Below are 108963 nucleotides of genomic sequence, written 5' to 3'. Positions count from 1 at the left end.
GTGCTGCTGGGCTGTTCACGCCCGGCAGCACAGACGACCGGCGACATCGCGGCAGCGTCCGCTCCCGTCGCTGCTACCGCAGCCGTGGACACCCGCACCGGCCCCGATCCCGCAGCAATGCAGGCAAGTGAAATGCCGGTGCTGTCCGCTGTCGCCGACGATGCCGAGCCGCCATCGACGATGCTCAACCGCTACGTAGCGGCGTTGCTCAACCGCGACCGCGCCGCCAGCGATGCCGCCTGGACGATCCCGCCCAGCGACCCGCAGCATGCAGACGACGCCGCGCTGCGGCAACTGCAGGATCTGCGCACCCTGCGCCTGCACAGCGATCCCCCGCTCGCCCGCGACGACCGGCAGCCACCGCGGCTGCTTGAAGTGCCGGTGCAGATCCGCGCGGTCACCGCCAACGGTACGTTCCGCTTCGGTGGCTGGTACCGCGTGCAACCCAGCAGCGATGGCAGCGCCTGGCAGATCCAGTCGGCGCAACTGCGTCCAATGCTGGACTGAACCGTTACAGCCGCATGCACGCGCGATTCAGCCTGCGCGGCTACTCTTTGATCCATCCATTCCCTGCCATCGGTCACCGCCATGCGCCTGCGTTCCCTGATGACCCGCCTCGCTGCCTCCACCGTACTGATCGCCGCTGCGATCGGCGCGCAGGCGGCTCCCTCCATTTCCGGCCGCGAACTGTCGGTGGGTGCCAGCGACGTCCAGCAGTACCTCGATGGCAGCTTCCCGCGCACCCAGGACGCCCTTGGCGGCCTGATCTCCCTGACCATGAGCCATCCTCAGCTGAGCCTTCAGGCCGGCGAGCGCTTGAACCTTGGCATGGACGTGGCACTGGCCACCGCCGGCGGCAACCCGGCCAAACTGGGTACGGTGAAGCTCAGCAGCGGCCTGCGCTACGACGCGCAGACCCAGGGCTTCCACCTGCAGCAGCCCAGCGTGGATGACTTCACCCCGGCCAACCAGGGCGGCCGCCTCGACTCACGCACCCGCGGTCTGCTCAATGCCTGGCTGAGCGACTACGCCCAGCGCGAACCGATCTACAAGCTGGACCCGGCCGTGGCCGGGGTGCTCGGCGCGCTGCAGGTGCAGGCGGCACAGGTCAAGAACGGCAAGCTGGTGGTCACCTTCAACCAGAACCTGGGCAACCTGGTGCCGGCAGGCCTGCTGGGCAAATAAGGTAGTGCCGGCCGGCGGCCGGCACTACCGGCAAGGCATCACGCGGCGAGTGCCTTGACCACCGCCTCGCTGAAAGCAGGAATGTCATCCGGCTTGCGGCTGGTGATCACGTTGCCGTCGACCACGACCTCGGCATCGCGCCAGTTCGCGCCCGCGTTGGCCAGGTCCTGCTGAAGGGAGGGCCAGGAGGTCAGCTCGCGGCCATCTGCCAGCCCGCTGTTGATCAGCAGCCACGGACCATGGCAGATCGCCGCGACGGGCTTGCCGGCTTCATCCACTGAGCGGATGAAGCTGAGCACCGCGTCGTCGGTGCGCAGTGTGTCCGGATTGATGACGCCCCCTGGCAGCACCAGGGCATCAAAGCCCGCCGGATCCGCCTCGTCCAGCGGAATGTCGACCGCGACGGCGTCGCCCCAGTTCTTCTCTTTCCAGCCCTTGATGGTCGCCTCCTTTGCGGGCGACACCACGCTGACCCGCGCACCTTCCGCTTCCAGCAGCCGTTTGGGCTCGGTCAATTCGGACTGTTCAAAGCCGTGGGTCGCGAGGATTGCGATCTGTTTGCCCTTCAATCGCTCTGCCATGGGTGCACTCCAGTTGGGGGAGTGCACAGCGTGGACGAACGGCCCTTGCACGGCGGTGACCCTGCTGTGCACGGCAGGTGGAGAGGACCCGTGCCGGCCAGCGGCCGGCACTACCGGAAGGATCAACGCTTGGGCTGCAGCATGGTGCCGGTGCACTTGGGCGAGCCGCAGCGGCATTCCCAGATCTTCTTCAGCTTGGCGGTGTGGCGCTCGGCCAGCGTGATGCCGTAGTTGTAGGTCAGCTCTTCGCCAGCCTTGATATCGCGCAGCGCCTCGATGAACACCTTGTCGCCACGGCTGTCGCCGTCCTCATCCTCCTCGATCACCGCCTCGCAGTTCGGGTCGCAGCTGTGGTTGATCCAGCGCGCATCGTTGCCCTTGTAGTTGGCATCGATCACCCAGTCGTCATTGAGGGTGAACAGGAAGGTATGGCCGCTTTCGACGTCGCCGCTGTCATCGGCATCAACGTCGCCATGGCTGCGCAGCAGGCCCTTGTACTGGATCACGCGCTCGCCCTGCTTGATCGGGGCGACGGCGAACACCCCGTTGCCATGGATGGCGGACTTGCGGGCTTGGATCTTCTTCGGCATCGGCACGGGCTGTTTGCAGCGGATGGAACAGGGATTCTCGCCCATTCCGGGTGATTGCGAAAATCACCCGGTTGGCGCAGCATGGCGCCCCCGGCAGCGCCCGCTGGCAAAGCCTCCCGGCCCGGCCCCAGCGCCGGCTGAATGCCCGGGTTGGATGGTGGCGAATAAAAGCGTACAATTTCAGTCCGCTTTAAGAACCACTCGCATCCCCATGTTGCGCGTCACCAAGCTCACCGATTACGCCACCGTCGTGCTGACCGTGCTCGCCGCCCGTCCGGGCGAGGTGCTCAGTGCCACCGAACTGGCCGAATTCACCGGCCTGGAGCCGCCCACCGTCAGCAAGGTACTCAAGCCGCTGGCCCAGGCCGGCCTGGTCGAAGGCCTGCGCGGCGTGCGTGGCGGCTACCGGCTGACCCGCCCGGCCATCGAGATCTCGCTGTTCGAAGTGGTCGAAGCGATGGAAGGGCCGCTTGCCCTGACCGAATGCAGCCACGACCACCACCAGTGCGGCATGGCACCCAAGTGCGGCGCGCGCAGCAGCTGGCGGTTGATCAACGACGTGGTCTCCGAGGCCCTGCGCGACGTCAGTCTTGCGCAGATCCTGCCCCCCCTTCCCCTTGCCGATGACGAACAGCGCCGCACCATCGCTGTTGACGTCGTCTCCTGATCCACAGGCAGCCCCCCCATGGCCACCGAAACCATCGAAAACGTCGCCCACGACGACACCCCCAACCGCGAGATCCACGAGCAGCTCGGCCGCAAGTATTCGGCTGGCTTCATCACCGAGATCGAGTCGGACTCCCTGCCGCCGGGCCTGGACGAGGACACCATCCGTGCCCTGTCGGCCAAGAAGGACGAGCCGGAGTGGATGACGCAGTGGCGCCTGGACGCCTACCGCCACTTCCTGACCATGCCGATGCCGGACTGGGCCAAGCTGGAGATCGCCCCGATCGACCTGCAGGCGCTCAGCTACTACTCGGCGCCGAAGGGCCCGAAGTACGCCTCGCTGGACGACGTGCCGAAGGAACTGCTCGACACCTACGACAAGCTGGGCGTGCCGCTGCACGAGCGCGCCAAGCTGGCCGGCGTGGCGGTGGATGCGGTGTTCGACTCGGTCTCCGTCGGTACCACCTTCCGCAAGGAACTGGCTGAGAAGGGCATCATCTTCTGCTCGATGTCCGAGGCCATCAAGGAACACCCGGAGCTGGTGCGCCAGTACCTGGGCACCGTGGTGCCGGTGGGTGACAACTACTTCGCCGCGCTCAACTCGGCGGTGTTCTCCGATGGCAGCTTCGTGTTCATTCCCAAAGGCGTGCGCTGCCCGATGGAACTGAGCACCTACTTCCGCATCAACGCCGGCCACACCGGCCAGTTCGAGCGCACCCTGATCGTGTGCGAGGACAAGGCCTACGTCTCCTACCTGGAAGGCTGCACCGCGCCGATGCGCGATGAGAACCAGCTGCACGCTGCGGTGGTCGAACTGGTGGCACTGGAAGATGCGGAGATCAAGTACTCCACCGTGCAGAACTGGTATCCGGGCGACGAGAACGGCGTCGGCGGCATCTACAACTTCGTCACCAAGCGTGCCGAGTGCCGCGGCGCGCGCAGCAAGGTCACCTGGACCCAGGTCGAGACCGGCTCGGCGATCACCTGGAAGTACCCGTCCTGCGTGCTGCTGGGCGACGACTCGGTCGGTGAGTTCCACTCCGTGGCGCTGACCCATCACCGCCAGCAGGCCGACACCGGCACCAAGATGATCCACGTCGGCAAGCGCACCAAGAGCAAGATCGTCAGCAAGGGCATCAGCGCCGGCCGCGGCCAGAACACCTACCGCGGCCTGGTGCGCGTGGACCGCAATGCCGACGGCGCGCGCAACTACACCCAGTGCGATTCGCTGCTGATCGGCAAGCAGTGCGGCGCCCACACCTTCCCCTACATCGAGGTGAAGAACCCGGGCGCCACCGTCGAGCACGAGGCCACCACCTCCAAGATTTCCGACGACCAGCTGTTCTACTGCCGCGCCCGTGGCATCAGCCAGGAAGACGCGGTGTCGATGATCGTCGACGGCTTCTGCAAGCAGGTGTTCCGCGAACTGCCGATGGAGTTCGCAGTGGAAGCCAAGAAGCTGCTGGAAGTCTCGCTGGAAGGTTCGGTGGGCTGACCGCCCGCCCCTGCCCCTCGCAAACGCATTCTCTTTACCGGCGGGCCCAGGCCCGCCCCACGGAAACCCCCACCATGCTGAAGATCGAAAATCTCCACGCCCGCATCGGCGACAAGGAAATCCTCAAGGGCCTGTCGCTGGATGTGAAGCCCGGCCAGGTACACGCCATCATGGGCCCGAACGGCGCCGGCAAGTCCACCCTGGGCAATGTCCTGGCCGGCCGCGACGGCTACGAAGTGACCGAAGGCAGCGTGCAGTTCGACGGTGTCGACCTGCTGGAGCAGGACCCGGAAGCGCGTGCCGCTGCCGGCCTGTTCCTGGCATTCCAGTACCCGGTGGAGATCCCGGGCGTGAACAACACCTACTTCCTGCGCGCGGCGCTGAACGCCCAGCGCAAGGCACGCGGCGAGGACGAACTCGACTCCATGCAGTTCCTCAAGCTGGTGCGGCAGAAGCTGGCCGTGCTGCACCTGAAGGACGAGCTGCTGCATCGTGGCGTCAACGAAGGCTTCTCCGGCGGCGAGAAGAAGCGCAACGAGATCTTCCAGCTGGCCGTGCTGGAACCGAAGCTGGCGATCCTCGACGAGACCGACTCGGGCCTGGACATCGACGCACTGAAGAGCGTGGCCGACGGCGTCAATGCGCTGCGCGCCGCCGACCGTTCGTTCCTGGTCATCACCCATTACCAGCGCCTGCTGGACTACATCAAGCCGGACGTGGTGCACGTGCTGGCCGATGGCCGCATCGTCAAGAGCGGCGGCCCCGAGCTGGCGCTGGAACTGGAAGCGCACGGCTATGATTTCCTGAAGGACCGGGTCGTGCCCGAGGCGGCGGTCTGATGAGCGCCCTGCTCGACTCGATGGCCCAGGCCTTCTGCGGCAGCGATGCGCGCCGCGAAGTGCTGGATGCGGCCCTGCGCGATGGCCTGCCGGCCGCCCGCAATGAAGCCTGGAAGTACACCTCGCTGCGCCAGCTGGAACGCCGTGCGTTTGCTGCGGCACCGCTGCAGGGCCCGGCGCTGGACGCCGCGCTGCTGGACGACATCCCGGCGCCGCGCCTGGTGTTCGTCAACGGCCGCCTCGATGCCACGCTGAGCGACGTGCAGGCCCTGCCGGCCGGCGTGCAGCTGCAGCCGCTGTCGGCCGCACTGGCCTCCGGCGAAGACGCCGTGCGTTTCCTTGGCCGCCGCTACGAGCGCAGCGAAGAGATCTTCGCCCGCCTCAACGCCGCACTGGCCGATGAAGGCGTGGTGCTGCGCGTGGACGAAGGCGTGCAGGTCGAAGCGCCGCTGCAGCTGGTATTCGCCAGTGTGGCGGGCGAGACCGACCTGGCCTGGCATCACCGCCACCTGATCGAACTGCGTGCCGGCGCCAGCCTCGGCGTGGTCGAGCACCGCTTCAGCGTGGGTGACTCCGCCCACCTGGACAACACCGTGCTGCATGCCCACGTCGCGCGCGACGCCGTGCTCAAGCACGCCCGCGTGCAGGCCGGCAGCGCACGCCAGACCAGCTTCCTGCGCACCGACGCGGTGTTGGCCCGCGACGCGCAGTACCACCGCGTCGACCTGGAACTGGGCGCCGCGCTCAGCCGCCATGAACTGAACGTGCGCCTGGAAGGCGACAATGCCCGGCTGACCGCCAACGGCGTGCTGCTCGGCAATGGCCGCCGCCACGTCGAAACCCGCCTCGGCATCGACCATATCGCCCGCGATACCGCCTGCGAGCTGCTGTGGCGCGGCGTAGCCGCCAACCGCAGCCGCGTGGTGTTCCATGGTGGCATCCAGATCCGCGAAGGCGCCGATGGCACCGACGCGAACCTGTCCAACAAGAACCTGCTGCTGTCGGCGGACGCCGAGATCGACACCCAGCCGACGCTGGTGATCGACGCCGATGAAGTGAAGGCCGCGCACGGCGCGACCGTTGGCCAGCTCGATGCCAATGCGCTGTTCTACCTGCGCTCGCGCGGCCTGCCGCAGGCCCAGGCGCAGGCGCTGCTGAGCGCTGCGTTCTGCCATGAACCGCTGAAGATCCTGCCGGACGCGCTGCGCGCGCAGCTGGCACGCCGCCTGGACAAGGCCCTGGCCGAGGCGGGTGCGGCATGAACCTGTCCACGCCGCGCCCGATCGAAGAACGCACCGGCGCCCCCGACTGGGACCGCGTCCGCCTCGACTTCCCGCTGCTGATGCGCGAAGTACACGGCAAGCCGCTGGTCTATTTCGACAATGCCAACACCGGCCAGAAGCCGGTGCAGGTGATCGGCGCGGTGGACGAGTTCTACCGCCGTTACAACGCCAACGTCAGCCGCGCGGTGCATGCACTGGGCAGCGAAGCCACCGATGCCTACGAAGGTGCGCGCAACACGCTGGCGCGCTTCCTCAACGTGCGCCCCAGCGAGCTGGTGCTGTGCAGCGGCACCACCTTCGCCATCAACCTGGTGGCGTATTCGTGGGCGCTGCCGCGGCTGAAGGCCGGCGACGTGATCCTGGTGTCGCGCATGGAGCACCATGCCAACATCGTGCCGTGGCAGCTGGTCGCGCAGCGTACCGGTGCCACCATCCGCGTGGCCGAGATCACTCCCGATGGTGCGCTGGACCTGGATGCGCTGCGCGCGGCGATGACCCCGGAGGTCAAGCTGCTGGCGGTCACCCATGTCTCCAACGTGCTGGGCACGGTCAACCCGGTGCGCGAGATCTGCCGCGAAGCGCGCAAGCGCGGCATCATCACCGTGGTCGATGGCTCGCAGGCCGTGCCACACCGCAAGGTCGACGTCGCCGCGATCGGCTGCGATTTCTACGCCATCACCGGCCACAAGATGTGCGGTCCAACCGGTACCGGCGCGCTGTGGGCGCGTCGCGAGCACCTGGACGCGATGCCACCGTTCCTCGGCGGCGGCGAGATGATCAAGGAAGTCAGCTTCGACGGCACCGTGTTCAACGATGCCCCGCACAAGTTCGAAGCCGGCACCCCGAACATCGCCGGTTTCATCGGCCTGGGCGTGGCCGCCGACTACCTGCAGCAGCTTGGCCAGGACAACGTGGAGGCGCGCGAAGCCGAACTGCTGGCGCACTTCACCGAAGAGCTGCGCCGCGTCGATGGCCTGCGCATCATCGGCCAGGCACCGGAGAAGGCCGCCGTGGTCTCGTTCCTGATCGATGGCGCGCATGCCCACGACCTGGCCACCCTGCTCGACCTGGAAGGCGTGGCCGTGCGCTCGGGCCAGCACTGCGCACACCCGCTGCTGCAGTACTTCGGCGTCGCCGCCACCTGCCGTGCCTCGCTGGCGTTCTACAACACGCACGCCGAGATCGAGCGGTTCATGACCGCGCTGACCAAGGTACGCAAGCTGCTGGGGTAACCCCGGCAGACGGGGTCAGATCCCTTTCGCATCGCGAAAGGGATCTGACCCCGCTAGCGAACCGGCCAACCGTCGCTGCGACCGCAATGCTCGCCGGATCGCCGCCACATCCGCGGCAGGAATTCCCTCCTCGATGAACGCCGCATAGCGCCTGCGCCGTTCATCCAGATCCAGGGCAATCAGTTCGAATGCCGAATGCGGGTTGAGCAGCGCATTCGGCCTGCCGTGCGCATTCGCCCGATAGCTCGACCAGCGACAGTCCCCTGGGCGCGCCACCCTTCCCGCACGGACAGGGTTGAGCTCGATGTAGCGCTGGCAGGCCAGCAGATAGCGATCCGTATCGACCAGCGTCGAGTAGAAACGCCCCTCCCACAGGGTTCCCGTGCGGCCCTGCCGATCATTCACCCGCCGCACGTAGGTCCGGCTCACGGCCTGCATCATCCGTGACAGCCCGCCGGAGACATCAGGTGTCACCAGCAGATGAACGTGATTGTCCATCAGCACGTACGCGTGGACCCGGCAGTGCTGCTGGTCCGCGTGCTGGCACAGCAGGCGCAGGTAGGCCACACGGTCGCCATCGGTGAAGAACACGGGCTGGCGATTGTTGCCACGTTGAACGACATGTTGCGGGTAACCGGGCGCATCGATGCGTGGTGGCCTTGGCATGGGCTTCTCCTGGGAACAGAGGTCAGAGCCCTTCGCTGCGCAAAGGGATCTGACCCCGAGCATCTGCCGATTCCGGGCCCGCGCCAGTCGGTCCATGGCCTGCCGTTGAGTCAGTAGATACCGGGGTCAGATCCCTTTCGCGTTGCGAAAGGGATCTGACCCCACTCCCCCATTTGCGCCCGCCCACTGCCCACCTAAAATGCCCCCATGAGCACCCTGACCTTCCGCGCCGCCACGCCGGCCGACATCCCCGCCCTGATCGCCCTCGTCACCTCGGCCTACCGTGGCGACGCCAGCCGCGTGGGCTGGACTACCGAAGCCGACCTGCTGGATGGCGCCCGCATCGACGCCGAAGGCATCCAGGCCGACCTGGACCGCCCCCGCTCCACCATCCTGCTGGCCGAGCGCGAAGGCGTTCTTGTGGCCTGCGCCCACGTTGCCGACGTTGAGGGCAAGGGCTACTTCGGCATGTTCTCGGTCGACCCCGCACAGCAGGGCGGCGGCGTCGGCAAGCAGCTGATGGACGCCGCCGAAGCCCACGCCGCACGCGAATGGAACGTGCCGGTGATGCAGATGACGGTGATCGACGTACGCGACGAACTGATCGCCTTCTACGAGCGTCGTGGCTACCAGCGGACCGGCATCAAGAAACCCTTCCCATATGGCGACGAACGCTTCGGCATCCCCAAGCGTGACGACCTGCGCTTCGAGATCCTGGAAAAACCGCTGGCCGGAGCGGCCGCGTGAGCGATACCTGGACCTTCGTGTGCGCCAGCAACGAGCTGCTGCCCGGTGAAATGAAGAGCGTGTTCGACGAGGTGACCGGCACCCCGATCGTGGTGTTCAACCTCGACGGCGAGCTGTACGCGCTGGAAGACCAGTGCACGCACGAGGAATTCGAGCTGTCCTCGGGCGAGTTCAACACCGCCGAAGGCAGCGTGGAGTGCGTGCTGCACGGCGCGCGCTTCGACGTACGCGATGGCCGCGCCCTGTGCGCACCGGCCTATACCCCGGTGCCCAAGTTCCCGGTGAAGCGCGAACACGACGCCGTCTGGACGCGCGACGACCGGGATTGAGGCGGCGCCCCGACCTGGGGGTATCCTCCCTGGGCTGGATCTGCAGGAGACCCCGCAAGGGCCTTCGCAGGGCGTTCCCCGGCCGCCCCGGCGTCCCGCAGCGCCCCGTACATGCGAATCATTATCGTTGATGTTATTCTACGTAACATCTTCGTAACGACTTCGCCCTCGCGCCATGGCTTCGCCCGCGCCCACTGCCACGTTGTGCCAGCTCGCCCGCCAGGGGTGGCCACTGGCCGTGGCCGTGCTGCTGACGCTGCTGCTGGGCTGGTCGGCGCTGCACGAAGGACGCAGCAACGCCCCGACTACCCAAGGGTGGCAGGCACATGCCGAAGGGTTGCGCCAGGTCATGCCATTGCCGGCGCCGTCGGCAGACGAATGCCCGCAACATGCTGCACCTGCACCGGAGCCGCCGCTTGAGGGTGAGGGCAACACGCCCTGCACCGGAGTGGCACCCCTGCGCGCGCCCCTGGTCGCACATATCCCGCTATGGCGCTCCGATGCCCTGCGCCGGCAACTGCACGATCCCGCACTGCGCTTGAACCCCGGCCACGCACCGCCCGCACCGCACGCCAGCTGAGGCGCCCTGCGGCGGTTGCCGTGCGCCTGAAGTCGTTCGCCGCATCGCCGGGCATCAGCTCGGCTCTACAGAAGACGCTCCCTCCCTGTCGTCGCGCTGTCTGCGCTTCGGCCTTCGCCGTTTCCCGATCCACGCCACTACCCAAAGCCATGACCCACATCACGTCCCGCAAGCACGCCCCGCGCGTTTCCCTGCTCGCCACCGCCACCCTGGCCGCAGGCTTCGCGCCGCTGGCCGCGCAGGCTGCCGACAGCGCTGATGCCGCATCCAGCAAGGCCACCGACCTGGACAAGGTGCAGGTGCGCGGCAGCTGGTTCAATCCGTCCTCGCCGAAGTTCACCGCCGAACTGCTGGACACCCCCAAGTCAGTGTCGATTGTGTCGGAGAAGCTGATCGCCGAAACCGGTGCGACCAACCTGCAGGATGCGCTGCGCATGGTGCCGGGCATCACCTTCGGTGCCGGCGAAGGCGGCAACCCGACCGGCGACCGCCCCTTCATCCGTGGCTTCGATTCGCAGAGCAACGTCTTCGTCGACGGCCTGCGCGACGTCGGCTCGCAGACCCGCGAGATCTTCGATCTGGAGCAGGTGGAAGTGGTCAAGGGCCCGAGCTCGGCCTACGGTGGCCGTGATTCCGGTGGTGGCAGCCTGAACCTGGTGAGCAAGACGCCTAAGCTGAAGAACGAGACCAACGCCAGCATGGGCATCGGTACCGACAGCTACGCACGCGGCACCGTGGACGCCAACTACGTTCTGGGCGATGGCATCGCCGCGCGCCTGAACCTGATGAAGCACGAATCGGACATCGCTGGCCGCGACGCCGCCAATGTCAGCCGCTGGGGCATCGCGCCGTCGATCGCGTTCGGCCTGAACGGCCCGGCGCAGCTGATTGCCAGCCACTACCACATGCAGAGCGATGACCTGCCGGACGCCGGTGGTTTCCCCTACGGCAACCCGAACGGTGCGCCGGCCTCGAAGTGGGTCGACGGCCGCCCGATGGTGCCGGACCGCAACAACTACTACGGCCTGGTCGACCGTGACTTCCAGCGCACCCGTGCCGACATCAGCACGCTGGATGCCAGCTACGATTTCGGCGGCCACAAGCTGCGCAACATCGCGCGCCTGGGCGACACCAGCAACGATTACCTGTGGACCCAGCCGGACGACAGCCAGGGCAACCCGAACAACTACGGCACCTTGTGGCGCCGTACCAACGCCCGCGCCGTCGACGTCAAGAGCTTCGCCGACCAGCTGGGCCTGACCGGTGCCTTCCAGACCGGCGCGCTCAAGCACAGCTACAGCGCTGGCGTGGAGTACAGCGACGAGAAGATGACCCGCGGCAGCTATCTGATGACCCCGGGCACCAGCAACCCGCTCACCGGCAACAGCAAGTGCCCGACCACCGGCGCGGCCACCGGCTACAACTGCACCGATTTCGCCAATCCGGATCCGCGCGATCCGTGGGCAGCCACCCATTCGGTGTACCGCAGCGACAAGGCACTGGACGTCGAGCAGCGCACCAGGACCACCTCGGCCTACGTGTTCGACACCATCGAGCTCAATGAGCAGTGGATGATCAACCTCGGCCTGCGCTACGACGACTTCCGCACCACCCTGACCACCCCGGTGGCCGGCAAGGCACCGACCCGCGTGCGCAACAGCAATGACTTCCTGAACTACCAGGCCGGTGTGGTGTTCAAGCCGGCCGCCAACGGCAGCATCTACCTGTCGTGGGGCACCTCCTCGACCCCGCCGGGCATGGACGGTGGTGACGGTTCGGACGGCCTGAGCGCCGCCGTGGCCGACCTCAAGCCGCAGGACACGAAGAACCTCGAACTGGGCACCAAGTGGGACCTGTTCGACCAGCGCCTGAACCTGACCGCAGCGATCTTCCACACCGTGATGAACAACGCACGCGTGACGGTCGACAACGGCACCAGCCAGAACGCCGGCAAGAAGGAGATCAACGGCTTCGAACTGGGTTTCACCGGCCAGCTGACCGACGCCTGGAGCCTGTACGGCGGCTACACCTACCTGGACTCGGAACTGAAGGACAACGGTTTCGTCTGTGGCGCACCAGTGGGCCGCACCTGCCCGTCCAACGTGTACGTGCCGTCGCCGTACAACGGTAACGTGTTCCCGAACACTGCCAAGCACAGCGCCAACCTGTGGACCACCTACCGCTTCCCGATCGGCCTGACCCTCGGCGCCGGCGCGTTCTACTCGGACAAGCAGTACGGTGATGTCGCCAACACCAAGTGGATCCCGAGCTACACCCGCTTCGACGCGATGGCCAGCTACGCGATCCAGGACAACATCAGCCTGCAGCTCAACGTGCAGAACCTGACCGACAAGACCTACTTCACCAAGGCCTATGCCTCGCACTACGCGAGCATCGCCCCGGGTCGCTCGGCCACTCTGGCACTGAACGTCAAGTTCTGATGTAACGGCGCTCCACCACGGCGGCAGGCGCTCTCCTGCCGCCGTTTTTGTTTCCGGCGATACTCACCCCATGGCAACCCGTACCCCCATCGACAGCGACGCCCTGGCCGAGCTGCTCCAGCACGATCCACAGGCTGCGTTCGCACGCGTGCGCGACGCCGCACAGGCCGGGCAGGTCGAGGCGCAGCTGCTGCTCGCGCAGATGCACATGGAAGGTAAAGGCACCGCGCAGGACGCCTCGGCTGCGCTGCTCTGGTACGAAACCGCCGCCAACAACGGCGCGCCGATGGCGATGAACATGCTCGGCCGCTGCCATGAGCTGGGCCAGGGCACCACGCCCGATCCCACGCTGGCCGCGGTGTGGTACCGGCGCGCGGCCGACACCGGCCTGGACTGGGGCCTGTACAACCTGGCCAACCTTCTGGCCACCGGCCGCGGCGTGCCCCAGGACCGCGCGCAGGCACTGGCCCTGTACACCCGCGCCGCGCATCTGGGCCATGCCAAATCGATGAACCTGCTGGCCCGCCACCTCGAGGACGGGCTGGACACCGCAGCCGATCCGCAGGCAGCGCTGGCCTGGTACCAGCGCGCGGCCGAGGCCGGTGATTTCCGCGGCCAGGCCAACTACGCCTCGATCCTGCTGCAGGCCGGCCAGGTCGAGCAGGCCGTGCACTGGCTGCAGCTTGCACTGGCGCACGGCAGCCCGGCGTTCATGGCGCACATCGTGCCGGAGCTGGCCGCATCGCCGCATCCACAGGTGCGCGCCCTGGTCGCACCGCCGTCGCTCTGAGGAGTTCCGCATGCTGCTGCACATCCCCGATATTCTCAGCGCCGACCAGGTGGCCGACTTCCGCCGCCGCCTCGATGCTGCCGACTGGACCGATGGCCGCGAAACCGTCGGCCATCTGGGCGCGCAGGCCAAGCACAACCAGCAGCTGCCCGAGGCGTCGCCGCTGCGCCGCGAGCTGGGCGAGATCATCCTCGTCGCGCTGGCCCGGCATCCGCTGTTCTTCAGCGCCGCGCTGCCACTGAAGTACCTGCCACCGCGCTTCAACCGCTACAGCGGCGGCGGCACCTACGGCTTCCATGTCGATGGCGCGGTGATGAACCTGGCCAACGGCGAACAGCTGCGTTCGGACATCTCCTGCACCCTGTTCCTGTCCGCGCCCGAGGAGTACGAAGGCGGCGAGCTGATCATCAGCGACACCTACGGCGAGCACGAAGTGAAGCTGCCGGCTGGCGACCTGATCGTCTACCCGTCCAGCAGCCTGCATCAAGTGCGCCCCGTCACCCGCGGCGCACGCGTGGCTTCGTTCTTCTGGGTGCAGAGCATGATCCGCGACGACGTGCAGCGCCGCCTGTTGTGGGAAATGGATGGCTCGATCGAGCGCCTGCGGCAGACCGGCGGCGACGCCGAGGCGATCCTGCAGCTGACCGGCGTGTACCACAACCTTTTGCGGCGCTGGAGCGAAGTCTGAGCCTTGCCGGGCCGGCCTACGGCATTTTGGCAATCATTCTCATTTGCAACAGCTAACGGCTCTCATTACAATCACGCCCCGTTGATGCCGGCCGCTGCCGGCAGACCCTTGGGGACCCCTGCTTGCTGCGTCCGCTTCGCCCTCGCCCACTCATCCATCGCAAGATGGGCACCGCCATGCGCGGCCAGCGTCCGGCGCTGGCCAGCCTGCTGGCATGGGTGGCGATGCTGGCGTTGCTGCTGGGCACCCTGCCACTGCTGCCACAGGCCCAGGCCGGAATGGCCATGCAGATGCCGCTGGAAGAGCGCGGCGGCGAAAGCCCCCTGCAGGAAGAGGCGCCGGCCAAGCTGCGCCGCTGTGCCGCCCCCCCGGTGAAAGCGGCCGAGCAGGCACACCCGCCGTTGCTGCTGGCCAGCCACTGGCTGCGCACTGAACTCGAACTCGTACCCGCCACGCCGGCCATGCCCGGCGTGCGCCCGGACTGGCCGCTGGCCGCTCCGGACACGCCCTGGGCCGATGCGCCCGGGCGCCGCCAGCAACGCGGCCAGGCGCCGCCGCTCGCCTGATCCACGGCCTGGCGTGACCGCCTGCGCGGTCGCGCCTGCACGCCGCTGTCTGCTTCATCCCTGCCGCCCCTGACCGGGCCTTCCGTGCCTGCCGCGCCCTTCGCGCACGGCATCGCGCCACCCTGCATCCTTCGAGGTAACTGCCATGGCCCAGCGCCATCGTGTCCGTTCGTCCCTGTCCCGTACCCTGCTGACCAGCGCCGTGCTGGCGGCTTTCGCCAGCCCCGCCTTCGCCCACGGTGACGCCGCCGGCGCACCGCAGACGCTGGACAAGGTGGTGGTCACCGCCTCCGGCTTCGAACAGAAGGTGATCGATGCCCCGGCCAGCATCAGCGTGGTCAGCCGCGAGGAACTGAGCAAGCGCCCGTATACCAGCCTGGTCGACGCCCTGCGCGACGTCGAAGGCATCGACGTGGGCCTGGAAGCGACCGACAAGAACGGCCGCGCCACCGTGTCGATGCGCGGCCTGCCGTCCGAGTACACCCTGGTGCTGATCGACGGCCGTCGCCAGAGCAATGTCGGCCAGATCTACCCGAACAACTTCGGTGGCGGCCAGTTCGCCTACCTGCCGCCACTGGAGGCGATCGAACGCATCGAAGTCGTGCGCGGGCCGATGTCCACGCTGTACGGCTCGGACGCGATGGGCGGCGTCATCAACATCATCACCCGCCGCAACCAGGACAGCTGGCACGGCTCGGTGACCCAAGGCTTCACCGTGCAGCAGGACGACCAGTTCGGCGATGCGCGCACCACCGACCTCTACCTCAGCGGCCCACTGCTGAAGGATCGCCTCAGCCTGGCGGTACGCGGCAGCTACTACGATGCCAAGGCATCGAACCCGGAATGGGATGCACTGACCCTTCCCGACGGTACGCCGTGGGAGCGCAGCATCGGCTTCGGCGGTGGCGGCAAGTCGGTCGCCAACACCAACTGGAACACCGGTGTGCGCCTGGACTTCCGCATCAACGACGATCACGAACTGTGGCTGGACTACGACGTGTCGCGGCAGAAATACGACAACAGCGAAGGCCAGACCGGCACCCTCGACAGCCTGGTCAGCCTGTGGCGCGTCGGCAATGCGATCATTCCCAACCCGAACGGCAGCGGCACCGTCACCCGTCGCGTGGTGCAGCCGCGCGTGGGCTACACCGCCTACCAGCGCTACGAGCGCGATCAGCTGTCGCTGACCCACCAGGGCCGCTACGGCTTCGGCACCTGGCAGACCTCACTGACCCACAGCAAGAGCAACAACCTGGGTCGTTCGCTGCCGCTGACCCTGGACGAGCGTGCCAACCTGCAGACGCTGTGGAATGACGTCTGCCGCCGCACTGGCGCCGCCAACCACTGTGCGGCCAGCCGAGGCAACGCCCTGGCCGCCCTCAACCCGAGTGAGACGGCGCGCCTGCAGGCGTTCCTGCCGCGCCCGCTGCGCAGCATGGAACTGGAAGGCTACGTGCTCGACACGATGCTCGACCTGGACTTCGGCGCGCACACGCTGACGGTGGGTGGCCAGTACAACAACACTGACATGGTCGACGGTGTGTTTGGCATGGATGGCGCCGGCTACCGCAGCAACGTCAAGCAGAAACACCGCATGTGGGCGCTGTTTGCCGAGGACAACTGGGCGCTGACCGACACCCTCACCGCCACCTTCGGCCTGCGCTACGACGACCACAACGTGTTCGGCAGCCACGTCAGCCCGCGTGGCTACCTGGTGTGGAACGCCAGCGATGCGTGGACCTTCAAGGGCGGCGTCAGCACCGGCTACAAGACCCCGCGACCGGACCAGCTGTTCCCGGGCATCACCGGCTTCGGTGGCCAGGGCGTGCTGCCATTGGTCGGTTCGCCGAACCTGAAGCCTGAAACCAGCACCAACTACGAGCTGGCCGCCTACTACGAGGGCCAGCGCTGGGGCTTCAACGTCACCGGCTTCTTCAACACGTTCGAAGACAAGATCGCCAGCGGCGGCACCTTCCCCAACTGCGAAGTGGCGCGCGCCGGCAGCGGCTACTGCGTGGACATCGGCCCGGGCTGGGCCGCACTGGGCTACAGCACCTTCACCCAGAGCGTGAACATCGACAAGGCTAAAACGCGGGGTGCCGAACTGGCCGCCCACGTCGACCTGCTCGACACCCTGCAGCTGCGCGGCAACTACACCTGGACCAGGAGCGAGCAGACCAGTGGCGCACAGAAGGGGCTGCCGATCAGCGGCACCATGCCGGCAAAACACATGGCCAACGCCAGCCTCAACTGGCAGATCAATGAAGCGGTCAGCCTGTCGCTGATCGGCGAGGGCCGCTACGACCGCTACCGCGACACGCTGCTGGACGCCAACGGCGCCAGCCACACCCGCTACTACGAGGACTACACGATCTTCCATCTCGGTGGCAGCTGGAAGGCCACGCCCTGGCTGACGGTGAACGCACGGGTCAACAACCTGCTCGACAAGGATTTCGTCTCGCAGTCGTGCCTGTTGATCAGCCAGAGCGAATTCAACTGCGTGGACGACTATGCGACCAAGGACCAGCGGCGCAGCTACTGGATTTCGCTGAACGCGAAGTTCTGATCGCCGCGCCCTGCTCCTGCTCCACGCATGGCGTGGATCTACCGATCGGTAGTGCCGGCCGCTGGCCGGCATCCCGAAATAGCTCCGGGATACAGAACGACACGCAATTGCGAGCTATTCTCATCAATGATGTAATGGGCAGTCCCCGTCCGCCTCGAACCGTGCCGTGAGCCGTCCCGCCCTTTCCACCGTGCAGCAGCAACAGAACCGTGGCTTCTGGCTGCGGACGCTGCACCAGTGGCACTGGATCAGCTCGGCGGTGTGCCTGATCGGCATGCTGCTGTTCGCGGTGACCGGCCTGACTCTCAACCATGCCGCGAAGATCGAGGCCAAACCCCAGGTGCAGAACCAGCATCTGGAACTGCCGGCCGAGCTGCTGGGCCAGCTGGGCACGCGCGAGGACGGCAACGCGCCGATTCCGCGCCCGGCCCGGCACTGGCTGGACACGCAGCTGGGCATCGCCATCGGCGGCCGCCCGGCCGAGTGGTCGGCCGAGGAGATCTACCTGTCGCTGCCGCGCCCCGGTGGCGACGCCTGGCTGAGCATCGACCGCGAAACCGGCGCGGTGGAGTACGAATCGACCTCGCGCGGCGTGGTCTCCTACCTCAACGACCTGCACAAGGGCCGCAACGCAGGCCCCGCATGGGGCTGGTTCCTGGACCTGTTCGCCGTGGCCTGCCTGGTGTTCTGCATCACCGGCCTGTTCCTGCTGCACCTGCATGCGCGGCAACGGCGCATGACCTGGCCGCTGGTCGGCCTCGGCCTGATGATCCCGCTGTTGATCGCCCTGCTGCTGATCCACTGACTTCCACCGTGAATTCCATCCGTTCCTCCGGAGCCGCCCCATGCGCGTCACCCTGACCATCGCCCTCAGCGGCCTGCTGGCCACCTCGCCGGCCTATGCCACCACCCTCGACATCAACGTCGAAGTGCCCAAGCTCAACGTGGCCGAGTACCACCGCCCGTATGTGGCGGTGTGGCTGGAAGGCGCCGACCAGAAGGTCGCGGCCAACCTGTCGGTCTGGTACCAGCAGACCAGCAACAGCGAGGGCCACGGCACCAAGTGGCTGCCCGACCTGCGCCAGTGGTGGCGCAAGAGTGGCCGTACCCTGCAGGTGCCGGTGGACGGCGTGACCGGCCCGACCCGCCCGGCCGGCAAGCACACACTGTCGTTCAGCGACAGGCAGCCGGCACTGAAGCAGCTGGCCCCGGGCAACTACACCCTGGTGGTGGAGGCGGTGCGCGAAGTCGGCGGCCGCGAACTGCTGAAGATCCCCTTCACCTGGCCGGCCACCGCCGCGCAGAACGGCAAGGCGCAGGGCGCCACCGAACTGGGTCAGGTCACCCTGTCCGTCAAACCCTGAAAAGGGGACGGAGGGGATTAAGTCGTAATCCCCTTCTCCTTGCCGCATCACCCCGCATCCACTGGAGTCTTCCGCATGAAGCGCACGCTCGTCCTCGCCGCCGCCCTGGCCGCTGCCCTTCCCTTCTCCGCCCTGGCCCACAAGGCCTGGCTGCTGCCCTCGCAGACCGTGATCGCCGGCAACGCACCGTGGATCACCGTCGACGGTGCGGTCTCCAACGACCTGTTCTACTTCAACCATGTGCCGCTGCGACTGGAATCGCTGGTGATCACCGCGCCGGACGGCAGCACCGTGCAGCCGCAGAACGCGACCACCGGCAAGTACCGCAGCGTGTTCGACATCGAACTGATGCAGCCAGGCACCTACCGCATCGCGTCGGTCAATGACGGCCTGTTCGCCACCTATGAGCAGAATGGCGAGCGCAAGCGCTGGCGCGGCAGCGTGGCGACCCTTGGCGAACTGCCCAAGGACGCGAAGAAGCTGGAACTGAGCCAGTCGATCGGCCGCGTGGAGACCTTCGTCACCAACGGTGCACCGAACGATACCGCGCTGAAGCCGACCAACCGGGGTATCGAGCTGGTCGCTGTTGGTCACCCGAACGACCTGTTCGCCGGCGAGGAAGCCACCTTCCGCGTGCTGGTCGATGGCAAGCCGACCGCTGGCCTGGAGTTCGAGATCGTGCGGGGCGCCACCCGCTACCGCAACGCACAGGACGAACTGAAGCTCACCAGCGACGCCAAGGGCGAGATCAAGGTGACCTGGCCGGAAGCCGGCATGTACTGGCTGGAAACCGGCACCGAAGACAACAAGACCTCGGTGAAGCAGGCCGCCAAGCGCCGCCTGAGCTACGTCGCCACGCTGGAAGTGCTGCCGCAGTGATGTGGACCACGATGCCGGGCACACCCCGGCATCGCCGCCACGACGCATCACCATGACTGATCCCCAGCTCGACATCGCCCGCCTCGGCGGCACCACCATGGGCACCACCTGGAGCGTGTCGCTGGTCGCGCCGCACCAGCGCGACCTGCACCCGCTGCATGCCGGCATCCAGGCGCGGCTGGACGAGGTGGTGGCGCAGATGAGCACATGGGAGCCCGGCTCGAACCTGAGCCGCTACAACCGCGCCAACGCGGGCCAATGGTGCGTGCTGCCGGCCGAGACCCGCCACGTTCTGGCCTGCGCACACGCCATCGCTGCCGCCAGTGACGGCGCCTTTGACCCCACCATCGGTCCGCTGGTTGCACTGTGGGGCTTCGGTGCACACGCCGGCGAACGCCGCCCGCCCGACGACGCTATCCTGCAGGCCACGCGTGAGCGTTGCGGTTGGCGGCGCCTGCAATGGCAGGGCGATGCGCTGCTGCAACCGGGTGGACTGGAACTGGATCTCTCTGCGATCGCCAAGGGCTTCGGCGTCGATCACGTCGCCGCGTGGCTGCGCGGACAAGGCATCGCTGCCGCGCTGATCGAGGTCGGTGGCGAACTGGCCGGCTACGGCCGCAAACCGGATGGCCATCCCTGGCGCGTGCTGGTGGAATCCGCACCCGAAGAAGACGCGCACAGCGAAACACCACTGCGGGTGCTGGCGTTGGATGGCAAGGCGGTGGCCACCTCCGGCGATCGCTGGCATCAGTACCAGGCCGATGGCGAGGCCTACAGCCACAGCCTCGACCCGCGCAGCGGCAGGCCGGTTCGCCAGGTTGCAGCGGCGGTGACGGTGGTCGCCGACGACGCGATGCATGCTGATGCCTGGGCCACCGCACTGACCGTACTCGGCCGCGAGCACGGCATGGTGCTGGCCGAACGCGAAGGACTGGCCGCGCGCTACCTGCAGCGTGCAGCGGATGGCCCACTCGAATTCCTCAGCAGCGCCTTCCAGCGCCTGCTCGACGAGCAGGATGCATGAGCACCCGGCCGTCACGCGCCTGGCTCGGCAACGCCCTGGTCCTGCTTCTGCTGGCGCTGATCGGTTCGGCGTTGCTGCGCCTGCATCTCGGCGAAGCGTGGTGGCAGGGCGCGCCACCGGCGCGGCAGTCGCAGATCGCGGTGCTCGCTACGGCGTTGTATGCGCTGGCCTGCGCCGCACTGTGGTGGCGTGGGCGCCCGCGCGATGATGCGGCGTCCGGTGATACCGCACCGATCCTGCTGGTCTGGTCCAGCCAGACCGGCTTCGCCCGCGAACTGGCCGAACGCAGTGCCGAGGCCCTGCGTGGTGCCGGCGTGCCGGTGCGCGTGCGCGGCCTGCATGAGGTCGACGCCACCTTGCTGGCCGGCAGCCAGCGTGCATTGTTCATCGCCAGCACCACCGGCGAAGGCGATCCGCCCGACCACGCCCTGCCGTTCCTGCGCGGGGTGATGGCCACGCCGCCTTCACTGCAGCACCTGCACTACGGCGTGCTCGCACTGGGCGACCGCAGCTATGGCCACTTCTGCGGATTCGGCCACCAGCTTGACCAATGGCTGCGCCAGCACGGCGCGCATCCGCTGTTCGATGCGATCGAGGTCGACAACGCCGATCCGGCAGCGCTTCGTCATTGGCAACAGCTGCTGGGACAACTCGGCGGCGGCGCCAGTGAACTGCCCGACTGGAGCCCGGCCGAATACCAGCCGTGGACGCTGCTGCAGCGCGAATATCTGAACCCGGGCAGCCCCGGCGGTCCAGTGTATTGGTTGCGCCTGCGGCCACCGGCCGGCGCAGATGTGCAGTGGCAGGCCGGCGACATCGCCGAGATCGGCCCGCAGCATGCGTCGCACACCGTGCGTGCCTGGCTGGACGCACAGCGCTTCGATGCGGACAGGGTACTGGATGACGGACAGACGTTGCTGGCACGCGTCGCGCGCTCGCACCTGCCTTCATTGGTTCCCCCGGGTGATCTGCCCGCATTGCTGGCGACCCTGCAGCCGCTGCCGCATCGCGAGTACTCCATCGCCTCGGTGATGGCCGACGGCGCGGTGGAGCTGCTGCTGCGTCGCCAGCTGCGCGCGGACGGCACGCCTGGCATCGGCAGCGGCTGGCTGTGCGACCACGCGGTCATCGGCGAGCCGGTGCAGCTGCGCCTGCGCCGCAACGACAATTTCCACGGCGTCGCCGCCGAGGTGCCGCTGCTGCTGATCGGCAACGGCACCGGCATCGCCGGCCTGCGCGCGCACCTGCACGAACGCGTACGCAGTGGCGCGCGCCGTACCTGGCTGCTGTTCGGTGAGCGCACTGCCGCGCATGACTTCCACTTCGGTGAAGAACTGCAGGCGATGCTGGAAGACGGCACGCTGGCGCGGCTGGATGCAGTGTTCAGCCGCGATGGCGGTGTGCATCGCTATGTGCAGGACCGCCTGCTGGCCGAAGCAGCAACACTGCGGCAGTGGGTGGATGAAGGCGCGACGATCCTGGTCTGCGGCAGCCTGCAGGGCATGGCCCCGGCGGTGGATGCGGTGATCGAGCAGGTGCTGGGGACTGCGGACAAGGAAGCGCTACTGCTGGCCGGTCGTTACCGGCGCGATGTGTATTGAGCTCACCGCATCCACGCATGGCGTGGATCTACTGAACGGCGTGTCCGGGCAGCGTGGCAATCGCACACCCGTAGATCCACGCCATGCGTGGATAGCGCCCACCGGCGCCGAGGAATCATCCCGCCGCCGCACTGACCCGGATCGCCAGCAACTCGCCCCCGCCCTGCAACGCATGCCTTTGCCGTTCACCGGCCGCCAACCACGCGGTATCGCCAGCGTGCATCGGCGGCTGACCGCTGTCAGCCCCAAATTCGGCATGACCGGCCAACAGGTAAAGCGCCCAGGCCACGCCTGGTTCGCAGAAGAAGAACATCGAGCCCACCAGCGGCCGATGCAGGAGTTCGGCCTGCAGCAGGTCGCGCTTCCACATCAGGTTGAAGTCGTGGGTGGTGCCGTCGACCAGTTCGCCGTGCAGCGTTTCCTCGCCCGCAAAGCGCACGCGCCCATGCGGCGGCAGGACTTCGGCCACGCGGCCATCCTCGAAGCGCAGGCGCACGCCATTGCCCTGCAGCAGCACCAGCTCGCGCTCCACGCCGGGAAACGCGGAGAACGCGGCGTCCAGCTCGATCTCGGCCACCGACAGGCGCAGCGCCCAGTCGTCGCCCTGCGCAGGCAGGCGCAGGATCTCGCGCGTCCAGCCCAGGCCGTTGCGCCAGCGTTCGCGGCGGTAGTCCAGGCGGGAGATGACCTGGCTCGGAGTGTGCAGCAGGGAGTCGATGTTCATCGGCGCATTGCATCACGCCGCGCGCCATCGTGCATCACCGCGTGGCCAGCGTGCCCTGGCCGCCGCACCCGCCGGCCAGCAGCTGCGAGTGTTTCAACCAGTCCTGGTCGGGGTAATAGGCGAACACCATCGTGCCGCCACGCAACGCATCGATCAGTGGCTTGGCCACCGACAGGCGCACCGCCGGACAGCCCAGGCTGCGGCCCAGCCGCCCCTGCAGCTGCGCGGTGGCCGGGTTCACATATGGCGCGCCGTGGATGACGATCGCGCGTTCGCGCGCGCGGTCATTGAAGCCCGGTTCCAGCCCGGCCAGGCGCAGCGAATACCCGTTGCCGCCCATGTAGGTCTCCTGCGCGGTGAACGCGCCGAGGCTGGACATGAAACTGCCATCGCGGTTGGAGAAGTGCTCGGTGCGGTTCTCGCCGCTGTTGCGGCCATGCGCCACCCATTCCTCGAACAGCAGGCGCTGGTGGGCCAGGTCGAACACCCACAGGCGCGGCTCGGTGGACGGCCGCGAGTAATCGATAACGCTCAGTCGATCACCGTTGATGCCAAGCTCCGGCCGCTGCAACGCACAGCGCATGGCGTGCGCCGCCAGCTGCAACACGTGGCGGTCGGCCTTGGGCGCACTGCGCGACAGCAAGGCAGCCAGATCATCGGCACTGGTGGCGAGGGCGGGCGTCTGTGCCAGCGCCGGGGCGCTGGCCGAGGTCGCCAGCAAGCCGAACGCGGCCAGCCGGCACAGGCGGGATGCAGTCATGGGCACAACGAAGGGACTCAGTTGCCCTTGAGGGTGGACCCTGGCGGCTCGGATTCCAAGACCGGCTGCATTCCGGATTCAGCCGGGCTTGGGCGGACCGCCGGCAGCGAGGTCACCAGCAGGGTCGTGCCTGGCACCAGCACCCGGTACAGCTGGCGGGCGAACTCGGCCGGCAGCGCCATCGGCAGCGAGGGCGTGGCCAGCAGGTCCGGCGTGGCCTGGGCACGGTCCTGGCCCAGCAATGGGTAGGCCGTCCACTGGTGCAGGCGCTGGTTCGCGTCCAGGGGGCTGGGCGTATCGCTGTAACCCTGCCCCATCACGAACAGGGTGGTGCCCTGGAAGGCCGGCAGCGCGTCGGCCTTCAGCGGCGACTCGCCGATCATCACGCCATCGCGCAGCACGTACAGGCGCTGGTCGTGCAGGCTGACCAGGATGCCGACCTGCCCGGCCGGCGCCGCGCTGTCGTTCCACCAGGCCTGTGCCGACGCCCCACCCTCCGTCTCCGGCAGGGCCTGGCCGCGTGCATTGACCGGCGCCAGCACTGACGGATAGGCCAGGGTCATCGGCGAGCTTTTGGCATCGGCCACCACCACCGTGTCGCCGCGCTGGGTTTCGCGGAACAGCTTCTGCGCGAAGGCCTGCGGCAGGCGTACGCAGCCGTGCGAGGCCGGATGCCCGGGCAGGCTGCCGCCATGCAGGGCGATGCCATCCCAGGTCAGCCGCTGCATGTACGGCATCGGCGCGCTGTTGTAGAGGTTGGACCTGTGGTCCTTGTCCTTCTGCAGGATGGTGAACACGCCGGTCGGTGTCTCGTGCCCGGCCTTGCCCGAGCTGATCGTGGTCAGGCCGATGGCAATACCGTTGCGGTAGACGTAGGCACGCTGCTCATCGAGGCTGACCACCAGCACGATCGGGCCGGTCGGCGAGATTTCCGGATGCCACAGGTATTCGCCCGGCTTCAGGTCGGTCGGCCCGCGCACCTCGGCGGTGCCGGCGGTGGCAGCTGCGGGCTTGGCAGCCGGTGTCGTCGCAGCGGCATGGGCCAGCAGCGGCAGGGCCAGTGCAAGGGCGAGCATCAGGGTCGTGGGGCGGTGCGGAAGCATCCAGCGGGGGTCCTTTCCATGCAGAGCGGCCACCGTACACCATCGGCCCGTGGTGGCCGCGGCAAAACCAGGCGCCGGAAATGAAACTGCCCGGCGACACAGCCATGTGTCGTACCGGGCAATCGTTACGTCCTTGTCGGCCTGCTGCCGCCCCCTCGCATCCTGCGCTGTGGGGGTAGCGTTGCATCCTGCACGCGGCCGCGTCTGTCCTGTTTGTATCTCAGCCCCTTCCACAGGTCTGTGATGCCACCATCCTGGTGATTGGTGCCGCGTCCTGCGGCGGTCGGTGGTCACGGCCTTCCTGTCCGCGACCGGTGAACCAGCCTCCTGCCGGTTCCGACGATTCCTGCTGTCAGCGCCTGGGTACGGTCCGCACCGGTACCGATCCGGGTACCGGATCCGCCGGCAACAACCTGTTGCCTACGGTGATCCGCTGTCGATTCCGTTCGACGATCGCTTTCCCTATCCCCTTCACCTGCGCCAGGTCCTCGACGCGATGAAACGGGCCGTGTCTGCGCCGGTGCTCGACGATCGCCTCGGCCTTGGCGGCCCCGACCATCGTCAATCCCTGCTGCAGCGCCTGGGCATCGGCGCGGTTGATGTCGATCGGTTCGGCGGCATGCGCCCCAGCGATCCCCACTACCAGCACCAGTGCCCTCAACACGACACTCCAAGGCACGACGTGTATCTCCCTGTGATTCTGGCCGCCCCGACCGGCAATCCCGTCGGCAGGAACAGTGTCCGTCACCACATGTGCACAGCCTATCGGTTTCCCGGATTTCCGTAAGCCAGCCAAATACCCGACGTGATGTAGGAAAAACCCTACCCGTGGCACAGGCGTAGAATGGCCGGATCAGCCCATGCAACCGGAGTTTCAGATGGACAGCGCCAAGCTCGGCCAATTCGTCAATGACAAGTGGGACAGCGAAATCGTCCCGCAGTTGGTCGACTACATCCGCATTCCCAACAAGTCGCCGATGTTCGACGCCAATTGGGTGCAGAACGGCTATATGGAACAGGCGGTCACCCTGATGGAGAACTGGGCCAGGGCCCAGCAGCTGCCCGGCCTGAAGGTTGAAGTGGTGCGCCTGGAAGGCCGTACGCCGCTGATCTTCCTGGAAATTCCAGCGACCGGCGCCGAAACCGGCGACGACACCATCCTGCTCTACGGCCATCTGGACAAGCAGCCGGAAATGACTGGCTGGGATGACGATCTCGGCCCGTGGACGCCGGTCCTTCGCGGCGACAAGCTGTATGGCCGCGGCGGTGCGGACGACGGCTACGCCATCTTCGGCTCGCTGGCCGCCGTGCTGGCGCTGCAGGCCCAAGGCCTGCCGCACGCCCGCTGCGTGGTGCTGATCGAGGCCTGCGAAGAGTCCGGCAGCTACGACCTGCCGGCCTACGTCGACCACCTGGCCGAGCGGATCGGCAAGCCCTCGCTGGTGGTCTGCCTGGATTCGGGCTGCGCCAACTACGACCAGCTGTGGTGCACCACCTCGCTGCGCGGCCTGACCGGCGGCAACTTCACTGTGAAGGTGCTCAACGAAGGCGTGCACTCCGGCGATGCCTCCGGCGTGGTGCCGTCCAGCTTCCGCCTGCTGCGCCAGCTGCTGTCGCGCATCGAGGACCAGGACACCGGCCGCATCCTGATCGACGGCATGAACGTGGAAATTCCGGCCGAACGGCTGGAACAGGCCAGGCGCGCGGCCGAAGTGGTGGATACCGAGATCTTCGAGAAGTTCCCCATGGTCGACGGCCTGCGTCCGATGAACGAGGACCTGACCGAGCTGGTGCTCAACCGCACCTGGCGCCCGGCGCTGTCGGTCACCGGCGTGGGCGGCATGCCGCCGCTGGAATCGGCCGGCAACGTGCTGCGCCCGCAGACCTCGGTGAAGCTGTCGCTGCGCCTGCCGCCGACCGCCGATGGCAAGGCCTGCGGCGAGCTGCTGAAGGAAGCGCTGCTGCGCGACCCGCCGAACGGCGCGCAGGTCACCCTGGACCTGGAAAAGGCCTCCACTGGCTGGAACGCCCCGGCCATGGCGCCGTGGCTGACCCAGGCCATCGACGATGCCAGCCAGGCCTTCTTCGGCAAGCCGGCAATGTACATGGGCGAAGGCGGCTCGATCCCGTTCATGGGCATGCTCGGTGAGAAGTTCCCGGGTGCGCAGTTCATGATCACCGGCGTGCTCGGCCCGCACTCCAATGCGCACGGCCCGAACGAGTTCCTGCACATCCCGATGGGCAAGAAGGTCACCGCCTGCGTGTCCAAGGTGATCAGCGAGCACTACGCCGCCAGCCTGCGTGGCGAGACCAGCGGTTCGCCGGTGGCTGCCGACAGCGGCACCCGCCACGGCGACCACGGCTGCTGCTGATCCGGCACCGGTGACGGACGCAGCCTGGCCTTGCTAGGCTGCGTCCACACTCAAGCGGAATCCGCGCGCATGAATGGTCTGTTCGGCAGCAGCAGCTGGTTGTACATCCTGCTGGTCGGCTTCTTCGTCGGCCTGCTCGGGCGTTTCTTCATGCCCGGCAACAACCGCATGGGCTGCCTGCTGACCATCGTGCTGGGCATCCTCGGTGCACTGCTGGCCGGTTGGTTCGGCCAGTACATGGGCTGGTACGCCCCCGGCGAACCGGCCGGTTTCCTCGGTGCGGTGGTGGGCGCGGTGGCCGTGCTGGCCGTCCTGCGCCTGTTCAGCGGCCGCCGCTGACCCCGTCCCTCCTTCCCCTCCTGTTCCCGACGTTGGCGCGCCCAGCGCCCCCGGATATGCCCGCATGACCGAACCCGCCTCCGATCCCCAGCGCAGCGCGCGGCGCCTGCAGTGGGCCCGTACCCAGCTCGACGATGCCAGCGCGGTGGTCGAGCGCGCTTCGGTCGATGCCGGCATGCGCAGCTACTGGCGTACCACCAGCACCCGTGGCAGCCACATCGTGATGGACGCCCCACCGGGGCTGGAAGATCCGCGGCCGTGGCTGCGCATGCGCGGCCTGCTGCACGACCACGGCCTGCGCGTGCCCGCACTGTTGGCGCAGGACCTGGAGGCCGGCTTCCTGCTGCTGGAAGATCTCGGCGGCCCGACCCTGGCCAGGATCCTCGACGAGCGCAATGCCGATGAATGGTTTGGCCGCTCGATCGAACAGCTGCTGCGCCTGCAGGCGATTCCGGTACCGGCCGACTTCGGCCAGTTCGGCGAAGCGCTGCTGCAGCGCGATGCCGGCCTGTTCGACGAATGGTTCCTGCAGCGTCACCTGAACCTGGAACTGGACTGCGGTGAGCTCGAGGGGCTGCAGCTGGTGCATCGCCGGTTGATGGACAACGCGCTGGGCCAGGCCCAGCTGATGACCCACCGCGATTACATGCCGCGCAACCTGATGCCGGTCGACGACGGCCCCGCGGTGCTGGATTTCCAGGACCTGGTGCGTGGCCCGATCGCCTACGACGCGGTGAGCCTGTTCAAGGACGCCTTCCTGAGCTGGCCGCTGCAGCGCGTTGACGCGTGGCTGGCGCAGTACCACGAACGCGCGCGCGACGCCGGCCTGCCGGTGCCCGACCGCGCCACCTTCCTGCGCGATGCCGACTGGATGGGCATCCAGCGCCACGTGAAGATCCTCGGCCTGTTCTGCCGCCTGCGCTACCGCGACAACAAGGGCCATTACCTGGACGACGCACCGCGCTTCATCGGCTATCTGGATGAAGTGCTGCCACGCTATCGCGAGCTGGCGCCTCTGCAGCAGCTGCTGGAAAACCGCATCAAGCCGGCGCTGGCCGAACTGGGCGCACCGATGCGCGTGGCCCGATGAAGGCGTTGGTCTTTGCCGCCGGGCTCGGCGAGCGCATGCGCCCGCTGACCCTGCACACACCCAAGCCGCTGCTGGAAGTGGCCGGCAAGCCACTGATCGTCTGGCACCTGGAGCGCCTGGCAGCGCTCGGCGTGCGCGAGGTGGTGGTCAACACCGCGTGGCTGGCCGAGCAGTTCCCGGCGACGCTGGGTGATGGCAGCCAGTGGGGCCTGCGCCTGCATTTCCTTTACGAAGGGCAGACCCCACTGGAAACCGGCGGCGGCATCCTCAATGCACTGCCGGTGCTGGGCGATGCCCCGTTCCTGGTGGTGAACGGCGATATCTGGACCGATTTCAATTTCGCCACGCTGCCGCGCGAGCCGCAGGGCCAGGCACACCTGGTGCTGGTCGACAATCCGGTTCAGCACCCGAACGGTGACTATCGGCTGGATGCACAGGGCCTGCTGCACCACGACCGCGCAGGGCCATGCCTGACCTATGCCGGCATCGGCGTGTACCGCCCCTCGATCGTGGCCGACTGGCGCGCGGTGATCGGCGATGCGCCGGGCAGCGAGCGGCTGCCGCCGAGGTTCTCGGTGGTGCCGCTGCAGAAGCGTTTCATGGCGCAGGGGTTGATGACGGGGCAGCACCATCGGGGGCGTTGGACCGATGTCGGGACCGTGGATCGCCTGCGCGCGCTGAATGTGGAGCTGGCGGCGAACGGCTGAGCCCCTCGTGGCTGGACTCATTGAAAGCAGAAGCCGTGCTTGGCCGGTCGGGGTGGGCTGCGCAGGGGACGCTGCAAGTCCCCCTCCGGGGCCCGGCCCAGCCGCTGGCGGCTGTGCGTTCGGGCGCTTGCGAAGCAGTGCTTCGCAAGCAAAGCGCCCTCACCCCTGTAAGCTCGATGGCGCCATCCATGGCGCCAACGCCCCTGCATGGCCCACCCGCCCGGCCTCTGACAGTTTCCGTGGGCGTCCAGCCACGGAAGAAAGGAAAGAAAAGAAAAAGCGGGTCGCTTCGCTGCGCTTGCTCCGGTGACGACCAACGGTCGTCACCCACCACAAGCAAGACACGTGTCGACCAAGGTCGACACCCACCAACAGCAGTGCAGTACGCAGTCCCGGCAGATCGCGGGAATCTGTCGAAGGCGGGGTGGCTCAGGTTGCGGGGGCGTGAGCGCCATGGATGGCGCGATCGAGGCTACATGGACGTACTTGCGCCGTCCCCCGCAACCTGAGCCACCCCGCCTCCCCTCAGGAAGCCAGCCTTTGACGTTGACGTTGCTTCGGCTTCGGCGGGTGCAGGGCGCAGCCCTGCCAACAAACCCCACCCTCAGTAACGAGGCCGGCCTTCTTCCAGCACCTGGCGCAGGAACGGCACGGTGATCCGCCGCTTCGCCGCCAGCGATTCGCGGTCCAGCCAGTCCAGCAGGGTGATCAATCCACCCAGCTCACGGCCGGTGTGCGACAGCAGCCATTCGATGGCCGCTTCGTCGATGGCCAGGCCGCGTCGCAGTGCACGCTCGCGCAGCACCGCAGCACGACCTTCCTCATCCAGCGGCTGCAGCAGCACGCGCACGCACTGGCCCAGGCGCGAACGCAGGTCCGGCAGCACCAGGCCCAGCTCGCCCGGCGCCTTCTGCGCCGTGTACAGCACGGTTACACCTGCAGCGCGCGCGCGGTTGTGGAAATCAAACAGCGCGATCTCGTCCTCGCGATTGCCGGCAACCTCGTCCAGCCCGTCCAGCGCCACCAGTTCGCGTGCGTCCAGCCCATCCAGCGCTGCACGAACGCGGCCGGTGGCGCTGGCCAGTGGCACGTACGTCGGCAGGCGCCCGGCCTGCTCGGCGCTGGAGCACATCGCCAGCGCCTGGTGGGTCTTGCCGGTTCCCGCCGCACCTTCCAGGTAGACCCAGTCGTGGCTGGCGCCAACCGCGATCGCGCGCAGCTGCGCCAGCGCGCCATCCGGCGCGCCGATGAAGGTCTCCAGGCGCTGGTCCCGCGGGTAATGCAGGGCCAGCGGCAGTTGCGGCACACCCATCACTTCAGGTCGGGGCCCTTGTCGTTCGGAACGATGATATGGGGGGCGTCCACTACGCCATCAAGCACGATCGCCGGCTTCTCGCCCACGTACAGCTCGCTCTGCCGGTAGCGCTGATGCGCATAGCGCAGCAGAACATTGGTCACCGCCGCCACCGGCAGCGCCAGCAGCATGCCGAGGAAGCCGAACAGCTGGCCGCCGGCCATCACCGCAAAGATCACTGCCACCGGGTGCAGGCCGATCTTGTCGCCGACGATACGCGGGGTCAGCACGTAGCTTTCCAGCAGCTGGCCGACGGTGAACACCACGCCCACCAGGATCAGCAGCTTCAGGTCGAAGCCCTGCGCCTGCACCAGTGCCGCGATCACCGCCATCAGCACGCCAGTGGTCGCGCCCAGGTACGGTATGAAACTGATCAGGCCGGCAATCAGGCCGATCAGCAAGCCCAGCTTGAGGCCGACCAGCGACAGGCCGCCGGCATAGATCACGCCCAATGCCAGCATCACCAGGAACTGTCCGCGGATGAACGCGCCCAGCACCTCGTTGGACTCGCGCGCCAACGCGCTGATGGTACCGATCTGGTTGCGCGGAATGACCGACGCCACCCGCTCGACCAGCTTGTCCCAGTCGCGCAGGAAATAGAACGCCAGGATCGGCAGCAGCAGGATGTTGACCACCCAGGTCACCATCGCAAAGCCCGAACGCGAGACGTAGCCCATGAATGTGGTGGCGAAGCCGCCGGCCTGCTGCCAGTGGCTGCGCACCCATTCGATCAGGCGGTCCGGATCCAGCCACTGCATCACTTCCAGGCCGGTCTTCTGCTCGAACCAGGGGATCCCCTTCTCCATCAGCCACGCCTGTGCCTGCGGCGCGACCGCGATCAGGGTGGTGATCTGGCGCTCGATCATCGGCACCAGCACCAGCAGCAGCGCCACGATCACCAGCACCATCGCCGCGAACACCAGCACCACGCCGGTCATGCGCGAACGGCCGGTGGCCTCGATGCGGTCCACCAGCGGGTCGCCCAGCCACGCCAGCGCCAGCGCCAGCACGAACGGGGTCAGGATCGGTGCCAGCAGCCACACCACCCAGCCGACCAGGCCGGCGAACAGGATGTACTTCAGGCGGCGCAGGAACTGCGCGATTTCGGCTTCCGGGGTCAGGGTCATCGCAAACGGTACTCGTTGCTGACCGGCACGGCCACCGGGGCACCGGTGGTGTCATCGATCGGGGTCGGCAGGGCCGGCAGCGTCGCGCTGGGCACCAGCACGCCGTTGTCGCCCAGCATGCGGTTGAAGCCGGCCAGGCCGGTGGTCATCTCCAGGCTCAGCTCCAGCTGGCCGGCCGAGGCGTGCAGCGGGGTGACATTGCGCACCACCGGCACCTCGCGCAGCCCGGCGGCAAGGCGCAGGTAGTCGTCGGCACTGTTGATGCCGGTGACCACCACGCGGTAGGTCCCGGCCTGGCCGACGGCGGCACCCGCCTTGGCATAGCGCCTGACCAGCGCGTCGGCGGCGCCGTCGGCACCGGCGGCCATCGCGCGCATGGCGTTGGCGTCCTTGCTGGTCCACTTGTTCAGCTCACGGCCGTTGTCGACGAACACCCAGTCCGCCTGCCAGCCGCCGTTGGCGCGGTAGAGCTTGCCGATCAGCTGCATCGGCGGCGCGTAGCGCGACGAGGCGCGGGCCACGGCGGCACTGTCCTGGCGCCAGATGGCACCGGCCAGCGCCTGTTCGGCGGCACCGCCGCTGGGCAGGCCGAGCTTGTAACCCCGCTCGATGGCGCGGTTCAGCAGCGGGCGGGCGGCGTTGGCCTGCTGCACGCTGACCAGGCGCGGGCCACTGCCGTCGTCGACGGCCAACCACACCACCGGCTTCGGCCGCGGCTGCGGCCACAGCGGCAGACCCAGCGCCGAGACCAGCGAGTCAACGTCATCCTCGCGGAAGCGGGCCACCAGCAGGGTCCTGAAGCTCGGCGCGCCGCTGGCGCCCACGCTCTGGTCCTGCTTGTAGTCGTAGCTGGCCACGTAGTCCTTGGCGTTGCGCAGCGCCTGCACCACGCCGGGGCGGGACATCACGTTGCGGTCGCCCGACAGTTTGCCCAGCACCACGCTCAGGGCACGGGCCAGGGCGCCGTTGCGATCGGCTTCGGCCTGGCTGTTGACGGGCACTTCGGCCTCGTACGCACCCGAGGCGGTGGCAACATCTCCCTCGGTGCGCAGGCCGCTCTGGGCCATCGTGGCCACCGGCAGGCTCAGTGCAAGGAGCAGGGTCAGAATCAGGCTGCGGCGCATCAGGACATCCATTGGCTCGACGAATCCGGGGGAATTGTTGCCCGAATACGGCCTTTGCGCCAATGCGGCCTGTTAAAATCGCTCGTTCAACCCCTGCCAGCGCCGACGCCCGTGACCAACACCCCGTCTTCCGCCCCCTCCCCCCTCACCTACCGTGACGCGGGTGTCGACATCGACGCCGGCAACGCGCTGGTCGAGCGGATCAAGCCCCTGGTCAAGCGCAGCTTCCGCCCGGAAGTGATGGGCGGCCTGGGCGGCTTCGGCGCCCTGTTCGACCTGTCCAACAAATACCGCGAGCCGGTGCTGGTGTCGGGTACCGACGGCGTGGGCACCAAGCTGAAGCTGGCCCACCAGCTGAACCGCCACGATACGATCGGCATCGACCTGGTCGCGATGTGCGTGAACGACGTGCTGGTGCAGGGCGCCGAGCCGCTGTTCTTCCTGGACTACTTCGCCACCGGCAAGCTGGACATCGACACCGCCGCAGCGGTGGTGGGCGGCATCGCCAACGGCTGCACCGAGGCCGGCTGCGCGCTGATCGGCGGTGAAACCGCTGAAATGCCCGACATGTACGCCCCGGGCGAGTACGACCTGGCCGGCTTCACGGTGGCTGCGGTCGAGAAAAGCGAGCTGAAGGACGGCGCCAGCGTGGCCGCCGGCGACGTGCTGATCGGCATCGCCTCGTCCGGCCCGCATTCCAATGGCTACTCGCTGGTGCGCCGCATCTACGACCGCGCCGGCCGCCCGGCCGACCTGGAACTGGAAGGTGGCGTGAAGCTGGTCGATGCGCTGATGGCACCGACCCGCCTGTACGTGAAGCCGATCCTGTCGCTGCTGAAGTCGCACGGCGACGCCATCCACGGCATGGCCCACATCACTGGTGGCGGCCTGACCGAGAACATCATCCGCGTGGTGCCCGACGGCCTCGGCCTGGACATCCAGGCCTCTTCCTGGACCCTGCCGCCGGTATTCCAGTGGCTGCAGAAGGAAGGCGCGGTGGCCGACAGCGAGATGTGGCGCACCTTCAACTGCGGCATCGGCTTCGTGCTGATCGTCGCGCCGGACCAGGTGGATGCGGTGTCCGAGGCGGTCAAGGCGCAGGGCCTGGAGCACTGGACCATCGGCCAGGTGGTCACCGCCGAAGGCGCCGAGCGCGTCCGCATCGGCTGAACCCGACCCCGAGGAGCCCGCATGGACGCAACGCCCCCCCTGGCACCCACCCCGGTACCGCCGCCGTTGGCGGCCGTGCCGGTCTTCAGCAGGCAGGACGCTGACCACCTGCGCGCGCTGTCCATCGCGCACTACGTGTTCGGCGGCCTGATCGCGCTGCTCTCGCTGTTTTTCATTCTGTACATCGTGCTCGGCATCAGTGCGCTGAGCGGCCATCTGCCGATGAACTCCGGGGGCCAGCCCTCGTCGCCGGCCGAACAGCGCCTGTTCGGCTGGGTGTTCACGGTGCTGGGGACCGTGTTCGTCGCCGGTGGCCTGGGCATGGCCGCATTCGTCATCCAGGCCGGACGCTGCCTGGCCCAGCGTCGTCGCCACCTGCTGTGCCTGATCGTGGCCGGCCTGCTCTGCCTGTGCGCGCCGCTGGGCACCGTTCTGGGGGTATTCACCCTGGTTACGCTGCTGCGCCCGCAGGTCAAGGCCGCCTTCGATGCAAGGGGTGCAACGACATGACGACACCCGGCGCACCACCGCCGCTGCCGCAGCAGACCCTGGCGCAGCTGCAGCTGGCCAGCCACCTGCAGACGCTGAAGGTGCTGTTCTACGCGCTGGCGGTTTTCCACTGGATGGCCGCGCTGGCGTTCCTCGGTTTCATCGGCCTGGTCGCCAGCTCGCGCGGGCTGGGCGATGGCGCGGTACTGGCCACGGTCTACGGGGTCATTTCGCTGTTGGCGGCCGCGCTTGGCGTCGTACAGCTGCACACCGCACGCCTGCTGTCGCGCCGCACCGGGCTGGCCTGGTGCCAGCGCGCGGCCTGGCTGGCGGTACTGGCTGGCCCGCTGGGCATGGCCCTGACCGCCTATGCCTGGGTGTTCCTGTCCAAGCCTGACATGGCCGCACTGTTCGACCGTGGCGACCATCTCAGCGTCTGAGCTTGCCGGCAGACGCCCCCCTCCCCTGATCGACTCCCCATGTCCGCGCCTGCCCTCTCCACGACCGCCTCGCCTGCCGCTTCCCGTTTCACCGGCCCCAAGAAGCTGGCCTTCGCCGCCGTGCTGGCGGTATTCGCGATCAGCTGGATCCACCCGCTGTGGCCCATCGAGCAGGCCCTGCACAGCACCCTGACCGTGATCGGGCTGGCCGCACTGCTATGGGTCGACCGCCGGGGTGGCTGGCTGGGCAACGGTGCCTTCATCGCGATCTGCGGCTTCATTGCACTGCACTGCGTGGCTGCGCGTTGGCTGTACTCGAACGTGCCCTACGACGCATGGGCGCAGGCGCTGACCGGCTGGTCGCCGAATGCGGCGTTTGGCTGGCAGCGTAATCATTTCGACCGGCTTATCCACTTCCTGTTCGGCGTCTGCTTCACGCCTGCGCTGCTGCAGCTGGCACGCCATGCCTGGCCGGCGCTGCACCGCGGCCAGGCTTTCACCCTGGCGGTGATGGCAGTGATGTGCGCCAGCCTGGTCTACGAGTGGTTCGAGTGGGCCATCGCGCTGGCCCTGTCGCCGGACGCCGCCGAGGCCTACAACGGGCAGCAGGGCGACATGTGGGACGCCCATGCCGACATGCTGCTGGCGACCGTGGGCAGCCTGCTGAGCTGGCCGTTGATCCGCCGGAGTGCCGCGCAATGACCGCGCCCACCCGCATCGCGGTGCTCGCCTCTGGGCGCGGCAGCAACCTGCAGGCCATCCTCGATGCCATCGCGGCCGGGCGCCTGCCCGCCGAGGTCGTCGGCGTGTTCTCGGACCGCCCGGCCGCCGCCGCGCTGCAACGGGTCGGCGCCAGCCTGCGCTGGGCACATGCGCCGAAGGAATTCGACGACCGCGCCGCCTACGAGCAGGCCTTGGGCGATGCACTGGCCGCGGCCGCGCCGGACTGGATCGTCTGCGCCGGCTACATGCGCATTCTCGGCGCCGCCTTCGTGCAGCGCTTCAATGGCCGCCTGGTCAACATCCACCCCTCCCTGCTGCCACTGCACAAAGGGTTGGATACGCATGCGCGGGCTTTGGACGCCGGCGATGCCGAGCACGGGGCCAGCGTGCATCTGGTCGTTCCCGAACTGGATGCCGGCGCCGTGCTGGCCCAGGTACGGGTACCGGTGATGCCCGGCGATGACGCCGACAGCCTGGCCGCGCGCGTGCTGGCGGTGGAGCATCCCCTGTTGATCGCCACCCTCCAGCTGCTGTGCGCCGGCCTCCTGACTGAACGGGAGGGGCAGCCGCACCTGGACGGTCACCCCCTGTTTAGCCCACTGGCCCTAGATTCCGCCGGGAACCTGAACCGGTAACGCCCACGCACACGCCCCGCTGACTGCGGGGCTGGCATCCTGCCCCCCTCCTGCAGCTCCTGTCCTCCATGAAGACCACGACCCTGCTGTCCACTTCATTGCTGCTGTCGCTTGTCGTGCTTCCCGGCGTGGGTTGGGGCCAGGTGCAAGCGCCTGCGGCCCCTGCGCAGCCGGCGCCCGTAGTACAGCCGCCCGCAGAACCGGCCGTGCCGATGCCCCCGGCGCTGGCTTGGGAGCCGCCGCCGCTGCAGCCGTTCACCGCGACCTACCAGGCCTTCTACAAAGGCAAGGAGGCCGGCGACGCCAGCATGCAGGTCACCCACACCGGCGGCAACCAGTGGCGGGTGGACATGCAGGTGGTCGGCCGCCGCGGCTTCGCCAGCGTGCTGGGCCTGAACATCGAGCAGAGCACGGTGTTCGAAGAGCGCAGCGGCGTCTATGCGCCACTCAGCCAGAGCACGGTGCGCAAGGGCCTGTTCCTGGGCAAGAAAGCGGTCGGCACGTACAACTGGCAGGCCGGCACCGCGCAGTGGAGCGGCGACGTCAAGAAGGAACGTGCGCAACCGATCGCGCTGCAGCCGGGCGACCAGAGCGCGCTGCTGATCAATCTGGCGATCATGCGTGATGCCCGCCCGGGCGCCACCATGCATTACCGCTACGTGGACATGGGCAAGGTCCGCCAGCACGACTACCAGGCCGCGCCGCAGACCGAGAATGTCGAGGTCGGCGACCTGTCCTACAACGCGCTGCGGGTGTACCGGACCAACGGCGGCAACAACGAAACCATCCTCTGGATCGCCAACGGTGTCCCCACCCCGGTGCGCATCCTGCAACGCGAAGACGGCGAAGACCGCGTCGATCTGCGCCTGATCGAGTACCAAGGAGTCTGAGCATGAGCACCCTGACCCGCCCCCTCACCTGGATCGCTGCAGCCGCACTGTCGGTGGCCAGCCTGCCGGCCATGGCCCTGCAGCCATTCAAGGCCGATTACCTGGCCAGCTACATGGGCATGCAGGCCAATGGCAGCATGACGCTGAGCAGCGAGGGAGCCAACAAGTGGCGCTACACGCTGCAGGTGAAGAACCAGCTGGCCGACCTGAGCCAGAGCACCGTGTTCGAAGAGGTGCGCGGCCAGCTGCGCCCGCTCAGCAGCCAGGACCGTTCGGCACTGCTGGTGAAGAAGCGCAATGTGCAGGCCAACTACAACTGGACCAGCAACCAGGCCACCTGGACCGGCGACATCAAGCCGGACCGTGCGGGCCCCATCGCGTTGAAGACGGGCGACATGGACGCGCTGCTGATCAACCTGGCAATCGCCCGCGACCTGGCCGCCGGCAAGCCGCTGACTTATCGCATGGTCGACGAAGGCCGCATCAAGAACATGACCTACCGCGTGATCGGCAAGGAATCGATCACCGTGGGCGGCAAGAGCTACGAAGCCACCAAGGTCTCGCGTGCCGACGGCAACAAGGAGCTGATCGCCTGGATCGTGCCGGAATTCCCGGTGCCGGCGCGCATGCTGCAGCGTGAGAGCGGCCGCGATGCGCTGGACCTGACCATCAAGGCGATGAACTGAGCGCCCGGGGTCGGATCCCTTCCCAACGGGAAGGGCTCTGACCCCGACAGCGACCCGGCGCCTTCATCCACGCATGGCGTGGATCTACCGTAAAAAAACGCCCGCTTTCGCGGGCGTTGTTCTTACTTCTTTTGCTCGGCCGCGGCCGGCTTGAACTCGGTGCGGCAGTCCACGCGGATCTGCTCGCCGGTGCTGCGCCAGATGAAGGTGCGGCAATGGCGGTTGCCGTCCTGGCTGTCGTTCACCGCGACCGCGTAGAACGATTCGATGATCTCGTCACGCGAGACCGTGCCGTCGCCGTTCCAGTCCATGTCCTTCTGCTCGATGCCCTGGGTGATGGCGATGTTGGCGTACCAGGCATAGCCCAGCCACGCCAGCACGATCAGCACCAGGGCCAGCAGCGCCTTGCGGCGCGGGCTGAACTTGCCGCGCAGGATCATGGCACGCGCCGGATGGTGGCGCCGAGCGAAGACAGCTTCTCTTCGATGTTCTCGTAGCCACGATCAAGGTGATAGATGCGGTCGATGGTGGTCTCGCCGCTGGCCATCAGGCCGGCCAGGATCAGCGAGGCCGAGGCACGCAGGTCGGTGGCCATTACCGGCGCACCGCTCAGGGTCTCGCTGCCACGCACGATGGCGGTGTGGCCTTCGACCTGGATGTCCGCGCCCAGGCGCAGCAGTTCGTTGACGTGCATGAAACGGTTCTCGAAGATCGTTTCGTTGATCACGCCGACGCCGTCGGCCACGCAGTTGAGCGCCATGAACTGCGCCTGCATGTCGGTCGGGAATGCGGGGTACGGCGCGGTGGTCAGGTTGACCGCCTTCGGTCGCTTGCCCTGCATGTCCAGGGTGATGGTGTCTTCGGTGGTCTCGATCTTCGCGCCGGCCTCGACCAGCTTGGACAACACCGCGTCCATGGTGTTCGGGCGCGCACGGTTGACCGTGACCTTGCCGCCGGTCATCGCCGCAGCGACCAGGAAGGTACCGGTTTCGATGCGGTCGGGCAGCACTTCGTGGCGGCCGCCGGACAGGCGCTCGACGCCTTCAATGACCAGGCGGGCAGTGCCCAGGCCTTCGATCTTCGCGCCCAGCGCGATCAGGCAATGCGCCAGATCGGTCACTTCCGGTTCCATCGCGCAGTTGTCGAGGACAGTGGTTCCTTCGGCCAGCACCGCGCCCATCAGCACGTTCTCGGTGCCGGTGACGCTGACCATGTCGAAGGTGAAATGGCCGCCCTTCAGCCGCTTGGCAGTGGCCTTGATGAAGCCGTTCTCGACCACGATCTCGGCACCCAGCGCCTGCAGGCCCTTGATGTGCTGGTCGACCGGACGCGAACCGATCGCGCAGCCGCCGGGCAGCGACACTTCCGCCGCGCCGAAGCGGGCCAGCAGCGGGCCCAGCACCAGGATCGAGGCGCGCATGGTCTTGACCAGCTCGTACGGCGCAACGTGCTGGTTGACCGAACGCGGGTCGACCACGATCGCACTGCCACGCGACAGCGTGCCCTGGTCGATGGTGACCTTGGCACCCAGTTCGCCCAGCAGCTTGACCGTGGTGACCACGTCGTGCAGGTGCGGCACGTTGGTGATCTCCACCGGCTCATCGGCCAGCAGGGTCGCGCAGAGGATGGGGAGGACGGCGTTCTTGGCGCCGGAGATGCTCACTTCACCGTGCAGCGCAGCGCCGCCGGTCACAACGATCTTGGCCATGTATTCGGGATCTTCTGCGGTTCAGCCGGCTTCGGCCGGGGTCACGGTTTTCAGCGCCAGCGCGTGGATCGCGCCGCCCATCAGGTCGCCCAGCGTGGCATAGACCATGCGGTGGCGGGCCAGCGGCATCTTGCCGGCGAAGGCCTCGCAGACCACGGTCGCTTCGAAATGCACGCCATCATCGCCCTGCACATCGGCGCGGGCGCCAGGCAGGCCGGTTTCGATCAGATTGCGGATGGTGTCGGCGTCCAACGGGCTTTCCTAATAAAATGTGCCTCCATTCTACTTCCGCTGCGTGGCGTCCGCATGGCCGAATCCCTGTTGCCCCCCCGTTCCGTCGACCCTGCCGGCCTGGTCGCCAGTGGCCGCCGCGTGTTCGAGATCGAGCGGCAGGCGCTGGATGCCGTCGCCGACCGCCTTGGCGAGGCCTTCCAGCAGGCCTGCGAGGCGATCCTGGCCAGCCGCGGCCGGGTGGTCGCCACCGGCATGGGCAAATCCGGCCACATTGCCCGCAAGATCGCCGCCACCCTGGCCTCCACCGGCACACCGGCGTTCTACGTGCATCCCGGCGAAGCCGGCCACGGCGACCTGGGCATGATCACCGAAGCCGACGTGGTACTGGCCCTTTCCTATTCGGGCGAGTCCGATGAGGTGCTGATGCTGCTGCCTGTGCTCAAGCGCCAGGGCAACGTGCTGATTTCCATGACCGGCCGCCCGCAGTCGAGCCTGGCCACGGCCGCCAACATCCACCTGGATGTGAGCGTGCCGGCCGAGGCCTGCCCGCTGGCGCTGGCGCCGACCTCCAGCACCACCGCCTCGCTGGCGATGGGCGATGCGCTGGCCGTAGCCCTGCTTGATGCGCGCGGCTTCACCGCCGACGACTTCGCCCGCTCGCACCCGGCCGGCAGCCTCGGCCGTCGCCTGCTGCTGCACATCACCGATGTCATGCACACCGGCGAGGACCTGCCCAGCGTGGGCGCCGATGCCAGCCTCAGCGAGGCGCTGGTGGAAATGAGCCGCAAGCGCCTCGGCATGACCGCCGTGGTCGACGCCGATGGCGTGCTGATCGGCCTGTTCACCGACGGCGACCTGCGCCGGGCGCTGGACAGCGCGCTGGACGTGCGCACCGCGAAGATCGCCGATGTGATGACCCGCAACCCGCGCACCATCGGTGCCGACCAGCTGGCCGTAGAGGCCGCGCGGCAGATGGAGACCCAGAAAATCAACGGCCTGATCGTGGTCGATGGCCAGGGCCGTGCGGTCGGCGCCCTGAACATTCATGACCTGTTGCGGGCCCGGGTGGTTTAACCGACAGTCCGTAGACCCCATTCAGTCTGTAATGCCCCACCCGCCCCCACCGAGCCTGATCGCCTGATGCCCTGGTCCCCGCTGCCCGCGTTCCCCGCCCACCTGCATGCCGCTGCGGCCCGCGTCCGCCTGGCCTGCTTCGACGTGGACGGTACCCTCACCGACGGTCGGCTGTACTACGACAAGGACGGCAACGAGAGCAAGGCGTACTTCGTGCAGGACGGTCTGGGCCTGAAACTGCTGCAGCAGCACGGCATCCACCCCGTGCTGATCACCGCGCGCAACAGCCAGTCCGCGCTCAAGCGCGGCGCCGACCTCGGCATCGACACCCAGATCGCCGTGGGCGACAAGCTGGCCAGCGTGCAGACGCTGTGCGCACAGCATGGCATCGGCCTGGAGCAGGTGGCCTTCATGGGCGACGACCTGCCGGACCTGGCGCCGCTGGGCGCGGTCGGCCTGGCGGTGGCGCCAGCCAACGCCCACCCGTGGATCGCCGAGCGCGTGCACTGGCAGACCCGCGCCGATGGCGGACGTGGCGCCGCCCGTGAACTGTGCGACATCCTGCTGGCCGCCCAGGGCCATGTGGACGCGGTGCTGGCGAGGTTCGGCGCATGAACCTGCCCACCCTGAACTGGCGCACCGTGCTCGGCATCGGCCTGCTGCTGGCGGCCCTGCTCAGCAGCTGGGCGGCCCTGCGCAACCGCGACAAGGGCCCGGCCACTGCCGGCCAGGACGCCGGCGTGGACTACATCCTGCACGACTTCCAGATCGTCGCGCTGGATGAGCAGGGCAAGGAATCGACCACCCTGCGCGCACCGCGGCTGGAACGCCAGCGTGGCGACCAGACCATCAACATCGCCACCCCACTGTTCGAGATGCCGGACAAGGATGGCAAGCACTGGACCCTGCGCGCCGAGACCGGCTGGCTCAGTGCCAAGGGCGACGAGATGAAGCTGCGCGGCAATGTCGCTGGCGACAGTCCGGCCGATCCGGGCGTGGTGCCGACCACGTTCCGCACCGACCACCTGGATGTGTTCCCGAAGGAAAACCGTGCCCGCACCGATGCGCGGGTCACCATGACCCGTCCCGGCATGGAACAGTCCGGCGTCGGCTTCGAGGTGGATTCGAAGAACAACACGTATCATTTCCTCAGCCAGTCCAAGGGCCGTTACACGCCCCGACGCTGATTCCGCCACCCTCCTGCGACGTCCCCGGACCGGCGCAAGGAAGGCAGCCCCCCCCCACTCGCCCCCGGTTTCCCGGCGGCCCCACCGGTAGAACGGACCCCGATGAAGATCCCCTTTGCAGCCGTACTCGCGCTCGGTCTCCTGGTTCCCAGCGCTGGCTTTGCCAAGTCCACTGATCGCAACGAGAACATGAACATCGAGTCCGGCGCCCAGTCGGGCGTGCTCACCGGCGATGGCAAGACCGTGCTCTCGCAGGGCGTGACCGTTACCCAGGGCACGCTGGACATCCGCGCGTCCGAAGCGGAGATCTACCTCAAGGACGGCGAGGCCGTGCGTGCGGTATTCACCGGCAAGCAGGCCACGATGAAGCAGCAGCTCGACGATGGCACCTGGATGGATGCGGTGGCCGATCGCATCGACTACGACATCAAGACCGAGATCATCACCCTGACCGGCAACTACAAGGTCACCAGCGCGCGCGGCACCAATGCCGGCCAGCGCATGGTCTACAACACCCGCACCGGGGAGATGAACTCCGGTGGTGATGGCAGCCGTGTGCGCACCGTCATTCCGCCGAAGAACAAGAACGGGGCAGCACAGCCGGCCGCCGCACCCAAGGCAGCGGCTCCGGCCAGCACGCCGGCCAGGCCGGCGGGGAGCAAGAAGTAATGCTCGTCGCCAAGGGCCTGCGCAAGCGCTACAAGCAGCGCGAAGTCGTCAAGGACTTCGGGCTGACCCTCGACGCCGGTGAAGTGGTCGGTTTGCTCGGCCCCAACGGTGCCGGCAAGACCACCTGTTTCTACATGATCGTCGGCCTGGTCGCCGCCGATGCAGGCAGCATCGTGCTCGACGGCAAGGACATCACCAGCGACCCGATGTACACCCGTGCCAAGCAGGGCGTGGGCTACCTGCCGCAGGAGCCGTCGGTGTTCCGCAAGCTGACCGTGGCCGACAACCTCCGCCTGGTGCTTGAACTGCGCGAAGACCTGGATTCGGCCGGCCGCGAACGCGAATTGAACAGCCTGCTCGACGAGCTGCAGCTGGGCCATGTCGCCGACCAGCTCGGTGCCAGCCTGTCCGGTGGCGAACGTCGTCGCTGCGAGATCGCCCGCGCACTGGCCGCGCAGCCGCGCCTGATCCTGCTCGACGAACCGTTTGCCGGTGTCGACCCGATCTCGGTGGGCGAAATCCAGCGCATCGTCACCCATCTCAAGCAGCGTGGCATCGGCGTGCTGATCACCGACCACAACGTGCGCGAGACCTTGGGAATCTGCGACCGCGCGTATATCCTCGCCGAGGGTACCGTGCTGGCCCAGGGCTCGCCGGAGGCGATCCTGGACAACGCTGACGTACGTCGCGTCTACCTTGGGGATTCCTTCAAGCTGTGACCGCAGGTGCTGGGTCCCTTTCCTTCCATTCGGCACAGGCATGAAGACTCGGCTGCAGACATCGTTGGGACAGCAGCTGGTGCTCACCCCCCAGCTGCAGCAGGCGATCAAGCTGCTGCAGATGTCCACGACCGAGCTGGAGCTTGAAATTGCCCAGGCCGTGGAAAGCAATCCGCTGCTGGACTGGGCCGACAGCAACGACAGCAGTGCCGCCAATGAAGGCGGCGACAACACGGACGCCGACACGCCGGCCGAACGCACCGACAATGGCGACGACTGGGCACCGGCCGAGCTCGACTGGAGCGCTGCCGGCAGTGGCGGCAGCTTCGACGATGATGATGACGCCGGCAGCGCCGCCGAGCGCGTGGCCGAAACCGAGACGCTGGCCGACCACCTGCTGTGGCAGCTGCACCTGTCGCATCTTTCCATGCACGACCGCAGCATCGGCGCTGCGCTGATCGATGCGTTGGACGACGACGGTTACCTGCGCGAACCGCTGGCCACCATCGCCGAAACCCTGCTGCCGTCGGTCCATGCCGATGAGGATGAAATCCTTGCGGTGCTGCATCGCATCCAGCGCTTCGACCCGGTCGGCGTTGCCGCGCGCACGCTCGGCGAATGCCTGCAGCTGCAGCTGGATCTGTTGCCTGGCGACACCGCGGGCCTGGCGCTGGCGCGGCAGATTGCCGCAGGCCCGCTGGAACGACTGCCACGCAGTGGCGTCGCCGGTCTGGCCCATGAACTGAAACAGCCGCTGGACGAGGTCGAGACAGCGGTCGCCCTGCTGCGCTCGCTGGACCCGCGTCCGGGGACCCAGATCGCGCCGCTTTCGCAGGATACCTACGTGGTGCCCGACGTGGTGGTGTGGCGGCAGAACGGCATCTGGCGCGCGGCGCTGGCCGCCCATGCCGGGCCGAAGGTGGTGATCCACCGTGGCTACGAACAGCTGATCCGCCGCTGTGGCGAGGCCGACGCCGGCTACCTGCGTGGCCAGCTGCAGGAGGCGCGCTGGCTGCTGAAGGGCCTGCAGCAGCGCGGTGAAACCCTGCTGCGGGTGGTGCGCAGCCTGATCCTGCAGCAGGCCGGTTTCCTCGAGTTCGGCGAACAGGCGCTGCGTCCGCTGACCCTGCGCGAGATCGCCGCCGAACTGGGCCTGCACGAGTCGACGGTGTCGCGCGCGATCGCCCGCAAGCATGTGCGCACACCGCGCGGCACGTTGCCGCTGCGTGCCTTCTTCGCCTCGGGCATCGATACCGAAGGCGGTGGCGAGGCGTCCAGCACCGCCATCCAGGCGATGATCCGGCGCCTGATCGACGACGAAAACCCGCGCAAGCCGCTTTCTGACGCCAAGCTGGCTGACCTGCTCAAATCGTCGGGAATTCCAGTAGCGCGACGCACCGTGGCGAAGTATCGTGAAGCCATGAACATCTCCGCCTCGCACGAAAGGGTCAGAATCGCTTGACGCACCGCCGCGCCCGGCGGAGAGGTTCATTGGCACATCCGAACACAGGAGAAACCCGATGCGCATCGAAACGTTTGGCAAAGACGTCGAAGTCACCCCGGCCCTGCAGTCCTATGTGGAGGAGAAGCTGGCCCGGATCGGAAAACACTTCGACCAGCACTGCGAAGCGCGGGTGACCCTCAAGCTGCAGAAGACCGAACACCACGTCGACGCCAGCCTCAACATCCCGGGGCAGACCCTGCACGCCGAGGCCGGCGGCCAGACCATGTATGCCGCGATCGACCTGCTTGCGGACAAGCTTGACCGCCTGGTCATCAAGCACAAGGAGAAAAAACAGCAGCACGCACCGCTGCCGGTGGGTGACAATGGTGGCTGATCGCCACCGTTCCCCGCAGACATGCCCCTGACTGACCTCCTGGCGGCCGTGCAGACCCAGCTCTGCGCGGCCACCGACCGCGACAGCGTCCTGCAGGCCGCCGCCGGGTTGCTGGCCTGCCGCCAGGCCAATGCCGAACAGATCTATCTGAACCTGTGCCAGCGCGAAGCCCTGGGCAGCACCGCGATCGGCCACGGTATCGCCATCCCCCACGGCCGCGCGCCGACCCTGGACCGCCCCCGTGGCGCCCTGCTGCGTCTGGCGAGCCCGGTCGACTTCGGCGGCGATGAGCCGGTGGACCTGGTGTTCGCGATGGCCGTCCCCGCCCACTACACCCACCAGCATCTGATGCTGCTGTCCGAGCTGGCCGAGCTGTTTTCCGCGCCGGATATCCGCCAGGCCCTGCGTGAAGCCGGCGATGCCCGGGCCCTGCGCGAGGCGCTGGACATGACCCCACCTGCGAGCGCCGCATGAATACCAGCATCACCGCCCGTGAACTGTTCGAACAGCAGCGCGAGCGGCTGGGGCTGCGCTGGGCCGCAGGCAAATCCGGTGAGAAGCGTGAGCTGGAGGCCGGCAATACCGTCTCCCGGCGCCCCTCGCTGGCCGGCTACCTCAACGCCATCTATCCCAACAAGGTGCAGATCCTGGGCACCGAGGAACTGTCCTGGCTGGATGCGCTGGAACCGCGCCAGCGTTGGGAGACCATCGAAAAGATCATGCAGTCGCACCCGCTTGCACTGGTGCTGACCCGCAACCAGGCCTGCCCGGAAGACCTGCGCGCCGCCGCCGATGAATCCGGCACGCCGCTGTGGTTGTCGCCCAAGCGCGGCCACGAACTGCTCAACCACCTGTCCTACCACCTGGCGCGCACGCTCGCACCGAGGGTGATCCTGCACGGCGTGTTCATGGAGATCTATTCCATTGGCGTGCTGATCACCGGCGAGGCCGGGTCGGGCAAGAGCGAGCTGGCGCTGGAGCTGCTCAGCCGTGGTCACCGCCTGGTCGCCGACGACGCCCCCGAGTTCACCCAGATCGCCCCGGATGTACTCGACGGCACCTGCCCCGAACTGCTGCAGGACCTGCTGGAAGTGCGCGGCCTGGGCGTGCTGAACGTGCGCGAGATGTTCGGCGACACGGCTGTAAAGAAGAACAAGTACCTTCGGCTGATCGTCCACCTGACCAAGCCTATGACCGAACCCACCCCGCATGGCTACGAGCGCCTGACCGGCGACTCGGGTACCCGCCATGTGCTGGACCTGGACGTTCCGCTGATCACCCTGCCGGTGATGCCCGGCCGAAACCTGGCCGTGCTGACCGAAGCCGCCACCCGCCTGCACATCCTGCGCACCAAGGGCATTGACCCGGCGGCCATGTTCATCGCCCGCCACAGCAACCTGCTGGAACGGCGAACACCCTGATCCTCCTGCCCCTCGAAGAGCCTGTCCATGAGCACCGCAATCCCCACCGCCCCGACCCTGATCATCGTCAGCGGCCTGTCCGGCTCGGGTAAATCCGTCGCCCTGAAGACCTTCGAGGATCAGGACTACTACTGCTCGGACAACCTGCCGATCCACCTGCTGCCGGACTTCGTGCGCAGCCTGCTGGCCAACCATGACGGCAGCGCACCGCGCCGCCTGGCCGTAGGCATCGATGTCCGCGGCCAGGCCGACCTGAGCCAGCTGGGCGACTGGCGGCAGCTGGCCACCGACGCCGGCGTGGAAGTGAAGGTACTGTTCTTCGAGGCCAGCGACGAAACGGTGCTCAAGCGCTACGCCGACACCCGCCGTCGCCATCCGCTGAGCCAGCTGGGCCTGTCGCTGCCCGAAGCGATCGCCCGCGAGCGCGAACTGACCGCACCGTTGCGCCGCGAGGCCGATGCGGTGATCGATACCAGCACCCTCAACGTGCACCAGCTGCGGCGGCGGATCATCACCGAGTTCGCGATGGACCATGCCACCGGCCTGTCGCTGCTGTTCGAGTCATTCGCCTACAAGCGCGGCGTACCGGCCGAGGCGGACTTCGTGTTCGATGCGCGGGTGCTGCCCAATCCACACTGGGACCCGGACCTGCGCGCGCTGAGCGGGCGCGAGCCGGGCGTGCGCGACTATCTGGAAGCACAGCCCGACGTGCAGCGTTACCTGGCCCAGCTGATGGATTTCCTGGATACCTGGCTGCCGAAACTGGGGGATGGCACCCGCAGCTACGTGACCGTGGCGTTCGGCTGCACCGGCGGCAAGCACCGCTCGGTGTTCCTGGCCGAGCGCATGGCCCGGCACGCCCGCGAGATGGGCTGGCAGGACGTGGCCACCTACCACCGCGAACAGGATTGAGGGTGGTCGGCCGGGCTGCGCCCGGCACCCGTTGGTAGTGCCGGCCGCTGGCCGGCAACAGCAACAGCAACAGCAAAAGCGGCATTCCGTGGGATGGCGGGGCGGTGTGGGTAGGCAGGACACGCCGTGAACCCGTCCATGGGGGCTCGATGGCGCCATCCATGGCGCCAACGGTCCTGCCTACCCACACCGCCCCGCCTCTGACAGATTCCGTGCGCTGTTGGTAGGTGTCGACCTTGGTCGACACGGTAGATCCACGCCATGCGTGGATGAATCGCTGCCAGGCATCGAAAAACGCATGGGGTCGGATCCCTTTTTCAATGAAAAAGGGATCCGACCCGAGCAACACTGAATACGGGACACAGTACCCCTCATCTGCTGCTATCGCCGATTCACCTTGACCTGTTAACGTGCAGTAATGACCTGTGGCATTCTCCTCGTAACACATCCCGGGGTCGGGACCGCCCTGCTTGACGTGGCGACCCGGCTCCTGCGGCAGTTGCCGCTGAAAACCGAAGCTTTCGAAGTACCGTTCGACGCAGACCTGGACGCCCTGCTCCCGCTCGCCTCGGCCGCTTTGCGCCGGGTCGACGGAGGTGACGGCGTGCTGATCCTGACCGACCTGTACGGCGCCAGCCCCGCCAACCTTGCCGGGCAGCTGGCCCGGCTGGGGACCCCGGTTCGCCGAGTGTCAGCGCTGAGCCTGCCGATGTTGCTGCGGGTGATGAATTATCCGGAACAGGGACTGGATCAACTGCCCGCCACAGCCGCGGCGGGCACCCGTAATGGAGCGATAGTCGACGATGCTTGAACGAGAACTCACCGTGAGCAACCGCCTGGGCCTGCACGCCCGGGCCACCGCCAAGCTGGTGCAGACCCTGGCGCCGTTCCGCTGCAACGTGACCATGGCCGCCAAGGGCCGTGAGATCAACGCCAAGAGCATCATGGGGGTGATGCTGCTGGCCGCCGGCCAGGGCACCCCCGTCACCGTGCGCATCAACGGCGAGGACGAAGCCGCCGCGATGGAAGCGGTGGTCGGTCTGTTCGAGCGCCGCTTCGACGAGGACAGCTGAGCGTGCCGCGCGCGCGCGCCGGCCAGGTTCCTTCCGGCCAGCGGCCGGTCCAGCTGCTGGCTGGGCACGGTGCTGCCCGTGGCGCGGCGATGGGCCGCGCACGGGTACGCCTGCCGCATGCGCTGGAGGTGGCCGAGCAACGCATCGGCGCCCACCAGGTCGAGGCCGAGCTGGCCCGCCTGCATCGTGCGGTGGATGCCGCGCGCACGGAAATGCACGAACTGCGCCAGCGCCTGCATGGCGCATTGAACCAGGAAGTGGGCGAGTTCCTCGACCTGCACGCGCTGCTGCTGGACGACCCCGAGCTGCTGCACGGCCTGGACGAGCTGATCCGCAGCGGCCCGTACAGCGCCGGCTATGCCTTGCGCCTGCAGCGCGACCGCCTGGCCAAGGTCTTCGATGGCATGGACGATGCCTATCTGAAGAGCCGCATGGACGATCTCGACCATGTGATCGGGCGCATCCACGCCTTCCTGCAACCCGAACGGCCGTCGGCGGTGAAAGGCCTGGCCGGCGAGATCCTGGTCTGCGACAACATCGCCCCCTCCGAGCTGGCGCAGCTGCAGGCACAGGGCGTGGTCGGCATCGTCACGGCCGCCGGCAGCGCGCTGTCGCACAGCGCGATCCTGGCGCGCAGCCTGCACCTGCCCCTGATCGTCAACGTGCCGCAGCTGCTCAGCCGCATCGCCGATGGCGATGTGCTGATCATCGATGGCGCCGACGGCAGCATCACCGTCAACCCGCAGGCCGACAACCTGCGGGACTACCGCGTCCGGCTGAAGGAGCACGCGCGCGAGCAGCGCGAGCTCGGCCGCCTGCGCAGCAAGCCCAGCCGTACCCGCGACCAGGTCGACATTGCCCTGCTGGCCAATGCCGAATCACTGGAAGACGTGACCCAGGCACATGCACTGGGCGCGCAGGGGCTCGGCCTGTACCGCACCGAATTCCTGTTCCTGCAGCGCAATGAGCTGCCGGACGAAGAAGAGCAGTTCCAGACCTACCGCGATGCCGCGCTGGGCATGAGCGGGCGGCCGGTCACCATACGCACGCTGGACCTGGGCGCGGACAAGGCCGACCGTACCGGCCTGACCCTGAGCAACGAAGAGAACCCTGCACTCGGCCTGCGCGGAGTGCGCCTGTCGCTGGCACGGCCGAAGGTGGCCGACACCCAGCTGCGCGCGATACTGCGCGCGTCTGCGTACGGCAAGCTGCGCGTGCTGGTGCCGATGGTCAGCACCCGCGAGGAGCTGCTGGCCGTGCGCCGGCGCATGCTCAAACTGACCGAACAGCTGCGCGGCGAAGGCCACATGGTGTCCGACCACGTACCGCTGGGCGCGATGATCGAAGTCCCCGCCGCTGCGCTGGCGCTGGAGAGCTTCATCGACCTGGTCGATTTTCTGTCGATCGGCACCAACGATCTGGTGCAGTACCTGCTGGCTGCCGACCGGAACAACGAGGCACTGGGCGAGTTGTATTCACCGCTGCACCCGGCCGTGCTGCGGCTGCTGCAGATGGTGATCGAGACCGGCGCGCGTCACCGCGTCCCGGTGGCGGTCTGCGGCGAGATGGCCGGTGATGCCCGGATGACCCCGCTGCTGCTGGCGCTGGGCCTGAGCGAGTTCAGCCTGCACCCCGGTACGTTGCTGGAGGTACGCCGCGCGATACGCGACGCTGACCTGGGCGCACTGCGCGCCCGTGCACCGAAACTGCTGGCCGCGCGCGACCGCCGCGCCATCGAACGCTGGCTGGCGCTGGTGGCGGAAACGGCCTGAGCGCCAAGGGTGGTGCCATCCGGCGGCTATGCGCTGAAACATCGCCTTGCGATAATGACGCGCTGAACACCCCTGTTGCCGCATCCTTGCCGGGATCGCGGCTTTTCTTATCCCGCGGGAGCTGCGATGGCTGAAGCTGTACGCCACGACAAGACTGCGCGCCAACTGCGGATGCTGTCCGATGCACTGGACAGCGGCCGGCTGGGCCCGGTACGTCGCCTGGTCAACACCCTGGCCCCGGCCGAGATCGGCAACCTGCTTGAATCGCTGCCGCCGGGCAAGCGCGAGGTGGTGTGGGGCCTGGTCGATCCTGAAGACGACGGCGAGGTGCTGGTCCACGTCGGCGAGGACGTGCGCGAAAGCCTGCTCGCGGACATGGACCCGGACGAGATCATCGCCGCGGTCGAAGACCTGGACATCGACGATCTGGCCGACCTGGTCGAAGACCTGCCGGATACGGTCATCGATGAAGTCCTCAAGTCGATGGACCGCGAGAACCGCGAGCGGCTGGAACAGGTGCTGTCCTATCCCGAGGACAGCGCCGGCCGCCTGATGAACCCGGACGTGGTGACCGTGCGCGCCGACGTCAACGTCGACGTGGTGCTGCGCTACCTGCGCCTGCGCGGCGAATTGCCGGACCACACCGACCACCTGTTCGTGGTCAGCCGGCGGCACCAGTATCTCGGCCGGGTGTCGCTGGCGGCACTGGTGACCCACGAGGACACCACCCCGATCAACCGCCTGATCGACGACGAGCAGCCGGCCATCGACGTCGGCGAGAGCGACCAGGAAGTGGCACGGCAGTTCTCCGACCATGACTGGATCTCCGCACCGGTAGTGGACGAGAACAACATCCTCGTTGGCCGCATCACCATCGATGACGTGGTCGACATCATCCGCGGCCAGGCCGAGCACCAGGCGCTGGGCGCCGCCGGCCTGGACGAGGACGAGGACCTGTTCAGCCCGGTCTGGCGCGCCATGCGCCGCCGCCTGATGTGGCTGTCGATCAATCTGTGCACGGCCTTCCTGGCCTCCAGCGTGGTCGGCCACTTCGAGGGCACGATCGACAAGCTGGTGGCGCTGGCGGTGCTGATGCCGATCGTGGCCGGCCTGGGCGGCAATGCCGGCACCCAGGTGCTGGCGCTGATGGTGCGTGGCCTGGCGTTGGGCCAGGTGGGCGCCTCCAACGCGCGCACGCTGCTTTGGAAGGAAGTGCGGGTGGCCGCGCTCAACGGCCTGCTGCTCGGCTCGATCCTGGGGCTGATCGTGCTGGTCTGGTTCCACTCGCCCGGACTGTCGGCGGTGATCGCCATCGCGCTGACCTGCAACCTGCTGTTCGCGGCACTGGCCGGCGTGCTGGTGCCGCTGACCCTGAAACGCTTCGGCTTCGACCCGGCGCTGGCCAGTGGCATCTTCCTGACTGCCGTGACCGACTCGATGGGCTTCTTCACCTTCCTCGGCCTGGCCACGCTGGTGCTGCTGCACTGATCCCTGCCGGGCCGGATCCCCGCAACGCGGAGCTCCGACCCACACCAAGACCCAGGGTCGGATCCCCGCGACGCGGGGCTCTGACCCGATTCCAACTGGACCCTCATGGCCACCACGATCGAAAACTATTTCCAGCCCGGCTGGCGCGACCAGCAGCACACCTGCCCGGCCTGCGAATGGAAGGGCAGCTCGCGCGCCATGGTGATGGAACTGGACGAGGACGCCACCGAGTACGACTGCCCGGTCTGCGAAAACCCGTTGCTGGTGGTGCTGCACCCGGACATAGCGCAGGTGCAGGCCGCCGCCGCCAGCGGCAATGCCGAAGCCCAGGAACAGCTGGACATCATCGCCAGCTTCCCGCGCCCGCAGTGATGCGGCGCATGATGCCGCGTTGACCTGCGGCGGACTAGGATGCGGCTGAACCCACCGCTCCGGGAACGTCGATGGTCCGTACGATGATGCGCTGGCTGCCGATGCTGGCGATCCTGATGATGGCCGGCTGCGCCTCGCACCCGGACAGCGCACGTGGCCGCTTCGAATCGCGTGCGGTGAAAGTGGATGGCCGTACCGCCTATTACCAGGTGTTCATTCCGGCAACCGCGGCGCGCACGCCTGGCGCGCTGCCGGTGGTGCTGTTCCTGCATGGATCCGGCGAGCGTGGCGGCGACGGCGTCAAGCAGACCCATGCCGGGCTGGGGCCGCACCTGCGCAGGCACGCGGCCGACTTCCCCGCGTTGGCCGTATTCCCGCAGGTGCCGGGCCGCCAGGAATGGAGCGGGCGCAACAACCGCGTTGCGCTGGCCGCCCTGGACGCCACCATCGCCGAGTTCGGTGCCGATCCCTCGCGGCAGTACCTGACCGGGATGTCGATGGGCGGCTATGGCAGCTGGAACATCGCGCTGGATCAACCCGGGCGCTTCGCCGCGATCGTGCCAGTATGCGGCGCAGTGCTGGCGCCGCGCGCGGTGCGTCCGACCTTGTTCGTCGAACAGGTGGCCCAGGAATCCGATCCTTATGCCGTGATCGCCAAGCGGCTTCGGCACACACCGATCTGGATCTTCCATGGTGCGCTGGATGACGTGGTGCCGCCGGATGACGACCGCCGGCTGCACGCCGCATTCCAGAACGCCAACGCGCGTGACGTGCGCTACACCGAGTACCCCGAAGGCAACCACAATGCCTGGGACGCCACCTACGCGGACCCGGCAATGTGGGCATGGCTGTTCGCGCAGAAGCGCTGAACCGCGGCTTCTGCTGGGAAACATCTGTTGGTGGATACCTACCGTTGGTCGGCTTGGGTATTGGTGGGTGCCGACCGTTGGTCGGCACTATCTCTCCGCTTCGGGGTAATCCATTGCTTGGTACCTCCCATCAATCTCCCATCGGCACCAGGCATACGGGTACTCTCCCACGCAGCTCGCCAAGTTCGCCCTGACCGGGTTGGCGACGATGTACATCGCATGGCGAAACAGTGATTCTTCAGAACGAATGGCGTGATCGTGATAGCTCGATTGCCAAAATGGTCCTGTCTTGCCCAGCATGCGGTTGATCCGCAATGCACTGCTCGATTTGAAGCGTTGCATGATGTAGTCCAGCGAGAACGCACGGATCTCAACAAGCCAATGGATGTGGTCCGGCATGACCACATAGGCAAGTGAGTGCGTCAGGCCATCATCATCAATGCGACGGAACACATCCATCACCTCCTGTGCCGCAGTGGCATCATCGAAGTAGCGTCGACGTTCCTGGGTGACGGTGGTCAGGATGTAGGATTGCCCGATCCGGGAATGGAGGCCAAGGCGTAGGCGTGCGCGGTTCATGGGCCCAAGCGTGCGCCTGCCGGTATCTCTCTTCTATCGGGCAACACGTCAATACAGGTAGGCCCGAAACCATTCAATGGCCAGGCCCGCACTTCACCGCACTGATGGTCCAGTGCCGACCAACGGTCGGCACCCACCGGATCGGCTGAGAACAGATCAGCCGTGCCGACCAACGGTCGGCACCCACCAAAGTGGTCAGCCCAGCAAGGTTTCCAGCACGGCCATGCGCACGGCGACCCCGTTGGCGACCTGGCGCAGCACCCACGATTGCGGGCCATCGGCCACGTCGTCGGTCACTTCCACGCCGCGGTTGATCGGGCCCGGGTGCAGTACCGCAGCGTCCTTGCCGGCACGCGCCAGGCGCGCGCGGGTCAGGCCGTACTGCGCGTGGTACTGCTCCAGCGACGGCACCAGGCCTTCTTCCATGCGCTCGCGCTGCAGGCGCAGCATCATCAGCGCGTCGACGCCTTCCAGCATCGCGTCGAAATCATCACCGACCACGCAGCCCTTCAGGGTCTCGTCATCCGGCAGCAGCGACTGCGGGCCACACACGCGGATCTCGCCCACGCCCAGCGTGCGCAGCGCGTGCAGGTCGGTGCGCGCCACGCGCGAGTGCTTCACGTCGCCGACGATCACCACCTTCAGCTTCGAGAAATCCGGGCCCTTGGCCTGGCGCAGGGTCAGCATGTCCAGCAGGCCCTGGGTCGGGTGCGCGCTGCGGCCGTCGCCGGCGTTGATCAGTGCGGTGCCCTCGCCCGCCGCCTCGGCCAGCGCGGCCACGGCGCCGTCATCGGGGTGTCGCACCACGAAGCCGCGCACGCCCATCGCTTCCAGGTTGCGCAGCGTGTCGCAGGCGGTTTCGCCCTTGCGCGTGGACGAGGTCGAGGCATCGAAGTTCAGCACATCGGCCCCGAGGCGCTGCGCGGCCAGCTGGAACGAGCTGCGGGTGCGCGTGGACGGCTCGAAGAACAGCGTGCACACCGCCGAACCGGCCAGCACGTGGCGCTTGTTGCCGACACGGCCGACTGCGGCGTCGCGGATCTGCCCTGCCCGATCGAGCAGCTGCAGCAGGGTTTCGCGCGGCAGGCCCTCCAGGGTCAGCAGGTGGCGCAGGCGTCCGGAGGCATCGATTTGCTGGGCAGTCATGGCGGGAGTCGTGCAGTCAGGGAATGGGGGTGGCGTCGTCGGGGGACGACAGCCAGCGGTCGATGATCACCGCCGCGGCCACAGCGTCGAGGGCGGCCGCATCACGGCGACGCTTGCGCCCTTCGGCGCGCTCGACGGCGAAACGGCGGGCCGCCTCGACCGAGCTGGAACGCTCGTCGATCATCACCACCGGCAGCTTGAAGCGTTCCCGCAGCTGGCGGGCAAAGCCCTGCGCACGCTTGCGGTTGGGCTGGTCCTGGCCGTCCAGGGTCAGCGGGTCGCCGACCACCAGGCCGTCGGGCTTCCATTCCTTGAGCAGGCGTTCGATCGCGGTCCAGTCCGGGCCGTTGCCGTGAACATCGACCACCGCCACCGCGCGCGCATGCGCGGCGAAGGCACTGCCGATGGCCACGCCGATGCGTCGCGAGCCGACATCAAAACCCAGGACCGTGCCGTCGCGACGGATGGCCGGCGCAGCAGGAATCGGGGCGGGCGAGATGGGCTCAGACATGGCCGCTGTAGTCGGTCAGCCGGAACAGGTCCACGCCGATGCGCGAAGCCGCTCCCTGCCAGCGCTGCTCAAGCGGCAGCTGGAACACCAGCTCGGCATCGGCCGGCACGGTCAGCCAGCTGTTCTCGGACAGCTCGCTTTCCAGCTGCCCTGCGCCCCAACCGGCACAGCCGAGGGTGACCACCGCATTGGCCGGGCCTTCGCCACGCGCCATCGCTTCGAGGATGTCGCGCGAGGTGGTCAGGTACAGGCCGTCGCCCACGGTCAGGCTGGAATCCCACGCGCGCGCGTCGTCATGGATGACGAAGCCGCGTTCGGGATGCACCGGACCGCCATTGAGCACCATGCGCGCCTGCAGCTCGCCATCACCGGTGGTGATGTCCATCTGCGCGAGCACTTCACCCAGCGTGTATTCGGAAGGCTGGTTGACCAGCACGCCCATCGCCCCGTTCTCGTCGTGCTGGCAGATCAGCGCGACGCTGCGGGCAAAGGTCGCGTCGAGCAGCGACGGCAGCGCGACGAGCAGGTGATCGGCAAGGGAGGTCGGTATTACAGGCATGGGACCATTCTACCTGCTGGGGGCGGGATGGTCGCGCGATGGCGCCGAACCGCGATGGGCTAGGATGGTGCTTTGCCACGGAAGGTCATTGATGCCATCTTCATCGCCCCTGACCCTGCCGGCACGCAGCGCCATCGTCCTGATCGCCCTGCTGCAGGGCCTGATGCTGTACGCCGCGCAGGAGCTGTCCGATGCCTGGCCGTTCCGCGATATCGGCTGGCGCTACTGCTGGTACGCCTGGGTGCTGGCCATTCCCAGCGCGGTGGCGCTGAGCCTGGTCGAGCTGGGCCAGCGCCGCCTGTGGCTGCAGGCCGTGCTTGGCTCGACGGTGGTGCTGGCGCTGGCCGCCTGGATCGGCTGGAACCTCAATGGCGAAACCGCACTGGAATCGGGCGCGCTGCAGTTTCCGTTGACCCTGGGCATGGGCGTGGCGGTGTTCGTGGCCCTGCCCTGGTGGCAGTTCCAACTGCAGCATGGGCACTGGCGCGCCAGCTACCCCGAGTTGTTCGAGCGCGCCTGGCAGAACGGTTTGACCCTTGCCCTGGCGGCGCTGTTCACCGGCCTGACCTGGCTGCTGCTGTGGCTGTGGGCAGCGCTGTTCCAACTGCTGGACGTGAATGTCTTCCGCGACCTGTTCCGGCAGGACGCTTTCATCGCACTGGCCACCGGCAGCCTGGCCGGGTTCGGCGTGCTGATCGGGCGCACCCAGCACCGCGCGATCCAGATCACCCGCCAGGTGCTGTTCGCGATCTGCCGTGGGCTGCTGCCGCTGCTGTCGTTCATCGCCGTATTGTTCGTGCTGAGCCTGCCGCTTACCGGGCTGGAACCGCTGTGGAAGACCCGTTCGGCCGCCAGCCTGCTGGTGGTGGTGTCGCTGCTGCTGGTGACGTTCACCAATGCGGTCTACCAGCAGGGGGAAGACAGTGTCTCCTACCCTCTGGTGCTGCGCAGGCTGGTCGAAGCCAGCCTGCTGACACTGCCGGTTTACGCCGCGCTGGCACTGTATGCATTGGGCCTGCGCGTGGCGCAGTACGGCTGGACCCTGGATCGCTTCTGGGCGGTACTCGTCGCATTGGCCACGGCCGGCTATGCCGTGGGCTACGCGCTGGCGGTGCTGCGCCGGCAGCGCCGCTGGCTGCAGATGCTGGAGCCGGTCAACCGCTGGATGTGCTGGGCGGTGCTGGCACTGGCCCTGCTGGGCAACTCGCCCCTGCTGGACCCGGTGCGGCTGACCCTGTCCAGCCAACTGGAGCGGCTGCGCGCGGACCCGCCGGCGATCACCAGCAGCGACGTCAACGTGCTGCGCTTCGATCTGGGGCGCCGTGGCGTGCAGGCGCTGCGCGAACTGCAGCGCGATCCGGCCATCACCGCTGATGCCAACGCGCCACAGGTGATCGCTGCAGCACTGGCACGCACCTCACGCTGGGACGACGGCCATCGCCTCGACAAGGGGCCGCAGGACGTCGCCGCGCTTCAGCGCGCGCTGAAGCTGGCCAAGGGATCCAGTTCGCCACCGGACGACTGGTGGAAAGCTCTGGCCACCCGATCGATCAATGGCGAATCCTGCGCCCAGAGCGAGCGCGACTGCCTGATCGTGCATCGCGACCTGGACGGCGATGGTACCGGCGAGGTGCTGCTGTGCGAGCTGAACACCCACCGTGGACCGGACTGCGTACTGTACGCACGTGGCAAGGATTCGCAGTGGCGCCGGGCCGGTGCGCTGTTCGGCACCGTCAGCGGCCAGGCCGAGACGATCAACCAGGCCCTGCGTGACGGCAGACTCACGCTCATTCCACCGCGCTGGCCGATGCTGTCCATCGGCGGGCACCCTGCGCTGGCCATCGATCCCGAATCCGAATCCGATTCCAACGAGCCTTCCCCATGAGCGGCTACTGCCTCATCGCCCCGGGCCATCCGGTGCACGACTATTACCACGCCAACGAATACGGCTTCCCGCAGCGTGACGAGCGCGAGCTGTTCGAGCGGCTGGTGCTGGAAATCAACCAGGCCGGCCTGAGCTGGGAAACGATCCTGAAGAAGCGCGAGGGCTTCCGCGCGGCCTACGACGGCTTCGATGTGGACCGCGTGGCCGCGTATGCAGAACAGGACATCGAGCGCCTGCTGTCGGACGCGGGCATCATCCGCAACCGGCTGAAGGTGCTGGCGGCGATCCACAACGCGCAGGTGATCCAGCGGCTGCGGGCCAGCCATGGCAGCTTCGCGGCGTGGCTGGATGCGCACCACCCGCGCAGCAAGGCCGACTGGGTGAAGCTGTTCAAGAAGACGTTCCGCTTCACCGGCGGCGAGATCACCGGCGAATTCCTGATGAGCCTGGGCTACCTGCCCGGTGCGCACGCCGAGGATTGCCCGGTGCATGCGCGGCTGCTGATGCTGTCGCCGCCGTGGTTGAAGGCCGCCGCCCGCTGATGGATATCCGCCGGGCATGGCCCGGCGCTGCCATGCATGGGTTCAGGTAGTGCCGGCCGCTGGCCGGCAACACCGTTGAACGTCACACGCCCATGTAGCGGCCGGGGCGGTGGTTGAACATCAGCACGAGGCTGAGCACCACCGCGCCGATGGCCGAGTACAGCACCTTCGATGGCGACAACACGAAGAACGCGGCCACCATCAGGCAGGCGTCGTAGGACATCTGCACCTTGCCCGCGCTCCAGCCACGGGTGCGCTGCAGGTACACCGCCAGAATGCCGATGCCACCAAGGCTTGCACGGTGGCGGATGAAAAAGAGGATGCCCAGGCCGGACAACGCACCACCGACGATCGCCGAGTACAGCGGGTTGATGTGCGAGAAGTCGATCCAGCGCGGCAGCAGGTCGGTCAGCACGCCACAGGCGGTGACCGCGGCGAAGGTCTTCAGGGTGAATTCCCAGCCCATGCGCCGCAGCGCCACCCAGTAGAACGGCAGGTTGACCAGCACGAACACCAGGCCGAAGTTCCAGCCCATCGCGTAGTGCAGCAGGAAGGCCATGCCCGCCATGCCGCCGATCATCAGCCCGCCCTTGGCGAAGATGGCCAGGCCCAGCGAGGCCACCATCGTGGCCAGCACCATGCCCTGCACGTCCTCGGCGATCGAGTGACGCAGCGCTTTGTCGTCGGCGGTGGTGCCGGCGCTGTCGGGCGGCGGGGTCAGCGGACCGGCGGTGACCAGGTGGCCGTCAGCGTCGTCGCACGGCGCGGGGCCATGGGAGGGAAGGGACATGCGGGTGGGGGAACAGCAGGTGGGGAGCGCTATTAGACACGATCCGCATGACAGTTGCAGATGAAATCGTTCAGCTGAATGCGTCCAGCCCTGCCCTCCGCCGGTCGCTGGTTACCCCTTTCCAGCCCGGTGGTATGCCACCAGCGCGTTGGCGTGGCCATGGCCCAAGCCGTGCTCGCTCTTCAGGAAGCTGACCAGTGCCATGTGTTTCAGGCCGTTCTTCCCCGCCAGCAGCCCGAACCAGTGCGCCACCGGCCGCCCGTAGGTCTTCTCGATGGAGGGGAAATACGAGGCCGGGCCTTTCGGCTTGGTGTCAGTGCCCATGCGGAAGCTCCTTGCGTTGGATGTACCGGTACGACGAATCGGAGAGCCGGAAATCGACAGATTCGTTCAATCCGGGAGCCTTATCATCCGGTCATGCCCCGCGAAAATCTCAACGATCTGCAGGCCTTTGTCCACGTTGCCCGCGAGGGCAGCTTCACCAAGGCTGCCGCCCAGCTGGGCGTGTCCCAGTCCGCGCTCAGCCATGCCATGCGCGGACTGGAGCAGCGCCTGGGCGTGCGCCTGCTGACCCGCACCACCCGCAGCGTCTCGACCACCGAAGCCGGTGCCCGCCTGCTCGATACCCTGGCCCCGCGCCTGGCCGAGATCGAGGACGGGCTGGCCGCGCTGGCCGAGTACCGTGAACGCCCGGCCGGCACCATCCGTATCAATGCCACCGGCCACGCCGCCGAGTACATCGCCTGGCCCAGGCTGGCGCCGCTGCTGCTGCAGTATCCGGATCTGAAGGTGGAACTGGCAGCCGACTACGGGTTGGCCGACATCGTGGCCGAGCGCTACGACATCGGCATCCGCCTGGGCGAGCGGCTGGCGCGCGACATGATCGCCGTACCGATCAGCCCGCCGCTGCGCATGCGCGTGGTCGGGGCGCCCAGCTACTTCCGCCAGCACGTGGTGCCGCGGCATCCAGACGACCTGGCCGGGCACAACTGCGTGACCCTGCGGCTGCCCACGCATGGTGGGCTGATGCCGTGGGATTTCGGCCAGGACGGCAATGAACTGAGCGTGCGCGTGAGCGGCCAGTGGACGTTCAACACCATGGGCATGACCCGCACCGCTGCGCTGGCAGGCAGCGGATTGGCCTGGCTGCCGGAAGACCAGGTGCAGCCGATGCTGGACGATGGCCGGCTGCAATCAGTGCTGGACGACTGGTGCCCGCACTTCGATGGCTACTACGCGTACTACCCTTCGCGCCGCCACGTGACCGTGGCGATGCGGACGGTGCTTGATGCGCTGCGCGGGCCGATGGCTGGATGAGGTGTGCGGACCAACGGTCCGCACCCACCTCGGTCCGCACCCGGTGATCAGCCCTTGGCCTGTGCCGCACGCTGCGGGTTGTAACGCTCGCCAACGATCGACACTTCGTCCAGCGCCTGCGCGATGCGTTGCAGTTCTTCCGGTGCCAGCTGCAGGTCGACCGCGCCCAGGTTCTCTTCCAGGCGATGAACCTTGGTGGTGCCCGGAATCGGCACGATCCACGGTGCCTGCGCGAGCAGCCAGGCCAGTGCGACCTGCGCAGGCGTCGCACCGCGCGCTGCCGCAATCGTGCTGATGCGATCCACCAACGCCTGGTTGGCGCGGCGCGCCTCCACTTCGAAACGCGGCACGCTGTTACGGAAGTCGTTGGCGTCGAAGGTGGTATCGGCGTTGATCGCACCGGTCAGGAAGCCGCGACCCAGCGGGCTGAACGGCACGAAGCCGATGCCCAGCTCCTGCAGCGTCGGCAGCAGCTCACGCTCCGGTTCGCGCCACCACAGCGAGTACTCGCTCTGCACGGCGGTGACCGGCTGCACCGCATGCGCGCGACGCACGGTGGCAGCGCTCGCCTCGGACAGGCCGAAGTGGCCGACCTTGCCCTCGGCGATCAGGTCGCGCACGGTGCCGGCCACATCCTCGATCGGCACGTTCGGGTCGACGCGGTGCTGGTAGAACAGATCGATATGGTCGGTACGCAGGCGCTTGAGGCTGGCTTCGGCCACGGCACGGATGTTCTCCGGGCGGCTGTCCAGGCCGGCATCGGTGCGCGCGTCCTTGAAACCAAACTTGGTGGCGATCACCAGCCTGTCGCGGTAGGGCGCCAAGGCCTGGCCGAGCAGGTCTTCGTTGGTGTACGGGCCGTACACCTCGGCGGTGTCGAAGAAGGTCACGCCGCGCTCGACGGCAGCGTGCAGCAGGGCGATGCCCTGGCTCGGTTCGACCGGCTGGCCGTAGGCATGGGTCAGGCCCATGCAACCCAGGCCCAGAGCGGAAACCTTCAGGCCGCTGCGGCCGAGTTCACGTGTCTGCATCGTCGTACTCCAGAGGGGGAGTGCTGACGATACGCCTGCGGTGGCGATGGATTGAGCCGGCTGGACCGCAGTCGGTCATGACTGGAATTCATCAATCCGGTCATGACCGTTGCCGGCCAGGTCAGCGGATTTCGGAGATCTCCACCCCATCCAGCCCCTGCGACAGGGTGCGCGCGTCGCCGCCCTGGCTGAGCTTGATGCGCAGGCGCACCTCGTTCTGCGAATCGGCGTAACGCAGCGCGTCCTCGTAGCTGATCTCGCCGGCCTGGTACAGCTCGAACAGGCTCTGGTCGAAGGTCTTCATGCCCAGCTGGACCGAGTCCTTCATCACTTCCTTCAGCTTGTGGATCTCGCCGTCGCGGATGTAGTCCTGTACCAGTGGCGTGCCCAGCAGGATCTCCATCGCCACCTTGCGCGAGCGGCCATCGGGCGACGGCACCAGTTGCTGCGCGACCACGCCCTTGAGGTTCAGCGACAGGTCCATCAACAGCTGGTTGCGGCGGTCTTCCGGGAAGAAGTTGATGATGCGGTCCATCGCCTGGTTGGCATTGTTGGCATGCAGCGTGGCCAGCACCAGGTGGCCGGTTTCGGCGAACGCGATGGCGTGGTCCATGCCTTCGCGGGTACGCACCTCGCCGATCATGATCACGTCCGGCGCCTGGCGCAGGGTGTTCTTCAGCGCGGCTTCCCAGCTGTCAGTATCGATGCCGACTTCGCGCTGGGTGATGATGCAGCCCTCGTGCTTGTGCACGAATTCGATCGGGTCTTCGATGGTGATGATGTGGCCGGTCGAGTTCTGGTTGCGGTAACCGATCATCGCCGCCAGCGAAGTCGATTTACCGGTACCGGTGGCACCGACGAACAGGATGATGCCGCGCTTGGTCATCGCCAGCGTCTTGATGATCGGCGGCAGGCTCAGCTCTTCCACGGTCGGAATGCGCGTCTCGATGCGGCGCAGCACCATGCCGACCTGGTTGCGCTGGTAGAAGCAGCTCACGCGGAAACGGCCGACACCGGACAGGCCGATGGCGAAGTTGCATTCGTGGGTCTTCTCGAATTCCTCGCGCTGTGCCGGGGTCATCACGTTGAGGACCAGGTCGCGGCTCTGCTGCGGCGTCAGTGGCGTCTGCGTGATCGGCGAGATCTTGCCGTTGACCTTCATCGCCGGTGGCATGCCGGCGGTGATGAACAGGTCCGAGGCGCGCTGGTGCGCCATCAGCTTGAGGAACGAAGTGAAATCGATGGTGGTCGCGGTGGTGTTCACGGCGGGCTCCCGGAAGGCGGTTTACCAGGTAACGGTCGGTGGAGGAAACAACACGGAGCGGCCGCGCCATTGCGCGCGCCGCCCGTCGCTGTCCCGCCTTACTCGAACAGGCGCTTGTCCTTGGCATACTCGCGGGCCTGGTTGCGGGTGATCAGGCTGCGCTTGACCAGATCCTGCAGATGCTGGTCCAGGGTCATCATGCCGTACTGCTGGCCGGTCTGGATGGCCGAGTACATCTGCGCCACCTTGTCCTCGCGGATCAGGTTGCGGATGGCCGGGGTACCGACCATGATTTCCCACGCTGCGGTACGGCCGCCACCGACCTTCTTCAGCAGTGCCTGCGAGATCACCGCACGCAGCGACTCGGACAACATTGAACGCACCATCGGCTTTTCGCCGGCCGGGAACACGTCGATGATACGGTCGATGGTCTTGGCCGCCGAACTGGTGTGCAGGGTGCCGAACACCAGGTGGCCGGTTTCCGCGGCGGTCAGTGCCAGGCGGATGGTTTCCAGGTCGCGGAGTTCGCCGACCAGGATGATGTCCGGGTCCTCACGCAGTGCCGAGCGCAGTGCCTCGTTGAAGCCATGCGTGTCACGGTGCACTTCGCGCTGGTTGATCAGGCACTTCTGCGAGGTGTGCACGAATTCGATCGGATCCTCGACGGTGAGGATGTGGCCGTACTCGTTCTTGTTGATGTAGTCGATCATCGCCGCCAGCGTGGTCGACTTGCCCGAGCCGGTCGGGCCGGTCACCAGGATCAGGCCCTGCGGTTGCTGGATTACCTCGCGGAACAGCGGCGGGCAAGCCAGGTCCTCGAGGGTGAGCACCTCGGACGGAATGGTACGGAACACCGCACCGGCGCCGCGGTTCTGGTTGAACGCGTTCACACGGAAGCGCGCCAGCGATGGGATCTCGAAGGAGAAGTCCACTTCGAGGAATTCCTCGTAATCGCGGCGCTGCTTGTCGGACATGATGTCGTACACCAGCGCGTGGACCTGCTTGTGGTCCAGGGCCGGGATGTTGATCCGGCGAACGTCGCCGTCCACGCGGATCATCGGCGGCAGGCCTGCAGACAGGTGCAGGTCGGACGCTTTGTTCTTTACGGAAAACGCCAGCAGTTCGGCGATATCCATGAGCGGCTACTCCCCAATAACGGCTTCGACTGGAAGGATCTTTCCCCGGGCGGCAGTATAGCCTCCTGATTCAACGGAACGCGTTACGTGGCCACTCCCCTGCCCCAGATCCTGAGCAACCTGCATGCCGCCGCCGAGGCGGCCGGCCGGCCCGATCCGCGCCTGCTGGCCGTGTCCAAGACCCAACCGGCCGAGGCCGTGGCCGCGCTGGCCGCACAGGGCCAGCAGGCCTTCGGCGAGAACTATGTGCAGGAAGCGCTGGCCAAGATGCAGGCACTGCAGCACCTGGCGCTGGAGTGGCACCTGATCGGCCACCTGCAGTCGAACAAGGCCGAGGCGGTGGCCACCCATTTCGACTGGGTGCAGAGCGTGGACCGGCCCAAGCTGGTAACGGCGCTGGCGCGCCATCGCCCGGCCGCACGCGGCCCGCTGAATGTGCTGATCCAGGTCAACATCGACGATGAATCGAGCAAGCACGGCTGTGCACCGGAGGATGTCGAGGGGCTGGCCGCAGCGATTGCCGCCGAGCCCTCGCTGTGCCTGCGTGGCCTGATGGCGATTCCTGCGCCGTGGCCCGAGGTGGAGCGCCGTCGGGATGCGTTCGTGCGCATGCGCACACTTTTCCAGTCGCTGGCCGCCCAGCGCGCGCAGGTCGACACGCTGTCGATGGGCATGAGCAGCGACTACGCGGAAGCCATCGCCGAGGGCGCCACCCTGGTGCGCATCGGCACCGCCCTGTTCGGCGCGCGCGCGCGCCCGGCCTGATTTTCCAAGGAGACTTCCATGGCAGCTGATTCCATCACCTTCATCGGCGGCGGCAACATGGCCCGCAGCCTGATCGCCGGCCTGATCCGCCAAGGCGTGCCCGCCGCGCACATCCATGTGGCCGAACCGGTTGCAGCGCTGCGCGAGTCGCTGGCTGCCGACTTCGGCGTGCAGGTACACGACAACGCCACCGATGCCGGCGCACAGGGCAGCACCTGGCTGCTGGCGGTGAAGCCGCAGGTGCTGCGTGAGGTCTGCCAGTCGCTGCAGGCACTGGCCCAGGCAAACCGGCCGCTGGTGGTGTCGATCGCTGCCGGCATCACCAGCGCACAGCTGGAGCGCTGGCTCGGTGGCAACCTGCCGGTGGTGCGTGCGATGCCCAATACCCCCGCTATGCTCGGCGCTGGCGTAACCGGCCTGTATGCCACGCCCTCGGTGGATGCACAGCAGCACGCGCAGACCGAACAGGTGCTGGCCAGTGCCGGGCGCACGGTGTGGATCGAACGCGAGGCACTGATGGATTCGGTCACCGCCGTGTCTGGCAGCGGGCCGGCCTATGTGTTCCTGCTGGCCGAAGCGATGGAAGCGGCGGGGATCGCCCAGGGCCTGCCGGCCGACGCCGCGCGCACGCTGGTGGTGCAGACCCTGCTGGGCGCCTCGCGCATGCTGGATGAGGCCGGTGAGAGCCCCGCAGAGCTGCGCCGCCGCGTGACGTCACCCAACGGCACTACCCAGGCCGCGATCGAGAGCTTCCAGGCTGGCGGCTTCGAGGCACTGGTGGACACCGCACTGCGCGCCGCGCAGGTGCGTGGACAGGAATTGTCTGCGGCGAATGATTGATCCCCTGGGGTCAGATCCCTTTGCCGAGGCAAAGGGATCTGACCCCATCTACCCCGATGATCACTGCCCCAACGTGGCCATGACGAAATCCACGAAGCACTGCAAACGCGGGCGCGGGCGTCGATCGGGCAGGTAGATCAGGTGCATCGGCCGCGGTTCCGGCAGGTAGTCGCGCAGCAGCGGCTTCAACCGTCCCGCTGCGATCTCCGCCGCCAGCAGTGCGGTGGGCTGCAGTACCAGCCCGGCCCCGGCCACGGCGGCTTCGCGCAACGCGAAGCCATCGTTGCTGCTCAGCCGTGCCTCCCAGTCGACCTGTTCGCCGTTGGCCAACTGCCAGCCATGCCCGCCGCGCCAGGCCAGGTGGCTCAGGCAGTCGTGCCCCTGCAGGTCATCCGGTGTTCGCGGCGTGCCGCGCCTGCGCAGGTAAGACGGCGCCGCGCACAGGCTCATCGCATACGGCGGCAGCGGCCGCGCCACCACCTCCTGCGATGGCAACGGCCCGACCCGGATCGCCGCGTCGAAGCCATCTTCGATCAGGTCCACGCGGCGGTTGCTCAGGTCCAGCTCGATATTCAACTGTGGCTGCGCACGCAGCAGGCCAGCCAGCTGCGGCACCAGCACGCAGCTGCCCCAGGTGGTGGGCGCGCTGACCCGCAACAGGCCACGCGGCTGTACCTGCAGGCCGGCCACATCGGCCTCGGCCTGCTGCACCTGCTCCAGCACCTGCCGGCACCCGGCCAGGTAGGCGCTGCCGGCTTCGGTCAAGCGCTGGCGGCGGGTGTTCCGTTGCAGCAACGCGGTGCCCAGATGTGCTTCCAACTGCTGGATGTACTTGCCCACCATCACCGCCGACACCTGCAGCTGTTCGGCGGCCCCTGCAAAGCTGCCGCGTTCGGCCACGGCGACGAAGGCCTGCATGCAGCGAAGGGTATCCATTGCTAATCCAGAGTTAGGAATCTGCAAATCATACGCCGCTTACCTAACCACGCTGTGACGGCGCAGACTGCGCTCACTCCCACACGCAAGGAACGGCCATGAAGATCCTCCTCGTCGGTGCCAGCGGCACCCTCGGTCAGGCAGTCGCCCGTCAGCTCGGCCAACAGCATCAGATTCTCGCCGCCGGCCGCCGCAGTGGCGAACTGCGTGTGGACCTGACTGACGACGCCAGCGTCGCCGAACTGTTCGCCCGCACCGGTGCAGTCGATGCGGTGATCTCCACCACCGGCTCGGTGCATTTCGGACCGCTGCAGGAGATGACGCCCGAGCAGTTCACTATCGGCCTGCAGGACAAGCTGCTGGGACAGGTGCGGCTGGCACTGGCCGCGCAGCACCACCTCAATGCCGGTGGCTCGATCACCCTGACCAGCGGCATCATCAGCGCGCAGCCGATCCGCGACGGCGTCAACGCCACCGCAGTGAATGCCGCACTGGAAGGCTTCGTGCGCGCCGCCGCACTGGAGCTGCTGCCGCGCGGCCTGCGCATCAACGTGGTCAGCCCGAACGTACTGATCGAATCAATGGCGGCCTACGGCCCCTACTTCCCGGGCTTCGAAGCGGTAAGCGCACAACGCGCCGCACTGGCCTTCCAGCGTGCAGTGGAAGGCATCCAGAGCGGCGAGACGATCACGGTCTGGTAAGAAAAAGGGGACGGAGGGGATCAAGTCGTTTTCGTCCGCCGGGCATGGCCCGGCGCTACCGGGAGCGCGTCCCCTTTTTCATTCCCAGCGCATCGGGCCATCGCCGCGTTCGCCGAGAACGTCGCCAGGGTTGGCCAGGCGGCAATGCTGCAGTGACAGGCAGCCACAGCCGATGCAGCCGGTCAGTTCATCGCGCAGCAGCTGCAGCATGTGGATGCGCTCTTCCAGCTCGGTGCGCCAGCGCGCGGACAGCTTGGCCCAGTCAGCCTTGGTCGGTGCACGGCCTTCAGGCAGGCTCTCGAAGGCGCGGCCGACCGCTTCCAGTGGCATGCCCACCCGCTGCGCAACGCGGATCACCGCCAGCCGGCGCAGCACGTCGCGGCTGTAACGGCGTTGGTTGCCCGAGGTGCGCAGGCTGCTGATCAGCCCCTTGCGCTCGTAGAAATGCAGTGCGGAAACGGCCACGCCACTGCGCTGGGAAACCTCGCCGACGCTGAGTTCCTGGGATGCCATTGCTTGACCTCAACTACAGTTGAGGTGGCATGCTGCTATCTTCGCCGCCCGTTGACAAGCGCGGCCCGCCCCTGACCGGTATGACCCCGACCCTCTCTCCCGCCGACACCCGCCTGCCGGCTGACACATCGATCCTGTCCGCGCGCTACCGCGCCACCACCCTCGGCATGGTCGCGCTGGTCGCGCTGCACGCCTTCGAAGCATTGGCCGTCGCGGCCGCAATGCCCACGGTGGCCGAAGCACTCAGTGGCCTGCGCCTGTATGCGCTGGCCTTCGGCGGCACACTGGCCACCAGCGTGATCGGCATGACCCTGGCCGGACGCTGGGCCGACCGCCAGGGCCCGGCACGGCCGCTGTGGTACGGCCTGGCCTGCTTCGTGCTGGGCCTGCTGCTGGCCGGCTTCGCCGTGCGCATGGGCATGCTGGTGGCCGGGCGCCTGCTGCAGGGCCTGGGTGCGGGCGCGATTTCGGTCTCGCTGTACGTGATGGTCGGCCGCAGCTACCCCGAGCACCTGCGGCCGAAGGTGTTCGCGGCATTCTCGGCGGGCTGGGTGGTGCCCTCGATGGTCGGCCCGGCGCTGAGCGGCCTGATCGTCCAGCATCTCGGCTGGCGCTGGGTGTTCCTGGCAGTGCCGCTGCTGGCAGTCCCTGCTGCCCTGTTGCTGCGGCCTGCGCTGACGCGCATGCAGCCCTCCGCCGACAGCAACGACGACGAGGGGCGCGGCAACGTCGTACGTTGGGCGAGTGGTGCATCGCTGGCGGCGCTGCTGCTGTACTTCGGCGGCCAGCAGCACGGTCCGACCGCCCTGCTCTGCATCGGCGTGGCGATGCTGGCGCTGCTGCTATGCGTGCATCGCCTGCCGCCGGCCGGAACGCTGATCCTGCGCAGGGGCCTGCCCAGCGTGATCGCACTGCGCGGCGTCGCCGCTGCCGCATTCTTCGCCTGCGAAGCCTACCTGCCGCTGCTGCTGCAGCGCGAACGCGGGCTCCCGCCCAGCTGGGCCGGCGCGGTGCTCAGCCTCGGCGCACTCGGTTGGTTCGCCGGCTCCTGGCTGCAGGGTCACCAGCAGCGCGGCTGGTCACGCCAGCAGCTGCTGCGCGTCGGCACGGCGATGATGACGGTCGGCATCGCCGCAACGCTTGCGGTGTTGTTCAATGCAGTGCCATTGCCGGTGGCACTGGTGGGCTGGACGGTCACCGGTTTCGGCATGGGCATGATCTACGCCAGCCTCTCGGTACTCACGCTTTCGCTGTCAGCAGCGCATGAGCAGGGTGCCAACACGTCGGCCCTGCAGCTGAGCGAGGCCCTGTCGGTGACCACCGCGCTGGCGGTCTCCGGTGCGTTGTTCGCGCTGTTCGTGGAAAGCGCGCCGCACACCGGCTACCTGCTGTGCCTGGCGATCACCTTCGGCCTGGCGGTGCTGGCTGCGGTGATCGCGCGGCGGGTGTAGCGCCGCCGGGTTTCGGCAGTGCCGGCCGCTGGCCGGCACCATCACGGGATTCCCGCGTGCGCGGAGAGTGCCGGCCAGCGGCTGGCACTACAGGGTCCCCGTCCCCACGTCATCGATATCCCGGTGCAGGATGCGCCGCACTTCCAGCACCGCTTGCGGGGTCTCCTGCACGCTGTGGCCGGAAATGATGACCTTCTCCGACTGTGCACCCGGCAGGTGCGCACTCCAGTACGGCACCAGTCCGTCATCGGACTTGTCCACCGGCAGCTCCGGCTTGCGCTGGGCGATGATCGAGTGGTACTTCAGTCCCGCTTCGATCGGCAGCTGCGCTGCGGCCTTGACGAACGGATCGCTGGCCTTGAGGTTGTCGATGCTGTTGGGAATCTTCGGCTTGGCCGTGCCATCGACCTGCTGCTCGGCCTGCGCCAGTGCCATGAACACGTCCTCGAACTTGCCGAGGATGGTCAGTGGCAGGCGCACCAGCCGGCCCAGCAGGCGCCCGACCTTGTTGCCGGCAATATCGGTGCCCTGGTGCGGCGCAGCGATGAAGATCGCACGCTCCACGTTCGGCTGTGCCTTGAAATGCAGCAACGGCCCCAGCTTGTTCTGCACGCGCTTCAGACGCTCGCCTTTCAGGTCATAGTTGGCCAGCAGGTCGTTCCACAGCACGTCACCGGAATCGCTCACCAGCAGCCGCGCGAGCACGCCGCCCATGCTGTGGCCGATGTAGACCATGTCCTTCGATGCACGCGTGCTGCCATTGGGATCGAAGTGCTTCAGCGTGTCGTTGAACGCGTTGGCGATCTCGTAGCGGTTCAGCGCGATCGGTGCGTTGGTCGGGTAATAGACCTGCCACACCTGGAACTGCTGGCGCAGCTCCGGGTCGCCCATGATCTCGTTGGCCAGGTTCACCCAGGCTTCCGGGCTGCTGGCCAGGCCGTGCAGCATGAAGATGATGCGGCGGTTCGGGTCCCACGGTTGCATCAGGTAGATGTGTGGCTCGCCGATGCCCTCGCTCATGCCGAACAGGGTGCGCAGTGACTGCCGGGCGAAGCCGCTCTGGGCAAGCCACAGGCCGTAGGCTGCGGTGAAATTGCCGGCCAGCGGCACCTGCTCGCCGTGCAGGGTGATGCGCTCGGTGGCTTCCGGCGAATAGGCATCCAGTTCAACCCGGCGCGTCCGCATCACATCGTCCAGGCTGCTGCCTTCGAAGCGCAGCAACGCGGTGACGTTGATCGAGGACATCTCGCTGAACTCAGGCACCGAATCGTCATGCCGGTGGCGACGGCCACGGCGCTCGTCACCGCCTTCATCCGCTGCCGTTTCGGCCTTCGGGCCATCCGCTGCGACTACGGGTGCGACCAGCTTCGGCGGGTCCATCACCATCACCAGCTCGGCACCGAAGCCATCACGGCGATAAGTACTGCGCAGCCCGACGAAGCTGACCGTGCCGGCCGGCACCAGCTGCGCGGGAATGCTTTTCAGGTTCAGCTGCTGGTAGTTGGAGGCCAGCGACCAGCTGCCAACCGAGATCGGCTTCGTGTAGTCCTCGCCCGCCAACGCAGCGGCGCGCGCACGCACGAACAGCACCACCGCTGCCTTCTCGGCGGCGTAGTTGTAGTAGTCGCGCACCTGTGTCTGCCGGTCCTCGAAGGCACGGTCGGACGGCGAGCGGCCGCTGTAGAACAGGTAGGCATAGGCGTAGCGCGCGGCTTCCAGCCAGGCGTCCAGCGCTGCGTCGCTCATCGGCGGATCACCGGCGGCGGTCTTCTTCGGCGTCAGCGCCAGCGCGGCCTTCACCCACAGTTCGGACAGCGCCGACAGCCGCTGCTCGACATTGAGATCGTCGGTCATCAGCAGCGTGCTGCGGCAGACCAGGAAGTCCTTCTCGCACTGCGATTCGTCCAGGCCTGCCGCGCTGAGCGTCTCGCGCGCGGCGGGGCTGAGCTTGCCGGTATTGAGCACGTCGGCACGCTTGTTGACCAGCGAATCGCTGGATTTGACCTGCTTGACGGTGACCATCGCACAACCGCTGCTGCCCAGCAGCAGGAAGGCGGCGAACAACACCGGCAGCGCACGCTGCCAGCGGATCAGGAGGAGTCGAGTCATTACTGCGGGTCCTGCTCGGTGCCAGGTACGCCCTGGCGGATCACGGTGGAGAAGTGTTCGCCGCTGCCCAGGTCCAACGCGCGCTGGGTGATGCGGCCCTTGTCGTGCAGCTCGGCGTACGGCACACCCGGGGTCAACGCACCCACCTCCTGTGCGTACTCGGCCAGGTAGCCGGACAGCAGCAGGCGGTAGTCCAGCGGCAGGCGCGGCGCGATGTGGCGGGCCAGGTCGAAGACGATGGTGGTGCAGTTGCTGGTGAGCGTGTTGTAGAAGCCCGGCTTCGCATCCAGTTCGCGTGCCTGTGCGATGTACGCGGCAAACAGCTCCTTCAGCTGCGCCCGGTCCATGCCATGCAGGCGGTACAGGTAGACGTCCTCACCGCGCGCATTGGTGCGGGTGCGGATGATGTCGGTCTCCTCCGCGGCTACCAGGGTCATCTCGAACTTGCGGAAGAAGCCGCCCAGTGCCGAGAACGATTCGCCGCGCTCCTTGCGGATCTCCAGCGAGAACACCACGTGGCGCCCATCCTCGAAGCCAAACGAGATGAGGGTGTGGGCGAGCGCCGGGCCCATCCAGTACGACAGCACCAGGTCGGCCGAGCGCAGCTGGTCCAAGTCGTACGCGCGGCGCACCCAGTGCGCGTCGTAGTCGGTTTCGCTGCGCCAGGTGAAATCACGCACGTTGTCGAACACCACGTGGCGCCCGTCGAAGGACACCACATGCAGGCGCTGGGCCACGTCGTCGGCCCATACGCGGTCCTGGCGCGGGGTCAGCAGCAGCCACCAGAGGCCAGCCAGCGCCAGCGAAGCGCCGAACGCCAGGCCCAGGCGACGGCTGCTGCGGCCACGCGCGACCCGCCACGAGGCCCACAGCGCAGCCAGCAGCCACAGCACGGCAATACCGTTCGCCAGCCAGCCCGGCCCGGGCATCTGGTAAGCCAGCAGCCCGGTCACCCACAACGCTGCCAGCGCCATGGCACTTCCTGTCATCCAACGTCCTGCGGCTCTCACTGGCATCCTGTCGCGGTCCCGAAGCCGCATAGTTAGCCACAAGCGGGTTCACCGTGGCATCTACGGCCCGTTCAGGCACGCCGGCGCACCGTCTGCGGCGGCCCCGCGGCCAGATGAATCACACAGGAGCAACGATGGGCATCACTTCCGTGGCCGGCGTTCCGGTCCAACCCCGGCACCGCGCAACCTGTCACTGCGGCACGGTCGAGCTGCTGCTGGACCTGCCGGACGGGATCGTCGATCCCCGCCGCTGCGACTGCTCGATGTGCCGCCGCCGTGGCGCCATCGCCGCCAGCGTCCCCCGTCAGGGCCTGCAGGTGGTGCGCGGGCAGCATCACCTGCAGAAGTACCAGTTCAACACCCATGTGGCGGAGCACTACTTCTGCGGCGTGTGCGGCATCTACACCCATCACCGGCGCCGCTCCAACCCGGACGAGTACGGCTACAACGTGGCCTGCCTGGAAGGCATCGACCCGTTCGCGCTGGGGGTCATTCCGGTCAGCGACGGGATCAATCACCCGTCAGACCGCAGCGACTAGTGGCGCGTGCGCCGCGGCGGCGTGGCGATCTTCTGCCAGGGCGCCATGCCGCTGCGCCCCGCCCGCGCGGGTCGTTTCAGCCAAGGCCGGCGTGGCGGCGCCTGCGGCGCATCCGCGACCGGGGGAGGAAGCGGTCGACGGCTGGGCCAGAGATGGTCGAGCAGCCACATGGCGGGTCTCCGTGGGGGACGGGGACGATCAACATTAGACCTGGGTGGGCATGGGCGGTGTGAGCGGAAGACGACAACGGGATGACGGCGGAGGGGGCGATGAGCCTGCTACGCCGTATGCTCGGCCAACGTGCCTTTGCGTTTCCGCAGCAACAGGTGCAACAACACAGCACACACAGCCGTCAGCAGCGCCAGTACACGCAGCAGTGTTGCCAGCGCCTTGGCGCTGACCTGCTGCAGCTGCTCAGCGCTCATCGCCGGCAGCAGTGCCGCCGCCTGGACGCGGGACCCGCTCGCCAGATAGGCACCGGCACGCGCCAACGACGCGGGCGATGCCCCATGCAGCTGCTGGTCGACCAGCATCGCCAGCAGCGCCGTCACTGCGGCCAGGGCGATACCTTCGCCTGCTACCCGCACGGTTCCGAAGATGCCGGCGGCCATGCCCGCACGCTGTACAGGCACCACGCTCACCGACAGCCCATCCATCAGCCCCCACGGCAAGGCCGTGCCTGCACCGACCCACATCAGCAACGGCACCCACTGCGAGGGCGACGGATGCGTCGCATGGCGCGACAGCAGGTACAGGCCAGAGGCACACACCAGCAGCCCCAGCGTGCACAGCCGTGCGCTTCCAACGCGTTCCGCCCAACGCGCGGCCAGCATCGGCAGCATCAGCATCGGCGCGGACAGCGCCAGCATCTGCAGTCCCACCAGCGTCGTGCTCTGGCCATGCACGCCCAGCAGTTGCAGAGGCAACACGACCAGCAGCACCACGTAGCCCAGGCAGGTCGCCACCGGCAGCAGCTGGACGCCGAGGAACGCCGGTTGCCAGAACAGTGAGAGGTCCAGCAACGGGGAAGGATGCAGCCGTTCGGTACAGACGAACGCGCCGCCCAACAGCAGCGTCGTCAACAGCGCCAGCTGCACGCGACCGGCGTACAAGCCGTACTCTCCCAGCCACAGCAGGGCCAGGGTCAATGCCGCCAGCATCAGGCTGAAGCCCAGCATGCCGGCGATGTCCAGCCGTCCGCGCTCGCCCCGGCTTTCGGGCAACGCGCGCGCGGCCAGTGCGAACGCCGCCAACGTCAGCACACCGCCCGCAGCGAACACGCTGCGCCAGCCCAGCGCCTGCAGCAGCAGGCCCGCGAGCAGCGGCCCCAGCGCCAGGCCCGCACCGAATGTCGTGCCCAGCAGGGCGAAGACACGGGCACGCCTCGGTCCCTGCCAGCCCTGCGCCAGCGCAGCGGTGCCCGAGGCCAGCGCTGCGGCGGCGGCAACGCCCTGCAGGCCGCGCGCCAGATCCAGCCACAGCAGCGTAGGCGACAGGCATACAGCGGCCGCCGCGACGGTGAAGCCGGCCGTGCCCAGCAGGAACATCCGCCGTCGGCCATGGCGATCAGCCAGGCCACCGGCAGCGAGCAGCAGGCTGCCGAAGGTGAGCATGAAGGCGTTGGTCACCCAGGCCAGCGCAGTGGGCGATGCCACTGCGGAGCGGGCCAGCACCGGCACCGCGACGGCGCCGGCGGTGAAGGACAACGGCAGCGCCAGCGCGGCCAGGCAAACCGCAAGCAGCGTCCAGCGTTGCGGCGTTTGGGCAGGTACAGGGAGCATCGAAACCGGGGCCATGCGGGCCTCCATCCATCAGGGGCATTGATGATGAGCGGGCCGTTATTCCTGAAAAACAGGCTCTATGGACGTTGATTGCGGCCATATGTTCCGCAATCATGTCGGTCATGGACTCCATCTCTGCTCTGCTCGCCTTCGTCCGAACCGCAGAGGCGGGCAGCATCGTCGGCGCCGCCCGCGTACTCGGCCTGTCCGCCTCGGCGGTAGGCAAGCGCATCGCCCGCCTTGAACAGAACCTGGGCACCCGTTTGTTCCAGCGCACCACCCGCCGCGTGCACCTCACCGACGAAGGCGAACTGCTGCTGCAGCGCTGCCGCCGCGCACTGGATGAACTTTCCGAAGCGCAGGCGGACCTGGCGCAACGACAGCACGCTCCCAGTGGGCTGCTGCGCATCGGCCTGCCCACCATCGGCTACCGCTTCCTGCTGCCGGTGTTGCCCGGCTTCCAGCAACGCTATCCGCAGGTGCAATTGGAACTGGAGTTCAATGACCGCATCGTCGATGTGGTCAGCGAAGGGCTGGACGCGGTGATACGCAGCGGCGAGCTGGCCGATTCCAGCCTGACCGCACGGCGACTGGGCGACTTTCGTTTCATCCTCTGTGCGGCACCGGGGTATCTGAAGGCGCACGGCATTCCCGGCGATGTAGGCGACCTGCGCCTGCACACCGCGCTGCGCTTCCGTTACCCCACCACCGGAAAACTGCATCCGTGGCAGCTGCCGGGCATCGAAGGCGACGCCGGGGCGCGCCTTTCCACGGCGATGACCTGCAACAACATGGAAGCCGTGCTGGCCGCTGCGATCGGTTGCATGGGCCTGGCCTGGATGCCCGACTTCCTCGCCGCCGACGCGCTGGCCGACGGCCGCCTGCAACAGGTGTTGCCCACACTACCTACGCGCCAGGGGCAGTGCTCGCTGCTATGGCCCGGTGGGCGCCATCCCAGTGCACGCCTGCGGGTGTTCATCGACTATGCCGTCGCGAACCTGTTCCAGAACGCCTCATAAAAAGGGGACGGAGGGGATTAAGTCGTAATCGGCCCTACTGTGCCCGAAACGACTTAATCCCCTCCGTCGCTTTTTCCCTGGGCGCTGGCGCTGCGTTGAGCTGGTAATGCGCGACCAGCGCATCCACCACCGCGCGCACGCCCGGCAACTGTCCACGACGATGCGGCAGCAGCACGCTGGTGGTCACTTCGCCGGCATGCCACGCCGGCAGGACCTGCTGCAGGCGGCCGGCCGCAATCGCTGCGGCACACAGGCTGTGCGGCAACACCGTGATGCCAAGGCCCGCTTCGGCCGCCGCGACCAGAAGCTGCGACTCATTGCCGACCAGCGCCACCTGCGGTTCCACCTGCACGGTGCGGGCGTCGGTGCCGTGCAGTGTCCAGCGCGTTGCGTGGCGCGCCGTCAGCAGGCCGGCATGCGCGCTTAGCTGCTCGGGCGTATCCACTGCTGGCGCGGCTGCCAGATAGCCAGGCGACGCCACCAGCACGATGCGTTCTCTACTCAGCGAGCGCTGCACCAGACCGGAATCCGGCAGCGGACCGAAGTGGCTGCGCAAGGCAATGTCGATGCCTTCCTGCGCCAGGTCGACGAAACGATCACTCACTTCAACTTCAATGCGCAGCCGCGGATAGCGGCGGGCCAACGGGGGCAGGCACACGGCGAGCTCGACCTGCACCACCGGAATCGAAGCGCTGATGCGCACGGTGCCACTCGGTTCGGCCTGGCGGTCACGGACGATGGCCTCGGCGGACTCCACCTCGGACAACGCCGCGCGTGCGCGATCAAAGAACGCCTGGCCGACTTCGGTCAGCGCGAAGCGCCGCGAACTGCGTTGCAGCAGCCGTACCTCGAGGTGTTCTTCCAGCAGCGCCACGCGCTTGCTCAACGTCGAGCGCGGCAGGCCCAGATGGCGTCCGCCTGCTGCAAAACCGCCCTGCTCCACTGCGGCCACGAACAGAGCCAGATCGTTGAGGTTGAGCATGCGCAACGTCCTCAGGTGTGGACTTCAGGATGCCATTCGAACCGCTTCCGGGGCAATGTCCACGCAGGCACGCTTTCCTCACCCGCCGCATCGCGGCTTGAACCGGAAACCTGCCATGACCCCGATCCTCTTCTACGGCGTGCCCTCGGGCTGCTCGTTCGGCTCCATCGTCGCGCTGGAATGGTTGCGCCAGCCGTATCACCTGTGCCGTATCGACATGCCCGGCCAGGTGCAGGGCGAAGACTATCGCCGCCTCAATCCACTGGGCGAAACCCCCACTCTGCGCACCGCGCAGGGCGAACTGCTCAGCGAGAGCCTGGCCATCCTCAACCACCTGGCCGCCCAGGGCGTCGCGCAGGGGCTGGGCTTCGCACAGGGCACCTCCGGCTTCGACCGCCTCAACCACCGGCTGGCCTATCTCAACACCAGCTTCTTCGGTGCCTACGCCCCGCTCTGGCACGCGCTGGAACACGCCGAGGGCGATGACGGCAAGGCGCTGCGTGCCTATGGCACCACCAAGGTGCGCCAGGCCCACCAGGCGCTGGAGCAGATGCTCAGCACAGGCCCGTGGCTGCTGGGCGAGCAGCGCAGCTTCGCCGACGCCTACTTCGCCGGCATCGCCCGCTGGAACGATTACCACCAGGTGGTCGACCGCCGCGAGTTCCCCAGGGTGCAGCAGCTGTTCGAGCGCCTGCAGGACGACGCCGGCGTGCAGTTCGCCCACGCCGTCGAAGCACAGCGGCCGGCTACCAGCAGCGGTGGCTTCCTCGGCGAGGTGCGGCTGGAAGACGTGCTTGAGGCCGCGGCGGCCTGAGTCCTGCCCTGCCTGTGCGGCAGCGGCGCGCAATGCCTCTTGCGCGCCGCGCTACAGTGGTATGTCCCCTGCTGCAGGAATCCGCGCATGTCCACGTTCTCCGATCCGCAGGCGGTGGCCCGCTATGCCGAAGCACCGCTGCGCCAGGTGCCCGGTTTCCTCGCCCTGCAGCAGATGAGCCGCCTGCTGCTGGCCGAACGCGTTCCCGCGCAGGGCCGCGTGCTGGTACTCGGTGCCGGGGGTGGGCTGGAGCTGAAGGCCTTTGCCGAGGCGCAACCGGGCTGGCAGCTGCTGGGCGTGGATCCGGCCGCGCCGATGCTCGCGCTGGCCGAGCAGACACTGGGCCCGTTGAACGCACGCGTTGAGCTGCTGGAAGGCTACATCGACGATGCCCCGGACGTGCGCTTCGATGGTGCCAGCTGCCTGCTGACCCTGCACTTCCTCGATGCCGCGCAGCGCCTGCACACGCTGCGCGAGCTGCACAGGCGCCTGCAGCCCGGCGCGCCGCTGGTGGTGGCCCACCACAGCATGCCGCAGGATCCGGACGGCAAGCTGCGCTGGTTGCAGCGCTACGCCGCGTTCGCCGAAGCCTCGGGTGTTGCCCACGCCGATGCACAGCGCGCGATCGACGCCATTGCCGAGCGACTGCCACTGCTGGCGCCCGAACAGGAAGTGGCGCTGCTGCAGGAGGCCGGCTTCGACGGCGTGGAGCTGTTCTATGCAGGCTTCAGCTTCAGGGGCTGGGTGGCGTACGCCGGGTGAAGCCTACGGCACCACGGTGATGCCGATGCGCTGCATCAACAGCGCCACCTGCTGCAGATCCAGCGTGGCGCCACGCAGGTTGGTGCTGCGCAGGTCCAGCTCACCCAGCTCCGAGTGGGTCAGGTCACAGTCGGTGAAGTTGGCGCTGTTCCAATCGACACCCTCGAACTGGCCACCGGACAGGTCCGAGCCAGCGAAGCTGGCGCCGCTCACGTTTGCACCGTCCCAGCGGTTTTCCCACAGTTCGCATTTCTCCAGCGTCACCCGCGAGAAATTGGCATAGCGCAGGTTCGACTTCTTGATGAAGGCGCTGCAGAACCCGCTGCGCGGGGTGATCTGGTTCATGAAGCTGGCGCCGCTGAAATCCGCGCCCTGCGCGCGGCACTCGCTGATTTCCAGGCCCAATGCCTTGACGAAATTGAAGTGGCACATGCTGATGTCGCAGCTGCGGAAGCTGGCTTCCTTCAGCGTGGCGCCATTGAAGCGGCAGCCGGTACGGCTGTCGGCATCGTAGAAACTGCAGTTGATGAACTCGGTGCCGGTCAGGTCCACGCCGGAAAAATCGCACTCGTGGAACTGCTGATCGACCACTTTCTGGCCGGTGTACTGGTCCGCGCCGATGCGCAGCTTGCGGTGAACGGTGTGGGACATCAGGGATTCCATGCCAGGAGTCCCGCCATCATGCCGGGCCGCGAGGGCGATCCATAGACGTGGGCGCGGGCGGATTCACCGGCAGTCCAGCCGCCCCGTGCCCCCCAATACCGGATGCACGGTGTTGCACGTTAATGCACGAACGTGCAGACTTATGGCATGAGCTCAGACCCCAGCCCCCTCCCCGCCCAGCGCACCCGGCAGATCCTTGAGGAGCTGCGCCAGCAGGGCCGCGTGGTCGCTGCCGAACTGGCGCGCCGCTATGCCGTCTCCGAAGATTCGATCCGCCGCGACCTGCGCGAGCTGGCCGCACAGGGCCTGTGCCAGCGTGTCTACGGCGGCGCCGTGCTGCCGCCGCCCAAGGAACGCCCGCTGCGCGAGCGCCTGACCCGCGACCGCGGCGACAAGGCCGAGCTGGCCGCACGCGTGTGCGCGTTGCTGCAACCCAATCAGGTTGTACTGCTCGATGCCGGTTCAACCAACCTGGCGATCGCCCAGCAGCTGCCGCCCGCTCTCGGGCTGACCGTGATCACCAATGCCCCGCAGATCGCCACCGCCGCCAGCACGCTTGAAGGCACCCTGGTGCAGCTGATCGGCGGCCGCTTGGCCAGCGGCGGCGGTGCGGTCGGCGCAGAAGCACTGGGCCAGGTGCAGCGCCTGCGCGCCGACGTGTACCTGCCCGGCCCCTGCGCGGTGGACGGCGATACTGGTGTATGGGCAATGGATGCAGAAGAGGCCAAGCTGAAGCGCGCGATGGTCGCGTGCAGCAGCCGCGTCATCGTCGCCGCCACGACTGAAAAGCTCGGTGCACGCGGCAACTGGCAGATTGCCAGCCTCGACGAGATCGACGACCTGGTGCTCACCACCTCGGCCCCGCCGGCGCTGGCGGCACGCTTCCGCGCCGCAGGCATCGCGGTACACCCCACTCCGCCCTGACCGTACCGCTCATGTCCGTTGCCAACCGCGCGCGTGCCGAACAGCACGCGACCCGCGCTGCGTTCTTCATTCCCGGCTTCGCCACCGCGCTGTGGGCCACCCTGGTGCCGTTCGCCAAGGCACGCACCGGGATCAATGACGCCACGCTGGGGCTGGTGCTGCTCTGCCTCGGTGCCGGTTCGCTGCTGGCGATGCCGTTGTCCGGTGTGCTGGCCGCGCGCCTCGGTTGCCGCCGGGTGATGGTGGCCAGCAGTCTGCTGATCTGCCTGACCGTGCCCAGCCTGGCCCTGGCCGCTTCGGCCTGGACACTCGGGCTGGTTCTGTTCGTGTTCGGCGCCGCCGTGGGCGCGATGGACTGCACGATGAACGTTCAGGCGGTCATTGTCGAGCGCGAAGCACGGCGCGTGATGATGTCCGGCTTCCATGCCTTCTTCAGCATCGGCGGCTTCCTCGGCGCGGCCACCATGACCGTGCTACTGTCTGCCCATCTGCCTCCCTTGGTATCCGTGCTGGTCGGCGTTGGTGCCATGCTGCTGGTGATGCTGCTGTCAGCGGCGTACTGGCACAGCGAACGCATGCCGCATGACATGCCCATGCTGGTCCTGCCGCACGGCATCGTGCTGTTCATCGGCGTGCTGGCGTTCGTCGCCTTCCTCGGCGAAGGTGCGATGCTCGACTGGAGCGCGGTGTTTCTCAGCGACGTGCGCCGCGTCGATGCCAGCCTCGCCGGCATCGGCTATGTGACCTTCACCCTGACGATGACCGTCGCGCGCCTGTTCGGCGATGCACTGGTGGCACGCGTGGCCCGCCAGCGCGCGATCGTGTTCGGCGCGTTGCTCGCCGCCGCGGGCGTACTGGTGCTGACCCTGGTCACGCCGTGGCAGGCGTCGCTGGCGGGCTATGTGCTGGTCGGCCTCGGTTGCGCCAACATCGCCCCCGCACTGTTCTCGCTGGCCGGCCACCAGACCCGCATGCCCGGCGCACTGGCGATCACTGCCGTGTCCACGCTCGGCTTTGCCGGCATCCTTGCCGGGCCGGCGCTGATCGGCTTCGCCGCAGATCATTTCGGCCTGATCACCGCGTTCATCGGCGTGGCCACGGCCTTGTTGCTGGTGGCCGTGTCCACGCGTTGGCTGCAGGTGTAGCGCGGCGCATCAACGCCGCCTGCGGCGCAGCTTCATCCGCGCGCGCCGGTAGCCGATCACCGTCGCCGTGGCACACAGCGCGGTGCCAGCAGCGCTCAGCAGCAGCAACACCGCCAACCGGACACCTTCCTGGCGCAGCATCGCAGGCAGATCCCAGCTGTGCAGGAAGTAGAACAACCAGCGCCCCACCCGCTCGCGATGACCCATCGTCAGCAACGGATCGCCCGTAGCCAGGTCGAGATAGACGCGCGTCGCCTCGGCATCACCGAAGTCCACCACGGCCACCGGGAAGCGGCGTACCGCTGCACCATTCATGGCCTCGGGCGCACGCGGATAGAAGTACGCATCCGCTGCATGCTGCACCACGAAGCCCTGCATCGGGGCATCGGACAACGCACGCACCTTCTGCTGCAGCCAAGCTGCCGGCAGCAACCGCGTAACCTGCAGATGCCCATTGCTGCCGGACACGATGCGAGTATGACCCTGCCCGTCCAGCAGCACCGCAAACAGTTCACCACTGATCCGTCGCCACTGAATCTCCACCGGCTGAAAGCGCGCGGCTTCGGCCACTGCCAGAAGCGTGTCAGGATCACCCAGCGCACCGTCCACCGCCACCGCGCCGCCACGGTAGTGCTCAACATCGATCGCCTCCCGCGTGCTGCTGAAGACGCCCAATGGATTCATCGACATCAGGCCGCTGAAGATCCAGGTGAACACGAAGGCCGCAGCACACAATCCGATCAGATGGTGCCAGCGCATCCACGGTTCGACATACGGCGTCTTCGCACCGGAACGATAGTGGCCACGGAAACGCCAGCGCCACACACCCACCACGACGCCGCTGACCGCCGCCAGCGTGCACAGTGCGGACAGCACGATCACCACCCACGTCCACACCGGGTCCACCGACTGCATGCGCAGGAAATACAACCAGTGCAGCCAGGCACCCACGTAGTTCCAGCGCTCCTGCACATGCGGGGCGTCCAGCACCACTTCGCCGGTACGCGAAGACACATACAGGTCGCCCGGTTGCTCACCGCCCACCTCGACGCGATACAGCGGCCGATGCGCATCCAGAGCGCGCGAATGCGTCCAGCGGTCCTCGTCCACGCGCATCGCTCCCACGAAGGCCGGGCCTACGGCGAACTGTGCAGCGGACGCTTCGGCGCGCTGTGCCGACACCGGCAGCAGCGCCTGACCGGTGTATGCAGACCAGGCCCCCACGTGGCGGCCACTACGCACCACATAGGCGGGCTCGCCACGCAGCGTGGTCAGCGCCACGGCCTCTGGCTCGGCCTGCAGAGCAGCCGGCAGTACAGACAGCCCCTGCAGGTCGCGGGCCTCGCCCAGCACTGGCAATGCCGCCAGCCGCTCACCGGGTGTCAGCTTCGGGTAACCAATGAACAGCATCACCATGCCGCTGACGAACCACAGCAGCATCAGCAGGCATCCGCCGATGCCCAGCCAACGATGCACCAGGTAGGTCCAGCGCTTGGCGGTGGATCGCAGCGACATCGCCAGCGCCCTCAGAAGCGATGGTCGACGGTGAATTCGACGCGCCGGTCCGCCCCCAGCAGCCACTGGGTGCTGGTGTAGTACGCGGTGGCGTAGTACGCCTTGTCGAACACGTTGAACAGCCGGGCGGATAGCCGCGTGCGCGGTGCCGCCTGCCAGGTCAACGCCAGGTCGGTGGTACTGTAGCCGGGCAGCTCCAGCGTGTTGGCGTTATCGGCGTAGCGCTTGCCGACGTAGCGCACGCCACCCGCCGCACTCCAGTCCGGTGCGAATTGCCAGCTGAGCCACGCACTGGCCAGGCGCTCGGCTACGTTCGGCGGCACGTTGCCATCACGCGATACCAGCACCGCCGGCGAACCGGTGGTTTCCAGGAAGTCCTCGAACTCGGCCTTCAGCACCGTCGCGTTGGCATCGAGCGACCAACGCGGTGCGACGTTCCAGTTCAGCGACGCCTCGATACCGCGCGAGGTCTGCGCGCCCACCTGTACCCGGCGATCCGGCACCAGCGGATCGCGGCTGAGCAGCCCGGTCTTGCGGATGCGGTACGCCGCCAGCGTCCACTCGCCGCCGTCGAAGGCCTGCTTCAGGCCCACCTCGATCTGTCGGCCCTTGGCCAGATCGAATGCTCCGTTGGCCGGGCTGATCATCAACAGGCCACTGATCGGGTCCACCGCCTGCGAGTACTGCGCATACAGGCTCAGCGTCGGCTGCAGCGCGAACACCGTACCTGCACGCCAGCCGGTGCTGCTGTAGGTCTTCGAGAACGCATTCTGGCCGCTGATCAGATCGGTGCGATCAATGCGCGCGCGGTCGTGGCGCAGGCCAGCCAGCACCGACCAGCGCTCGCTCAGTGCCAGCCGGTCTTCCACGAACAGCGCGTACTGCTCGGCACGGTTGCGATAGCGCGGCAGGTTCGGCGCATCGCTGGCGAACTGCCCCGGGACAGGATCGAACGGATCGACCGGGCCCGAGCTGCCGGCATAGGTGTTATTGGTGTGCTTGAAGTGCGCGCGGTTGGCGTCCAGGCCCACCGCGAAGCTGTTCGCCCAAGCGCCCACATTGCCCTGCGCGCGCAGCGTCGAGGTCAGCCCCGTCTGGTCCTGGTTGTGGGTGATCTGGGTGTTACCCGAGCGGTCGACCAACCCGGTTCGCGGGTTGTAGACATAGGCCTCGGCGTTGCGCCAATCGCGCTGGCTGTCGATCTGGTAGAGGCGCGTGCGCCAGTCAACGTTCGCGTTCGGCGTCCACTGCGCATCGAGCTGCGTCCAGCGGTCGCGGAAGCGGATTTCGCTGTCGTCCACGTTGTAGTTGCGGTGGCGCAGCGCCTCCAGCTGGCGGCCCTCGACCAGCGGCGTGCCGAAGTAGCGCATCGGTTGCTGGTAGCCCTGCGCATGGGTGAGCGTCAGCTGCAGGTCCGGGCGAGCCTGCCACAGCAACGCACCGGAGAACGTCGCATCGTTGTTGCGGCCACGGTCGACCCAGCCACCGCTGTAGTTGCCACTCACATCCAGCCGGTAGGCCAGCCCGGGCGCCAGCGCGCCACCACTGCCGAAGCCCAGCCGCGCGGTATCCTCGCTGCCCACGGTCACGCTGATCTCGTTCTCGATGGCACCGCGCGACGGCTTCTTCGGCACGATGTTGATCACCCCGCCGATCGCACCATCGCCATGGATCACCGAGGCCGGCCCGCGCAGCACTTCGATGCGCTCGATCGACCAGGTATCGAACGGGAAGGTGATGCCGACGCCGCCGTACTGGCGCAGCCCGTCGTACAGCCGCATCACCGAAGCACCGTCGGTGAAGCCACGGCTGGAAAGCGCGCTCAAGCCGTTGCCCGGGTGCGGCATGGCACTGATCGCACCCGCCCGGCTGATCGCATCGTTGAGGTTGCTGTCGCCGCGCTGCTCCAGTTGTTCGCGCGAAATCACCGTCAGGCTGGCAGGTGTCTGCAGCACGCTCAGGCCCAATGCAGAGCCGGCGCTGGCGGTGGAGGACAGCTCGCCTCTGCGGGTATCGATCACGCGTACGGCATCCAGCGTGGTCGGGGGTGCCACGTCGGCAGCAAGGGCAGAAGCGGAGTGCAGCAGCAGCGCGCAAGCGACAGGCAGCGTCGCCCGGCGCAGGCGCGCGGAGTTGGGGTTCGTTTTCATTTGTTCACGGCATGCAAGGCCACCCCGCAATGGCAGGGCAGCAATCAGAAAGGGACAAACACGCGCGTGCGGGCACCGGCCGTGGCCGGCAACCTCATGGAAGAACGTTCAATGCAGCGCGCGTGCGGCTCAGGCAGCCATCAGTGCCGGCGGCCCACGCGCGCCCAATGTGCCGCTGATCCGTTGCGGCAACGCCTGCACGGCACCGCGCAACGCGCGGCACACCGGTGACATCGGCGCCAACAGCAGCACGGCCGCCACCAGCAGGGCGATCAGCCGTGCAGCGATCAGGCAGTAATCGCAGTCCACGCCCATCTCATGATCGGCATGCGGATCGGCGGGCGGCTTCTTTGCGGTCTCGCCGTGCGACATCGCCATCGCGTGATGGTCGTGATGGCCTTCCATCGCGTGCTGCGCATGCTCTGCGTGCATTGCGTGGTCCATGGCTGCCACCGGTGCCGCGGCAGCCACGTGACCATGCGCCAGCCAGCGGCTCACCAGCGGGGCGAGCAGCACCAGCAGCATGGCAAGCCAAGCCAGGGCCTGGAACCGGCGGTGGAGGACAGAATGACGCACGCCGCCATTCTACGGGGCCACGGTCAACCTTGGACCGCGTTCAGGGTTTGCCCCCTGCGACACGGTGACGCAGGGGCTCGCCTCGCGCGGCGACATGTGAATGGACCGCACCGCGGTCTCTGCGCTTGCGGGCTCTGCCTCGCCAACGTTAGGGTTCAATTGGCCACGGCAAGGAGCCAGAGGAATCCGCATGACCACCCGCATCAAGCACCGGCAGCGCATCTGCCTGCTCGGCCTGACCGCGCTGCTTGCCGCCTGCGCCGACAACGGGCCGCCCCCACCGCCAGAGCCGCTGGAACTCTCACAACCCATCGCCGTGGACGCGCCTGGCCAGCAGGTGCAGTTCGAGTTCGAAACCACGGCGCGCAATTTTGCCAGCTACCGTACATATGCGGTGGAGCTGGATCTGCAGCACGTCTCCCCGTCGCCAGATGCTGCTTCTCCGCGCGACCTGCACATTCCTTTACGCGTTGGACTTCAGCAATGGTCCGGCGGCACGTGGCAGTCGCTGGCAAGCCCCGACGCCTACCAGATCGCACAGTCGCAATCTGGCCAGCCACTGCCAGACTGGCACCGCGATGCGGGACTGAACTACGCTCAGACCCAACGAGGCAGCGACGGGGCCTATCGACTCCATGTCGCGTTGCTGCCGTTGCAGGCGCATAGCCGCTATCGGGTCCAGATCAGCACGGTTGAAGACATCGCACCGCTTCGTGGCGCAAGCGCCAGGATACTGATTCACGAATCGCGTCCGCTCGCCAAGTAGCGCAGCGCCTTCGTACACCTTCCAGGAGGATCACACGCACATGGACAAGCCACGCTACATCGTCGATATCGTCATTGCGGCGCCGGGAACACCGCTTCTCGACCCGGTAACGCAGCAGCCGCTGCGTAATCCGGATGGTTCCCCGCAGACATCCGGGCCGGGGCACATGTTCTACGTCCTGCGAGCACCGGGAAAAGATCCGGCGAGCTACGGCTTTGCACCGATCGAGCACGGCAGCATGAACGGACCGGGCGACATCGTGGACAGCGATGCAAAGACCTACAAGAACCCGCATTACACGCGCTCTCTGGAAATCACCGAAGCCCAGTACAACAAGCTCAAGGCGTTCGGCGACGATCCAGTGGCGCACGGCTTCAGCAAGCACTATGCCGACGTGCGCCACAACTGTGTGGACTTCGCCTGGGGCGCATTGAATCATGCCGGCATCCAGCGCAAGCACAGCCTGGACGTGAACAGCATCGGCGGCCCTGTTGGCCAATTGCTGCCAGACGTCCGCATTCCGCTGGGCGTCCAGTCACAGGGCAAGGACGGCTATCGTCCGCTGCGCAACATCCATGGCGTGGACAGCATTGAGCCGCCCTTCCCCAACAGCGAACTCAACCGCACCACCACTCATCCCCTGCCCGAGCGCAGCTTGAAGCAGCGTCTGCTCAGCGAAACCGATGGCATTGATGGCCCCTTGGGCGAGCGTCTGGCTGCGGACGCGCGCGCACCGGGGCACAGCCTTCATGCCTTGGACCAGAAAGTGCGTACCGCACTCGCCCAGGCCAGCGAACAGCAGGGACTGCCCCCCGGACAGGAGCACGAACGACTGGCCGGCCATCTGACCCACGCGGCGGTGCAGGCCGGCTTCAGCGAAAAGGACACGCTGCAGGTGGCATTCAGTTCAAACAGCACCGCCGAGGCACCCGGCTACGTATTCCTGCATCGCAGCGGCGACACCGCCTCGCCGGACCCAGCCGCCAATCGCCAGCGCCTGTCCCTGCTCGATACGCAGCAGGGCGACGCGGATACGCTGTATCAGCAGGCCAATGTGCAGCAGCAATCCCGCGACGCAAGTCGGCTGGCGCAGGACGAGCAACAGGCACAACAGCAGGCGTCGCCGCGCATGGCCTGACCCAGCCGCATCAGGCGCTGACACCGTTCCCGCATCAACTCACGTACTGCGCCTGACCGTTCCCGAACGACCAGTTCTCCTTCTTCACTTCCACCAGATTGATGAACACATCCTCGCGGCGGATGCCCACCGCCGCATACAGTCCATCGGCGATGCCGGCGTACAACGCCTTTTTCTGCTCGAGCGTGCGCCCTTCGTTCCAGGTGATCTGGATGCAGATGAAGTCGTCGGTGCGATCCACGCCCAAGTAGCCGGGGTCGTAGATCAACGTGCCGGGCGCGTGTTCCTGGAAGATCTGGAAGCGGTCGTTTTCCGGAACGCCCACCGCGCGCATGGCCTGGTAGATGGTTTCGCCGACGCGTTGCAGGTAGTCGGCGGATTTACCTTTGCGGAGATCGATGCGGGCAAGCGGCATGGTGGCACTCCAGAGTGGATGGGTACGACGACAGGCTGAGACTACGCCTGCCCGGGGCCGCGGGACAGCGCAGGGATGGAACCCTCTGGCTCCATGCGTGGCATGGTCCCGCCTCCGCCACGCGGGGTGACGCGATTGCCATGGCGGCGCCGCTCTGGAGTCGTCTTGTGCACGGTCGGTAGGGGCGGCGATGCGCGCCATCAGTGATGGGCCGCACTACTCGCGCGTGTCGAACGACACACATCGGAGAACGTCTGGCCTGCCTAGGGACAGTTGAGAATTTTCCTTACAGACCGATGTGATTGCCCGGCTTGAAGATCCCCGCGCCGAGGCAAGACGCCTTGGCCGGGATTGGCGTCTCGAATAAACGAATGAACACCCATCGCTGCGGTTTACGTCGCAGCAGAGAGAATGCACCGATTGCCTTCAATGGCGGCCGGTGCGTGGGGATCGACAGATCCGCCAGGCCTTCTTCTCGATGGGAGTTCGTTTGCCTTGGTACGCCAACCCGCACCGTCCGCCACCTTCACTCCGGAAGGTGGCCTTACGCCACTGAGGGTTTCGCCATGACCAACCGCACCGCCGTCCATCCCCGCCTGCACGCGCTTATCGGCGACGTCGCAGCCGACGTGCCCGGGGACCTCGCACGCGAGATCGAGTGCGCCCTGGACGCGCAGAATTTGTCCGCGCAGCTGCCCACTTTCTTCGCCCGTCTCAATGCGATCAACCAGGCCGACGGTGATGACGGACAGCCGTGCATCAGCCTCACCCTCGGCGCCAGCAATCACGCTTCGTTGCGCCGCTCGCTATCTGGCCTCGGCGCATTGCTCGACCTGCTGCAGGCCGCCGACCATGCGCGCAACGAAGGTGGCCCGGACGAACAGTTGGGCGCCTTCCATATCGACGGACTGATCGTGGCCGCCCGACAACTGGTGCGCGAGGCACATCATTGCCTCTCCGGCGGCGACGCCTGACCGGCCCGGATACGCTCCCGCTACAATCGCGCAGTGAGCGCAGGAGACCGCAATGGACGCCGAACACCTGGAATACTTCAAGGCCGCACTGGAAGGCCGCGCAACCGTGGGCTGGAACGTCTGGTTCGCCGCCAACCAGCACGCGCTGGCACAACAGCTGAGCCGCCCTGCACTGCTGCGCTTGAAGTTCAGCACACTGGATGAAGCCGAACGCCTGCTGGCCGAAGCCGGCATCGTGCCCCGCAGCACAGCGGGCAAGCGCTACGAAATGTACTGCGCGCAGTTCTCGCCGGACGTGGTGGACGCGAACGGTCGCCCGCTACCGGCCCTCTGGCGCGCGGCGCACGGCGGTGCCATCGGCCTGCTGGCCGACGGTGAGCAGGAGGCCGGCCAGGCGAAGCTGCTCGCGGAGTTCCGCCGCGTCCGCAAGCGCGGGCTGCAGCAGGCCCATGAATGGTTGGCCGATCTGTGCTTTGAGGGCGAGATGGAACTGACCAGCGGCAATGCCGAGGTGGGCCGTAGCCTATTGGCGGTGGTGGTGCAGGCGGGTAGCGGCCATGACCTGCTGGATGCCACGGCGATGATCGCGCGCGAGCTGCTGGAGCGGCACGGCTGAAAGGGCGTGTGCTTCCAGCTGATCCTGCTGGATCGCTGGTAACAAAAAAGCCCCCATTTCTGGAGGCTTCTTTCGTTCTGCAACATGGTGGGCGGTACAGGGATCGAACCTGTGACCCTTGCCGTGTGAAGGCAATGCTCTACCGCTGAGCTAACCGCCCGGTGTGTTGCTGAGCCGCTCATTATAGGGGCTTTTCAGAGGCCGTCAACACTTTTTCACATTCGTGTTCACGGGTGTCTCGGGATGTGCAGCCGAGCATGGCTCGGCTCTACAGAACAGCGGGGTACGCGTGTTTCGGTGGTTCCGCCGAGCATGGCCCGGCGCTACCGGAATCACATCGTATGGGTCGGCTTGTCCGAGCCGGTAAGCCCGGCCAGCAGGGTCTCGATCTTGTGGCGCACGCCCTCGCCTTCGGCACCATCGGCCAGCTGCACGCCGATGCCGGCGGTGCGGTTGCCCTGCGCGCCTGCCGGGGTCACCCAGATCACCTTGCCGGCCACCGGCAGGCGCTCGCTGGAATCGGGCAGGGTCAGCAGCAGGAACACCTCGTCGCCCAGGAAGTAGCGCTTGGGCGTGGGCACGAAGATGCCGCCATTCTTCACGAACGGCATGTACGCGCTGTACAGCGCGGCTTTGTCCTTCACGGCCAGGGACAGGATGCCCTGGCGGGCGTTGCTGGCACTCATCGATTTCCCCTTCCGGCAGGCCGCTCGTTCACCTTGTTCCAAGCCAGCAGCAACTCGACCACCGCAAGGTCTGCACGCACCGTGGTGCGCAGCAGGTCGCGGGTGCGGTTGGCCGCATCGAACCAGGCTGCAAGCTTGTGCAATCGCTCCGGCGTGGTCAAGGCATCGGTGCTGGCCTGGGCCAGTGCCAGGTCGGCGGCAAAGCGCAGGCGCAGCGCCGCGTTGTCGTCACCGCACCACTTCTGCGCCAGCTCCACCGCGCCGGTCTTGCCGGTGACCAGCTGTTCCAGATCTCGACCGACTTCGCGGCGCAGGCTCAGGCCGTCTTCGCGCAGCCAGTTGTCGGCCTGGCCGGGATGGCCGCGGGCGGCGTCCAGCGCTTCGCGCGCCGATGCCTCGCTATGGCCCTGCTGCTGCAGCCAGGCCAGTGCTTCGTGCGGCGGCGGCAACTTGAATTCCAGGCGCTGGCAGCGGCTGCGGATGGTCTGCGGCAAGCGTGCCGGGTCGCTGCTGATCAGCCACAGGTAGCGGCCGGGCTGCGGCTCTTCCAGCGTCTTCAGCAGTGCGTTGGCCGCCGAGCGGTTGATCGCATCGGCCGGGTCGACGATCACCACCTGCGCCACGCCGTACTGTGGGGTCAGCGCCAGCTTGTCGGTGATCTCGCGCACCTGCTCGATCACGATCTCGGTGCGCAGCTTGTCGCCGCTCTTGTTCGGAATGAAGCTGACCAGCTGCAGGTCCGGGTGTGTACCCGCTGCGATCAGCTGGCGCGTGCGCGTGGCGTGGGCTGCATCGCCCTGCGCCAGCACGTGGTCGGCCAACGCCAGCGCCACCTCATGCTTGCCCAGCCCGGCCGGACCGCAGATCAGCAGGCCATGACCGAGGCGACCGGCGTCGAGCGCGGCCACCGTCTGCTCGAACGCGCGCTGCTGCCACGGTGAAAAGGTACTCATGCGCCCTCCCCGCCCTGCAGCCAGCGCTCGACACGCGCGACCACGTCGGCGGCCACGCGTTCCTGCACCTGGCCGGCGTCGATCAACGCAAAGCGCTGCGGGTCCTGCTGTGCGCGGCTGCGGAACACTTCGCGCACGCGCTGGAAGAAATCGTCCTGCTCGCTCTCGATGCGGTCCGGCCACAGGTCACGGCCGTTGGCGCGCGCGCGGCCTATGGCCACGTCCACGTCCAGCAGCAGGGTCAGCCCCGGCAACAGGCCGACCGCGCGACGCTCCAGATCGGCAATCCACTGCGGATCCAGGCCACGGCCACCGCCCTGGTAGGCATAGCTGGAATCGGTGAAACGATCGCTCAGCACATAGGCGCCGCGCTGCAGTGCTGGCTGGATCACCTGGCGCACGTGCTGCGCGCGCGCGGCGAATACCAGCAGCAGCTCGGCTTCGGCGCTGAGCGGTTCGGCGGCGATCTCGGCATCGGGTTTCAGCACCAGGCCGCGGATGCGCTCGGCCAGTGGCGTGCCGCCGGGTTCACGGGTCAGCACCACCTCGTGGCCGTGGCCGCGCAGGCACTCACGGATGGCATTGATGGCGGTGGTCTTGCCCGCGCCCTCGCCGCCTTCCAGGCTGACGAAACGCGGGTGGCGAAGCAGCGCGGGACTCATTGCGCCGGGGTCTCCTGGGTACGTTGCTGGCGCAGCTGCTGCAGGTAGCGCGCCACGGCGGCGTTGTGCTGGTCCAGGCTGGGCGAGAACACGTGCGCGCCGCTGCCATCGCCCACGGCGACGAAGTACAGCGCGTCGCCCGGCGCCGGCTGTGCGGCCGCCATCAGCGCGTCACGGCTGGGCATGGCGATCGGGGTCGGGGTCAGGCCGGCACGGGTGTAGGTGTTGTAGGGGGTGTCGGTGGTCAGGTCGCGACGGCGGATGTTGCCGTCATACGCAGCACCGAGGCCGTAGATCACGGTCGGGTCGGTCTGCAGGCGCATGCCGATCTTCAGGCGGCGCATGAACACCCCGGCAATCTGCGGGCGCTCGCTGGCCAGCGCGGTTTCCTTTTCGATGATCGAGGCCAGCGTCAGCAGTTCGTAGGGCGTGTTGATCGGCAGGTCCGGCGCGCGGCTTTCCCAGGCCTCGTCCAGCGCCTTTTCCATTGCGGCGTGGGCGCGCTTGAGCACGTCCAGATCGCTGTCGCCGCGCTGGTAGACGTAGGTCTCCGGCAGGAAGCGGCCTTCCGGATGCTGGCCACCGAAGCCGAGGTGCTGCATCAGCGCGGCGTCATCAAGCGTGTCGGTGGTGTGCAGCAGCGGTTCGGCGCGCTTGAGCGCGGCACGCAGCTGGCGGATGTTCCAGCCCTCGACAATCGTGACGCGGTGCTGCAGCACCTTGCCGGCGCGCATGCGCAGCAGCAGTTCGCGCGGGGTCAGGTCATCACTCAGCGCGTACTCGCCCACCTTCAGCTTGCCGGCGGCATCGAGCTGGCGCGCCAGCAGCTGCCACTGGGTGTCCTGGCCCTCGTCCACGCCGGCTTCGCGCAGCTTGCGCAGCACGCTGTTCATGCCATCGCCGCTGGCGATGACCACGCTCTCGGCGGTCGGGGTGATCGGGGCATCGGCGAAGCGGGTCTGCTGGTAGAAGAACCACGCGCCCGCGCCGGCCACGACGGCGGCCAGCACCACCACCAGCGTTACCACGAACAGACACCCGCGCTTGGCTCCCGCCATGGACTACCTCTGAACTCGATTCCGTCGTGCAGGATACCGTGCCGGTGGATCGGGGTCATGACCGGGGTGGCGTCGCCGTGCCGACCAACGGTCGGCACCCACCACAATCCATGCCTGGCGCGGCGATCAGTAGATCCACGCCATGCGTGGATGAATGGCCATGGAGGACTCCGTACCGACCAACGGTCGGCACCCACCGTGGGGGAATGGCGTTGCCGGCCAGCGCCCGGCACTACCCCTGCTGGCCGAGCGCGCGCAGCAGGCCGCGGGCCTTCGCGCGGGTCTCGTCCAGTTCCTTGTCCGGGTCCGAATCAACCACGATGCCGGCACCGGTGCGGAAGCTCACCTCGTGGCCATCCACTTCGGCGGTACGGATCAGGATGTTCAGGTCCAGGTCGCCATCGCGGTTCAGCCAGCCGAACGCGCCGGTGTAGGCACCGCGCGGCACCTGCTCCAGCTCGCTGATGATCTGCATGCAGCGCACCTTGGGGCAGCCGGTGATGGTGCCGCCCGGGAACGTGGCGGCGATCACCTCGCCGGGCGTGACCTCCGGACGCAGGTGGCCGCTGACGTTGCTGACGATGTGGTGCACATGCGCGTAGCTCTCCACGGTCATCAGCTCATCGACCACCACGGTACCGGGCAGGCAGATGCGGCCCAGGTCATTGCGTTCCAGGTCGATCAGCATCACGTGCTCGGCACGCTCCTTCGGGTGGCCGACCAGCTCCTGGATGCGCGCGGCATCATCGTCGCCCTCGAAGCGCGGACGCGTGCCGGCAATCGGACGCGTCTGCGCGTGGCCGGCATGCACCGACACCAGCCGCTCCGGCGAGGAGCTGACCACGTGGCGGCCGTGCGCGCTGAACAAACCGGCGAACGGTGCCGGGTTGGCACGGCGCAGCTGCGCGTACAGCGCCTGCGGGCTGACCGGCGCGGCGAACTGCGCGCTCCAGCGCCGCGACAGGTTCACCTGGAACACATCGCCGGCACGCAGGTAGTCGATCACCCGGCGCACGCCGTCGGTGAAGCGCTGCGGCGCATCCTCGCCCACCGACTGCGGCGGCTGCCAGCCCTGCCCGGCCTCCGGCAGTGCCTGCGACGCCAAGGTCACCAGCGCCTCCAGCAGGGCCTGCTCACCGGCTTCGGCGATGATGAAACTGGCGTCGTTGTGATGGTCATGCAGCACGGCGGCCGGGCAGCGCAGCGCCAGCGCGGTCGAGCGGCCGTCCTCGCGCGCGCGCGCCGGCAGCACCGGTTCGATCTGGCTGGCCACTTCGTAGTCCAGCATCAACGCCCAGCCGCCGCGGAACGGCAGGCTGTGGCTGCCGTCGTGCGGCAGGCGTTCGTGCTGCCAGGCGCGATCCAGCGCCTGCAGGAACGTGCCGGGCTGCACGGCACCCTGCAGGTCGCGCACCTGGCCGTCGGCATCCAGCCGCAGGCAATCGCCCTGCGCGGCCAGCAGCAGGCTCCAGCGGCCCTGGGCGGTGCCCGAGGCGGTGGATTCCATCAGCAGCGGGAAGCGTGCCGGGTCGTGCTGCTGCAGGGCCAGCAGATCGATCGGGTGCGGCAGCGGGTGGATCAGCGGTGCGTGGGTCATGATGGCCAGTTCAGGGATTCAGATGCACGGAAGCCGCCTTGCGGCGGCCTCCTCGTGCGTAATGCACGTTCAGTCGAGCATGGCCCGACGCTACAACCCGGTCAGACGCGCTTGAAGATCAGCGTGCCGTTGGTGCCGCCGAAGCCGAAGCCATTGGACATCACCACGTCAACCTTGGCCTGGCGTGCTTCGTTGGGCACGTAGTCCAGGTCGCAGCCTTCGCCCGGCTGCTGCAGGTTGATGGTCGGCGGAATGACGTTGTCCTGCAGCGCCATCACCGAGAAGATCGCTTCCACGCCGCCGGCCGCGCCCAGCAGGTGGCCGGTCATCGACTTGGTGGAGCTGACCATCATCTTGTAGGCGTGGTCGCCGAAAGCGGTCTTCATCGCCATGGTCTCGCCCAGGTCACCCAGCGGCGTGGACGTGCCATGCGCGTTGAGGTAACCCACCTGTTCGGGGGTCACGCCGGCGTCCTTCATCGCCATGACCATGCAGCGCGCGGCACCTTCGCCGTTCTCGCTCGGCGCAGTCATGTGGTACGCGTCGGAGCTGGCGCCGAAGCCGGCCAGTTCGCAGTAGATCTTCGCGCCACGGGCCTTGGCGTGCTCGTACTCTTCCAGGATCAGGATGCCGGCGCCGTCGCCCAGCACGAAGCCGTCACGGTCCTTGTCCCACGGGCGCGAGGCCTGTTCCGGGGCGTCGTTGCGGGTGCTCATCGCCTTCATCGCGCAGAAGCCACCCACGGCGGTCGGCGACGAGCCACGTTCGGCACCACCCACCACCATCACGTCGGCGTCGCCGTACTGGATCATACGCATCGCGGTGCCGATCGAATGGTTCGAGGTCGCGCACGCCGACACCGCCGAGAACGACGGCCCCTTCAGGCCGGCGATGATGCTCAGCTGGCCCGGCAGCATGTTGATGATGGTCTTGGGCACGTAGAAGGGCGAGATCTTCTTGCCCTCATGGAACTCGATGGTCTGCTCTTCGATACCGAGCAGGCCGCCGATGCCGGCGCCGACGATGGCGCCGATGCGCTCGGCATTGGCGTCGGTGATCTCCAGGCCCGAGTCGTGCAGGGCCATGAACGAGGCACCGAGGCCGTAATGGATGAACGGGTCCATCTTCTTGGCATCCTTGCCGCTGACCCGGTACTTGCCGAACAGTTCGTTGTCGGCGGTGATGTCAAAGCCCTTGACCTCACCTGCAATCTTGGTGGTGAACCGGTCCAGGTAGGCATCAGAAACGTTGGTCAGCGGACCGATGCCCGAACGACCCTGGGTGATGCCTTCCCAGCTGCTGGCCAGATCATTGCCCAACGGCGAGACGATACCCAGGCCGGTTACGACGACGCGACGCTTCATTGCTGATTCTCCTGACCCGAAGGTTCAATCGGGTAACACGGTTTGCTTCGGTGTGATGCTCAAACACACGGGGCCGCAACTGCGGCCCCATGGGGTGCGGTGCGCGGCGAGCGGAGACCCGCGCGCACTGCCGTCTGACATCAGGCCTTGACGTGGGCCGTGATGTAGTCGATGGCGGCCTGCACGGTGCTGATCTTCTCGGCTTCTTCGTCCGGGATCTCGCACTCGAATTCTTCTTCCAGGGCCATCACCAGCTCGACGGTGTCCAGCGAGTCAGCGCCCAGGTCATCGACGAACGATGCGCTGTTGGTGACTTCATCTTCCTTGACGCCAAGCTGTTCGACGACGATTTTCTTGACGCGTTCTTCGATGGTGCTCATGGGATCTCGCTCCAGATGGAGTTGTGGTTCAAAAGTGGTCGCCATCAAGGGCGATGGCCGTGGGATAGTGTAGTGGAAACCGGCGCGGCCTTGCATTGCAGCAAAAACCTCCGCAGATCAACCACTTGCGGCGCAATCCCTGCGCCCCTTGCTTACGGCATGTACATGCCGCCGTTCACATGGAGGGTTTCGCCGGTGATGTAACCGGCAGCCGGGCTGGCCAGGAACGCCACCGCATGGGCGATGTCCTCCGGCGAACCCAGGCGTTCGAGGGCGATGTCGTTGATCAGCGCGGTACGCGCTTCTTCCGGCAACGCCTTGGTCATGTCGGTGTCGATGAAGCCGGGTGCGACAACATTGACGGTGACGCCGCGCGAGCCGATTTCCTTGGCCAGCGACTTGCTGAAGCCGATGATGCCGGCCTTGGCGGCCGCGTAGTTGGCCTGGCCGGCATTGCCGGTCACGCCCACCACCGATGCGATGTTGATGATGCGGCCCTTGCGCGCCTTCATCATGCCGCGCATCACCGCCTTGCTGGTACGGAACACGCTGGTCAGGTTGGTGTCGATGATCGACGCCCAGTCCTCGTCCTTCATGCGCATCAGCAGGTTGTCGCGGGTGATGCCGGCATTGTTGACCAGGATCGAGATCGGGCCGAATTCCTTGGAGATGCCATCGAGTACGCTGTCCAGCGCAGCGGCGTCGGTGACGTTCAGCGCGCGGCCGTGACCGCCGTGGGCGGCCAGGCGCTCACCGATCGCGGCGGCGCCGGATTCGGTGGTGGCGGTGCCGATGACGGTGGCGCCCTGGGCGGCCAGCAGATCGGCGATGGCGGCGCCAATGCCACGGCTGGCACCGGTGACCAGTGCGATTTCACCCTGCAGGGGCTTGCTCATGATGTTTTCCTCAGACGGGAGCGGCCGCCGCACCGTGCCGCTTGCAGCGGCCACCGGTACGGTCGGCAGGAACAGGGAAGGTCAGGCCGACCATGCCTCGCGGGCGGCTTCGAAGTCGCCCGGCGTGGCCAACGGACGGCCGTCGATGGCCTTGTCGATGCGCTTGACCAGGCCGGTCAGCACCTTGCCTGGGCCGCACTCGGCGATCTGGGTGATGCCGCGGGCGGCCAACGCCTGCACGCAACCGGTCCACTGCACCGGCTGGTACAGCTGCTGGACCAGCGCAGTGCGGATGGCGTCCACGCCGTCGTGCACCTGGGCATCGACGTTCTGCACCACCGGCAGCTGCGGCGCCTGCCAGGACAGGCCGGCCATCACTTCGGCCAGGCGGTTGGCGGCTTCGCGCATCAACGGGGTGTGCGAGGGCACGCTGACGGCCAGCTTGACCGCCTTGCGCACGCCCTTCTCGGCCAGCAATGCCAGCGCACGGTCGACCGCATCGGCGTCGCCACCGATCACGATCTGGCCCGGCGAATTGAAGTTGGCCGGCACCACTACCTGGCTGCCTGCGGCTTCGGCGCAGACATCCAGCACCAGCTGGTCTTCGGCACCGAGCACGGCGGCCATGGCGCCGACACCGGCCGGCGCCGCTTCCTGCATCAGCTGGCCACGCAGGCGCACCAGGTGCGCACCGTCATGCAGGCTCAGCGCGCCGGCGGCAACCAGGGCGGTGTACTCGCCCAGGCTGTGGCCGGACAGCACCGACGGGCGCGGACCGCCCACGGCGTTCCAGGCACGCCACACGCCGATACTCGCGGCCAGCAGGGCCGGCTGGGTGTATTCGGTACGGTTGAGCATTTCCTCCGGGCCGCCCTGGGACAGCGCCCACAGGTCGACGCCGGCACCATCGGATGCCTCGGTGAAGGCTTCACGCACCTGCGGATGCAGTTCGGCCAGCTCGGCCACCATGCCCACAGACTGCGAGCCCTGGCCGGGGAAGACAAAAGCGAGGGTGGATACGGTCACGCGGTCATCCGCTTGTTGCAATCGAAGCGGGCCATGATAAGGGGGAATCCGCTGTGTCGTCTGTACGTGCGCGTATGCAGGCGTATGGAGCAATGACAGGGTCAGATCCCTTTTCCACGGGAAATGGGATCTGACCCCGGCCAACGATCAGCAGAACAGCTGCAGCACGTCCAGATCGCCGTCGGCGAGGAAATCCACGCACAGGCCCACCAGCATCAGCACGCCAGCAGTGCTGGCACCGTGGGTGATGAAGATCGAATGGGCCAGCGCGCGCGCTGAGCGGCCCAGCTTCATGCAGACCCTGGCCAGGCTGCGCAGGCGGCCACTGACCGCATGCACGTGCTCGCGCACCGGCGCCTGGGCCTCGCCCATCGCCTCGGCCATCATCGCCTGCAGATGTTCGGGGCGATCAGCGTAGTACTTGGCCACGCCATAGCCGAACATCAGCCAGTCGCGGGCCTGCGCTTCGGACAGGTCCATCACTTCCAGCGGATCTTCCTCGAAATCGATGAAGCCGACCTGCTGCCCATCCCAGGTGAGATTGCGCGGCAGCGGCTGGCCAAAATAGGCGCCGCGCGCATGCGCTTGGGCAATGGCCTGCATCGCCGCCATCACCAGCCGATCACGACCTGCTTCGTCGGCTTCGCGCAGGCAGGTATTGAACGAGCTGCCGTTGTCGCCGATTACCAGCGCGGCATGGCCGGTGCCCAGCACGTTCGGCACGTTCACGCCTTGGGCCTGCAGCTCTGCAAGGCGGCGGGCCTCGGTTTCGCGCGCGGCGTCGCCGCCACGGTGCGGAGGAGGACGAAGGGCGTCGAGATGGAAACGACGGGCAACAAAATTGAGCAGGCCCAGGGCCAGCGCCCGGCTTCCCTTGCCGTACTGCTTCAGCCAGGCACGTTGCCCTTCGATGACGATGGGCTCAACCATGACAGGTCCTCCTTAAACGCATTACGGCCCCGAAGGGCCGTAACGACAAGACTTCACATTGTCGTAACTTGCACTATCAATAGCGCAGCAGGGCCGAACCCCAGGTGAAGCCGCCACCAAAGGCTTCCAGCAGCAGCAGCTGGCCGCGCTCGACCCTGCCCGAACGCACGGCGGTGTCCAGCGCCAGCGGCACCGAACCGGACGAGGTGTTGCCGTGCTTGTCGACGGTCACCACGACCTGATCCATCGACATGTCCAGGCGCTTGGCGGTGGCTTCGATGATGCGCAGGTTGGCCTGGTGCGGGATCAGCCAATCCAGGTCGGACTTGTCCAGGCCGTTGGCGGCCAGGGTCTCGTCCACGACCGAGTCCAGCGCCTTGACGGCGTACTTGAACACGTCGTTGCCCTTCATGTTGATGGTGCCGCCACCATTGGCGCCATCCTTGAAGCCGGTCGAAACGCCGACCGGGTTCCACAGCAGTTCCTTCTTGCTTCCATCGGCATGCAGGTGGGTGCTGAGGATGCCGGTCTCTTCGTCGGCCTTGAGCACGACGGCGCCGGCGCCATCACCGAACAGCACGCAGGTGGTGCGATCGTTCCAGTCGACCATGCGGGTCAACGTTTCGGTGCCGATCACCAGCACGTGCTTGCAGTCGCCGGAGCGGATGAATTTGTCGGCCACGCCCAGCGCGAACACGAAGCCGGAACAGGCTGCGTTGACGTCGAAGGCGGGGCACCCGGCCACACCGAGCTTGGCCTGGATCAGGCACGCGGTGGACGGGAAAATAAGGTCAGGCGTGGTCGTGCCGACCACGATCATGTCGAGCTGCGAGGCATCGATGCCTGCGGCTTCAAGCGCGCGCAGGGCGGCGTTGTAGCCAAGGTCGCTGGTGGTCTCGCCTTCGGCCGCGATGTGCCGTTCACGAATTCCGGTGCGCGACTGGATCCACTCATCCGAGGTTTCGACCATTTTTTCCAGGTCGGCGTTGGTCAGGACTTTCTCCGGCAAATAGCTGCCGGTGCCCGCGATCCTCGAATAGATCCGCTTGCTCATCATGTTTCCTGTTGCGCGGGCCGCCGATCACCGGCACGCCCGGGAAAGAAGGCAAAGGCCGCTGCCCGGGGGCAGCGGCCTTCCCGGCACATCAATCTTCTTCGACGGCCGAGGTCTTGGTCTGGATGACCTTCTTGCCGCGGTAGAAACCGTCAGCAGTGATGTGGTGACGCAGGTGCACTTCGCCGGTGGTCGGGTCGGTCGACAGCTGCTTGGCGCTCAGGGCGTCATGCGAACGGCGCTGGCCGCGGCGGGACGGGGTAACACGGGATTTCTGGACAGCCATGGGATTGCTCCAAACTCGGTTCGTTTTGCTTCGTCGTTTCGTCGCACAGGACGCCAGCGCCCAGCACACTTTTCGCTTTCGCCGCAGCCGCCGACGACAACCGGCTGCTATTGTTTCTTCAATGCCGCCAACGCCGCAAACGGGTTGGCCTTCTTTGTTTCTTCTTCGCTCGGTGCCCAGTCCTTGTCGACTGCTTCACCGTCGGGCGACAGCGGCACCACAGGCACCGCCAGCACCAGCTCGTCCTCGACCAGGTCCAGCGGACGCAGCTGGCCGTCTTCCGGCACCAGCAACGCCTCGTATTCCTCCGGCAGGGACGATTCCTCGTCCTCGTCGCGGATCAGGCCAAGCCTCTGGGTCACCTTCACCGGCAACAGGAATCGCTGCATGCTGCGCTGACAGGTCAGCGGCAACGCGGTGTCGATGGTCAGTTCCACATAGGATACCCGCAAGACGTCGTCGCGACCGAATTCAAGCGAGTAGACACACTCGCCGTCGGTATCTGCGACCAACCCCTGCAGGCGGGTCAATTCAGCCAGGGAGACCTGACCGTCGAAGCGCCTTCGCGCTACAACCATCCGCCAGGCATCCAGCGTTTCGGGCACGTTCGCGGACATAAGCCGCTGAATACTAAGGATCGCACCGCCCGCTGTCAAATGCCCGCCATACAGGACTTGCTGCTGGCGTTGCCGGCGGGCCAGACTGCCGCACCCTGCCCCGGTATTCTCGCATGTCACTGGTCCTGGCCTCCACCTCCCGCTACCGTCGCGAACTGCTGCAACGGCTGGGCCTGCCCTTCGACTGCGCACGCCCGGAGGTGGATGAAACGCCGTTGAACGGCGAGGGGCCGCTGGCCCTGGCCACGCGCCTGGCCGCCGCCAAGGCGGCCGATGTCGCCACGCGCCATCCGGGTGCCTGGGTGATCGGCTCGGACCAGGTCGCCGACCTGAACGGCCAGCCGCTGGGCAAGCCGGGCACGGTCGAGGCGGCCTGTGCGCAGCTGGTGGCGATGTCCGGGCAGACGGTACGCTTTCACACGGCAATCAGTCTCAGGCGGGATGGAGAATCCCTCGCCGCCCTGGATCTGACCGAAGTGCACTTCCGCGCGCTGGACTCGCGGGAGATCGCCCGCTACGTCGCCACCGAGCAACCCCTGGACTGCGCCGGCAGCTTCAAGTGCGAGGGCCTGGGCATCAGCCTGTTCGAGGCGATCGACAACCGCGACCCGACCGCGCTGGTCGGCCTGCCACTGATCGCGCTGTGCGGCCTGCTGCGCAGGGCCGGATTCGCGGTGCCGTGAACGGTAGAGCCGAGCCCATGCTCGGCTGCCTTTTTCGAGGCTGCCTGCCATCTGATTCGGAAGCAGCCGGGCATCGGCTCGGCTCCACAGGACCAGAGGACCTCAACGAACCTCGAACGGTTGCTCCTGCCACGCCTCCACGCTGCCATCGCGCCCGTGCAGGCGCAGGCCGAGCCAGTGCCGGCCCGGCGCCAGCGTGGTGGTGTCCAGCGACGCGTCGAAGCCCACCGCCGGATGCTGCGGATCGGTACTGTCCGGCCAGGCGGGGCGAACGTCGAACACGCGCCCGTAACGCGCGTCACCGATCGAGCGGCCATCAACCAGCACTTCAACCCGCGCCAGCCCGACCCCATCCTTGAATGCCCAGCCCTTGATGGCGAGCGTTCCGGAGACCTTCTCACCGTTGGACGGCGCATCCAGCCAGGCCATCGCGGGTGTTACGCAGGGCCCCTGTGCACGCTTGGCCGGCAGCCGGAACAGCAGGAACCGCTGGAAGCCATGATCGCTGCTGACCACCCGCGGCGCAGGCAGCGGCCCCACCTGCTCGCAGATGGTGTGATAGCGCGCCAGCAGATCGCGGTAGCGCTGGTCACTGGGTGAAAGCACCAGCAGCATCGGCACACTGCGCGGGCCTTCGTGCAGCAGGTCCCACTGCGCCAGCTGTGCGGTGCGCCCATGCTTGTCGTTGAGCGGATGTGGCAGCACCTCGATATCGCCATTGCCCAGCTGGAAGCCCAGTTCGGCACCGACCTTGAAGTTGCCCGCCAGGACACGCGTACCCGGTGGCATCTGCCGCAGTTCGTCACGCACCGCCACGGCCAGTGGCTGCCAGCCGGCAAAGTTGCGCGGGTAGTACTTGCTGCCGGCCATCTGCTCGCGCAGTGCCGGCGTGGACGCCATCAGGTAGTAGCCGAACGCCAGCACGGTACCTGCAGCAGCCAGCCACCAGCCGGTACGGCGCAACCAGCGCGGCCAACCGTTGAGGACCACCGGCACGGCCACCAGCAACGCCAGGTAGCCTGGCAACGGCCAGTGGAAACTGATCCGTTCGACATCGGTGAAGAAGCCCAGCAGGAAGATGCCCAGCGTCGACACCCCGCCCACCAGGCCGAAATAGCGCCACTGCACCCGCGCCCCACCGCCACTGCGGGTACCCGCCAGGGCGACCTTCCACATCGCGATGCACAGGATCGGCGTCACCAGCATCGGCTGGATCACCAGGAACCACAGCCCCTCCCACTCGAACGCCCACGGGTGGCGCTCGACCACCTGGAACTTCAGGCCGGCATCGTGGTTGTCGGCATTCCACGCCAGCAACGGCAGCCAGGCCAGCACGCCCACCGCCAGCGCCACCCATACGCGCGGATCGGCCAGCATGCGACGGCCCTGCGGCAACGCCAGCAGCGCAATGAAGCCGACACCGATGACACCAATGAAACGGTAGTGGCTGAGCGCACCGATCAGCAGGCCCAGCGCCAGCTTCATCGCCGAGGACGCATCCACGCTGTGCAGCAGGCGCGCGCCGGCGTGCAGGCAGATCACCGCCGCCAGCGCCATCGGTACGTCCGGCACGGCCAGCAGGCCCAGCGTGGCCGACAACGGCATCAGCAGGGTCAGGCTGCCCGCCTGCCACCCGGCCACGTTGCCAAACCAGCGCGTGGCGATGCGCACCACCAGCATCGGCAGCAGCGCGCCGATGGCCAGGAACGGCAGGCGCAATGCGAGTACGTGATGGCCACCGATCTCCACGCCCAGGCGTGCAAGCCAGGCGGTCAGCCCCGGCAGGTCGGAATAGGCAGCGGCCAGGTGCTGGCCTTCCTGCCAATAGAACGCCTCATCGACGAACAGCGGCAGGCGCGCGGCCACCACCAGCTTGGCCGCTGTGATCAGCGTCCACAACCAGAGAAAAATCGCCCGCGCGCGCTGTTCGCCTTGCATTGCTCTATGGATAATCGAATGGATTCCAGACCTGAGACGATCATGCCAGCCTCGTCCCCCAATCCCAGCATGCTAACCGATCAACTGCGCCAGGCCCTGCGGGAGGCACAGGATCAGGTGAACGCACTGGTGCTGGGCAAGGTGCCGGAAGTCAGGCTGGCCTTTGTCGCGCTGCTTTCTGGCGGCCACCTGCTCATCGAGGATCTGCCCGGGCTGGGCAAGACCACGTTGGCGCACGCATTGGCCAGCAGCCTCGGCCTCAGCTTCCAGCGCGTGCAGTTCACCTCCGACCTGTTGCCGGCGGACGTACTTGGCGTTTCGGTGTACGAGGCCGGCAGCCGCCAGTTCCAGTTCCATCCCGGCCCGGTGTTCACCCACGTGCTGCTGGCCGATGAGATCAACCGTGCACCGCCGCGGACACAGAGTGCGCTGCTGGAAGCGATGGCCGAGCAACAGGTCACACTGGATGGACAGACACATCCACTGCCCGATCCGTTCTTCGTGATCGCCACGCAGAACCCGGTCGACCTGTCCGGCACCTTCCCGTTGCCGGATTCGCAGCTGGATCGTTTCCTGCTGCGGCTGGCGATGGGCTACCCCAGCGCGCAGGCCGAGCGCGAGCTGCTGCGCGGCAGTGATCGCCGCGACCTGATCGCACGCGCGGTGCCAAAGCTGGACGACACCCAGGTGCGTGCATTGCGTGAAGCGGTTGGCCAGGTGCATGCCAGCGACGCGCTGATCGACTATGTGCAGGCGCTGCTGACCCGCAGCCGACACCATGCCGGCGTGCGCGTAGGCCTGTCACCGCGCGCGGGACTGGCCCTGCTGCGTGCCGCCAGGGCACATGCGCTGCTGCTCGGCCGCGGGCATGTGATGCCCGAAGACGTGCAGACCCTGTTCGTGGCGGTGGCCGGCCATCGCCTGGTGGCCGAAGCCGAATCCAGCTCCGGGCCGGCGCTGGCGCGGGCGATCCTGCAGACCGTCGCGGTGGACTGAAGGTGGCCACACGCTGGGCACGCATGCAGCTGCTGGCACGCCCCCGCAGGCCCGAAGCCCTGCCGCAGCGACTGGACCGTCATCGCATCTACGTGCTACCGACACGCTTCGGCCTGTTCGTCGCCACCCTGCTGTCGGCGATGCTGCTGGGCGCATTGAACTACAACAACAACCCGGCCCTGCTGCTGGCGCTGCTGCTGGCCGCGGCAGCGATCGCCAGCGCCATCGCCGCGCACCTGCAACTGTCCGGCATACAGATCGATGCAATCTCCGCCGAACCAGTACCGGCCGGGCATCCCCTGCGCCTGCGCGTGGACCTTTCGTTGCGCGACCCGCGCGCGCGCCACGGGCTGCACCTGCAGCTGGGCGCGAGCGAGGCCTGGGTCGCACTGCCTGCACACGGTCGCGGCGAAGTGGAGCTGGATGTTCCCAGCGAGCGCCGCGGCTGGCTGGAACTGCCCCGCATCCGCCTGTCGAGCACGCAGCCGCTGGGACTGGTGCGGGCATGGTCGTGGGTGTGGCCGGAGCAACCGCTGCTGGTCTACCCGCTGGCCGAGGCCCAGGCACCGCCCCTCCCTGAAAGTGGCAGCGATCCCCTGCACACCCGCGCCCACGCCACGGGCGAAGAGCTGCATCAGCTGCGCCCCTATCGTGCCGGCGATGCTCCGCGCAGCATTGCCTGGAAACACTCGGCGCGCCGCGACAGCCTGCTGGTACGCGAGTACGAGAAGCCGATCGGCATCGAAGTGGTGCTGGATTGGCGCACGCTGGCAGCGCTGGGCCATGAAGCGCGCATCGCACGCCTGGCACGCTGGGTCGACATGGCCGAACGCGAAGGCCGTCGCTATACGCTGCTGCTTCCGGCCCATCCGCCGTTGGGGCCCGGCCAGGGTGCCAGCCACCACCACCTGTGCCTGCGCGCACTGGCATTGATGCCCCATGACTGAGCCTGCCGTCCTGCTCGACCGCAACGCCCGCAGCTGGACCCTGGCCAGCGCAGCGCTGGCGCTGCTGCCACTGCTGCTGCAGCTGCCGCCGGTGCTGGCCAGCGTGATCGCGATCGCCGCCGTGCTGACCGCTGCGCTTTCATGGCGGCGGCTGCTGCCGATGCCGGTCCGCCTGTTGCTGGTGCTGGCCATGCTTGCCGCCATCGTCTGGCAGATGGGCATGGTGCGGCCGGGCCGCGATACCGGCTGCGCATTGCTGGCAGCGATGCTGGCGATCAAGTCCAGCGAGCTGCGCAACCTGCGCGATGCGCGCAGCCTGCTGGGCTTCGCGTTGTTCTCGCCATTCGCGGCCTTCCTGCTCGACCAGGGGCCGCTGACCACCGGGCTGGCAGCGCTGGCCGCAGTTGCCGCACTGCTGGCCCTGCAACGCCTGGCCCTGGACGAGGGCCACAGCCCTCGCCTGCCGCTGCGCGGACAACTGCGTGGCGTCGGCCGCCTGCTGGGGATCGGCCTGCCACTCGCGCTGGCCTGCTTCTGGCTGTTCCCGCGCTTGTCCACGCCGCTGTGGGGCGTACCCGAGCGAGCGGTGGGCACACCGGGCCTGGCTGACAGCATGGCGCCGGACCAGTGGCTGGACCTGATGGCCGACGACACCCCGGCGTTGCGCGTGCAGTTTTTCGGCGCGGTGCCCGAGCCTGCGCAGCGCTACTGGCGCGGCCCGGTGCTGACGTCGTTCGACGGCCACCGCTGGAGCCGCGATCGCGCGACGGCCGGGCGCCCCGCACCGGTAGTCGAAACCGCCGCACAGGGTTGGGACTACCAGATCGACTACGAGCCCACCGACCGTCGCCTGCTGGTGGCACTGGACCTGCCCAGCCGCGCACCGGAGGGCAGCAGCTTCGATGCCGACATGAGCCTGCGCAGCGACCGCACGCTGTCCGCGCTCAGCCGCTGGCGATTGCATTCGGCGCCGCCGCAACGGTTCGACACCGATCTGTCGCCCTACCTGCGCCGCGCGGCGCTGCAGCTTCCGCCGGGCTTCAATCCGCGCACCGCCCAGCTCGCGCGGCAATGGCGGCAGGAGGCCGGCAGCGATGACGAGGCCATCGTCCGCCGTGCGCTGCAATGGATCACCCGCGACTTCTCCTACACGCTGGATACACCGGTGGCGGGGCGCGATCCGGTCGACGATTTCCTGTTCAACTACAAGGCCGGCTTCTGCCAGCACTTCAGTTCGGCCTTCGTAGTGCTGATGCGCAATGCCGGCATTCCGGCCCGGGTGGTGACCGGCTTCGCAGGCGGCACCCGCAACCGCATCGGCGACTACTGGGTGGTGCGTCGCATGGATGCCCACGCCTGGGCCGAAGTCTGGCTGCCGCAACGCGGCTGGGTGCGGGTCGACCCGACTGCCGCCGTGGCACCCGAACGCATCCTGGACACCCTGGACGACCGCCTGCAGGCCGGCACCGATACCCCACTGCAACAGCGCTGGCTGCAGCTGGGGCAGATGGGTGACTGGCTGCGCCGCGGCTGGAACGACCTGGTGCTGTCCTTCGATGCACGCCGCCAGCAGCAACTGCTCAAGCCGTTCGGGCTGGATGACCTCGGGCCGGCGCAGCTGGTGACCGGATTCGTGGTCGCCGCCCTGCTGGCACTGGCGTGGATGGCCTGGCTGCTGGCCCGCGGCGAGCGCGAGCGCGACCCGCTGCTGCGCGCCTGGCACCGGCTCGGGCGGCGGTATGCGCGCCTTGGCCTGGCCCGCGAACCGCACGAAACCGCACAGGACTGGGCACAGCGGGTTCACCGGCAGCGACCCGACCCGACCCTGCTCGCGCTCAGCCAGCGTTTCGCCGACGCGCGCTACGCTGGAACTTGCACCGACCTCGCTTCATTATTGCGGGACCTGCGCAGGCATCGCCCGACTTCCGGAGCCTCCCCATGAACACCAAGTTCCTCCTCACCGCTGTGGCCACGCTGGCCCTGTCGGCCTGCGCCACGGCCCCCAAGCCGCTGCAGGGACAGTTCAGCCTGGTTTCCCCGCGCGACTCGGTCGCCACCCAGCAGGTCGGCACGCCGGTCCGATGGGGCGGCCGCATCATCGAGACCAAGCCCGGCCAGGGCGAGACCTGCTTCCAGATGATCTCGCGCCCGCTCAACGCCAGTGGCCGCCCGAACACCACCTCGTCCGACGCCAGCGACGGCCGCTTCATTGCCTGCCGCGCCGGTTTCTACGACCCGGCCGTGTTTGAAGCCGGGCGTGACGTGACCTTCATCGGCAAGATCGACGGCTACCAGAACACCCGCATCGGGGACTACGACTACCGCCTGCCGAAGCTGTCGGCCGATGTGATCTACCTGTGGCCGGAACAGCGCCAGGTCGATGTGGTGCCCTACCCCTATGGTCCGTGGGGTCCGGGTCCGTGGGGCCCGTACTGGGGTGGCTACGGCCGTTGGGGCTGGTGGTGATCGCCCCCCAGCCCGCATGATCGGAAAAGGCCGCCTTCGGGCGGCCTTTTTCATCCACGCATGCGTGGACAGGGCTTCAGCGCCCCGGCGTACCGAAATGCCCCAGCGGCGCGCCGGCCAGCAGGTGCATGTGGATGTGGAACACGGTCTGCCCGGCATGTTCGCGGCAGTTCATCACAATGCGGTAGCCGTCCTGCGCGAAACCCTCGCGGCGCGCGTATTCGGCAGCGGCCAGGGCCAGCTTGCCGACCAGGTGCGCCTGCGACGGCTGCAGGTCGTCCAGGGTCGGGATGATCTCGTTCTTCGGAATGAACAGTACGTGCACCGGCGCCTGCGGTGCGATGTCCTTGAAGCCCAGCACCTCGTCATCCTCATAGACGATGGTGGCCGGGATCTCGCGACGGATGATCTTGCTGAAGAGGGTTTCGTTGCTCATGGTCGGCCTCGGCGGGAGTGTCTTCCGCATTGTAGGCCGGCCGCGCCGGGTGATGCCCGGGTGGTACTCAATCGCGGAATTCGCTGCGCGTCCCGAACGCGTGCGACAGCGTGCCGCGGTCAACGTATTCAAGCTCGCCGCCAAGCGGCAGGCCCTGTGCCAGCCGGCTGGGCTGCACCTTGCGCGCGCGCGCCAGCTGCGCAAGGTAATGCGCGGTGGCTTCGCCTTCGACGGTGGCACTGGTGGCGATGATCAGCTCCTGTACCTCACCTTCGGCCAGCCGCTGCTCCAGCTGCTCCAGGCCCAGCTCGCGCGGGCCGACGCCATCGAGCGGCGACAGCCGGCCCTGCAGCACGAAGTAGACACCGCGAAAACCCGTCGCGTTCTCGATCGCGAGACGATCGGCCGGCGATTCGACCACGCACAGCTGGCTGCGCTCGCGGCTGCTGTTGGCACAGGTCGGGCACAGCTCGGTTTCGCTGAAGTCGCGGCACTGCGCGCAGTGGCCGATACGCTCCACCGCCAAGGCCAGCGTTTCGGCCAGGCGCTGGCCGCCTTCGCGCTCGCGCTCGAGCAGGTGGTAGGCCATGCGCTGCGCCGTCTTCTGGCCTACGCCAGGCAGCACCCGCAGTGCGTCGATCAGTTGTTCAAGCAGGGGTGCGGACACGGCGGCATGCTTTGATGGCGCCGAGCGAGCTCGACGGCTACAGATTCTGTGGCACCCGCTTGCACGGATGCCACGCTGGCAATCAGAACGGCAGCTTCATGCCCGGCGGCAGCTGCATGCCGGCGGTGGCCGAACCCATCTTCGACTTCGACTCGGCATCGATCTTGTTCGAGGCATCATTGAAGGCGGCGGCGATCAGGTCTTCCAGCATCTCCGGGTCGCTGGTCAGCGACGGGTCGATGCGCACCTTGCGGCATTCCTTGGCGCCGGTCAGAG

The 108963-nt window shown here is 67.4% G+C and carries 118 protein-coding genes, 1 tRNA gene and 1 pseudogene (2 of these 120 only partly in view); 69 read left to right on the top strand and 51 right to left on the bottom strand.

Annotated features, from left to right (window positions below; genetic code table 11):
* Nucleotides 1-507 carry the 3' portion of a hypothetical protein gene (locus ACM0PK_RS03385; RefSeq protein WP_111201203.1) on the top strand. 33 nt of this gene lie to the left of the window's left edge, so only the last 507 of its 540 coding nucleotides appear in the window; the start codon falls outside the window, past its left edge; the stop codon is at nucleotides 505-507.
* Between the two features lie 81 nt (nucleotides 508-588).
* On the top strand, nucleotides 589-1185 hold the full coding sequence (locus tag ACM0PK_RS03380) for a YceB family lipoprotein (RefSeq protein ID WP_414607575.1): 597 nt from the start codon (nucleotides 589-591) through the stop codon (nucleotides 1183-1185).
* A 38-nt stretch (nucleotides 1186-1223) separates the two neighbouring features.
* Here the strand turns inward: ACM0PK_RS03380 and ACM0PK_RS03375 are convergent, their stop codons facing one another.
* Together ACM0PK_RS03375 and ACM0PK_RS03370 are read right to left on the bottom strand one after the other, a co-directional pair.
* Nucleotides 1224-1766 (bottom strand): type 1 glutamine amidotransferase domain-containing protein, encoded by a 543-nt coding sequence (locus tag ACM0PK_RS03375; protein ID WP_005415602.1) that lies wholly within the window; start codon nucleotides 1764-1766, stop codon nucleotides 1224-1226.
* 122 nt (nucleotides 1767-1888) lie between these two features.
* Entirely contained in the window at nucleotides 1889-2356 is a 468-nt protein-coding gene (locus tag ACM0PK_RS03370; RefSeq protein WP_012479369.1) for an SET domain-containing protein, read from the bottom strand.
* 211 nt (nucleotides 2357-2567) lie between these two features.
* On the opposite strand from ACM0PK_RS03370, the gene ACM0PK_RS03365 reads away from it, so the two are divergent.
* The 5 genes from ACM0PK_RS03365 to ACM0PK_RS03345 all read left to right on the top strand — a co-directional run bounded on the left by ACM0PK_RS03365 (nucleotide 2568) and on the right by ACM0PK_RS03345 (nucleotide 7871).
* Nucleotides 2568-3023 carry an SUF system Fe-S cluster assembly regulator gene (locus ACM0PK_RS03365; RefSeq protein WP_049414161.1) on the top strand — a complete coding sequence of 152 codons (456 nt, stop codon included), beginning with the start codon at nucleotides 2568-2570 and terminating at the stop codon, nucleotides 3021-3023.
* Between the two features lie 18 nt (nucleotides 3024-3041).
* Nucleotides 3042-4517, top strand: coding sequence for a Fe-S cluster assembly protein SufB (gene sufB / locus ACM0PK_RS03360; RefSeq protein ID WP_005408435.1), 1476 nt, complete (start codon nucleotides 3042-3044; stop codon nucleotides 4515-4517).
* A gap of 74 nt (nucleotides 4518-4591) precedes the next feature.
* A complete protein-coding gene (sufC, locus tag ACM0PK_RS03355; RefSeq protein ID WP_005415598.1) occupies nucleotides 4592-5356 on the top strand; it encodes a Fe-S cluster assembly ATPase SufC in 765 nt (254 codons plus the stop codon).
* Nucleotides 5356-6618, top strand: coding sequence for a Fe-S cluster assembly protein SufD (sufD, locus tag ACM0PK_RS03350; protein ID WP_414607182.1), 1263 nt, complete (start codon nucleotides 5356-5358; stop codon nucleotides 6616-6618). Before sufC ends, sufD begins: the two co-directional genes overlap by 1 nt.
* Nucleotides 6615-7871, top strand: coding sequence for a cysteine desulfurase (locus tag ACM0PK_RS03345; protein ID WP_065196580.1), 1257 nt, complete (start codon nucleotides 6615-6617; stop codon nucleotides 7869-7871). The genes sufD and ACM0PK_RS03345 overlap by 4 nt, the downstream gene beginning before the upstream one ends.
* Before the next feature lie 15 nt (nucleotides 7872-7886).
* Here the strand turns inward: ACM0PK_RS03345 and ACM0PK_RS03340 are convergent, their stop codons facing one another.
* The gene (locus ACM0PK_RS03340; protein ID WP_111201221.1) at nucleotides 7887-8537 is read right to left on the bottom strand and encodes a transposase; all 651 of its coding nucleotides are present in this window, start codon (nucleotides 8535-8537) and stop codon (nucleotides 7887-7889) included.
* A 207-nt stretch (nucleotides 8538-8744) separates the two neighbouring features.
* Here ACM0PK_RS03340 and ACM0PK_RS03335 point away from each other — a divergent pair, with 207 nt between their 5' ends.
* The 13 genes from ACM0PK_RS03335 to ACM0PK_RS03275 all read left to right on the top strand — a co-directional run bounded on the left by ACM0PK_RS03335 (nucleotide 8745) and on the right by ACM0PK_RS03275 (nucleotide 22112).
* Nucleotides 8745-9284, top strand: a complete 540-nt coding sequence (locus tag ACM0PK_RS03335; protein ID WP_065177925.1) for a GNAT family N-acetyltransferase — start codon at nucleotides 8745-8747, stop codon at nucleotides 9282-9284.
* Nucleotides 9281-9613, top strand: coding sequence for a non-heme iron oxygenase ferredoxin subunit (locus ACM0PK_RS03330; RefSeq protein WP_005415593.1), 333 nt, complete (start codon nucleotides 9281-9283; stop codon nucleotides 9611-9613). Before ACM0PK_RS03335 ends, ACM0PK_RS03330 begins: the two co-directional genes overlap by 4 nt.
* Before the next feature lie 175 nt (nucleotides 9614-9788).
* A complete protein-coding gene (locus tag ACM0PK_RS03325; protein ID WP_005415592.1) occupies nucleotides 9789-10193 on the top strand; it encodes a hypothetical protein in 405 nt (134 codons plus the stop codon).
* Between the two features lie 149 nt (nucleotides 10194-10342).
* Nucleotides 10343-12634, top strand: a complete 2292-nt coding sequence (locus ACM0PK_RS03320; protein WP_414607183.1) for a TonB-dependent receptor — start codon at nucleotides 10343-10345, stop codon at nucleotides 12632-12634.
* Nucleotides 12635-12704: 70 nt separating this feature from the next.
* On the top strand, nucleotides 12705-13424 hold the full coding sequence (locus ACM0PK_RS03315; RefSeq protein WP_061479224.1) for a tetratricopeptide repeat protein: 720 nt from the start codon (nucleotides 12705-12707) through the stop codon (nucleotides 13422-13424).
* 10 nt (nucleotides 13425-13434) lie between these two features.
* Nucleotides 13435-14112, top strand: coding sequence for a Fe2+-dependent dioxygenase (locus ACM0PK_RS03310; RefSeq protein ID WP_061479225.1), 678 nt, complete (start codon nucleotides 13435-13437; stop codon nucleotides 14110-14112).
* A 164-nt stretch (nucleotides 14113-14276) separates the two neighbouring features.
* Nucleotides 14277-14678, top strand: coding sequence for a hypothetical protein (locus ACM0PK_RS03305; RefSeq protein WP_180890452.1), 402 nt, complete (start codon nucleotides 14277-14279; stop codon nucleotides 14676-14678).
* Nucleotides 14679-14823: 145 nt separating this feature from the next.
* Nucleotides 14824-17244, top strand: coding sequence for a TonB-dependent receptor domain-containing protein (locus ACM0PK_RS03300; RefSeq protein ID WP_414607184.1), 2421 nt, complete (start codon nucleotides 14824-14826; stop codon nucleotides 17242-17244).
* A 166-nt stretch (nucleotides 17245-17410) separates the two neighbouring features.
* Nucleotides 17411-18049 (top strand): PepSY-associated TM helix domain-containing protein, encoded by a 639-nt coding sequence (locus tag ACM0PK_RS03295; protein ID WP_088496720.1) that lies wholly within the window; start codon nucleotides 17411-17413, stop codon nucleotides 18047-18049.
* 40 nt (nucleotides 18050-18089) lie between these two features.
* Nucleotides 18090-18608 carry a DUF2271 domain-containing protein gene (locus ACM0PK_RS03290; RefSeq protein WP_111007885.1) on the top strand — a complete coding sequence of 173 codons (519 nt, stop codon included), beginning with the start codon at nucleotides 18090-18092 and terminating at the stop codon, nucleotides 18606-18608.
* Between the two features lie 75 nt (nucleotides 18609-18683).
* Nucleotides 18684-19487: a DUF4198 domain-containing protein gene (locus ACM0PK_RS03285; protein WP_414607185.1), complete on the top strand. Its 804-nt coding sequence runs from the start codon at nucleotides 18684-18686 to the stop codon at nucleotides 19485-19487.
* Nucleotides 19488-19539: 52 nt separating this feature from the next.
* Nucleotides 19540-20511: an FAD:protein FMN transferase gene (locus ACM0PK_RS03280; RefSeq protein WP_414607186.1), complete on the top strand. Its 972-nt coding sequence runs from the start codon at nucleotides 19540-19542 to the stop codon at nucleotides 20509-20511.
* The gene (locus ACM0PK_RS03275; RefSeq protein ID WP_414607187.1) at nucleotides 20508-22112 is read left to right on the top strand and encodes a sulfite reductase subunit alpha; all 1605 of its coding nucleotides are present in this window, start codon (nucleotides 20508-20510) and stop codon (nucleotides 22110-22112) included. The genes ACM0PK_RS03280 and ACM0PK_RS03275 overlap by 4 nt, the downstream gene beginning before the upstream one ends.
* 115 nt (nucleotides 22113-22227) lie before the next feature.
* Here the strand turns inward: ACM0PK_RS03275 and ACM0PK_RS03270 are convergent, their stop codons facing one another.
* The 4 genes from ACM0PK_RS03270 to ACM0PK_RS03255 all read right to left on the bottom strand — a co-directional run bounded on the left by ACM0PK_RS03270 (nucleotide 22228) and on the right by ACM0PK_RS03255 (nucleotide 25378).
* Nucleotides 22228-22836, bottom strand: coding sequence for a HutD/Ves family protein (locus ACM0PK_RS03270; protein WP_414607188.1), 609 nt, complete (start codon nucleotides 22834-22836; stop codon nucleotides 22228-22230).
* Nucleotides 22837-22870: 34 nt separating this feature from the next.
* The gene (locus ACM0PK_RS03265; protein WP_069139006.1) at nucleotides 22871-23596 is read right to left on the bottom strand and encodes a murein L,D-transpeptidase catalytic domain family protein; all 726 of its coding nucleotides are present in this window, start codon (nucleotides 23594-23596) and stop codon (nucleotides 22871-22873) included.
* A gap of 17 nt (nucleotides 23597-23613) precedes the next feature.
* Nucleotides 23614-24699 (bottom strand): L,D-transpeptidase, encoded by a 1086-nt coding sequence (locus tag ACM0PK_RS03260; RefSeq protein ID WP_414607189.1) that lies wholly within the window; start codon nucleotides 24697-24699, stop codon nucleotides 23614-23616.
* A gap of 352 nt (nucleotides 24700-25051) precedes the next feature.
* Entirely contained in the window at nucleotides 25052-25378 is a 327-nt protein-coding gene (locus tag ACM0PK_RS03255; protein WP_032953992.1) for a ComEA family DNA-binding protein, read from the bottom strand.
* Between the two features lie 199 nt (nucleotides 25379-25577).
* On the opposite strand from ACM0PK_RS03255, the gene ACM0PK_RS03250 reads away from it, so the two are divergent.
* From ACM0PK_RS03250 to murU, 4 genes are all read left to right on the top strand, one after another.
* Nucleotides 25578-27071 (top strand): M20 family metallopeptidase, encoded by a 1494-nt coding sequence (locus ACM0PK_RS03250; protein WP_072168610.1) that lies wholly within the window; start codon nucleotides 25578-25580, stop codon nucleotides 27069-27071.
* 69 nt (nucleotides 27072-27140) lie between these two features.
* Nucleotides 27141-27410, top strand: a complete 270-nt coding sequence (locus ACM0PK_RS03245) for a GlsB/YeaQ/YmgE family stress response membrane protein (RefSeq protein ID WP_005415577.1) — start codon at nucleotides 27141-27143, stop codon at nucleotides 27408-27410.
* Between the two features lie 64 nt (nucleotides 27411-27474).
* The gene (locus tag ACM0PK_RS03240) at nucleotides 27475-28500 is read left to right on the top strand and encodes an aminoglycoside phosphotransferase family protein (RefSeq protein WP_414607190.1); all 1026 of its coding nucleotides are present in this window, start codon (nucleotides 27475-27477) and stop codon (nucleotides 28498-28500) included.
* Entirely contained in the window at nucleotides 28497-29207 is a 711-nt protein-coding gene (gene murU, locus ACM0PK_RS03235) for an N-acetylmuramate alpha-1-phosphate uridylyltransferase MurU (protein ID WP_414607191.1), read from the top strand. Before ACM0PK_RS03240 ends, murU begins: the two co-directional genes overlap by 4 nt.
* Nucleotides 29208-29811: 604 nt before the next feature.
* Here murU and hda read toward each other — a convergent pair.
* Genes hda through ACM0PK_RS03220 form a run of 3 tightly spaced genes read right to left on the bottom strand, consistent with a single transcriptional unit; the run spans nucleotide 29812 to nucleotide 32824 of the window.
* Nucleotides 29812-30519: a DnaA regulatory inactivator Hda gene (gene hda / locus ACM0PK_RS03230; RefSeq protein WP_111201604.1), complete on the bottom strand. Its 708-nt coding sequence runs from the start codon at nucleotides 30517-30519 to the stop codon at nucleotides 29812-29814.
* The gene (locus tag ACM0PK_RS03225; RefSeq protein ID WP_005415573.1) at nucleotides 30519-31688 is read right to left on the bottom strand and encodes an AI-2E family transporter; all 1170 of its coding nucleotides are present in this window, start codon (nucleotides 31686-31688) and stop codon (nucleotides 30519-30521) included. Before ACM0PK_RS03225 ends, hda begins: the two co-directional genes overlap by 1 nt.
* The gene (locus tag ACM0PK_RS03220; RefSeq protein ID WP_072168183.1) at nucleotides 31685-32824 is read right to left on the bottom strand and encodes a DUF2066 domain-containing protein; all 1140 of its coding nucleotides are present in this window, start codon (nucleotides 32822-32824) and stop codon (nucleotides 31685-31687) included. The genes ACM0PK_RS03225 and ACM0PK_RS03220 overlap by 4 nt, the downstream gene beginning before the upstream one ends.
* 99 nt (nucleotides 32825-32923) lie before the next feature.
* On the opposite strand from ACM0PK_RS03220, the gene purM reads away from it, so the two are divergent.
* The 7 genes from purM (at nucleotide 32924) to ACM0PK_RS03185 (ending at nucleotide 37845) form a co-directional block, all read left to right on the top strand.
* Nucleotides 32924-33982 carry a phosphoribosylformylglycinamidine cyclo-ligase gene (purM, locus tag ACM0PK_RS03215; RefSeq protein WP_414607192.1) on the top strand — a complete coding sequence of 353 codons (1059 nt, stop codon included), beginning with the start codon at nucleotides 32924-32926 and terminating at the stop codon, nucleotides 33980-33982.
* A 21-nt stretch (nucleotides 33983-34003) separates the two neighbouring features.
* Entirely contained in the window at nucleotides 34004-34492 is a 489-nt protein-coding gene (locus tag ACM0PK_RS03210) for a hypothetical protein (protein WP_005415570.1), read from the top strand.
* Nucleotides 34489-34911, top strand: coding sequence for a hypothetical protein (locus tag ACM0PK_RS03205; RefSeq protein WP_111190420.1), 423 nt, complete (start codon nucleotides 34489-34491; stop codon nucleotides 34909-34911). The genes ACM0PK_RS03210 and ACM0PK_RS03205 overlap by 4 nt, the downstream gene beginning before the upstream one ends.
* Before the next feature lie 39 nt (nucleotides 34912-34950).
* On the top strand, nucleotides 34951-35613 hold the full coding sequence (locus ACM0PK_RS03200; protein ID WP_111201602.1) for a DUF2238 domain-containing protein: 663 nt from the start codon (nucleotides 34951-34953) through the stop codon (nucleotides 35611-35613).
* Nucleotides 35610-36269, top strand: coding sequence for a phosphoribosylglycinamide formyltransferase (gene purN / locus ACM0PK_RS03195; protein WP_111201601.1), 660 nt, complete (start codon nucleotides 35610-35612; stop codon nucleotides 36267-36269). The genes ACM0PK_RS03200 and purN overlap by 4 nt, the downstream gene beginning before the upstream one ends.
* 68 nt (nucleotides 36270-36337) lie before the next feature.
* Nucleotides 36338-37159, top strand: coding sequence for a DUF3108 domain-containing protein (locus ACM0PK_RS03190; protein ID WP_072168187.1), 822 nt, complete (start codon nucleotides 36338-36340; stop codon nucleotides 37157-37159).
* Between the two features lie 2 nt (nucleotides 37160-37161).
* Entirely contained in the window at nucleotides 37162-37845 is a 684-nt protein-coding gene (locus ACM0PK_RS03185) for a DUF3108 domain-containing protein (protein ID WP_005415565.1), read from the top strand.
* 122 nt (nucleotides 37846-37967) lie between these two features.
* On the opposite strand, the gene ACM0PK_RS03180 is transcribed toward ACM0PK_RS03185, so the two are convergent.
* The 3 genes from ACM0PK_RS03180 to ACM0PK_RS03170 are packed head-to-tail and all read right to left on the bottom strand — an operon-like array spanning nucleotide 37968 to nucleotide 39805.
* A complete protein-coding gene (locus tag ACM0PK_RS03180; RefSeq protein WP_065185829.1) occupies nucleotides 37968-38285 on the bottom strand; it encodes a hypothetical protein in 318 nt (105 codons plus the stop codon).
* Nucleotides 38282-39553 carry a UDP-N-acetylglucosamine 1-carboxyvinyltransferase gene (murA, locus tag ACM0PK_RS03175; RefSeq protein WP_065185828.1) on the bottom strand — a complete coding sequence of 424 codons (1272 nt, stop codon included), beginning with the start codon at nucleotides 39551-39553 and terminating at the stop codon, nucleotides 38282-38284. The genes ACM0PK_RS03180 and murA overlap by 4 nt, the downstream gene beginning before the upstream one ends.
* A gap of 21 nt (nucleotides 39554-39574) precedes the next feature.
* Nucleotides 39575-39805 (bottom strand): BolA family protein, encoded by a 231-nt coding sequence (locus ACM0PK_RS03170; protein WP_005408396.1) that lies wholly within the window; start codon nucleotides 39803-39805, stop codon nucleotides 39575-39577.
* 54 nt (nucleotides 39806-39859) lie between these two features.
* On the opposite strand from ACM0PK_RS03170, the gene ACM0PK_RS03165 reads away from it, so the two are divergent.
* The 16 genes from ACM0PK_RS03165 to ACM0PK_RS03090 all read left to right on the top strand — a co-directional run bounded on the left by ACM0PK_RS03165 (nucleotide 39860) and on the right by ACM0PK_RS03090 (nucleotide 53181).
* Nucleotides 39860-40861, top strand: coding sequence for a KpsF/GutQ family sugar-phosphate isomerase (locus ACM0PK_RS03165; protein ID WP_065185827.1), 1002 nt, complete (start codon nucleotides 39860-39862; stop codon nucleotides 40859-40861).
* A 66-nt stretch (nucleotides 40862-40927) separates the two neighbouring features.
* The gene (locus ACM0PK_RS03160) at nucleotides 40928-41476 is read left to right on the top strand and encodes a KdsC family phosphatase (protein ID WP_065177942.1); all 549 of its coding nucleotides are present in this window, start codon (nucleotides 40928-40930) and stop codon (nucleotides 41474-41476) included.
* The gene (gene lptC, locus ACM0PK_RS03155) at nucleotides 41473-42048 is read left to right on the top strand and encodes an LPS export ABC transporter periplasmic protein LptC (protein WP_005415560.1); all 576 of its coding nucleotides are present in this window, start codon (nucleotides 41473-41475) and stop codon (nucleotides 42046-42048) included. Before ACM0PK_RS03160 ends, lptC begins: the two co-directional genes overlap by 4 nt.
* A gap of 102 nt (nucleotides 42049-42150) precedes the next feature.
* Entirely contained in the window at nucleotides 42151-42717 is a 567-nt protein-coding gene (lptA, locus tag ACM0PK_RS03150; RefSeq protein WP_414607193.1) for a lipopolysaccharide transport periplasmic protein LptA, read from the top strand.
* Nucleotides 42717-43436, top strand: coding sequence for an LPS export ABC transporter ATP-binding protein (gene lptB / locus ACM0PK_RS03145; RefSeq protein ID WP_005415558.1), 720 nt, complete (start codon nucleotides 42717-42719; stop codon nucleotides 43434-43436). The genes lptA and lptB overlap by 1 nt, the downstream gene beginning before the upstream one ends.
* Before the next feature lie 40 nt (nucleotides 43437-43476).
* On the top strand, nucleotides 43477-44898 hold the full coding sequence (locus ACM0PK_RS03140) for an RNA polymerase factor sigma-54 (RefSeq protein WP_072168191.1): 1422 nt from the start codon (nucleotides 43477-43479) through the stop codon (nucleotides 44896-44898).
* A 58-nt stretch (nucleotides 44899-44956) separates the two neighbouring features.
* Nucleotides 44957-45274, top strand: a complete 318-nt coding sequence (hpf, locus tag ACM0PK_RS03135) for a ribosome hibernation-promoting factor, HPF/YfiA family (RefSeq protein ID WP_005415556.1) — start codon at nucleotides 44957-44959, stop codon at nucleotides 45272-45274.
* Between the two features lie 21 nt (nucleotides 45275-45295).
* On the top strand, nucleotides 45296-45748 hold the full coding sequence (locus tag ACM0PK_RS03130; RefSeq protein ID WP_072168192.1) for a PTS sugar transporter subunit IIA: 453 nt from the start codon (nucleotides 45296-45298) through the stop codon (nucleotides 45746-45748).
* Nucleotides 45745-46695, top strand: coding sequence for an HPr(Ser) kinase/phosphatase (hprK, locus tag ACM0PK_RS03125; RefSeq protein WP_005408388.1), 951 nt, complete (start codon nucleotides 45745-45747; stop codon nucleotides 46693-46695). The genes ACM0PK_RS03130 and hprK overlap by 4 nt, the downstream gene beginning before the upstream one ends.
* Before the next feature lie 27 nt (nucleotides 46696-46722).
* The gene (rapZ, locus tag ACM0PK_RS03120; RefSeq protein ID WP_005415554.1) at nucleotides 46723-47607 is read left to right on the top strand and encodes an RNase adapter RapZ; all 885 of its coding nucleotides are present in this window, start codon (nucleotides 46723-46725) and stop codon (nucleotides 47605-47607) included.
* A 418-nt stretch (nucleotides 47608-48025) separates the two neighbouring features.
* Nucleotides 48026-48418 (top strand): PTS sugar transporter subunit IIA, encoded by a 393-nt coding sequence (locus tag ACM0PK_RS03115; protein ID WP_005408386.1) that lies wholly within the window; start codon nucleotides 48026-48028, stop codon nucleotides 48416-48418.
* Nucleotides 48411-48680, top strand: coding sequence for an HPr family phosphocarrier protein (locus ACM0PK_RS03110; RefSeq protein WP_005408385.1), 270 nt, complete (start codon nucleotides 48411-48413; stop codon nucleotides 48678-48680). The genes ACM0PK_RS03115 and ACM0PK_RS03110 overlap by 8 nt, the downstream gene beginning before the upstream one ends.
* 2 nt (nucleotides 48681-48682) lie before the next feature.
* On the top strand, nucleotides 48683-50452 hold the full coding sequence (ptsP, locus tag ACM0PK_RS03105) for a phosphoenolpyruvate--protein phosphotransferase (protein ID WP_180885542.1): 1770 nt from the start codon (nucleotides 48683-48685) through the stop codon (nucleotides 50450-50452).
* A gap of 126 nt (nucleotides 50453-50578) precedes the next feature.
* Nucleotides 50579-51940, top strand: a complete 1362-nt coding sequence (mgtE, locus tag ACM0PK_RS03100) for a magnesium transporter (RefSeq protein ID WP_049410631.1) — start codon at nucleotides 50579-50581, stop codon at nucleotides 51938-51940.
* A gap of 105 nt (nucleotides 51941-52045) precedes the next feature.
* On the top strand, nucleotides 52046-52312 hold the full coding sequence (locus ACM0PK_RS03095) for a hypothetical protein (RefSeq protein WP_414607194.1): 267 nt from the start codon (nucleotides 52046-52048) through the stop codon (nucleotides 52310-52312).
* A 71-nt stretch (nucleotides 52313-52383) separates the two neighbouring features.
* Nucleotides 52384-53181 carry a carboxylesterase family protein gene (locus tag ACM0PK_RS03090; protein ID WP_134970624.1) on the top strand — a complete coding sequence of 266 codons (798 nt, stop codon included), beginning with the start codon at nucleotides 52384-52386 and terminating at the stop codon, nucleotides 53179-53181.
* 87 nt (nucleotides 53182-53268) lie between these two features.
* Here the strand turns inward: ACM0PK_RS03090 and ACM0PK_RS03085 are convergent, their stop codons facing one another.
* The 4 genes from ACM0PK_RS03085 to ACM0PK_RS03070 all read right to left on the bottom strand — a co-directional run bounded on the left by ACM0PK_RS03085 (nucleotide 53269) and on the right by ACM0PK_RS03070 (nucleotide 55976).
* Nucleotides 53269-53760 carry an REP-associated tyrosine transposase gene (locus tag ACM0PK_RS03085; RefSeq protein ID WP_414607195.1) on the bottom strand — a complete coding sequence of 164 codons (492 nt, stop codon included), beginning with the start codon at nucleotides 53758-53760 and terminating at the stop codon, nucleotides 53269-53271.
* Between the two features lie 195 nt (nucleotides 53761-53955).
* A complete protein-coding gene (locus ACM0PK_RS03080; RefSeq protein ID WP_072168199.1) occupies nucleotides 53956-54906 on the bottom strand; it encodes an aspartate carbamoyltransferase catalytic subunit in 951 nt (316 codons plus the stop codon).
* A 16-nt stretch (nucleotides 54907-54922) separates the two neighbouring features.
* Nucleotides 54923-55390: a Holliday junction resolvase RuvX gene (gene ruvX, locus ACM0PK_RS03075; protein ID WP_180885592.1), complete on the bottom strand. Its 468-nt coding sequence runs from the start codon at nucleotides 55388-55390 to the stop codon at nucleotides 54923-54925.
* Nucleotides 55391-55409: 19 nt separating this feature from the next.
* A complete protein-coding gene (locus ACM0PK_RS03070; RefSeq protein ID WP_134970618.1) occupies nucleotides 55410-55976 on the bottom strand; it encodes a YqgE/AlgH family protein in 567 nt (188 codons plus the stop codon).
* A 91-nt stretch (nucleotides 55977-56067) separates the two neighbouring features.
* Between ACM0PK_RS03070 and ACM0PK_RS03065 the strand changes: the two genes are divergently transcribed.
* Together ACM0PK_RS03065 and ACM0PK_RS03060 are read left to right on the top strand one after the other, a co-directional pair.
* Nucleotides 56068-57861, top strand: coding sequence for a DUF4153 domain-containing protein (locus ACM0PK_RS03065; RefSeq protein ID WP_414607196.1), 1794 nt, complete (start codon nucleotides 56068-56070; stop codon nucleotides 57859-57861).
* Entirely contained in the window at nucleotides 57858-58403 is a 546-nt protein-coding gene (locus tag ACM0PK_RS03060) for a DNA-3-methyladenine glycosylase I (protein ID WP_414607197.1), read from the top strand. The genes ACM0PK_RS03065 and ACM0PK_RS03060 overlap by 4 nt, the downstream gene beginning before the upstream one ends.
* An 82-nt stretch (nucleotides 58404-58485) precedes the next feature.
* Here the strand turns inward: ACM0PK_RS03060 and ACM0PK_RS03055 are convergent, their stop codons facing one another.
* Both ACM0PK_RS03055 and ACM0PK_RS03050 read right to left on the bottom strand, forming a co-directional pair.
* Complete coding sequence (locus ACM0PK_RS03055) at nucleotides 58486-59193, bottom strand: YitT family protein (RefSeq protein WP_005415543.1); 708 nt, start codon at nucleotides 59191-59193, stop codon at nucleotides 58486-58488.
* 111 nt (nucleotides 59194-59304) lie between these two features.
* Nucleotides 59305-59517 (bottom strand): DUF4287 domain-containing protein, encoded by a 213-nt coding sequence (locus ACM0PK_RS03050; RefSeq protein WP_134970612.1) that lies wholly within the window; start codon nucleotides 59515-59517, stop codon nucleotides 59305-59307.
* 93 nt (nucleotides 59518-59610) lie between these two features.
* Between ACM0PK_RS03050 and ACM0PK_RS03045 the strand changes: the two genes are divergently transcribed.
* Entirely contained in the window at nucleotides 59611-60510 is a 900-nt protein-coding gene (locus tag ACM0PK_RS03045; protein ID WP_111202086.1) for a LysR family transcriptional regulator, read from the top strand.
* A 47-nt stretch (nucleotides 60511-60557) separates the two neighbouring features.
* On the opposite strand, the gene ACM0PK_RS03040 is transcribed toward ACM0PK_RS03045, so the two are convergent.
* The 3 genes from ACM0PK_RS03040 to ACM0PK_RS03030 all read right to left on the bottom strand — a co-directional run bounded on the left by ACM0PK_RS03040 (nucleotide 60558) and on the right by ACM0PK_RS03030 (nucleotide 63941).
* A complete protein-coding gene (locus ACM0PK_RS03040; protein WP_072168205.1) occupies nucleotides 60558-61541 on the bottom strand; it encodes an aldo/keto reductase in 984 nt (327 codons plus the stop codon).
* Between the two features lie 121 nt (nucleotides 61542-61662).
* Entirely contained in the window at nucleotides 61663-62805 is a 1143-nt protein-coding gene (locus tag ACM0PK_RS03035; protein ID WP_019659468.1) for a PilT/PilU family type 4a pilus ATPase, read from the bottom strand.
* Between the two features lie 98 nt (nucleotides 62806-62903).
* Nucleotides 62904-63941: a type IV pilus twitching motility protein PilT gene (locus tag ACM0PK_RS03030; protein WP_004147099.1), complete on the bottom strand. Its 1038-nt coding sequence runs from the start codon at nucleotides 63939-63941 to the stop codon at nucleotides 62904-62906.
* An 87-nt stretch (nucleotides 63942-64028) separates the two neighbouring features.
* On the opposite strand from ACM0PK_RS03030, the gene ACM0PK_RS03025 reads away from it, so the two are divergent.
* Nucleotides 64029-64706 carry a YggS family pyridoxal phosphate-dependent enzyme gene (locus tag ACM0PK_RS03025; protein ID WP_005415538.1) on the top strand — a complete coding sequence of 226 codons (678 nt, stop codon included), beginning with the start codon at nucleotides 64029-64031 and terminating at the stop codon, nucleotides 64704-64706.
* Between the two features lie 18 nt (nucleotides 64707-64724).
* On the top strand, nucleotides 64725-65546 hold the full coding sequence (proC, locus tag ACM0PK_RS03020) for a pyrroline-5-carboxylate reductase (protein WP_414607198.1): 822 nt from the start codon (nucleotides 64725-64727) through the stop codon (nucleotides 65544-65546).
* 60 nt (nucleotides 65547-65606) lie between these two features.
* Here the strand turns inward: proC and ACM0PK_RS03015 are convergent, their stop codons facing one another.
* A complete protein-coding gene (locus ACM0PK_RS03015; RefSeq protein WP_414607199.1) occupies nucleotides 65607-66482 on the bottom strand; it encodes a LysR family transcriptional regulator in 876 nt (291 codons plus the stop codon).
* 98 nt (nucleotides 66483-66580) lie between these two features.
* On the opposite strand from ACM0PK_RS03015, the gene ACM0PK_RS03010 reads away from it, so the two are divergent.
* Complete coding sequence (locus ACM0PK_RS03010; protein ID WP_072168209.1) at nucleotides 66581-67183, top strand: short chain dehydrogenase; 603 nt, start codon at nucleotides 66581-66583, stop codon at nucleotides 67181-67183.
* Between the two features lie 78 nt (nucleotides 67184-67261).
* Here the strand turns inward: ACM0PK_RS03010 and soxR are convergent, their stop codons facing one another.
* Nucleotides 67262-67696, bottom strand: coding sequence for a redox-sensitive transcriptional activator SoxR (gene soxR / locus ACM0PK_RS03005; protein ID WP_005415534.1), 435 nt, complete (start codon nucleotides 67694-67696; stop codon nucleotides 67262-67264).
* 29 nt (nucleotides 67697-67725) lie between these two features.
* Here soxR and ACM0PK_RS03000 point away from each other — a divergent pair, with 29 nt between their 5' ends.
* Nucleotides 67726-69147, top strand: a complete 1422-nt coding sequence (locus ACM0PK_RS03000; protein ID WP_414607200.1) for an MFS transporter — start codon at nucleotides 67726-67728, stop codon at nucleotides 69145-69147.
* Between the two features lie 87 nt (nucleotides 69148-69234).
* On the opposite strand, the gene ACM0PK_RS02995 is transcribed toward ACM0PK_RS03000, so the two are convergent.
* Together ACM0PK_RS02995 and ACM0PK_RS02990 are read right to left on the bottom strand one after the other, a co-directional pair.
* Nucleotides 69235-71256 (bottom strand): esterase/lipase family protein, encoded by a 2022-nt coding sequence (locus ACM0PK_RS02995; RefSeq protein WP_111202081.1) that lies wholly within the window; start codon nucleotides 71254-71256, stop codon nucleotides 69235-69237.
* Nucleotides 71256-72230 (bottom strand): Lnb N-terminal periplasmic domain-containing protein, encoded by a 975-nt coding sequence (locus tag ACM0PK_RS02990; RefSeq protein ID WP_414607215.1) that lies wholly within the window; start codon nucleotides 72228-72230, stop codon nucleotides 71256-71258. The genes ACM0PK_RS02995 and ACM0PK_RS02990 overlap by 1 nt, the downstream gene beginning before the upstream one ends.
* Before the next feature lie 170 nt (nucleotides 72231-72400).
* On the opposite strand from ACM0PK_RS02990, the gene ACM0PK_RS02985 reads away from it, so the two are divergent.
* The gene (locus ACM0PK_RS02985) at nucleotides 72401-72805 is read left to right on the top strand and encodes a GFA family protein (protein ID WP_072168213.1); all 405 of its coding nucleotides are present in this window, start codon (nucleotides 72401-72403) and stop codon (nucleotides 72803-72805) included.
* 278 nt (nucleotides 72806-73083) lie between these two features.
* On the opposite strand, the gene ACM0PK_RS02980 is transcribed toward ACM0PK_RS02985, so the two are convergent.
* Complete coding sequence (locus tag ACM0PK_RS02980) at nucleotides 73084-74601, bottom strand: MFS transporter (RefSeq protein ID WP_414607201.1); 1518 nt, start codon at nucleotides 74599-74601, stop codon at nucleotides 73084-73086.
* Between the two features lie 107 nt (nucleotides 74602-74708).
* Between ACM0PK_RS02980 and ACM0PK_RS02975 the strand changes: the two are divergent.
* Nucleotides 74709-75633: pseudogene (locus tag ACM0PK_RS02975) on the top strand (LysR family transcriptional regulator).
* A gap of 6 nt (nucleotides 75634-75639) precedes the next feature.
* Here the strand turns inward: ACM0PK_RS02975 and ACM0PK_RS02970 are convergent.
* Nucleotides 75640-76587: a LysR substrate-binding domain-containing protein gene (locus ACM0PK_RS02970; protein ID WP_414607202.1), complete on the bottom strand. Its 948-nt coding sequence runs from the start codon at nucleotides 76585-76587 to the stop codon at nucleotides 75640-75642.
* Between the two features lie 115 nt (nucleotides 76588-76702).
* Here ACM0PK_RS02970 and ACM0PK_RS02965 point away from each other — a divergent pair, with 115 nt between their 5' ends.
* Both ACM0PK_RS02965 and ACM0PK_RS02960 read left to right on the top strand, forming a co-directional pair.
* Complete coding sequence (locus ACM0PK_RS02965; protein ID WP_072168217.1) at nucleotides 76703-77401, top strand: glutathione S-transferase family protein; 699 nt, start codon at nucleotides 76703-76705, stop codon at nucleotides 77399-77401.
* 87 nt (nucleotides 77402-77488) lie between these two features.
* A complete protein-coding gene (locus tag ACM0PK_RS02960) occupies nucleotides 77489-78163 on the top strand; it encodes a class I SAM-dependent methyltransferase (RefSeq protein ID WP_072168218.1) in 675 nt (224 codons plus the stop codon).
* A 3-nt stretch (nucleotides 78164-78166) separates the two neighbouring features.
* On the opposite strand, the gene smqnr is transcribed toward ACM0PK_RS02960, so the two are convergent.
* Nucleotides 78167-78817 (bottom strand): SmQnr family pentapeptide repeat protein, encoded by a 651-nt coding sequence (smqnr, locus tag ACM0PK_RS02955; protein ID WP_414607216.1) that lies wholly within the window; start codon nucleotides 78815-78817, stop codon nucleotides 78167-78169.
* Nucleotides 78818-78973: 156 nt separating this feature from the next.
* On the opposite strand from smqnr, the gene ACM0PK_RS02950 reads away from it, so the two are divergent.
* Entirely contained in the window at nucleotides 78974-79750 is a 777-nt protein-coding gene (locus ACM0PK_RS02950) for a DeoR/GlpR family DNA-binding transcription regulator (protein ID WP_111007631.1), read from the top strand.
* A gap of 11 nt (nucleotides 79751-79761) precedes the next feature.
* Entirely contained in the window at nucleotides 79762-80895 is a 1134-nt protein-coding gene (locus ACM0PK_RS02945; RefSeq protein WP_414607203.1) for an MFS transporter, read from the top strand.
* Nucleotides 80896-80904: 9 nt separating this feature from the next.
* Here the strand turns inward: ACM0PK_RS02945 and ACM0PK_RS02940 are convergent, their stop codons facing one another.
* From ACM0PK_RS02940 to ACM0PK_RS02930, 3 genes are all read right to left on the bottom strand, one after another.
* Nucleotides 80905-82410, bottom strand: coding sequence for a PepSY domain-containing protein (locus ACM0PK_RS02940; RefSeq protein WP_414607204.1), 1506 nt, complete (start codon nucleotides 82408-82410; stop codon nucleotides 80905-80907).
* A gap of 11 nt (nucleotides 82411-82421) precedes the next feature.
* The gene (locus tag ACM0PK_RS02935; RefSeq protein WP_414607205.1) at nucleotides 82422-84560 is read right to left on the bottom strand and encodes a TonB-dependent receptor; all 2139 of its coding nucleotides are present in this window, start codon (nucleotides 84558-84560) and stop codon (nucleotides 82422-82424) included.
* Nucleotides 84561-84689: 129 nt separating this feature from the next.
* Nucleotides 84690-85085 carry a DUF2946 family protein gene (locus tag ACM0PK_RS02930; protein ID WP_252744379.1) on the bottom strand — a complete coding sequence of 132 codons (396 nt, stop codon included), beginning with the start codon at nucleotides 85083-85085 and terminating at the stop codon, nucleotides 84690-84692.
* 241 nt (nucleotides 85086-85326) lie between these two features.
* Between ACM0PK_RS02930 and ACM0PK_RS02925 the strand changes: the two genes are divergently transcribed.
* Together ACM0PK_RS02925 and ACM0PK_RS02920 are read left to right on the top strand one after the other, a co-directional pair.
* Entirely contained in the window at nucleotides 85327-85902 is a 576-nt protein-coding gene (locus ACM0PK_RS02925) for a hypothetical protein (RefSeq protein WP_414607206.1), read from the top strand.
* 40 nt (nucleotides 85903-85942) lie between these two features.
* A complete protein-coding gene (locus ACM0PK_RS02920; protein ID WP_088497805.1) occupies nucleotides 85943-87040 on the top strand; it encodes an XVIPCD domain-containing protein in 1098 nt (365 codons plus the stop codon).
* A 34-nt stretch (nucleotides 87041-87074) separates the two neighbouring features.
* Here ACM0PK_RS02920 and ACM0PK_RS02915 read toward each other — a convergent pair whose 3' ends face one another.
* Nucleotides 87075-87455: a tautomerase family protein gene (locus ACM0PK_RS02915; protein ID WP_088497806.1), complete on the bottom strand. Its 381-nt coding sequence runs from the start codon at nucleotides 87453-87455 to the stop codon at nucleotides 87075-87077.
* Nucleotides 87456-88021: 566 nt separating this feature from the next.
* Between ACM0PK_RS02915 and ACM0PK_RS02910 the strand changes: the two genes are divergently transcribed.
* Nucleotides 88022-88429, top strand: coding sequence for a hypothetical protein (locus ACM0PK_RS02910; protein ID WP_111007628.1), 408 nt, complete (start codon nucleotides 88022-88024; stop codon nucleotides 88427-88429).
* A gap of 52 nt (nucleotides 88430-88481) precedes the next feature.
* Nucleotides 88482-89045 (top strand): hypothetical protein, encoded by a 564-nt coding sequence (locus ACM0PK_RS02905; protein WP_005415515.1) that lies wholly within the window; start codon nucleotides 88482-88484, stop codon nucleotides 89043-89045.
* 85 nt (nucleotides 89046-89130) lie between these two features.
* Here the strand turns inward: ACM0PK_RS02905 and ACM0PK_RS02900 are convergent.
* The 14 genes from ACM0PK_RS02900 to ACM0PK_RS02835 form a co-directional block, all read right to left on the bottom strand.
* Nucleotides 89131-89205, bottom strand: a tRNA-Val gene (locus ACM0PK_RS02900).
* Between the two features lie 172 nt (nucleotides 89206-89377).
* Nucleotides 89378-89731: a PilZ domain-containing protein gene (locus tag ACM0PK_RS02895; protein ID WP_005412452.1), complete on the bottom strand. Its 354-nt coding sequence runs from the start codon at nucleotides 89729-89731 to the stop codon at nucleotides 89378-89380.
* A complete protein-coding gene (locus tag ACM0PK_RS02890; protein ID WP_334271328.1) occupies nucleotides 89728-90684 on the bottom strand; it encodes a DNA polymerase III subunit delta' in 957 nt (318 codons plus the stop codon). Before ACM0PK_RS02890 ends, ACM0PK_RS02895 begins: the two co-directional genes overlap by 4 nt.
* A complete protein-coding gene (gene tmk / locus ACM0PK_RS02885) occupies nucleotides 90681-91346 on the bottom strand; it encodes a dTMP kinase (protein WP_072168229.1) in 666 nt (221 codons plus the stop codon). The genes ACM0PK_RS02890 and tmk overlap by 4 nt, the downstream gene beginning before the upstream one ends.
* Nucleotides 91343-92404 carry an endolytic transglycosylase MltG gene (mltG, locus tag ACM0PK_RS02880; RefSeq protein WP_414607207.1) on the bottom strand — a complete coding sequence of 354 codons (1062 nt, stop codon included), beginning with the start codon at nucleotides 92402-92404 and terminating at the stop codon, nucleotides 91343-91345. The genes tmk and mltG overlap by 4 nt, the downstream gene beginning before the upstream one ends.
* 232 nt (nucleotides 92405-92636) lie before the next feature.
* Nucleotides 92637-94001 carry an aminodeoxychorismate synthase component I gene (locus ACM0PK_RS02875; protein WP_072168231.1) on the bottom strand — a complete coding sequence of 455 codons (1365 nt, stop codon included), beginning with the start codon at nucleotides 93999-94001 and terminating at the stop codon, nucleotides 92637-92639.
* A 101-nt stretch (nucleotides 94002-94102) separates the two neighbouring features.
* Nucleotides 94103-95365 (bottom strand): beta-ketoacyl-ACP synthase II, encoded by a 1263-nt coding sequence (fabF, locus tag ACM0PK_RS02870; protein WP_061480515.1) that lies wholly within the window; start codon nucleotides 95363-95365, stop codon nucleotides 94103-94105.
* A 140-nt stretch (nucleotides 95366-95505) separates the two neighbouring features.
* Nucleotides 95506-95745 (bottom strand): acyl carrier protein, encoded by a 240-nt coding sequence (gene acpP / locus ACM0PK_RS02865; protein ID WP_061480516.1) that lies wholly within the window; start codon nucleotides 95743-95745, stop codon nucleotides 95506-95508.
* 152 nt (nucleotides 95746-95897) lie between these two features.
* Entirely contained in the window at nucleotides 95898-96641 is a 744-nt protein-coding gene (fabG, locus tag ACM0PK_RS02860; RefSeq protein WP_414607208.1) for a 3-oxoacyl-ACP reductase FabG, read from the bottom strand.
* A gap of 81 nt (nucleotides 96642-96722) precedes the next feature.
* Complete coding sequence (gene fabD / locus ACM0PK_RS02855; RefSeq protein WP_005415507.1) at nucleotides 96723-97667, bottom strand: ACP S-malonyltransferase; 945 nt, start codon at nucleotides 97665-97667, stop codon at nucleotides 96723-96725.
* Between the two features lie 147 nt (nucleotides 97668-97814).
* Nucleotides 97815-98597: a BUD32 family EKC/KEOPS complex subunit gene (locus ACM0PK_RS02850; RefSeq protein WP_072168233.1), complete on the bottom strand. Its 783-nt coding sequence runs from the start codon at nucleotides 98595-98597 to the stop codon at nucleotides 97815-97817.
* Nucleotides 98598-98673: 76 nt separating this feature from the next.
* Entirely contained in the window at nucleotides 98674-99651 is a 978-nt protein-coding gene (locus tag ACM0PK_RS02845) for a beta-ketoacyl-ACP synthase III (protein ID WP_414607209.1), read from the bottom strand.
* Nucleotides 99652-99742: 91 nt separating this feature from the next.
* Nucleotides 99743-99937: a 50S ribosomal protein L32 gene (gene rpmF / locus ACM0PK_RS02840; RefSeq protein ID WP_005408308.1), complete on the bottom strand. Its 195-nt coding sequence runs from the start codon at nucleotides 99935-99937 to the stop codon at nucleotides 99743-99745.
* Between the two features lie 107 nt (nucleotides 99938-100044).
* A complete protein-coding gene (locus ACM0PK_RS02835; RefSeq protein WP_049404889.1) occupies nucleotides 100045-100554 on the bottom strand; it encodes a YceD family protein in 510 nt (169 codons plus the stop codon).
* Between the two features lie 113 nt (nucleotides 100555-100667).
* Between ACM0PK_RS02835 and ACM0PK_RS02830 the strand changes: the two genes are divergently transcribed.
* Entirely contained in the window at nucleotides 100668-101237 is a 570-nt protein-coding gene (locus ACM0PK_RS02830; protein ID WP_088497812.1) for a Maf family protein, read from the top strand.
* Between the two features lie 102 nt (nucleotides 101238-101339).
* On the opposite strand, the gene ACM0PK_RS02825 is transcribed toward ACM0PK_RS02830, so the two are convergent.
* A complete protein-coding gene (locus ACM0PK_RS02825; RefSeq protein WP_414607210.1) occupies nucleotides 101340-103175 on the bottom strand; it encodes a glycosyltransferase family 39 protein in 1836 nt (611 codons plus the stop codon).
* A gap of 42 nt (nucleotides 103176-103217) precedes the next feature.
* On the opposite strand from ACM0PK_RS02825, the gene ACM0PK_RS02820 reads away from it, so the two are divergent.
* From ACM0PK_RS02820 to ACM0PK_RS02805, 4 genes are read left to right on the top strand one after another with little or no spacing between them, the layout of a single operon-like run.
* The gene (locus tag ACM0PK_RS02820; RefSeq protein WP_072168236.1) at nucleotides 103218-104171 is read left to right on the top strand and encodes an AAA family ATPase; all 954 of its coding nucleotides are present in this window, start codon (nucleotides 103218-103220) and stop codon (nucleotides 104169-104171) included.
* Nucleotides 104172-104194: 23 nt separating this feature from the next.
* On the top strand, nucleotides 104195-105118 hold the full coding sequence (locus tag ACM0PK_RS02815) for a DUF58 domain-containing protein (protein ID WP_061480523.1): 924 nt from the start codon (nucleotides 104195-104197) through the stop codon (nucleotides 105116-105118).
* Nucleotides 105111-107060: a transglutaminase TgpA family protein gene (locus ACM0PK_RS02810; protein WP_353761530.1), complete on the top strand. Its 1950-nt coding sequence runs from the start codon at nucleotides 105111-105113 to the stop codon at nucleotides 107058-107060. The genes ACM0PK_RS02815 and ACM0PK_RS02810 overlap by 8 nt, the downstream gene beginning before the upstream one ends.
* Nucleotides 107057-107584 (top strand): Slp family lipoprotein, encoded by a 528-nt coding sequence (locus ACM0PK_RS02805; protein ID WP_005415498.1) that lies wholly within the window; start codon nucleotides 107057-107059, stop codon nucleotides 107582-107584. Before ACM0PK_RS02810 ends, ACM0PK_RS02805 begins: the two co-directional genes overlap by 4 nt.
* Before the next feature lie 76 nt (nucleotides 107585-107660).
* Here the strand turns inward: ACM0PK_RS02805 and ACM0PK_RS02800 are convergent, their stop codons facing one another.
* The 3 genes from ACM0PK_RS02800 to ACM0PK_RS02790 form a co-directional block, all read right to left on the bottom strand.
* Nucleotides 107661-108020, bottom strand: coding sequence for a histidine triad nucleotide-binding protein (locus tag ACM0PK_RS02800; RefSeq protein WP_005415497.1), 360 nt, complete (start codon nucleotides 108018-108020; stop codon nucleotides 107661-107663).
* 67 nt (nucleotides 108021-108087) lie between these two features.
* Nucleotides 108088-108687, bottom strand: a complete 600-nt coding sequence (gene recR, locus ACM0PK_RS02795; RefSeq protein ID WP_005415496.1) for a recombination mediator RecR — start codon at nucleotides 108685-108687, stop codon at nucleotides 108088-108090.
* A gap of 82 nt (nucleotides 108688-108769) precedes the next feature.
* A protein-coding gene (locus tag ACM0PK_RS02790; RefSeq protein WP_019659509.1) for a YbaB/EbfC family nucleoid-associated protein crosses the window boundary here: on the bottom strand, nucleotides 108770-108963 show its 3' portion. It continues 127 nt past the right edge of the window; the window shows 194 of its 321 coding nt (coding positions 128-321); its start codon lies off the right edge, out of view; its stop codon occupies nucleotides 108770-108772.

The organism is Stenotrophomonas sp. FR010, assembly GCF_047520755.2.
In the GTDB taxonomy this organism is placed as follows: domain Bacteria; phylum Pseudomonadota; class Gammaproteobacteria; order Xanthomonadales; family Xanthomonadaceae; genus Stenotrophomonas; species Stenotrophomonas sepilia.
Note: the sequence above shows the minus strand (reverse complement) of the source record. Positions and strands in the feature narration are given on the sequence as shown.

Coding starts and splice junctions, on each gene's coding strand:
- ACM0PK_RS03110 (WP_005408385.1), top strand. CDS start 48,411: ATGCTTGAACGAGAACTCACCGTGAGCAACCGCCTGGGCCTGCACGCC.
- ACM0PK_RS03040 (WP_072168205.1), bottom strand. CDS start 61,541: ATGCAGACACGTGAACTCGGCCGCAGCGGCCTGAAGGTTTCCGCTCTG.
- mgtE (WP_049410631.1), top strand. CDS start 50,579: ATGGCTGAAGCTGTACGCCACGACAAGACTGCGCGCCAACTGCGGATG.
- sufB (WP_005408435.1), top strand. CDS start 3,042: ATGGCCACCGAAACCATCGAAAACGTCGCCCACGACGACACCCCCAAC.
- ACM0PK_RS03200 (WP_111201602.1), top strand. CDS start 34,951: ATGTCCGCGCCTGCCCTCTCCACGACCGCCTCGCCTGCCGCTTCCCGT.
- ACM0PK_RS03045 (WP_111202086.1), top strand. CDS start 59,611: ATGCCCCGCGAAAATCTCAACGATCTGCAGGCCTTTGTCCACGTTGCC.
- lptB (WP_005415558.1), top strand. CDS start 42,717: ATGCTCGTCGCCAAGGGCCTGCGCAAGCGCTACAAGCAGCGCGAAGTC.
- ACM0PK_RS03300 (WP_414607184.1), top strand. CDS start 14,824: ATGGCCCAGCGCCATCGTGTCCGTTCGTCCCTGTCCCGTACCCTGCTG.
- mltG (WP_414607207.1), bottom strand. CDS start 92,404: ATGGCGGGAGCCAAGCGCGGGTGTCTGTTCGTGGTAACGCTGGTGGTG.
- ACM0PK_RS03345 (WP_065196580.1), top strand. CDS start 6,615: ATGAACCTGTCCACGCCGCGCCCGATCGAAGAACGCACCGGCGCCCCC.
- ACM0PK_RS03205 (WP_111190420.1), top strand. CDS start 34,489: ATGACGACACCCGGCGCACCACCGCCGCTGCCGCAGCAGACCCTGGCG.
- proC (WP_414607198.1), top strand. CDS start 64,725: ATGGCAGCTGATTCCATCACCTTCATCGGCGGCGGCAACATGGCCCGC.
- ACM0PK_RS02945 (WP_414607203.1), top strand. CDS start 79,762: ATGTCCGTTGCCAACCGCGCGCGTGCCGAACAGCACGCGACCCGCGCT.
- ACM0PK_RS02910 (WP_111007628.1), top strand. CDS start 88,022: ATGACCAACCGCACCGCCGTCCATCCCCGCCTGCACGCGCTTATCGGC.
- ACM0PK_RS03030 (WP_004147099.1), bottom strand. CDS start 63,941: ATGGATATCGCCGAACTGCTGGCGTTTTCCGTAAAGAACAAAGCGTCC.
- ACM0PK_RS03190 (WP_072168187.1), top strand. CDS start 36,338: ATGAAGACCACGACCCTGCTGTCCACTTCATTGCTGCTGTCGCTTGTC.
- ACM0PK_RS03280 (WP_414607186.1), top strand. CDS start 19,540: ATGACTGATCCCCAGCTCGACATCGCCCGCCTCGGCGGCACCACCATG.
- ACM0PK_RS03070 (WP_134970618.1), bottom strand. CDS start 55,976: ATGCCTGTAATACCGACCTCCCTTGCCGATCACCTGCTCGTCGCGCTG.
- ACM0PK_RS02810 (WP_353761530.1), top strand. CDS start 105,111: ATGACTGAGCCTGCCGTCCTGCTCGACCGCAACGCCCGCAGCTGGACC.
- ACM0PK_RS02980 (WP_414607201.1), bottom strand. CDS start 74,601: ATGGCCCCGGTTTCGATGCTCCCTGTACCTGCCCAAACGCCGCAACGC.
- ACM0PK_RS03335 (WP_065177925.1), top strand. CDS start 8,745: ATGAGCACCCTGACCTTCCGCGCCGCCACGCCGGCCGACATCCCCGCC.
- acpP (WP_061480516.1), bottom strand. CDS start 95,745: ATGAGCACCATCGAAGAACGCGTCAAGAAAATCGTCGTCGAACAGCTT.
- ACM0PK_RS02890 (WP_334271328.1), bottom strand. CDS start 90,684: ATGAGTACCTTTTCACCGTGGCAGCAGCGCGCGTTCGAGCAGACGGTG.
- lptC (WP_005415560.1), top strand. CDS start 41,473: ATGAACCTGCCCACCCTGAACTGGCGCACCGTGCTCGGCATCGGCCTG.
- ACM0PK_RS03090 (WP_134970624.1), top strand. CDS start 52,384: ATGGTCCGTACGATGATGCGCTGGCTGCCGATGCTGGCGATCCTGATG.
- ACM0PK_RS02970 (WP_414607202.1), bottom strand. CDS start 76,587: ATGCTCAACCTCAACGATCTGGCTCTGTTCGTGGCCGCAGTGGAGCAG.
- ACM0PK_RS03010 (WP_072168209.1), top strand. CDS start 66,581: ATGAAGATCCTCCTCGTCGGTGCCAGCGGCACCCTCGGTCAGGCAGTC.
- murU (WP_414607191.1), top strand. CDS start 28,497: ATGAAGGCGTTGGTCTTTGCCGCCGGGCTCGGCGAGCGCATGCGCCCG.
- hpf (WP_005415556.1), top strand. CDS start 44,957: ATGCGCATCGAAACGTTTGGCAAAGACGTCGAAGTCACCCCGGCCCTG.
- ACM0PK_RS02920 (WP_088497805.1), top strand. CDS start 85,943: ATGGACAAGCCACGCTACATCGTCGATATCGTCATTGCGGCGCCGGGA.
- ACM0PK_RS03340 (WP_111201221.1), bottom strand. CDS start 8,537: ATGCCAAGGCCACCACGCATCGATGCGCCCGGTTACCCGCAACATGTC.
- ACM0PK_RS02915 (WP_088497806.1), bottom strand. CDS start 87,455: ATGCCGCTTGCCCGCATCGATCTCCGCAAAGGTAAATCCGCCGACTAC.
- soxR (WP_005415534.1), bottom strand. CDS start 67,696: ATGGCATCCCAGGAACTCAGCGTCGGCGAGGTTTCCCAGCGCAGTGGC.
- sufD (WP_414607182.1), top strand. CDS start 5,356: ATGAGCGCCCTGCTCGACTCGATGGCCCAGGCCTTCTGCGGCAGCGAT.
- ACM0PK_RS03240 (WP_414607190.1), top strand. CDS start 27,475: ATGACCGAACCCGCCTCCGATCCCCAGCGCAGCGCGCGGCGCCTGCAG.
- lptA (WP_414607193.1), top strand. CDS start 42,151: ATGAAGATCCCCTTTGCAGCCGTACTCGCGCTCGGTCTCCTGGTTCCC.
- hda (WP_111201604.1), bottom strand. CDS start 30,519: ATGGGTGTGCCGCAACTGCCGCTGGCCCTGCATTACCCGCGGGACCAG.
- ACM0PK_RS02990 (WP_414607215.1), bottom strand. CDS start 72,230: ATGGCGCTGGCAGCGTTGTGGGTGACCGGGCTGCTGGCTTACCAGATG.
- ACM0PK_RS03380 (WP_414607575.1), top strand. CDS start 589: ATGCGCCTGCGTTCCCTGATGACCCGCCTCGCTGCCTCCACCGTACTG.
- ACM0PK_RS02935 (WP_414607205.1), bottom strand. CDS start 84,560: ATGAAAACGAACCCCAACTCCGCGCGCCTGCGCCGGGCGACGCTGCCT.
- ACM0PK_RS03220 (WP_072168183.1), bottom strand. CDS start 32,824: ATGGATGTCCTGATGCGCCGCAGCCTGATTCTGACCCTGCTCCTTGCA.
- ACM0PK_RS03165 (WP_065185827.1), top strand. CDS start 39,860: ATGGCCGAATCCCTGTTGCCCCCCCGTTCCGTCGACCCTGCCGGCCTG.
- ACM0PK_RS03115 (WP_005408386.1), top strand. CDS start 48,026: ATGACCTGTGGCATTCTCCTCGTAACACATCCCGGGGTCGGGACCGCC.
- ACM0PK_RS02895 (WP_005412452.1), bottom strand. CDS start 89,731: ATGAGTGCCAGCAACGCCCGCCAGGGCATCCTGTCCCTGGCCGTGAAG.
- ACM0PK_RS03180 (WP_065185829.1), bottom strand. CDS start 38,285: ATGATCCTGCGCGGCAAGTTCAGCCCGCGCCGCAAGGCGCTGCTGGCC.
- ACM0PK_RS03325 (WP_005415592.1), top strand. CDS start 9,789: ATGGCTTCGCCCGCGCCCACTGCCACGTTGTGCCAGCTCGCCCGCCAG.
- tmk (WP_072168229.1), bottom strand. CDS start 91,346: ATGAGTCCCGCGCTGCTTCGCCACCCGCGTTTCGTCAGCCTGGAAGGC.
- ACM0PK_RS03050 (WP_134970612.1), bottom strand. CDS start 59,517: ATGGGCACTGACACCAAGCCGAAAGGCCCGGCCTCGTATTTCCCCTCC.
- ACM0PK_RS03160 (WP_065177942.1), top strand. CDS start 40,928: ATGCCCTGGTCCCCGCTGCCCGCGTTCCCCGCCCACCTGCATGCCGCT.
- ACM0PK_RS03055 (WP_005415543.1), bottom strand. CDS start 59,193: ATGTCCCTTCCCTCCCATGGCCCCGCGCCGTGCGACGACGCTGACGGC.
- ACM0PK_RS03130 (WP_072168192.1), top strand. CDS start 45,296: ATGCCCCTGACTGACCTCCTGGCGGCCGTGCAGACCCAGCTCTGCGCG.
- ACM0PK_RS02800 (WP_005415497.1), bottom strand. CDS start 108,020: ATGAGCAACGAAACCCTCTTCAGCAAGATCATCCGTCGCGAGATCCCG.
- ACM0PK_RS02930 (WP_252744379.1), bottom strand. CDS start 85,085: ATGCTGCTGGTGCTGCTCGCCCCGCTGGTGAGCCGCTGGCTGGCGCAT.
- rapZ (WP_005415554.1), top strand. CDS start 46,723: ATGAGCACCGCAATCCCCACCGCCCCGACCCTGATCATCGTCAGCGGC.
- ACM0PK_RS02950 (WP_111007631.1), top strand. CDS start 78,974: ATGAGCTCAGACCCCAGCCCCCTCCCCGCCCAGCGCACCCGGCAGATC.
- ACM0PK_RS02925 (WP_414607206.1), top strand. CDS start 85,327: ATGACCACCCGCATCAAGCACCGGCAGCGCATCTGCCTGCTCGGCCTG.
- ACM0PK_RS03370 (WP_012479369.1), bottom strand. CDS start 2,356: ATGCCGAAGAAGATCCAAGCCCGCAAGTCCGCCATCCATGGCAACGGG.
- sufC (WP_005415598.1), top strand. CDS start 4,592: ATGCTGAAGATCGAAAATCTCCACGCCCGCATCGGCGACAAGGAAATC.
- ACM0PK_RS03085 (WP_414607195.1), bottom strand. CDS start 53,760: ATGAACCGCGCACGCCTACGCCTTGGCCTCCATTCCCGGATCGGGCAA.
- ACM0PK_RS03365 (WP_049414161.1), top strand. CDS start 2,568: ATGTTGCGCGTCACCAAGCTCACCGATTACGCCACCGTCGTGCTGACC.
- ACM0PK_RS03290 (WP_111007885.1), top strand. CDS start 18,090: ATGCGCGTCACCCTGACCATCGCCCTCAGCGGCCTGCTGGCCACCTCG.
- ACM0PK_RS03015 (WP_414607199.1), bottom strand. CDS start 66,482: ATGGATACCCTTCGCTGCATGCAGGCCTTCGTCGCCGTGGCCGAACGC.
- ACM0PK_RS02820 (WP_072168236.1), top strand. CDS start 103,218: ATGCCAGCCTCGTCCCCCAATCCCAGCATGCTAACCGATCAACTGCGC.
- hprK (WP_005408388.1), top strand. CDS start 45,745: ATGAATACCAGCATCACCGCCCGTGAACTGTTCGAACAGCAGCGCGAG.
- ACM0PK_RS03275 (WP_414607187.1), top strand. CDS start 20,508: ATGAGCACCCGGCCGTCACGCGCCTGGCTCGGCAACGCCCTGGTCCTG.
- ACM0PK_RS02805 (WP_005415498.1), top strand. CDS start 107,057: ATGAACACCAAGTTCCTCCTCACCGCTGTGGCCACGCTGGCCCTGTCG.
- ACM0PK_RS03260 (WP_414607189.1), bottom strand. CDS start 24,699: ATGCTTCCGCACCGCCCCACGACCCTGATGCTCGCCCTTGCACTGGCC.
- ACM0PK_RS03265 (WP_069139006.1), bottom strand. CDS start 23,596: ATGACTGCATCCCGCCTGTGCCGGCTGGCCGCGTTCGGCTTGCTGGCG.
- ACM0PK_RS02825 (WP_414607210.1), bottom strand. CDS start 103,175: ATGCAAGGCGAACAGCGCGCGCGGGCGATTTTTCTCTGGTTGTGGACG.
- ACM0PK_RS03320 (WP_414607183.1), top strand. CDS start 10,343: ATGACCCACATCACGTCCCGCAAGCACGCCCCGCGCGTTTCCCTGCTC.
- ACM0PK_RS02830 (WP_088497812.1), top strand. CDS start 100,668: ATGTCACTGGTCCTGGCCTCCACCTCCCGCTACCGTCGCGAACTGCTG.
- ACM0PK_RS02995 (WP_111202081.1), bottom strand. CDS start 71,256: ATGACTCGACTCCTCCTGATCCGCTGGCAGCGTGCGCTGCCGGTGTTG.
- ACM0PK_RS03270 (WP_414607188.1), bottom strand. CDS start 22,836: ATGAACATCGACTCCCTGCTGCACACTCCGAGCCAGGTCATCTCCCGC.
- fabF (WP_061480515.1), bottom strand. CDS start 95,365: ATGAAGCGTCGCGTCGTCGTAACCGGCCTGGGTATCGTCTCGCCGTTG.
- murA (WP_065185828.1), bottom strand. CDS start 39,553: ATGGCCAAGATCGTTGTGACCGGCGGCGCTGCGCTGCACGGTGAAGTG.
- ACM0PK_RS02875 (WP_072168231.1), bottom strand. CDS start 94,001: ATGACCCACGCACCGCTGATCCACCCGCTGCCGCACCCGATCGATCTG.
- fabG (WP_414607208.1), bottom strand. CDS start 96,641: ATGAGCAAGCCCCTGCAGGGTGAAATCGCACTGGTCACCGGTGCCAGC.
- ACM0PK_RS02965 (WP_072168217.1), top strand. CDS start 76,703: ATGACCCCGATCCTCTTCTACGGCGTGCCCTCGGGCTGCTCGTTCGGC.
- ACM0PK_RS03250 (WP_072168610.1), top strand. CDS start 25,578: ATGGACAGCGCCAAGCTCGGCCAATTCGTCAATGACAAGTGGGACAGC.
- ACM0PK_RS03140 (WP_072168191.1), top strand. CDS start 43,477: ATGAAGACTCGGCTGCAGACATCGTTGGGACAGCAGCTGGTGCTCACC.
- ACM0PK_RS03310 (WP_061479225.1), top strand. CDS start 13,435: ATGCTGCTGCACATCCCCGATATTCTCAGCGCCGACCAGGTGGCCGAC.
- ACM0PK_RS03095 (WP_414607194.1), top strand. CDS start 52,046: ATGGCCACCACGATCGAAAACTATTTCCAGCCCGGCTGGCGCGACCAG.
- rpmF (WP_005408308.1), bottom strand. CDS start 99,937: ATGGCTGTCCAGAAATCCCGTGTTACCCCGTCCCGCCGCGGCCAGCGC.
- purN (WP_111201601.1), top strand. CDS start 35,610: ATGACCGCGCCCACCCGCATCGCGGTGCTCGCCTCTGGGCGCGGCAGC.
- ACM0PK_RS02985 (WP_072168213.1), top strand. CDS start 72,401: ATGGGCATCACTTCCGTGGCCGGCGTTCCGGTCCAACCCCGGCACCGC.
- ACM0PK_RS03000 (WP_414607200.1), top strand. CDS start 67,726: ATGCTGCTATCTTCGCCGCCCGTTGACAAGCGCGGCCCGCCCCTGACC.
- ACM0PK_RS03315 (WP_061479224.1), top strand. CDS start 12,705: ATGGCAACCCGTACCCCCATCGACAGCGACGCCCTGGCCGAGCTGCTC.
- ACM0PK_RS03080 (WP_072168199.1), bottom strand. CDS start 54,906: ATGACTGCCCAGCAAATCGATGCCTCCGGACGCCTGCGCCACCTGCTG.
- ACM0PK_RS03225 (WP_005415573.1), bottom strand. CDS start 31,688: ATGACCCTGACCCCGGAAGCCGAAATCGCGCAGTTCCTGCGCCGCCTG.
- ACM0PK_RS03245 (WP_005415577.1), top strand. CDS start 27,141: ATGAATGGTCTGTTCGGCAGCAGCAGCTGGTTGTACATCCTGCTGGTC.
- ACM0PK_RS03065 (WP_414607196.1), top strand. CDS start 56,068: ATGCCATCTTCATCGCCCCTGACCCTGCCGGCACGCAGCGCCATCGTC.
- ACM0PK_RS02960 (WP_072168218.1), top strand. CDS start 77,489: ATGTCCACGTTCTCCGATCCGCAGGCGGTGGCCCGCTATGCCGAAGCA.
- ACM0PK_RS03305 (WP_180890452.1), top strand. CDS start 14,277: ATGGGCACCGCCATGCGCGGCCAGCGTCCGGCGCTGGCCAGCCTGCTG.
- ACM0PK_RS02845 (WP_414607209.1), bottom strand. CDS start 99,651: ATGAGCAAGCGGATCTATTCGAGGATCGCGGGCACCGGCAGCTATTTG.
- ACM0PK_RS03375 (WP_005415602.1), bottom strand. CDS start 1,766: ATGGCAGAGCGATTGAAGGGCAAACAGATCGCAATCCTCGCGACCCAC.
- ACM0PK_RS02850 (WP_072168233.1), bottom strand. CDS start 98,597: ATGGTTGAGCCCATCGTCATCGAAGGGCAACGTGCCTGGCTGAAGCAG.
- ACM0PK_RS03185 (WP_005415565.1), top strand. CDS start 37,162: ATGAGCACCCTGACCCGCCCCCTCACCTGGATCGCTGCAGCCGCACTG.
- ACM0PK_RS03210 (WP_005415570.1), top strand. CDS start 34,004: ATGGACGCAACGCCCCCCCTGGCACCCACCCCGGTACCGCCGCCGTTG.
- ACM0PK_RS02905 (WP_005415515.1), top strand. CDS start 88,482: ATGGACGCCGAACACCTGGAATACTTCAAGGCCGCACTGGAAGGCCGC.
- ACM0PK_RS03285 (WP_414607185.1), top strand. CDS start 18,684: ATGAAGCGCACGCTCGTCCTCGCCGCCGCCCTGGCCGCTGCCCTTCCC.
- ACM0PK_RS02815 (WP_061480523.1), top strand. CDS start 104,195: ATGCAGCTGCTGGCACGCCCCCGCAGGCCCGAAGCCCTGCCGCAGCGA.
- ACM0PK_RS02835 (WP_049404889.1), bottom strand. CDS start 100,554: ATGTCCGCGAACGTGCCCGAAACGCTGGATGCCTGGCGGATGGTTGTA.
- ACM0PK_RS02940 (WP_414607204.1), bottom strand. CDS start 82,410: ATGTCGCTGCGATCCACCGCCAAGCGCTGGACCTACCTGGTGCATCGT.
- ACM0PK_RS03060 (WP_414607197.1), top strand. CDS start 57,858: ATGAGCGGCTACTGCCTCATCGCCCCGGGCCATCCGGTGCACGACTAT.